Raw genomic sequence first — 113,462 nt, forward strand, 5'->3', positions numbered from 1 at the left:
CAGCCGGCACCCCGACATCGCCGCGTGCGGCAGGACACAGTCGCGCAGGACGGTGTTGACCAGGACACACCCGACGAAGCCGGTCGGGCCGGTCGTGGTGATGTCGTCGAACGTCGCGGCGTCCAGCCGGCACCCCTCGAACAGCACGTCGTCGAGGCGCGACTCGGCCAGGTGCGCCCAGGTGAGCTTGCAGTTGACGAAGTGGACCCGCTCGAAGGTCAGCCCGGTCAGCCGGGCCGCGGTGAAGTCGACCTTCTCGAAGCGGCAGCCGGTGACCGTCACGTCCTCCCACACGACCCCGTTGAGGTCGAGATTCTCCAGGTGGGAGCGGCGCAACCGGGCGTCGATGAGGGTGGTGCGGATGGCGCGGCCGGTCCGCACGTGCGCGTCGTTGAGGTTGCCGCCCCAGGGCGCGCTGACCGGCTCGAGCTCCCCGGAGTCGATGACGGGAAGATCGATGTCGAGTTCGTGCACGGTGCGCAGTGCCACGTACCTCACCGTACACACGTAGGCTGATGCCCTATGAACGATGCTGCAGTCGGGCAGCGGCGGGTTGACGGGCGCACGCTGCGGGCCGAGCGGACCCGGCGGGCCATCGTCGACGCCCACCTGGCGCTGCTGGAGGAGGGCGACCTCAAACCGACCGCGGAGCGCATCGCCGAGCGCGCCGGGGTCTCGCTGCGCGCGCTGTGGACCAACTTCAAGGACATGGAGCGGCTGTTCGCCGCCGCCGGCGCCAGGCTGATGGAGCGCCAGCTCGCCGAGCACCGGCCCGTGCCGCCGGAGCTGCCCCTGCCGCAGCGCATCGAGGTGTACTGCGATCAGCGGGCCCGGCTGCTCGAGCTGATCGCCCCGGCGGCCCGGGCGGCCCGGCTGCGGGAGCCGTTCTCGGCGGCGCTGCGGCACAACCGGACCTGGTACGTCACGAACGCCCGGGAGGAGCTGGAGAAGCTCTTCGCCGACGAGCTGACCCGCACCGGAGCCGACCGTGAGGCGACGCTGCACGCGCTGACGGTGGCCACCACGTTCGCCGCCTGGTCGATGCTGCGCGACGAGCTGCACCTGGACGTCGCGGCGGCGACCGCGGTGCTGCGCCGGTCCGTGACCGCGCTGCTACCGGGGGAAGCACCCGGCGGCGGGCCGGGCACCGAGGCATAAATTTCGCTTAGATCGTCGTGAAATCGGCATCGCCGGTTGGGTCCGGCGACGGCCCGGCTCATAGGCTTCGGTGCGGTTTGAGTCATCTGCGCCCCAGGAGGCAACCGGTGTCCGCGTACGGCCCGTACGACGCCTATCGCGAAGAGGCGTACCGCGAAGAGCCTGTCATCGAGGCCCACGAGCCCCGGCACCGCCGCGGCACCCGGCTCGCCCTGGTCCTCGGCGTCGGCGTCGCCGCCCTGCTCGTCGTCGGTGCGACCGCGCTCGGCGGGGTCGTGCTGCTCGGCCACGACGGTCAGACCGGCGACGCGGCCCGCACCGCCGTCGCGGGCGACACCACCGGCGACCCGGCCGGGGCCGGCCAGCCCGGCGGCGACCCGGCCGGCGTCGACGGCGCCCTCGCCTCCGCGTCGCCGACCGAGGCCGCCTCCGCGGCGCCGAGCAGCGCCGCGCCGACGAAGGCGCAGACCACACCGCCGGCGAAGCCGAAGACCACCGCCCCGGCCGGCAACCTGTCCTACGAGGAGCAGGTCCTCGCGATCACCAACGTGGAGCGGGCGAAGGCCGGCTGCAAGCCCCTGGCCTACAACGCGAAGCTCGCCACCGCGGCCCGTAAGCACTCGCAGGACATGGCCACCAACGACTACTTCTCGCACACGTCGCAGGACGGCACCAGCTTCGCCACCCGCATCACCAACGCCGGCTACAAGTGGTCCGGCGCGGCGGAGAACATCGCCAAGGGCCAGCGCACCCCGGCCGACGTGATGAATGCCTGGATGAACAGCGCCGGGCACCGCGCCAACATCCTCAACTGCGGGCTGAAGGACCTCGGCGTCGGCCTCGCGTACCAGGGCAAGACCCCGATCTGGACGCAGGACTTCGGCAGCCCCCGGTAACCGGCGGCAGGCGCCCGCCGGTCGAGTCAGCGATCGGCGGGCGTTGATCGTTACCGCCCGGTAGTTGGAAAGGCACCGTCCAGCGGTTGCGCTCCGGCGCGCGGTTCGGCATCGTGCACATCGGTCAGTGCTTATGGTGCCCGGGCGGATTACTCAATTTCCCTTCGCGCGGGTGCGTTTTACCCGCAACTCGAACCTGTTCCCCGGCGCGCCCGGCCACACGTCGCGCGGGCCGCGTACTTCGAGCAAGGGACCACGAACGTGATCGCTGCCTTCCTGCGCCGGCGGGCCCGGGTGGCCGCCGCGTCCGCCGCGGTGGTGCTGCTGGGCCTCGGCACGGCCCTCGCCGGCGCGTCCCCGGCCGCCGCTGCCGGGGTCGGCTATGTCCGCCTCGCGCACCTGTCGCCCGACACCCCGGCCGTCGACGTGTACCTGAGCGCCGTGAACGGCTCGATGGCGACGCAGAAGTTCGACGCGGTCGGCTACGGCGTGGTGTCGAAGTACCTGCCGCTGGCGCCCGGCACCTACGCGGTGGCGATGCGGCTGCCCGGCGCGGCCGCCGACAGCCCGCCCGTGCTGAGCACCCAGGCGACCGTCGTGGAGGGCAAGGCGTACACGGTCGCCGGCGTCGGCAAGTTCACCGACCTCGGCCTGCGCGTCATCCCCGACGACCTGGCCCTCACCGACCCGAGCAAGGCCAAGGTCCGCGTCGTGCAGGCGTCGGTGAAGCAGCCGGTCCTCGACGTGTCGATCGCCGGCGGGGCGAAGGTCGCCGGCAACGTCGAGTTCGCCACCACCACCGACTACCAGCTGGTCGAGCCCGGCACGTGGACACTGCGGCTGGCCGCGCCGAGCGTCACCACCGCCGCGACCACCGTCACCGCGCCCTTGAAGGCCGGCAGCGTCTACTCGCTGATCGTGCTCGACGGCCGCACCGGCCTCACCGCGCAGCTGCGCACCGACGCGACCAGCAACGGCGTGCCCGCCGGCGGGGTCGACACCGGTGGCGGCGGCATGGCCGGGAACGTCGCCGGCGACCGGTCCGGCGGCTGGCGGGTCGCCGCGCTCGTCGCCGCGCCGCTGGCGCTGCTGGCCGTGCTGCTGGGCGGGGGCGGCGCGCTGCTGCGGCGCCGCCGCGGTGGCCGTGGTGCGGTCACGGCGCAGCCGTCGTAGCGGGCCGCCGCCGGGGCGCGTCTCGTAGGCTGGCCGCATGGTGAGGTCCGCCGGGCACGTCGTCAGGCACCGCGCGGTCCGCCTGAGCCCCGGCCGGCGGCGGACCCTGACGCTGCTCGCCTGCGTGCTGGCCCTCGCCGCGCCGGTCTACGCCGGCACGGCGGCGCTCGTCGGCCGCCGCCTCGACATCGACGCCGGTGGGGCCACCTGGATCGTGCCGCACCGCATCGAGCTGGAGCCGGGCGGGGCGGAGGGCGGGGCCGCCGGCGCGCCGCCGACGCGGCTGCGGATCGCGGCGCTGGGGGTCGACACCGGCCTGGAGCGGCTCGCGGTCGACGGGACCGGGCAGCTGCAGAGCCCGAAGGTGTACGAGGAGGCCGGCTGGTTCGCCGCGGGCACCGCACCCGGCGACCCGGGCCCGGCGGTGCTGGCCGGGCACGTCGACTCGCGCACCGGACCGGCGGTGTTCTACAAGCTGCACGAGCTCGACGCGGGCGACCGGATCGAGGTGCAGCGCGGCGGGGTGTGGCTCACCTTCACGGTGACGGCCCGCGAGCACTACGCGAAGGCCAGGTTTCCCAGCGACCGGGTCTACGGCCCGACGCCGCTGCCGGAGCTGCGCCTGATCACCTGCGGCGGGGACTTCGACGCCGCCCGCCACTCCTACCGCGACAACGTGGTCGTCTACGCGGTGCTCGCCAACGTTTAGGGTCGGTGTGCCAGGTCGCCTCGCGGCGATAGGCGCATCACGGCTCCAGCCGAACGGTATTCCGTGAAGGCAGTGTGGTGAGGCCCGGGGACACACAGCACACCGACTCACTCGACAGTAGCGCGTCGGGCACCCGTCGTCCCGTGATCTGGATCTCCGAAATTGCCCCGGCTCAGCGCTTGCGCACGCCGCGCAGGAACAGCACGGCACCGATGACCGCGGCGACCGGGCCGATCACCGCCCAGATCGTGCTGCCGCTCATCGAGCTGCCGCCGAGCACGTCCAGGCCCTGCAGGGTCCAGACCACGCCGGAGAGGATGAGCAGCGCACCGACGACGACCAGGACCCATCTCATATCGCTCACAGTAGTGCCACCGCCGGGGCGGACCTAGAGCAGTGCCGATGCCTTCCACAGCCGGCGGGCCGGCCCCTCGACCAGGCCCAGCTCCTGCAGGTAGGCGGTGACCCGCTCGGCCGACCAGCGCAGCGTCTCGCGGAACGCCGGGTTGGCCCAGGCCGCGGCCCGGGCCCGGGCCGGGTCGAGGCCGACCGCCGCGTAGGCGCCGGGGTGGATCAGCGAGTGGGTGACCGTCCAGGCGGCCCGGCCGATCATCAGCCGCGAGTACGCCAGGGACAGCCGCCCGCCGAAGCCGCGCCGGCTCGCCGCGACCTGGCGGGCGAGCTCGTCACGGGCGTAGCGGATGTGCCGGGCCTCCTCCACGACGTGGATCCGCGACACCATCCGGACCAGGGGCTGCAGGCTGTCGTCGGCCATCGCCTCGCGCTGCAGGGCGTCGAGGATCTCCTCGGCGATGAGCGCGGCGGCGAACGTCTGCACCCCGCCGGCGGTGGCGCCGAGGTACCGGCCGAGGGCGCGCTCGACGGGCGCCGGCCGGTACGCGGGCGTGCCGAACGCCTCGATCATCCGCGCGAACATGATGGAGTGCCGGCACTCGTCGCCGATCTCGGTCAGCGCGTACTGCACGTGGCCGGTGCGCGGGTCCTGGTCGCTGACGTGGCGCAGCAGCAGCCCCATGAGCAGCATCTCGAACCAGATGCCGACGCTGGCGATGCTGGCCACCTCGTGCTTGGACAGCTCGATGCGCCGCCGCTCGTCGAGGTCCTCCCACAGGGGCGTGCCGAACAGCGACAGCCGGTGCGCGGGGGCGAACATGCGCCCCGGGTCCAGCGGCGCACGCCAGTCGATGTCGACGTCGGGGTCGTAGGAGTTGCCGGCGGAGATCTTCAGCAGCCGCGCGGCGGTGGCCTCGCGCTCGTCGGTGGTCGGCATCGCTGCTCCTTGACGGCTCCGGCGGGACTTGGTACTCATCAGTACCATGCCTGAGGAACCACGGCCGGTCAAGGCCGAGCTGCTCGTCGACGGCGCCGTCCACGCCGTGCGGCTGCACCTGAGCGGCCACTTCCAGCCCCTCGACGGGCGCTACCACTGGGGCGGGCGGATGAGCGGCGACCCGGCGGTGCCGGCGCTGGTGCGCGCGGGCCGCCGGGACGTGCTGCTGCGGTGCGGGCCGGCCGATCCGGTGCCGGCCCGGCTGCTGGAGATCGACCCCTGGGGCAACGTCCGCTTCGGCGGCACCGGCGCCCCGCCGGACGGCGTCAGGTAGCCGTCGTGCGGCCGTCGTGCGGCTGGGCGCCGCGAGGGAAACGTCGGGCGCCACCCGTCGGCCGTGCCCCCGGCAGCTGGCGGACTGCTCGCGGCGGGGTGGTCGGCGGTGTGGCGCCCGGTTGACGCGGTCCCGGTGGTGCGGTGCGCGGTCAGCGCCCGGCGAGGAGCCGGTTGACCGCGTTGTCGACGTCCAGGTGGTCGGTCTCGTGCCCGCGCGGCACGACGCTGTACGTGCGGCGCAGGAAGCGCACCAGCACGCTGCGCGGCACCTCGAACAGCGCGTTGCCGTCCGGTGAGGACAGGGCCAGGGCGACGAAGTCGCCGCGCGGGCCGTTCCACGGCCAGACGCGCACGTCACCGATGCCCGCGGGCTCGTCCAGGCCGGTGAACAGCAGCTCACGGGCGAACGACCAGCTGACCGGCTCGCCGCCCGCCGACTCGGCGTGGAACAGCACGTGCACCGCGTACGGGTCGTTCGGGTCGTATCGCAAGCTGGCTCGCACCGGCAATGCAGTCGCGTCGGGCGCGACGAGTCGTAGGGATGTCTCGACCTCGACGGTCGATGGTCGGATGGCGCTCATGTCGTACTCCCCCCGGCACCGCTGCGGAGCATGCCGTGCCCCGCCTCTCTTATGTTGAGGCGATTCCCAGTGTTACGCGTAGTGATTCTACGATCTCACTCTGTAGTGTTTCTGGGCCCGATTTGCCGTCAACCGAACAACGTGCGCGCGATGTCCGGTTTTCAGGGCGTGACCGGGGTCCTTGACGTGACGTGTGGGCCGTACGTCAATTCATTCGGGTAACGTCCAGTGGTTCGTGGGAGTGACGGGTTATCCAGTGATGGGAACGGAAATTGCGCGACAGTGAGGCGGACGGGTCGGGCGTTACGCCTGATTCCGGACCGCTTGGGTCCCCACCGGGTGACTTCCGGCGTGTCGCTGCGCCGGACCGCGACCCGGCGGCGGGTAAAGGGCCCACCCGGACCCCCGCCGGCGACCCGGACGACACCTCTGGCGGCACCACCGGCGACGCCCCTGACAGCCCCGCCCCCGACGGCGAAACCGGCGGTGAACCCGGTGACGGCCCCGCCGCCGGCACCGCCCGCCGGGTGATCCGCAGGGTCGCCGGCCGGCTGATGCGCTGGCGTGAGCGGCTCTACGCGACCCGGGCCGGCCGGTTCGGCGTGAAGATCGTGGTGGCGCTGATGGGGACGCTGGTGATCGCCGTCGGCGTGGTGCTGCTGCCGCTGCCCGGTCCAGGCTGGGTCATCATCCTGGGCGGCCTGGCGATCCTGGCCATGGAGTTCCACTGGGCGCGACGGCTGCTGACGTTCACCCGCCGGCAGTTGCTGCGCTGGACCCGCCTGGTGCGCGAGGGCTCCTGGCTGGTGCGGATCGTCTCCGTCGGCGGTCTGCTGCTCGTCGTCGGTGCGGCGTTGCTGCTCTCGCTGCGGATGCTCGCCTGACTTCACGACAGCGATCATGCTGCCGCCCGGGATGAGCCAAGGACATCCGTGCCGGGTGACTCAGGAAGGTCCCGGATACGGCCCTGTTGCGGGCCTGATGCGGGCCTCATGCGGGCGCGGATCGGGTGCGCCGGCATAGCGATGATCGGTTCCTGCCTTAACCGATTGTGCGCGTTTCATCTTGTCTGCGTTTCGTGACGCGCTGATTTGCGTGCCGGGTGAGCGTGAACGGTACGGTGGGAGTAATCTCGCCCCGTACCGGGGCGTAACATCCCGCTGAGTATCTTGTTCGTGTCCGAATGATGGCGGCACGCACGTGTCGTGATGCGGTGCGCCGCGTCAGTGACGCGCAGACATTGGCAGCACCTGAGGAAAGGCCACTCATGGCAAAACGCGTCATCCACGAGCTGATCGACGACATCGACGGCAAGCCCGCCGCCGAGAGCATCGTGTTCGCGCTCGACGGCGTGCAGTACGAGATCGACCTGTCCGCGGCCAACGCCGCGAAGCTGCGCGACGCCGTCGCCCCGTTCGTCGCCGCCGCGACGAAGATCGGGCGTGGTGGCGTGGTCAGCACCGTGCGCGGCCGCGACGTGCGCGGCCGGGGCGTCACCCGCGGCGACCGCGACCAGAACCGTGCCATTCGGGAATGGGCGCAGGCCAAGGGGATCGACGTTTCCGACCGGGGCCGGATCAAGCAGGACGTGGTCGACCGCTACCACGCCGAGGCCGGCCGCTAAACACGGCCGTCCGGCACCGAAATATCACGAGTTGAGAAACCGGTCGATGCAGTGTCGCATTCCGGTGAAACGCGATCGAGCCGTGGCCCCCGCCGGGCCACGGCTCGGTCACAATAGCGACGCGGCGGCTAAGGCCGGTCCCGCCGCGGGCCGAACGTGCTGCCGGCATAGACGGTGCACGGCAGGAGCCGCTGCACGGCGGGCTCGGCACCGCCTTCGATGGCGGCGGTCAGTTGCTCCACCGCCTGCCACCCCATCTCCCGGCGCGGGATGCGCAGCCTGGTGAGCGCGTCGTCGAGCGGCCCGGCGGCGCCGGGCTCGCCGAGCGCCACCACCGACAGGTCCCCGGGCACCGACCAGCCCCGCGCGCGGGCCGCCACGACCAGCGCGGCCGCGTCGGCGTGCTCCTCGAGGAACACCGCCGTGAGCCGCTCCCGCTCGATCGCCGCCGGCCACTCCCGCGCCGGCGGCGGCAGGTGCACCCGGTACTGCCCGGTGCCGCCGGCGCCGGTGGGCCGGAAGCCACGGAGCCGGTCGGCGTGCGACTCCGCCGGGCCGCCGGTGCCGAGATAGCCGATCCGGGCGTGCCCCAGCTCCCCGGCCCGCTCGACCAGCGCGGCGACCGCCGCCGGGTAGTCGGCGCCCACGTACGGCACCGGGCCGCCCGCGTCGTCGCGCCGCCCGACCGACACGAACGCGTGCCCCTCCCCGACGAGCCGGACCAGGTCGTCACGGTCGACCCGCCGGCCCAGCAGGATGGTGCCGTCGGCGATGCCGATCCGGCTGTCGGCGTGGAAGATCCGCCGCCGGCCCGCCCCGCCGTCCCCGGCCAGCTGCGAGCTCGACGTGAACAGCAGCAGGTCGCAGCCGAGCTGCTCGGCGCGCTGCTCGATGCCGACCAGGAACGGGTGGTAGAAGTCGGCCGCGGTGCTGGGGAACACCGGCTCGTACGTGAACACGCCCAGGATCCGGTTGCGCCCGGACACCAGCCGCCGGGCCACCGGGTCGGCGACGTAACCGGTGGCGCGGATCGCGTCGAGCACCCGCTGCCGGGTCTCGGGCGCGATCCGCACGTCGTCACCGGTGCGGTTGTTGAGCACCAGCGACACCGTCGCCTGGCTCACCCCGGTCATCCGCGCGATGTCCCGCTGCGTGACCCGCCTGCTCATGCCAGTACTCCGCTGCGCTCCGGTCCGCTCACGCCGCCACCTCCGCTGCGCTCCGGCGTCGGCCTGAGCTCCGCCCTGAGTCCATGGTTCGCAGCCCTCCGCTGCGCTCCGGTCCGCTCACGGTCGAAGGTGTATCACCCTTTGAGCCCGGTGTGCGCGAGGCCTTCGACGAACTGGCGCTGGGCGATCACGAACACGACGAGCACGGGCAGTGCGGTGAGCGACGCGGCGGACAGCTGCACGTCCCACATGGGGCCGCCGTACGCGTCGACGTACTGGGTCAGCGCCTGCGGCAGCGTGAACTTGTCCTTGCTCGACAGGTACACCACCGGCTCCAGGAACAGGTTCCAGCTGTTGAGGAACGTGAAGATGCCGACCGCCCCGAGCGCCGGCCGGGCCAGGGGCAGCGCGATGCGCCGGAACGTGGCGAACCGGCCGAGCCCGTCGACGCGGGCCGCCTCCTCCAGCTCCTTCGGCAGGGTCACGAAGAACTGCCGCATGATGAACGTGGCCAGGACGCTGGGCGCGCCGAAGATCGGCACCAGGATCAGCGGCCAGTGCGTGTCGATCATGCCGAAGCGGTTGAACAGCTGGAACAGCGGCACGATCGTCACCTCGCTCGGGATGAGCAGGCCGGTGAGCACCACCACGAACAGCGCGTTCTGCCCGGGGAAGCGGATCCTGGCGAACGCGTAGCCGGCCAGGGACGCCACCGCCATCGTGCCCACGGTGACGACCGCGGCGATGTACAGGCTGTTCCAGTACTGCTCCGCGAACGGCTGCAGTCGGAACACCTCCCGGTAGGCGCCGAAGTGCCACTGCGAGGGCAGCAGGCGCGGCGGGTAGGCGAAGATCTCGCTCGTCGGCTTGAACGACGACGTCACCATCCACCACGTCGGGAACACGAACGGCACGCACAGCAGCGACAGCAGCCCGTACACGAGCACCTTCGCCCTACTGCTCATGGACGACCCACTTCCGGCGCAGCCGCCACTGCACGAGCGTCAGGGCGAGCACGATGACGAACAGCAGGATGGCCAGGGTCGAGCCGTAGCCGAAGTGGTGGAACTGGAACGCCTGCTGGTAGAGGTAGTAGACGAGCACGGTGGTGGACGTGCCGGGCCCGCCCTGGGTGAGCACCGCGATCTGCGCGAAGACCTGCAGCGAGCCGACCACCGTGATGATCGACGTGAGCAGGATCGTGGGGCTGATCATCGGTACGGTGATGCGCCGGAACCTGGTCCACGCCGACGCGCCGTCCAGCTGCGCGGCCTCGTAGAGCTCGCCGGGCACGCCCTGCAGCGCGGCGAGGAACAGCACCATGTTGAGCCCGACGTTCTTGAACACCTGCACCGCGACCACCGACACCATCGCGGTCGGGCCGGTCCGCAGCCAGTTCGGCCCCTCGACGCCGACGGCCTGCAGCAGCCCGTTGACGCCGCCGTTGGACTGCAGCAGGAACCCCCACACGATCGTCCACGCGACCAGCGACACCACGACGGGGGAGAAGAACAGGGTCCGGTACACCGCCATGCCGCGCAGCCGCTGGTTGAGCAGCACCGCCAGCAGCAGCGCCAGGCTCAGGTTGAAGACCACCAGGCCGACGGAGAAGATGCCGGTCGCGCGCAGCACCGACGGCAGCGACGGGTCGGACAGCAGCGCCTCGTAGTTGCCGGCGCCGACGAACTCGAAGCTGCCGGCCAGGACGTTCCACTCGTGCAGGCTGTACCAGAGCACCAGGCACAGCGGCGCGAAGACGAAGACGGCCGACCCGGCCAGCTGGGGGGCGACGAACAGCCACCCCGCCAGCCGGTCGGCGGTCCTGGACCGAAGCCTCACTGCTTCGCCAGTTGCGGAGCGATCTTGGCGCACACGCCGGACAGCACCGCCTTGACGTCGGCCTGCGGCTGCCACAGCGGGTCGAGGCCGGCGCGGACGGTCTGCGACAGCTCGGCGAACCCGGCATGGCTGGGGCCGACCGTGCCCTTGGCGATCCCGTCGACGACGACCTTCTGCAGCTGGTCGGGCTTGAGCAGCGGGTTGGTCTTGGCGAGGGTCTCCGCGGTCTGCTGCGAGGTGCGCGGCGGCGGGAAGTACGCGGCGAGCTTCGCCGAGTTCGCGGGGCTGGTCATGAAGGCCAGGAAGTCCTGCGCCGCGGCCGCGTGCCGGCCCTTCTTGAACACGCCGATGCCGGCCTGGCCGAACACCGCGTAGGAGCCGACCTTGCCCTGCGGCAGCGGCACCAGGTCCCAGCCGAACTGGTTCTTCAGCAGCGACGCCCGGCTGATCTGGGTGATGGTCATGGCCGCGTCGCCGGCGAAGAAGTCGGCGCTGACGCCGGGGCCGGGCAGCGCCTTGTCGGTGAAGATCGCCTTGTGCAGGGTGGTCATCGCCTCGACCATCTCGGGTTTGTCGAACCCGCAGGTCCTGCCGTCGGCGCTCCACGCCTGCGCGCCCCAGCCGCCCCAGAAGCTGGCCAGGTTCTGCCACGCCTTGTAGTCGAAGTCGCGGACCACGAGGCCGGCCTTGCCGGTGGCGGCGTTGACCGCGGCGGCGGTCTGCAGCGCGGTGTCCCACGTCCAGTTCCCGGCCGCGATGAGTTCCGCCGGGGTCGGCTTGCCGGCCTTCTTCACCAGGTCATTGTTGACGAACACGCCGAACGGCGAGGTGGAGAACGGGTACGCGTACAGCTTGCCCTGGCTCTGCCACAGCTTCATCGGGCTGGCGCCGAGGTCCTCGAACTGGTAGCCCGGCGTCTTCTTCAGCGTGTCGTCGAGCGGGACGAGCGCGCCGGAGGAGACGAAGTCCGGCGCGGAGTTCTCCAGGATCCACGCGAGGTCGGGCTGGTTGCCGCCGGCGATCTGGGTGGTCAGCGCCGTGGTGTAGGTGTCGAACGGCAGCGAGTCGAACTTGATCTCGGTGACGTCCGGGTGTGCCGCCTTGTACTCGGCGGCGATCTCGTTGAACAGCTTGAGGTGCGCCTCGTTGGCGGTCCAGATGGTCATGCGCAGCGAGACCGGGCCGGTGTCCTTGGGGGTGTCGTCCGCGCCGCAGGCCGTGAGGCCGAGCAGCGCCGCGGTCGCGACGGCGAACGCTGTCTTCATTCGCATGGGGGCTCTCCTGGTTGGGGGTGTCAGTAGGCGGTGACGTCGGGCCAGGCGAGCTCGACGCCGTCGGAGGTCAGGCGGGACTGGAAGTCGGCGAGCCGGGAGGGGTCGGCCCGCACGGCGCGGGGCGTGGTGCCCACGTCGAGGCAGAACGCGGCGAGGGCGCCGGCGGCCTCGCCGATGTTCCACTCGACGGGGTGCAGCCGGTAGCAGCCGTTGGTGATGTGGGTGGTGCCGAGGTTCTTCGCCGCCGGCAGGAGGTTCTCGACCCGGCGGGGCAGCAGCGCGCCGAGCGGGATCTGGAACGGGCTGGACGGCACGTCGATGTACGTGTCGCCGCCCGTGGACGGGTGCAGGTCGATGCGGTACATGCCGACGCCGACCGAGTCGGGGTAGGTGACGCTGCCCTTGTCGCCGCGCACCGCGTGGGACAGGTCCTGCTCGACGACGGTGTAGTCGGCGAGGATGCGCCGCGACTCGCGGATGTACGGCGCCTGGGCGAGCCCGTCGGCGGACCCGGTGACGTCGCCGCGCAGCCGCAGGCCGGGGAAGCCGGTGCCGCCGTCGGGGCGGGGCGCCTCCGTCTGCAGCCAGTACAGCACCGAACGGGACAGCTCCCGGGCCCGCGCCAGGTGGTCCGCGGCGTCGGGCACGTCGATGACCGGCGCCTCGAAGTAGTCGATCATCGGCCAGTTGACCAGGGTGATGTCGCTGGCGTACGCGCCGGGCGTGAACAGCTTGCGGGCCGCGATGCGCCGGAACGTCCACAGGTTCGCGTCGCCCGGGTTGAGCCGCTGGTCGGCGACGACGCCGACCGGGTCGTCGTCGGGGTTCGGGGTGAAGCTGCGCTCGGAGATCTCCAGGGTCCGCGGGTGCGGGGAGCGCCACGACAGCAGCGGCCCGCCCCAGAACGCCGGCGCGTACGCCCGCCAGAACCCGTACGCGCCGGGCCGGTCGATCGTGTGGTCGCCGTCGACGTGGTCGATCGCGAAGCACACCGAGACCGCCTGCATGTTCCCCGGCTGCGCGACCGCGGGCGCGCTCGGCTCGCCGGTGTCGTCCTGCGACTCGAAGCCCGTCACGTACTCGGTGCCGGTCAGCGGCAGCAGCTCGCCGGTCTCGGTCGCGTCCAGCACGTACCGCGCGGTGACCGTCGTGGGCTCGCCGCCGTCGCGGTGCCGCCCGGTGACGGCCGTGACCCGGTCGCCGTCGGTGTCGGCGCCGGTGGCCCGCCACGGCTGCAGCACCGTGAGGCGCCCGCCGCCACGGTACGGCTGCAGCATCGCCTCCAGCACGGCCCGGGCGACGGCCGGCTCGTGGCACAGCCGGCTGACGCCGCCGGCGCCGGGGTTGAGGTGCGTCCAGCGCCGCGCCGCGTCGGTGAGCGGGTAGTGGCGCCGGTAGTAGTCGCGGATGCCGTCGCGCAGCGCCCGGTAGCTGGCGGTCACGCCGAACTGCTCGACCCAGCTGTGCTCGTCCGGCGGCACGGCCTGGCTGGTGAGCTGGCCGCCGAGCCAGTCGTACTCCTCGGTGAGCACGACCGTCCGGCCGGCCCGCAGCGCCGCGAGGGCCGCCGCCACGCCGCCGAGTCCGCCGCCCACGACGAGGACGTCCGCCGCCAATTCCTTCACGTGCGCTCCTTGCTGCTTGCAGTTCTCAGGGTTTCACCGGGGACGAGCTCACAGGGGAGCAACGTCTGTCGTGCCGGTCCGCCACCGACGAGCTCGGTGAGGTGGTCGACCGCGCGCCAGCCCATCTCGCGGCGCGGGGTCCGGAACCGGGTCACGTCGAACGGCGGGGGCGTGGCGCCGGCCCTGGTCGGCTCGCCGAGCACCACGACGGACACGTCGCCGGGGACGTCGCGGCCGTGCCCGCGCAGGACCGCGACGAGGTCGGCCGCGTCCGCGGGCTCCTCCAGGAACAGGGCGGTGACGCCCGCCGCGAGCAGCCGCGGGACCACGCCGGCGAGGGCGTCGTCGCGGCGCGGCTCGTGGGTCGCGGACACGCCGGCGGCCAGGCACGCGTCGGCGAAGCCGCGCAGCCGGTCCAGGTGCGACTCGGCGGGGCCGCCGGTGCCGACGTACGCGAGGCGGCGGTGGCCCAGCGCGACCGCCGCCGCGACCAGTGCGGCGGTCGCCGCGCCGTAGTCGGCGCCGACGTAGGGCACGTCGGTGGCGTCGCGGCGCCCGACGCTGACGAAGGGGTGGTGCTCGGCGACCAGCCGGGCCAGTTCGTCGCGGCCGATCGAGCGGCCGAGCACGATGCAGCCGTCGGCGAGCCGCATGCGGTGCGGGCCGGAGGTGAACAGCAGCAGGTCGCAGCCGAGCTGCTCGGCCCGCTGCTCGATGCCGACCAGGAAGGGGTGGTAGAAGTCGGCGGTCGCGCTCGGGAACACCGGCTCGTACGTGAACACGCCGAGGATCCGGTTGCTGCGGTCGGCGAGGCGCCGGCCGACGACGTCGGCGACGTAGCCGGTGGCGCGGATCGCGTCGAGCACCCGCTGCCGGGTCTCCTGGGCGATGCGCACGGCGCCGCTGTCGTTGAGCACCAGCGAGACGGTCGCCTGGCTGACGCCGGTCATCCGCGCGATGTCGCGCTGCGTGACCCGACGTCCCATGCCGGTACCTCTCCCTCGGCGAGCGCTGGAATCCAGCGCTAATGCGTATCAGCAAGCTCTGGGCACGAATCGTGCGCCGGGTCTCGCCGGTCCGTCAAGCCGTGGGAGAGGTTTCGTTATCCGTTCGCGTCAGTGACTAATACGCATTAGTTCACCTGTTCATGATCGGTACCGGGTGATCAGCCGCTCCAGGCCGATCGGCAGGTCCCGGACCCGGATGCCGGTCGCGTGGTACACGGCGTTGGCGACCGCGGCGGCCGTGCCGACGATGCCGAGCTCGCCGATGCCCTTCACGCCCATCGGGTTGAGGTGCGGGTCGTGCTCGTCGAGCCACTCGACCTCGACGCGCGGCACGTCCGCGTTGACCGCCACGTGGTAGGCGGCCAGGTCGCCGGTGACGAAGTCGCCGGTGCGCGAGTCGAGCACGGACTGCTCCAGCAGTGCCCCCGACAGCCCCATCGTCATCCCGCCCAGCAGCTGCGAGCGGGCCGTCGTCGGGTTCACGATCCGGCCGGCGGCGAACACGCCCAGCAGCCGGTCGACCCGGACCTCGCCGGTCACCGACGACACCCGCACCTGGCAGAACTGGGCCCCGTACGCGTGCCGCGCGAACACCGGCCGGTCCCGGATCTCCAGCGTCGTGTCGGCCCGCACGGCGACCCCGCCGGCCGGCACCCGGCCGCCGTGCTCCCGGTCGATCTGCTCGCGCAGCATCCGGCACGCCTTCGTCACCGCCCAGCCCCACGACGCGGTCCCCGTCGACCCGCCGGCGACCGGCGCCGGGCCGATCGCCGAGTCACCGACGGTGATCTCCACCTCGTGCAGCGGCACGTCCAGGGCGTCGGCGGCGATCTGGCGCAGCACCGTGCGGGCGCCGGTACCGATGTCGGCCGCGTTGACCTCCACGTCGAAGCGCTGGTCGGCGGTCGCCCGGGCCAGCGCCGTCGACGGCCACGTCAGCGCCGGGTACGTCGAGGCCGCCACGCCGGTGCCGATCAGCCACTCCCCGTCCCGGCGCACCGCGGGCCGCGGGTCGCGGTGCGCCCAGTCGAAGCGCTGCGCGCCCAGCTCCAGGCACTGCACCAGGTGCCGGCTGGAGAACGGGATCTGCTCCTCCGGGTGGACCGGCGGCTCGTTGTCGATGCGCAGCCGCACCGGGTCCCAGTTGCCGGCGACCGCCAGCTCGTCGATCGCGGACTCCAGGGCGAACGAGCCCGGGCACTCCCCGGGCGCCCGCATCCACCCCGGCGTGGGCACGTCCAGCGCCACCACCCGGTGCGTCGTGAGGCGGTGCGGTGCCGCGTACATGTGCCGGGTCAGCACCGCGGTCTGCTCCACGAACTCGGTCAGCTGCGAGGTCTGGCTGACCGCGTCGTGCCCGACGGCCAGCAGCCGGCCGTTCGGGGTGGCGCCGAGCCGGACCCGCTGGATCGTCGGCGTGCGGTACCCGGCGAGCGCGAACAGCTGCTGGCGGGTCAGCGCCAGCTTCACCGGCCGGCCGACCAGCCGCGCCGCCATCGCCGCCAGGACCACGTTGGCCCGCGGCCCGCCCTTGCCGCCGAACCCGCCGCCGACGTGCTCGTTGACCACCCGCACCGACTGCGGCGGCAGCTCGAACAGCCCGGCGAGGGACTCGTGCACCGCCGTGGAGGCCTGCGTCGCGTCGAAGACGACGAGGCAGCCGCGCTCCCAGAACGCGGTCGTCGCGTGCGGCTCCATCGCGCAGTGGTGCTCCGCGGGCGTGCGGTACGTCGCGTCGACGCGCACCGCCGCGGCGGCCAGGCCGGCGTCGAGGTCGCCGATCGCGGAGCGGGCCGGGTAGCCGGCGTTGACCTGCACCGGCTGGTACAGCGCCGGATGGTCCATGCGCAGGACCGTGTCGGCGATCGTGCCGTCCTCGCGGACCCGCACGAGCCCCGCCCCGGCCCGGGCCGCCTCCGGCGACGTGGCCACGACCACCGCGACGACCTGCCCGCGGTAGGAGACCCGCGGCGACTGCAGCACCAGCAGCTCCGGCTCGCCGACCGGCTCCAGGTGCGGCGCGTTGCCGTGCCACAGCACCGCGAGCACCCCGTCCTCGGCGAGCGCCCGCGACGTGTCGACGTCCACGACGATCCCGCGGGCCACCGTCGACTGGACCACCCACGCGTACGCGGCGCCCGGCACCGGGTGGTCGACCGCGTACGGCGCCCGCCCCGTCACCTTGTCCCACGCCTCGACCCGCGGGCCGGCCGCCCCGATGCTCGGCCGCTCCTGCGCCAGCCGCGGCGCCTGCGTGGTGTATGTGCCCGTCACCAGCTCGCCTCCGTCATCCCGCGCAGCACGCCGACCGTCAGGTTGCGCATCAGCGGCACCTTGTACCCGTTGTCCCGCAGCGGCCTGGCCGTGGCGAGCTCCTCGTCCGCGGCCCGTTCGAAGCTGTCGACCGTCGCCGGCGCGCCGCGCAGCGCCCGCTCCGCCGCGTACGCCCGCCACGGCCGGTGCGCGACCGCGCCGTAGGCGAGCCGTACGTCGCGCACCGTGCCGTCGGCGACGTCGAGGGCGGCCGCGACCGACCCGGTCGCGAACGCGAACGACGAGCGGTCCCGCACCTTGCGGTACGTCGAGGTGCGCGCGATCGGCGCCGCCGGCAGCACCACCGCGGTGATGAGCGCGCCCGGCGGCAGGTTCGTGTCCCGGTCGGGCCGGTCGCCGGGCAGCCGGAACAGCTCGTGCACGCTCATGTCCGCCGTGCCGTGCGGGGTCAGCAGCTCCACCCGCGCGTCCAGCAGCACGAGCGCGACCGCCAGGTCCGACGGGTTCGTCGCGACGCACGGCGCCGGCCCGCCCGGCGTCTCGGTGCCGAAGATCGCCAGGTCGCGGTGCTCGCCGTCGCGGGCGTCGCAGCCGGCGCCGAGCCGGCGCTTGTTGCACGCCTTCGTGACGTCGACGAAGTACCGGCAGCGGGTGCGCTGCAGCAGGTTCCCGCCGACCGTGGCCCGGTTGCGCAGCTGCGCCGACGCCCCCGACAGCAGCGCCAGGGCCACCGCCGGGAACCTGGTCCGCAGCACCGGGTCGGCGGCCAGGTCGCTGTTGGTGGTGAGCGCCCCGATCCGCATCCCGCCGTCCGGCAGCGCCTCGATCTGCCGCAGCGGCAGCCCGGTCACGTCGACCAGCATCTCCGGGGCGGTCACGCCGAGCTTCATCAGGTCCACGAGGTTCGTCCCGCCGGCCAGGAACACCGCGCCGGCGTGCCCGACGGTGGCGACCGCCGAGTCCGGCGCGTCGGCGCGCCGGTACGCGAACGGCTTCACCGCGCCCCCACCGGCTGCGCCGCGACCTCCTCGATCGCCGCGACGATGTTCACGTAGGCGCCGCAGCGGCACAGGTTGCCCGACATCCGCTCGCGGATCTCGGACGCGTCGAGGGTGACGCCCTCGGCGGCGGCCTCCTCCAGCATGCCGACGGCCGAGCAGACCTGTCCCGGCGTGCAGAAGCCGCACTGCAGCGCGTCGTGCGCGACGAACGCCTCCTGCACCGGGTGCAGCGGCGGCGGCCCCTGCGCCGCCGCCAGCTGTGCCGAGGCGCGGCTGCTGAGCCCTTCCACCGTGGTGACCGCCGCGTCCCGGCAGGTGACCGCGAGGACCAGGCAGCTGTTCACCCGCCGGCCGTCGAGCAGGACCGTGCACGCGCCGCACTGGCCGTGGTCGCAGCCGCGTTTCGTGCCCGGCAGCGACAGCTGCTCGCGGAGCATGTCGAGCAGGGTCGTGCGGTTGTCGACGCGCAGTTCGGTCGGGTGTCCGTTGACGCACAAGGTGAGGTCGCTGGTGAGCTGTCGTTCCACCCGGTCGTCCTGCCCACGGCCGCCGCGCCCATGCGTGCCCGGCGCCGGGCACCCCGCGAAGTCACCCGAACTGTGGGACCGTGGTGCGGTGGACGGGGGTGCTGGGGAGGGCGCGGTCACCGCGGACGGCTGCCCCGTGGAGCTGTACACGCTGCTGCCGGCGACCGGCGAGCCGGAGCTCATCCACGCGGCGGTGCCACCGGACGCGCCGATCCTCGACCTCGGCTGCGGCGCCGGCCGGCTCACCCACCCGCTGATCGGCCTCGGCCACCCGGTCACCGCCGTGGACAACTCCGCGGCGATGCTCGCCCACGTGCGCGGCGCCACCACCGTCCTGGCCGACATCGAGACCCTCGACCTGGCCCGGCGGTTCCCGGTGGTGCTGCTGGCCAGCCACCTCGTCAACACCCCCGACGACCGGTTGCGGGCCCGGCTGCTCGCCGCGTGCCGGCGGCACCTCGCCGCCGACGGCCGGGTCGTCGTCCAGTGGCTGCCGCCGGCCTGGTTCGACCGGGTCTTCGCCGCCATGCGCCCCGTCACCGGGCGCATCGGCGACATCGAGGTGACCGACACGCCGCTGTCGCACGACGGCACGGTCCTGCAGGCGGTGTGCACGTACCGGCTCGACGGGCCGGACGGGCGCACCTGGTCGCACCGGTTCGCCACCCGCCGGCTCAGCCGCGCCGACCTGCACGCCGCCCTCACCGGGGCGGGCCTGCGCTTCGAACGCCACCTCGACCCGGGCCGGCACTGGCTGACCGCCGCCGTGTGAGCGGTGTGAGCCCGGTGACCGGCGCTTGACCTGAAGCTCGCTTGAGGTTCGAGGCTGGGACGATGAAGGCGATCGAGGTGGCCCGCTTCGGCGGCCCGGAAGTCCTGCGACTGTGTGAGGTCCCCGACCCCGTCCCCGGCGCGGGCGAGGTCGTCGTCGACGTCGCCGCGGCCGACACCCTGTGGCTGGAGACGTCGGTGCGCGCCGGTGCCGGCGGCGCGTACTTCCCGGTGACCCTGCCGTACCGGCCGGGCGTCGGCGTCGCCGGGACCGTGTCCTCCGGTTCGGGCGGGCGGCGGGTGGTGGCGCGGCTCGGGCACGACGGCGGCGGGTACGCGACCCGCGTCGCCGTCGCCGCCGACGCCCTGGTCGACATCCCCGACGGCGTGCGGGACCGGACCGCGGCCGCGCTCCTGCACGACGGCGTCACCGCCCTGGCGCTCATGGACGTGGTGAAGGTCGTCGCCGGCGACCGGGTGCTCGTCACCGCCGCCGCCGGCGGCATGGGCGCGCTGCTCGTCCAGGTGGCCAGGGCGGCCGGCGCGACGGTCGTCGCCGCCGCCCGCGGCCCCGCGAAGCTCGCCGCGCTGCGCGCGCTCGGCCCGCTCGCCCCCGACGCCGTCGTCGACTACGGCGCCGCCGACTGGACCGACACGGTGTGGAACCTGACCGGCGGGGTCGACGTGGTCCTCGACGGCGCCGGCGGCGACTACGGCCGCGCCGCGTTCGACCTCGTCGTCGACGGCGGCCGGTTCTCCGCGCACGGCATGCCGGCCGGTGCGTTCGCCGTCGCCGACCCCGACCTCGCCCGGGCCCGCGGCGTCACCGCGACCGGCATCGAGGCCGTGCAGCTGCGTCCGGACCGGTTCCGCGGCTACCTGACCCGCGCCCTGCGCGACGCCGCCGCGGGCCGGCTCACGCCGCTGATCGGGCAGACGTTCCCGCTCGAGCGCGCCGCCGACGCCCACGCCGCGATCGAGTCGCGCACGGCGGTGGGCAAGACGGTGCTAACAGTCGCATGAGACCGCCCAGCGGGGCGCGGTCAGCTCGTCGGCCGGGCGCCGCTGCGGCCCGGCCGGCGACACGAACGTGAAGCCCTCCCGGACCCAGTACTCGTACCCGCCGAGCATCTCCTGCACCTGGTAGCCGAGCTTCGCGAACTCCAGCGCCGCGCGGGTCGCGCCGTTGCAGCCCGGCCCCCAGCAGTACGTCACGACCTGCGCGCCGGCCGGCACGACCTCGGCGGCGCGCGCGGCGATCCGCGCGGTCGGCAGGTGCACCGCACCCGGCAGGTGCCCCTGCGACCAGGCCTGCTCGCCGCGCGAGTCGACCACGACATAGCCGGGCGTGCCCGCCTCCAGGGCCGCGTGCACGTCGCTGACGTCGGTCTCGAACCGCAGGCGTCCGGTGAAGTGCGCGATGGCAGCAGTGTTCGTCATGCGCCCATCGTGCTGGGCGGGGCCCGCCACGCGACAGTGGCGTGAATGCCACCGTTCGCTAAGATACCGCCATGCTGGACGTGTCGGTGCTCGTGTACCCCGGCATGTCGGCGTTCGAGACCGGCATCGTCACCGAGGTGTTCGGGCTGCCCCGCCCGGAGTTCGACCGGCCCTGGTACCGGCTGGCCGTCTGCGCCCCGAGCGACGCACCCGTGCCGATGATCGGCGGCGCGACGCTCACCACACCGTTCGGGCTCGCCGAGTTCGCCGCCGCGGACACCGTCATCGTGCCCGGCGTCGCCGACGTCCACCGCGACCCGCCGGCCCCGGTCCTCGACGCGCTGCGCACCGCCCACGCCCGCGGCGCCCGCATCCTGTCCATCTGCTCCGGCGCGTTCGCCCTCGCCGCCGCCGGGCTGCTCGACGGCCGGCGCGCCACCACCCACTGGCGCTACGCGCGGCTGCTGCAGCACCGGTTCCCGGCGGTGGACGTGGACCCGGGCGTGCTCTACCTCGCCGACGGCGACGTGTGGACCAGCGCCGGCAGCGCCGCCGGCCTCGACCTGTGCCTGCACGTCGTGCGCGCCGACCACGGCGCCGCGATCGCCAACGCCGTCGCCCGCCGGCTCGTCGTGCAGCCGCACCGCGACGGCGGCCAGGCCCAGTACATCGAGGCGCCGATGCCCACCACGGCGGGCGGCCCCGGCGCCGACGGGCGGATCGCGCGCAGCCTCGAATGGGCGCTCGCGCACCTCGCCGAGCCGCTCACCGTCGACACCCTGGCCCGGCAGGCGCACATGTCGCCGCGGACCTACCTGCGGCACTTCACCCGCACCACCGGCACCAGCCCGATCCGCTGGCTGATCCGGCAGCGGATCCAGGCGAGCCTGGCGCTGCTGGAGTCCACCGACACCCCGATCGAGCAGGTCGCGGCCGCCGTCGGGTTCGACACGCCGGTCACGTTCCGGCACCACTTCGCCGGCACGATGCGCACGTCGCCGTCGGCGTACCGGCAGGCCTTCCGCACCGGCGGCGGCCGCACCGCGTAGGCTCACCCGTCGTGCGCCTCTGGTCGACGCTCGTCGGTATCGGCTTCCGGCGATGGTCCACCTACCGCCTGGCGGCCTTCGCGGGCGCGTTCACCAACAGCGTGTTCGGCCTGATCCGGGCCGGCGTCATCACCGCCGCCGTCGCCGCGGCCGGCGGCACGCTCGGCGGCTACGACGCGCGGGCCGGCGTCACCTACGTGTGGCTCGGGCAGGCCCTCATCGGCCCCGTGTACTTCTTCGCGTGGAACGAGCTGGCGCAGCGCATCCGCACCGGCGACGTCGCCGTCGACCTCGCCCGGCCCGTCGACCCGATGCTCGCGCACCTCGCCGCCGACCTGGGGCGGGCCGCGTTCGTGGTGCTGCCCCGCGGGCTGCCGCCGCTCGCCGTCGGCGCCGCCGTGACCGGGCTGGCCCTGCCCGGCGACCCGGCCGCGTACGTGCTCGGCGTGCTCAGCGCCGCACTCGCCGTCGTGGTGTCCTTCGCCTGCCGGTGGCTGGTGAACCTCAGCGCGTTCTGGCTGCTGGACCTGCGCGGCCCGATGACGCTCTACCTGCTGGTCACCAACATCCTGTGCGGGCTGGCCGTGCCGGTGCGGTGGTTCCCGGGGTGGCTCGCCGCGATCGCCGCCGCCAGCCCGTTCCCGTCGATGCTGCAGACCCCGATCGACGTGCTCATGGGCCGCAGCGCCGGCTGGGACGCGGTGCGGCTGCTCGCCGTGCAGGCCGCGTGGGCCGTCGCGCTGCTCGTCGCCGGCCGCCTGATCTTCACCCTCGGCAGCCGCAAGCTGGTGATCCAGGGTGGCTGACAACCCCTACGCGGTGCTGGTGCGGCTGCGGATGCGGGCGCAGACGGTGTACCGGGGCTCGTTCGCCATCGACGTCGTGGCCAGCCTCGGCGCGACCGTCAGCGGATTCGGAGAGCTGTACGTCATCTTCGCCAACGTGCCGGCGCTCGGCGGGCTCGACTTCCCGGCGGCGGCGCTGGTCTTCGCGATCGGGCACGTCGCGTTCAGCGTCGCCGACCTCGTCGTCGGGCACCTCGACGCGCTGCCGACCTACCTGCGCGCCGGCACGCTCGACGCGTTCCTGCTGCGGCCGCTGCCGGTCCTCGCGCAGCTCGTCGTCGCGGAGATCTCGCTGCGGCGCTTCGGGCGCACCGCGGCCGGCACCGCGATCGCGGTCGTGGCGCTGGCCCGCTGCGACGTGGCGTGGACCCCGGCGAAGGCGGCGCTGCTCGCGGTCACCATCTGCGCCGGCGCGGCCCTGTTCGCCGGGCTGTTCGTGGCCGCCGCCGCCGTGCAGTTCTGGCTCGTGGAGGGCGCGGAGTTCACCTCGTCGTTCGTGTACGGCGGCAACTACGCCGCCCAGTTCCCGGCGAGCGTGTTCGCCACGCCGGCCCGGGTGCTGTTCACGTTCGTCGTGCCGGCCGCGTTCGTCGCGTACCTGCCGGTGCTGACCCTGCTCGACATCCCCGGCGCGGTCCCCGGCGGCGTCCCGGCCGGCGGCGCGCTGGGCTGGTGCTCGCCGCTGGCCGCCGCGGCGGTCTGGACGGTGGCCCTGCTCGGCTGGCGGGCGGGTCTGCGGCACTACACGGGAGCCGGCTCATGACCGAAGCGATCGTCGTCGCAGATGCGCTGCGGCGGGTGTTCGGGGCGAAGACCGCCGTCGACGGGCTCACGTTCAGCGTGCCGCGCGGCGCCGCCGTCGGGTACATCGGCGCGAACGGGGCGGGCAAGTCCACCACCATCAAGATGCTCACCGGCATCCTCAAGCCGACGTCCGGCTCGGCGCTGACCTGCGGGCTGGAGCCGCTGCGGCACCGCCGGCAGCTCGCCCGGCGTATCGGGGTCGTGTTCGGCCAGCGCAGCCAGCTGTGGTGGGACCTGCCGCTGCGCGACTCGTTCCGGGCCCTCGGCGCCATCCACCGGCTCGGCCGCGACGCGCTGCGGGACCGCACCGCCGAGCTCGTCGACCGGCTCGACCTCGGCGAGTTCGTGGACACCCCGGTGCGGCAGCTGTCGCTCGGCCAGCGCATCCGCGGCGAGGTCGCCGCCGCCCTGCTGCACGGACCGCAGCTGCTCATCCTCGACGAGCCGACGATCGGCCTGGACGTGCTGAGCAAGGAGCGGCTGCGGGTGTTCCTCACCGAGCAGCGGGCGCTGCACGGCACCAGCCTGCTGCTGGCCACCCACGACATGGGCGACGTGCGCCGGCTCACCGAACGCATCCTCGTCGTCGACCACGGGCGGCTCGCGTTCGACGGCACCCTCACCCAGCTCGTCGAGCAGGTCGGCGCGGAACGCGTCGTGGTGCTCGACCTCACCGACCCGGCGCCGCCGCTGGACGGGATCCCCGGCACCCGGCTCGTCGGGGTGGAGGCCGGCGGGCTGCGCCAGCGGCTGTCGTTCGGGTCGGGGGAGACGACCGTCGCGGCGATCCTCGCCGTCGTCGCGCGGCGCGGGCCCGCCGTGCACGACCTGACCATCGAGGAGCCCGACATCGAGGCGGTGGTGCGCCGCCTGTACGCCTCCTGAGACGGCGCACCCGGCAGGACATTTGTCACCGCCGGGGCACGACACACGCATCTGCCCCCGCCGCCGGCCGGACCGTAGCGTCGGGGCATGACAACGGTCGAGCTGGATCACGTGTCGTACGCCTACGGCGGAGCGACGCCCGCGGTTCGCGATGTCTCCCTGCGGATCGGGGCGGGCGAGGTCGTCGCGATGCTCGGCCCGAACGGCGCCGGCAAGTCCACGACGCTGCTCATGCTGCTGGGCATGCTGCCGCCGCGGACCGGCACCGTGCGGCTGTTCGGCGGGCCGGTCGCCGCCGCCGTCGCCGCCGGCCGGGTCGGCGCCATGCCGCAGGCCGGTGGGGTGCCGCCCCGGTCGAGCGTCGGTGACCTGCTGGAGTTCCTGCACGCGGTGTACCCGCAGCCGATGCCGGTCGCGGAGGCCCTGGCTTTGGCCGACCTCGGCGGGCTCGCCGGGCGGACCGTGGAGCGGCTCTCCGGCGGGCAGCAGCAGCGGCTCCGCTTCGCGATGGCCGTCATCGGCCGGCCCGACCTGCTGGTCCTCGACGAGCCGACGGCCGCGCTGGACGTGCAGGCCCGGCGGGAGTGCTGGGCGGCGATCCGCCGGTACGCCGCGCAGGGCCGCACCGTGCTGTTCTCCACCCACCACCTGGACGAGGCCGACGGCAACGCCGACCGGATCGTCGTGCTCGACCGGGGCACGGTCATCGCCTGCGGCACCGCCGCCGACGTGAAGCGCCGCGTCGGCGTGCGCACCGTGACCGTCACCGCCGGCGCGCCCGCCGGCTACGCCGACCTGCCCGGGGTCGTCGCGGTCGCCGACCGCGGCGGGCGGGTCGCGCTCACCACCACCGACTCCGACGCGACGGTGCTCGCGCTCGCCGCCGCCGGCCTGGTCCGCGACCTCGAGGTCGCCGGCGCCGGCCTGGAGGAGGCGTTCCTGTCCCTGACCGCCACCGCACCGCGCACCGAAGGGGTCTGACATGCGCGCGTACATCCGGCTGGAGCTGCGGCGGCTGGTCCGCTCGCCCGGCATGCTCATCCTCACCGTGGTGATGCCGCTGCTGAGCTACCTGCTCTTCACCAACATCCCCGGGCTCACCGGCCAGGAGCGCGACGTCGCCGCGACGTACGCGATGGTCAGCATGGCCGGCTACGGCGCGGTCGGCGCCCTGCTCAACTACGCCTCCGGCGTGGTCGTCGACCGGTCGATCGGCTGGATGCGCCAGCTGCGGCTCACGCCGCTGTCGCCGGTGCGGGTCGTGGTCGGCAAGGGGCTCGCGGCGATGGCGACCGCGGTCGTGCCGGTGACCGCGCTGTGCGCCGCCGCGGTGGCGGTCAACGGCGTGCGGCTGGACGCCGGGCAGTGGCTGGCGGTCGTGCCGCTGCTGTGGCTGGGGGCGGCGCCGTTCGCGCTGCTCGGCCTCGGTATGGGATACCTGGCGACCGCGCAGACGGTGCAGCCGCTGAACCTGCTCGTGTACCTGGGGATGTCGGTGGCCGGTGGGCTGTGGCTGCCGCTGGAGGCGCTGCCGGGCTGGGTGGCGGCGCCCGGGCGGTGGCTGCCGACCCACGCGTACGCCGACATGTCGTGGCAGGTGGCGTTCGGCGGCGCGCCGACCGTCGCGGACGTGGCGACGCTCGCCGCCTGGACGGCGGCGTTCACGGCGCTGGCGGTCGCCGGGTTCCGCCGGTCGGTCCGCGGCACCGTGAGCCTGTAGGCACCGGCGGGAGGACTAGGGTGGAGCGCATGCCCGTGCAGCGGTGGAGGCCGTCGGCCGGTGGGCTGCTCTGGGTCGGGGTGTGGACGTTCCCGCTGCTGGACCCGGCCGGCACGGTCACCGCGACCCCGGGCGGGATCGTCGCCGGGGTCGGGCTCGGACTGTTCACGGTCGCGTACGCGCTGCTCAGCACGCTCGGCTTCGACCACCGCGAGGACCTGGAGCGGGTCGCGACCGTCTGGTTCGCGGGCGTGGCGGCGCTCGGGGTGGCCCTCGCCGCGGCGTACGGGGAGCGCTGGCTGATCGTGCTGCTGTTCGTCAGCGCGTGCGGCATGGCGGTGTACGGCGGCCGGGAGCGCATGACCGTGGCCCTGACGCTGCTGGCGGCGGTGCTGGTGCTGGAGGTGCTGCTCGGGCTGCTGCACCACGCGGACCCGGCGCGGCTGGTCAGCACCCTGGTCGCGACCGTGCTCGCGTCGGGTCTCGTCGGTGCGGTCCGCCAGATGGGCCGGCTCATCGCCGAGCTGCAACGCACCCGGGAGGCCCTGGCCACGGCCGCCGTCGCGGAGGAGCGGCTGCGCTTCTCCCGGGACCTGCACGACCTGCTCGGCCACACCCTGTCGGTGATCGTGGTGAAGGCGGAGGTGGTGCGGCGCATCGCCGAGCGCGACCCGGCCGCGGCCGCCGCGCAGGCCGCCGACATCGAGGACATCGGCCGGCGGGCGCTGGTGGAGATCCGGGAGGCGGTCACCGGGTACCGGGAGGCCGGCCTGACCGCGGAGCTGACCCGCGCGAAGGGGATGCTGTCCAGCGCGGGGATCACCGCGTCGGTGCAGCGCACCGCGGACCCGCTGCCGGACGACGCCGACCGGCTCCTCGCCTGGGCGCTGCGGGAGGCGACGACGAACGTGGTCCGGCACAGCGGCGCGCACCGCTGCGACATCGAGATCGCCACCGTGGACGGCGCGGCGGCGCTCAGCGTCGTCGACGACGGCACCGCCACCGCCGCGGCCGCTCCGGCCGCCGGGTTCGGCAACGGGCTGCGGGGGCTGACCGAGCGCCTCGGCGCGGCCGGCGGCACCGTGCAGGCGGGCGCCCGCGACGGGGGCGGGTTCGCGCTGGTCGCCCGGGTGCCGCTGTGAGCGGCCAGCGCAGCGGCTCGGGCCGCGAACCGTGGGTTCAGTGTGGGGTCGCGGCGGCGCCGGAGCGCAGCGGAGGTGGCGGCGTGAGCGGCCAGCGCAGCGGCTCGGGCCGCGAACCGTGGGTTCAGTGTGTGGGCTCGCGGCGGCGCCGGAGCGCAGCGGAGGTGGCGGCGTGAGCGGCCAGCGCGGCGGCTTGGGCGCGGCCGGTGGGGTGTGCCGGTGATCCGGGTGCTGCTGGCGGAGGACCAGGGCATGATGCGTGGCGCCCTCGCCCTGCTGCTCGGCCTGGAGCCCGACCTCGACGTGGTGGCGCAGGTCGCGACCGGCGACCAGGTCGTGCCGGTCGCGGTGCGGGAGCGGCCCGACGTGGCGTTGCTGGACATCGAGATGCCCGGCGGCGACGGGATCACCGCGACCGCGCAGCTGCGCCGGCGGTTGCCGGGCTGCCGGGTGCTGATCCTGACGACGTTCGGGCGGCCCGGGTACCTGCGCCGCGCGATGGAGGCGGGGGCGAGCGGTTTCCTGGTGAAGGACGGCCCGGTCGAGGAGCTGGCGGCGGCGGTGCGCCAGGTGCACGCCGGTGGGCGGGTCGTCGACCCGGCCCTCGCCGCGGCCGCCCTCGCCGCCGGGCCCGACCCGCTCACCGACCGGGAGCGTGACGTGCTGCGCGAGTCGGCGGGCGGCGCGACCGTCGCCGACATCGCCGCCCGGCTGCGGCTGTCGGAGAGCACGGTGCGCAACTACCTGTCGGCGGCGATCACCAAGACGGGCACCCGCAACCGCATCGAGGCCGTCGGGGTGGCCCAGTCCAACGGCTGGCTGTGATCCGGCCCCCGGCGTCCGGTCACGCCGCCGGTCTGGTGGCCGCGGCGGCGCCGGTCGGGCCGTGCCGCTGCCAGTGCCGCAGCATCGGCGCGGCGTCCCAGCCCAACTCGCGGGAGCGGTACTCGGCGTCCGCGCACCGCGCCGTCCAGCTGCGCGCCGCCGTGCCGGGCGGCTGCTCCGTGGGCCGGTCGCGGGGCAGCAGCTCGTCGCGCAGGTCCTGCAGGACGCGGATCGAGTGCTCGAACGCGGGCACCTCCCGGTCGCGGTCGCTGAGCGCCGCCATCCAGTCCACGTCGCGGCCGTCGCAGACGGTGCAGGCGCAGCCGAACAGCTCCGGGTCCGGGCGGCCACGGTGCGCCCTGGCGATGGCGCCGATGCGGCGGTACGACAGCGTGGGGCGGAACACGGCCGACGGCGCCACGGGGCGGAACCCGTGCGGGCGCGCGCCGGGCCGGGGCGGCGGCGTGCGGGGCGTGAGGTGGCGCAGGCCGGCCACGGTGCCGACGGCGGCGGCGACCGCGCCGTGGCACAGCGCGCCGAGCGCCGACACGTCGCAGCGCAGCAGCAGCGTCGGCACCCCGCAGCCGAGCACCGCGAGGAGCCCTTCGACGACGCCGGGGAGGGCGAACGGGTCGCGGCCGGCCTCCAGGACGAGCGCCACGGGCACGCCGGCGGCGCGGATGTGGCCGGTCAGGACGGTGCGGTGCAGCCGGTCCTGCAGCCAGGCCGGGTGCAGCGGCAGGACGGCGATCGTGCCGGGCAGCACGGCGGTGCGGTGCAGGATGCCGGCGAGGCCCGGCTCGTCGCCGCTGTCGACGTACCCGGAGTCGGTGAGCACCGGCAGCCCCAGCTCCCGCTGCCGGCGCAGCCACCGCGGGTTGAACGGCGCGCTCGCCGGCAGCCGCGCCTGCCCCGCGTAACGGGCCGCGTCCAGCAGCAGCGGCGCCTCGAACCTGCGCTGGCGCAGCAGGTACGCGGCGGTGGCGAGCAGGCCCGCCTCGTCGCGCTGGTGCGGCGACACGACCAGGCCCGCGCCGGGCCGCTCGGCGACCGGCGCGCAGCGCAGCGCCTGGTTGGCCGAGCAGTGCACCAGCAGCGTGCCGTCGGTGATCATGGCATTCGTCGGTCCCGTCACTATTGGTACATCGATCGTAACCAATGGTGCGGGATTCACGAACATTCACGTTCGTACGTGTGTGCCATCTGGAGAACCGGCCGCCGCCGCGGCCGGCGCCCCCGTCAGTGCAGGGCCGGGTAACCGCCCAGCGGGGTGCTCTGCGCCCCGGCGCGGACCGCGGCGGCCGCGGCGGCCACCGAGCCGGCCGTCGCCACCCGGTCGACGATCGCGGCGACGACCTTCGGCGTGGCGAACGACGTGCCGCTCCACGCCGCCCAGCCGCTGCCGAACGACGCGTGGTGGATGTACGTGCTGACGACGTCGGCACCGGGTGCGGCGAGGCTCACCCACGGGCCGGTGTTGCTCCACTCGCAGATCGCGGTGCCGTCGTGCGCCGCGACCGCGAGGACCTGCGCCGCCCAGCCCGCGGTGTCCGCGGTGAACGCGGCCGGCCAGAACGGCCGGTCACCGTCGCCGTTGTTGCCGGCGGCGGCGACCACGACCCGGTCACCGCCGGACAGGAACGCCTGCAGCGCGGCGGACAGCGCCACCGGCGGCAGGTCACCGACGGTGTACCCGCCGAGGGACAGGTTGAGCACGTCGGTGTCGGTGAGGCCGGTGATCGCGGCGGCGAGGTCGGCCTCGGTGCACACGCCGAAGCTGTCGAGGATCTTCACGATGCGCACCTGCGCGCCGGTGGTGCCCTGCGCGACGATCCCGGCGATGAAGTTCGCGTGGCCGACGTCGGAGTCGAGCATGCCGTCGGCGTCGCCGTCCAGCACCGTCTCGTGGTTCTCCGGCGTGGCGGTGTAGCAACCGGCCGGCAGCGGGCTGTCCAGCCAGATGCCGGTGTCCATCACCACCACCCGTACCGGCGCGGTGGTCTGCGGCGACGGGACCAGCTTCGCCGGCGGGGCGTCGACGGCGACCGGCGGGCCGAACGGGCCGCCGTGCTCGTGCGGGGTGGACATGAACACGTGGTTGGCCCCGGCGACCGAACCCGCCGGCAGCTGCCCGCGCAGCCGGCGCACGGCGCCGGCGACGTCCAGGCCGGACGCGCGCAGCCGGCGCAGCCCCGCCGCCGGCTCGTCCTCGGTGATCTCGCTGCTGCGGTGGCCGAGACCGGTCAGGGTGCGGTGCGCGAGCGCGGTGCCGGAGTCCTGGACCAGGATCTCGTCGGCGACGAACCGCACCGTGCGGCCGGCGTGCGTCTCCGTGCGCAGCCACGGCAGGCCCGACAGGCGCTCGTCGCGGGTCTGCAGCCACCGTTCCAGACGTTCCCGTGCAACGGACATGCTCGCTCCTCAAACGATCACAGTGCTTCGCGGTCGGTTTCCGTGTACGCACCCATCATCAGACGGACCGCTGACATGAGTCGCCGCCGCCCGGCCGTGATACACATCGGGGGTGTTCTCCACCGCCGACGAGCTGGCGCAGCGGCTGTTGCCGGTCGTGATGGCCGACCCCGGCAAGGCCAGGGCGCTCGCCGACGCGGCGCTGCGCGACGCGCTGCGCGGCGGCGACCACGCGGCGCAGGCGGTGGCGCTGCGCACGCTCGGGCTGGCCGCCCGCGCCCGGCACGACGCGGCGGACGCCGCCCGGCACCTGCGCGCGTCGATCGCGGTCGCCCGCCGGCACCGCCTTACGCAGTACGAGGCGGAGGCGCGGATGAGCCACGCCCTCATCCTCGACGACCTCGGCCGCCCCACCGCGGCGCTGCGCGAGATCGACCGGGCCATGGCGGACCTGCAGGGGCAGCGCCGGGCCCGGGCCACGATGCAGCGGGCCCTGATCCTGCGCCGGCTCGGCTTCGACCGGGAGGCGATGCAGCTGTACCGGGCGGCGCTGCGCGCGTTCCGCCAGTCCGGCGACGCGGTCTGGGAGGCCCGGACGCTGACCAACCGCGGGGTGCTGCACGGGTACCGCGGCAACCTGCGCCTCGCCGAGGCCGACCTGCGCGCCGCGCAGGCGCTGTACAACCGGCTCGGGATGGCGACCGCCGCCGCGCAGGTCGAGCACAACCTCGGGTTCGTCGCGGCGCAGGCCGGTGACGTGCCGACCGCCCTGGCCCGCTACGACCGGGCCCACGACCGGCTGTGGAACACCGGCGTCGACGCGGTCAGCCTGCTCGACCGCGCGGACCTGCTGCTGTCGGTGCGGCTGCTGCCCGAGGCGGACACCGCGATCCGCGCCGCCATCGCCGCCTGCACCGACGGGCACCTGGACTCGATCCTCGGCCAGGCGCACCTGATGATGGCCCGGCTCGCCCTCGCCGCGGGCCCGTCGCGGGCCGCCGAGTCGAAGGCCGCGGCGGCCGCCGCCCGCAAGGTGTTCACCCGCCAGCGGCGCGGCGTGTGGATCGCCCGGGCCAGGGTCGCCGAGCTCGCCGCGGTCGTCGCGTCCGGCCGGGCGCACCGCGGCACGCTGCGCGACCTGACCACCGCCGGGCGGGCCCTGGTCGCGGCCGGCTGGCCGCACCCGGGCTGGGAGGCGCTGCTGGACGCCGCGCAGCTCGCCGTCGACCTCGGCGCCCGCGACACCGCCGCGGAGCTGCTCGCCGAGGCCGCCCCCGCGGCGAAGCTCGGGCCGGCGCCGCTGCGGGTGCGCTGGTCGCACGTGCGCGCCCGGCTCGCCCTCGCCCGCGGCGCCACCGCGGAGGCGGCCCGGGCCGCGACCGCCGGGCTGCGGGTCGCCGACGAGTACCGGGCCAGCCTCGGCGCGACCGAGCTGCGGGTCCGCGGCAGCGTCGAGGCGGCGGCCCTGGCCGGGCTGCGGCTGCGGCTCGCCCTCGACCACGGCGGCCCGCGCGAGGCCCTCACCTGGGCGCAGCGGTGCCGGTCCGCGGCGCTGTCGCTGCCGCCCACCCACCCGTCCAGCGACCCGGTCGTGGCCCGGCACCTCAGCGAGCTGCGCCGCATCACCGGCGAGCTGGCCGCCGCGCCGGCCGGGCCGCAGCGCGCCGGGCGGCTGCTGCGCCGGCAGCGGTCCCTGGAGGCGGAGATCCGCCGCCGCTCGTGGCGGGTGCCGGGCTCCGGGCCGACCGCGCGGACCGACGTGCCGTTCGCCGACCTCGTCGCGGCGCTGGACGGGCGGGTGCTGCTGGAGCTGCTCGCGATCGACGGGGTGCTGCACGCGCTCGTGGTGTCGCCCGGGCGCCGGGCCGCTTCCGGTGCCGGTGCGGCTTCCGGCGCCGGTTCTGGTGCCGGTTCTGGTGCCGGTTCTGGTGCTGCTTCCGGCGCCGGTTCTGGTGCTGCTTCCGGTGCTGCTTCCGGGGCCGCTGTTCGGGTCGCGCACCGGGTGGTCGGGGCGATCGCGCCGGTCGCGAGGGAGCTGGAGCACCTGCGGATCGCGTTGAGCGGGCAGATCCTCGGCCACGGCGGCACCAGCGCCGGCCGGGTCGCCCGCGGCGTCGAGGCCCTCGACCGGCTGCTGCTCGACCCGGTCGCCGACCTCATCGGCGACGCCGGCCCGATGGTGCTGGTCCCGACCGGGGCGCTGCACGCGATGCCGTGGGCGATGCTGCCGCGGCTGCGGGGGCGCCCGACGACCGTCGCCCCGTCCGCCGCCATCTGGTGGCGGGTCGCGACCCAGCCGGCGGTCGAGGGCCCCACCGTGCTCGTCGGCGCGCCGTCCGCGGCGCAGGCGGCCGACGAGGTCGAGCAGATCGCCGCCGACGAGCGCGCCGCCGGGCGGCCCGCGCCGGCGGTCCTCGCCGGTGAACGGGCCCGGGTCGGGCCGGCGCTGGCCGCCCTCGACGGGGCCGCGATCGGGCACATCGCCTCGCACGGCGAGTTCCGGGTGGACAACCCGCTGTTCTCGTTCCTCATGCTGGCCGACGGCCCGCTGACCGTGTACGACCTGTCCGTCCTGCGCCGCCCGCCGGCGCTGCTGGTGCTGTCCGGCTGCGACACCGGCCTGGCCGACGTGCACCCGGGCGACGAGCTCATGGGCCTCGTCTCGGCGCTGCTGAACATGGGCACCGCCACCGTCGTGGCGAGCACGGGACCCGTCGACGACGGCGCGACCAGGCTGCTGATGCGCGACCTGTACGCCCACCTCGGCGCCGGTCACCGGCCGGCGGCGGCCCTGGCGATGGCGCAGTCGGCGGCGCAGGCCCTCCCGCCGGCGCTGCGGGCCAGCACCGACAGCTTCGTGTGCTTCGGGGCCGGCTGAGCCCGTCCCGGACTTTGTGAAATTTTCTCCGGTTCGGCTGGCGGAAGTGTCGGACCCCGGCTCTACGATGTGCCGCATGCGTCGCCCGTGGACCCCGTTGAGCGCAGCCGTGGTGCTGCTGGTGCTGGGCGCGCTCGTCGCCTGGGGCGTCGGCGGCGCGCTCGGCCTGTCGTTCCGTCCGGTGGCCGTGCCGGCCGAGCGGGCCGCCGCCGCGCCGGTGACGCCTCTCGTGCCGCCGCCGCGGATCGGCGCGATCACGCACGACATGCCCGGCGACCCGCGGCTCGCCCTGGCCGCCGCGGCGGTCGCCGACGCGCTCGTCCAGCGCGGCCTGCCCCGCCCCGCGGTCGGCGCCGCACCCGTCGACGGCGCCGCCGGCGCGACGCTGCGGGTCACCGTCGGCGGGGCGCCGCCCGGCCCGTCGCCGGAGGCCTACCGGCTGGGCGGCGACGCCGCCGGGATCACCCTGGAGGCCGCCGGGGTGAGCGGCGCCGTCACCGGGCTGTATGCGGTCGCCGACCGGATCCGCTCCGGCGTGGCGGTGCTGCCCGCCGACGGGCCCGCGGTGTTCGCGCCGCGGCTGGGCCTGCGGCTCACCGACGCCGGCTCCGTCGGCCGCGAGCCGGACCCGGCCGCGTTCACTGCCGGCACCGACTATTCGCTCAACACCGACGTGGTCGGCGGGGCGCTGCTGCCGGCGGCGCCGTGGGTCGACCGGGCCGCCGTCGACCGGATCGCCGGGCAGTTCCGGCAGTTCGTCGAGCACTCGCTCGCCCAGGGGTATAACGGCGTGGTCGTCCCCGGCTTCCTGGAGTACGTGACGTTCGCCCGCGTCGGCGACGGGCACGCCGTCTACCCGGCCGGCGACGAGCACATCGCCCGCGCCGAGGCGCTCGTCGCCGCGTTCGCCCCCGTGTTCCGCCACGCCGCCGACCTCGGCATGCGGGTCTACCTGCTCACCGACATGCTGGCCGTGTCGCCGCCGCTGGAGCGCTACCTGCAGCGGCAGTTCGGCGGGCTCGCCGTCGAGGATCCGCGGTTCTGGCAGGTGTATCAGCTGGGCCTGGCCGAGCTGTTCACGTCGATGCCGTTCGTCGCGGGGCTCATGGTCCGCATCGGCGAGGGCGGCGACGTCTACGCGCAGTCCGGCTGGGACTACTCGTCCAAGCTCGCGGTCACCGGCGTCGGCGCCGTGCGCGCCATGCTGCGGGCGCTGCTGGACACCGCCGGCGCCGCCGGCAAGGAGGTCATCTTCCGCACCTGGACCGTCGGCGTCGGCGCCGTCGGAGACCTGCACACCAACGCGGCGTCCTACGCCGAGGTCCTCGGCGGTGTCGACGACCCGCACCTCATCGTGTCGACGAAGTACACCCTCGGCGACTTCTACAGCCACCTGCCGTTCAACGACACATTGGAGTCCGGCGCGCACCGGCGGATCGTGGAGTTCCAGGGCCGGCGGGAGTTCGAGGGCTTCGGGGCGCTGCCCAACGACCTGACCGGGCTGCACCAGCAGGCGCTGCGCCGGTTCCTCGCCGCCAACCCGCACGTCGAGGGCGTCTGGACGTGGACGCAGGACGGCGGCCCGCTGCGCGCCGGGCCGATGTCGCTCTACCTGCGGACCGGCTTCTGGCAGCTCTACGACCTCAACGCCTACACCCTCGGCCGGCTGGCGCTGGACCCGGACACGCCGGCGGAGCGGTTGACCGCCGACTGGGTCCGGCAGACGTTCTCGACCGACCCGGCGACGGTCGCCGCCGTCTGCGAGATGCTCGCGCTGTCCCGGGAGGCGGTGACGAAGGGTCTCTACATCGGCGCGTACGCGGACCGGTCCGTGCGCGCCCTCGGCCTCGAGCCGCCACCGATGATGTGGATCTTCGAGTGGGACATCGTCACCGGCGACTCGGCGGCCCTGGACAGCATCTACGCGGTGACCCGCGACGCGGGCGCCGCCGGTGGTGCCGCCGGCGCGGACCCGGTCGGCGCGGCGGTCGCGGAGGGGGAGCGGGCGGTGGAGCTCGCCGGCCGGATGCGGTCCCTGGTCGCGGACACCGACCCCGGCACGTGGCGCGACCCGGTGCTGCGCGCGAAGCTGGTCGACACGCTCACCTACGAGGCCGACCTGTTCACCACCCTCGGGGCGTACCGGGCCATGGTCCTGCGGCACGCGCAGTGGCTCGACACCGGCGACGGCGCCGCGCACGCCGCGTGGCGCGACGCCGAGCGCCGCTACCTCGCCGCCCGTGCGGCGCACGAGACCCGCTACGGCGGCGACGTGGACCTGCCGGCGTACAACTTCACCGCCGCCGACCTGGGCGCCGCCCGCGCCGACCGTGACCTGCCGATGGCCTGGCTGGCCCGGGCGCTGCTCGCGGCGCTCGCGGCGACCCTGGCCGCCTGCGCCCTGCTCGCCCGCCGCACCCGCCGCCCCGGCGGTTCCGGCGACCCCGGCGACCCCGGCGGCTCCGGCGGCTCCGGCCGGTTCGGCGACTCCGGCCGGTTCGGCGGGGGAGGGTTGCGGGCGTTGTGGATCGGCGCGACGCGGCCGTGGCGGCTCGCCGACCTCGTTGCCCTGGGGGGTCCGGTGTCCACCTTGGACACTCCGGCGGCCGGCGGCGCGGACGACGGCGGGCCGGACGGCAGGTCGAGCGGCGGGCCGGCCGGCGGGTCGGGCCGGTATGCGCCGACGCGCGCCGACCGGGTCGTGGTGGTCGCCGTGCCTGCGGTGGCCCTGGTCGCGAGCCGCCTGGTGTTCACCTGGTTCGCGGCGCCCGCGCACCTGCTCGTGACGCTCGGCGCGTGGCTGCTGTTCGCGGTGACCGCGAGGCTGCTGCTCGGCCGGCGGGACCCGTTCCGCCTGTGGGCCGCGATCGGCGGGGTCGCGCTGCTGCGCACCGTGCTGCTCCTGGCCGTCCTCGCGGTGCGCGGCCCCGGCCTGTACTGGCTGCGGTTCTGGACCGATCCGGCGGCCAGGTCGGTGTATGTCTGCGTGGCGTTCGCCGCGTTCGCGTGGCTGTTCGTGGCGACGGCCCTCGTCCTGCGCGACGGCCACCGCCTGCGCCGCCGCCGGGTCGCCGGGACCCTCCTCGTCGCCGCCGGTGTCCCCCTCGCGCTGCTGGGCGGCCTGGTCGCCGCCGTCGGCCTGGAGCGCGCCCTCACCGTCTGGAACGATCAGCTCGCCCTCCTGCCGTGGGGGCTGTCCCGGATCCTGGGCATCACCGTGTACCTCGGCATCCCGACCGGCCTGCCGGCCGCCGCCGCCGGCTTCGGGCTGCTGCTCGTCGCCGTGGGCGCCGCCCTGTCGGCGACGACCGTGCCGCACCCGTTCCGCCCGCGCCGCCGTCCCGCGGTGGACCTCTCCGCCGAGCCGTCCCCGGCCAGCCGGTGAAGGCCGGTGCCACCACCGGGGCGCACCCGCCGGGTCGATGACGGCGAGGCCCGCCGCCGGGTCTGTTCGGCGGGTGGTGACGGCGAGGCCGCGCGGGGTCTGTCCGGCGGGTGGTGACGGCCGGGCCGCGTGGGATCTGTCCGGCGGGTGGTGACGGCCGGGCCGCGGGATCTGTCAGGCGGGTGGTGACGGCCGGCGGGCCGTTGACGGGTGCGGTCAGGTAGCGGCCACGTCCTGGGTCGCTCCGGCAGTGGGCGTGACGGGTGGGCGTGACGGGCGGGCGGCACCCGGCACGGTGTTGAGCGAGGCGATCGCCGTCTGATGAACGGTCTGGCTGGTGCAGCGGCTCACCGGTCGGCCACCGCGGCTGGCTCAGCGGTCAGCTGGTTCAGCCGGTGAGCGTGCGCAGCACCGTGGGGGCGTCGGGCATGGCGGCGAGCTCGGCGCGCACCGACGCGGCGGCGGTGCGGAACGGGGGCTCGTGCAGGAGGCGGGTGACCCGCTCGGCGACCGCTGACCCGGTCACCTCGGCCGGGTGCAGGGCCAGGCCGGCGCCGGCCAGCTCGACCGCTTCGGCGTTCATGAACTGGTCGCCGCCCTGGGGCAGGACCAGGTGCGGCAGGCCGTGGGCGAACGCGCCGAGCATGATCCCCGCGCCGCCCTGGGAGACGACCGCGGTGCAGCGGGGCAGCAGGAGCGTGTGCGGCAGGTACGGGGCGAGCACCACGTGCGCCGGCTGCCGGCCGAAGCCGGTCGGGTCGACGGCGGGGCCGACGGTGGCGACCACGTTCACCGGCAGCGCCGACAGGGCGGCGATCGCGGTGTGCAGCACGTTGCGGTTGTCGTGGAAGACGGTGCCGAGGGTGACGTGCACGGTGTGCTCGAACGGCAGCGCGTCGAGGGCGCTCGGCAGCCGCTCGCCCGGGGCCGGGGCACCGGGGACGGGCCGCAGCGGCACCGCGGCCGCCCAGATCCGCTCAGCCCCGGCCGCCTCCGTCGAGCCGTTCACTCCCACTGCCCCCGCCGAGCCGTTCGCCCCCGCCGCCCCCGTCGAGCCGGGAACCCCTGGTGCGGCCGCCGGCGGGACGGGCGCGGTGGCCGGCCCGGCCGGTGGGCGGCGCAGGCTGGGCGGGCACAGCTCCAGGTAGGTGGCGGCGCGGTGGTCGGCGGCGGTGCCGTACAGCGCGAACAGCTCGTCGAGAGCCGGGCCGAGCGCGCCCCACAGCTGGATCGGCGGCATGATGCCGATGCCGTGCACGACCTGGCGGGCGCCGGTGACGGCGGCGGCGACCGGGCCGGCGAGCTCGGTGTCCTCGGAGACGACGAGGTCGGGCTTCCAGTCCGCGGCGCGCGGGACGAGGTCGGCGGCTCGGGCGCGGGCGGAGCCGGCGAAGTACGCGAGCCAGTTCGCGCCGGGGCCGCCGCCGGCCTCGCGGTGCGTCGGCCCGACGGTCCACGTGGCGACGCCCCGGTCCCGCAGGTGCGCCACGACGTCGGCGCCGGTCGCGACCACCACGTCGTGGCCGGCGTCGCGGGCCGCGTCGACCAGCGGCAGCATCGGGTTGACGTGTCCGAACATCGGGCACGCGGTGAAGAGGATCCGCATGCCTGGTCCACGCGCCCGGCGCCGTGCCGGTTCAGCCGGAACCGCGGCGGAAACTTCCGCGGAGCGCTGTCGAAACCGTGGCGGGCCGTTCGACGCGTCAGTGAGCGCACGACACCGTGGCGCTCCCGACGCTCACCGGAAGGGTCCGATCATGATTGACACCACCGCCCCAGAGATCCGGACCGCCGCGCCGCGTGCCGGTGCGGGACTGCTCGCCGGGGCCGGGGTCCTCGCCGCGCCGCTGTTCACCGTGGCCGCCGTCGCGCAGGCGGCGGTCCGCGACGGGTACGACATCACCCGCCACCCCGTCAGCATGCTCGCGCTCGGCGGCCCCGGCTGGGTGCAGACCACGAGCTTCGTGGTGACCGGGCTGCTCAGCGTCGCCGGTGCCGCCGGGGCCCGCCGGCTGCTGCGCGGCGGCCGGGGCCGCACGTGGGGGCCGCTGCTGTTCCTGTTCATCGGGGTGGGGCTGCTGGTGGCGTCGGTGTTCGAGATGGACGCCAGCGACGGGTTCCCGGTCGGTACCCCTGACACCCCGCTGACCACGATGAGCGGCCACATGATCCTGCACAACGTCGGCGGCAGCCTGTCGTTCTTCTCGATGATCGCGCTGTGCTTCGTCCTCGCGGCCCGGTTCGGCGCCGAGGGCCGCACGGGCTGGGCGGTGACGGGCCGGGTCGCCGGGGCGCTGTTCGCGGTCGGTCTCGGCTGGGCGATGACCGGCGGCGAGGCGGGCGCGCTCACCCTGTTCCTCGGCGTGGCCGTCGCCTGGAACTGGATCGCCGCCGCGGTGGCGATCCTGCTGCGCCGCTAGCGGATCCGGCGGCGGCCGCTGCCCGGGCACCGCCGCCGCCCGGTGCGCCGTCAGCCCCGGTGCAGGGCGGCGCGGTCGGCGGCGGCGCGGCCGGAGTCCCAGCCCTCGTCGCTGTCGACGCGGGTGCCGCGGCCGCGGACGGTCCGCGGGAAGATCCGGTGCATCGTCTCGCGGACCTGCGCGTCCCGGGCGGCGAGCACCGGCAGCAGGTCGGCCGGCGCGCCCGGTGCGGGCCGGGCGGCGTCGGTGACGGCGGCCTCGCTCGCCTGGGCGAGCCGCTCGCCGATGCGGACCGCGAACCCGACCAGGAACGACTGCCGGAACGTCTTCAGCCTGGCCCGGCCCGCCTTGCCGCCGGCCTGCCCGCCGGAGGGCTCGGCCGCCGACATGGCCCGGTTCGCCTGTACCAGCAGCGACGTGTGCAGCAGGTCGACGGCGTCGATGTCGCTGTCGAACCCGAACACGGTCGCGAACCCCAGCTCCGGCGACCACACCGCGTAGCACCGGTTCGCGTCGGCGACCGCGTCGAGGAGGGCGGCCTTCTCGTGCTCGTACGGGTGGTCGACACCGATCCGCCGGGCGAACGGCACCACGGCCGCCGCCGCGCCCCGCGCCACCAGCAGCGCCTCGTCGATGCTGTGCCGGGCGATCAGCTCCTGCGCCTTCGCGGTGTACGTCTCCGCCTCGGCCGGGTACGTCGTCGACTCCGCCTTCGCCAGCAGCGCCCGCACCCGGTCCAGCAGCCGCACGTCCACCCGCGGCGCCCCACCGGCCCCACCGGCCCCACCGGCCCCGGCGGCACCACCGGCCCCGGCGGCACCACCGGCACCGGCAGCAGCAGCGGCACCGGCGGTCCCGGGCGGCGGGACCAGCACCTCGATCGGCGGCAGGGTCCGCAGGATGCCGAGCAGCACCAGCACCGTGTCGAGGACCTCGACCCGGTCGACCCGCCACCGGGCGGCGAGCCCGTCGACGTAGCCGCCGTCGGCCGCCCACCACACGGTCGCGCCGAGCGCGTCGGCCTGGGCGCGCCAGCGCGGGTCGACCGCCGCCGGCGGGAAGCCGCGCAGGTGCGCCGCGACCGCGTCCGTGACGAGCTGGGTGTGTGGCACGCCGCCGCGCCGCCCGACGACCCGGTGCAGCTCGCCGGGTTGCCAGCCGCGCTCGAACAGCCGCGCGCAGGCCGCCTGCAGGGTCTTGAACAGTGCCGGGTCGACCTCGGCGGCGGGGGTGACGGTCAGCGTGTCGAGGCCGCGTTCGTAGCCGACGCCGCCGTCGAGCACCGCCATGATCAGTTCCGCCGCCGTCCGCACCGGGCAAGGCTACCCGGACGCGGCGTGACGGTCCGTGGTCGCGCCCGGGTGCCGCGACGCACATCATCCACTGTGGATTTTCGGTGATAGGCTCCCGTCGCTGTTCGGCAGGGAGCTGTTTCGCCAGGGACTCGAGTCAAGAAGGTGTCATGACTTCACGCGTCGTAGTCATCGGAGCCGGCATCGGTGGTCTCACCGCGGCGATCGCGTTGCGGGCGGCCGGGCACGAGGTCGAGGTGTACGACCAGGCGACCACGTTCGGCGCGATCGGCGCCGGGGTGTCGCTCGGCGCGAACGGCACCCGGCTGATGGACCGGCTCGGGCTCGGCCCGGCGCTGCGGGAGGTCGGCTCCGACCTGCACCGCATCCAGTTCCACGAGTGGCGCACCGGCGAGCTGTTCTACGAGCACCCGATGGGCGACTGGTACACGGACCGCTTCGGCGCGCCGTTCCTCGGCCTGCACCGCGCCGACCTGCAGCAGGTGCTCCTCGACGCGTTCCGCGCCGGCGGCGGCGAGGTGCGGCTCGGCCGGCGCTGCGTCGCGATCGACGAGACGCCCGCTCGCGTCGACGTCACGTTCGCCGACGGCAGCACCGCCCACGCCGACGTGCTCATCGGCGCCGACGGGGTCCGCTCGACGGTCCGCCAGCACGTCGCCGGCCCCGACGAGGCCGTATTCGCCGGCATGAGCTGCTTCCGCGGGCTCGTCCCGGTCGACCGGGTCCCGGGCGGCGACCGGATGGGCCTGACGTTCTTCCTCGGCCCCGTCAGCCACCTGGTCGTCTATCCGGTACGCTGCGGCGAGCTGATCAACTTCGTGGCGTACACGCGGGACGCCGCGTGGACCGACGAGTCGTGGTCGGCGAAGGGCGACGCGAGCCAGGCGGTCGCCGCGTTCGAGGGCTTCAACGACACGGTGCTCGCCATGCTCGGCGCGGTCGAGGACACCGGCCGGTGGGCGCTGTTCGACCGGGAGCCGCTGCGGCAGTGGAGCACCGGGCGGGTCACGCTGCTCGGCGACGCGGCGCACCCGATGCTGCCGCACGCGGGCCAGGGCAGCAACCAGGCCGTCGAGGACGTGGCGGTGCTCGCGCACTTCCTGGGCCAGCCGGACCTGACGGTCGCCGACGCCCTCGCCGCGTACGAGACGGTCCGCAAGCCGCGGGCCCGCCAGCTGCAGCTCGGCTCGCGCGGCAACGCGAAGTGCTTCCAGGTCCCGGACGGGCCGGAGGCGCAGGCCCGCAACGAGCGCCTGGCCAACCTGCCCGACATGGTCAGCTGGATCCACTCCTACGACGTGCACGCGGAGCTGCGGGCGGCCGCGCCGGCGTGACGCCGCGGACCCGGCGCCGCGTCGGCGGCGCCGGGTCCCGGGTCGTTCAGCGCAGCGTGATCTCCGGGTACAGCGGGAAGCCGGCGAGCAGCTCGGCCGCCTGCCCCGACACCTTCGCCGCGACCGACGCGTCGAGGGTGTACTTCGCCTTGGAGTCCGCGGCGGGCCGGGTCGTGGTCAGCACGGTGGCGATCAGCTCCGCGATGGTGTCCATCTCGGCGACGCCGAGGCCGCGGGTGGTCAGCGCCGGGGTGCCGACGCGCACGCCGGAGGTGTACCAGGCACCGTTGGGGTCCTGGGGGATCGCGTTGCGGTTGGTGACGATGCCGGCGTCCAGCAGCGCCGCCTCCGCCTGCCGGCCGGTGAGCCCGGTCGGCGCGCCGTTGAGCCGGGACGCGTCGATGAGCACCAGGTGGTTCTCGGTGCCGCCGGTGACGAGGTGCACGCCGCGGCGCAGCAGCCCGTCGGCGAGTGCGGCGGCGTTGTCCACGACCCGCTGGGCGTAGTCGCGGAACGACGCGGTGCGGGCCTCGGCGAGCGCGACCGCCTTGGCGGCCATGACGTGCGGCAGCGGGCCGCCGAGCACCATCGGGCAGCCCCGGTCGACCTGGTCGGCGAGCTCCGCCTGGCACAGGACCATGCCGCCGCGCGGGCCGCGCAGCGTCTTGTGGGTCGTGGTGGTGACGATGTGCGCGTGCGGCACCGGGTCGAAGTCGCCGGTGAAGACCTTGCCGGCGACGAGCCCGGCGAAATGCGCCATGTCGACCATGAGGGTGGCGCCGACCTCGTCGGCGATCTCGCGCAGCGTCGCGAAGTTCACCTTCCGCGGGTACGCCGAGTAGCCACCGACGATGATCATCGGGCGGAACTCGCGGGCGGTCTCGCGCAGCGCGTCGTAGTCCAGCAGGCCCGTCGCCGGGTTCGTGCCGTAGCTGCGCTGGTGGAACATCTTGCCGGAGATGTTCGGCCGGAAGCCGTGCGTGAGGTGCCCGCCGGCGTCCAGGGACATGCCCAGCATCCGCTGGTCGCCGAAGTCGTGGCGGAGCTTCGCCCAGTCGCTCTCGGTGAGGTCGTTGACCTGCCGGACGCCCGCCTGCTTCAGGAACGGGGCCTCGACGCGCTGCGCCAGGACGGCCCAGAAGGCCACCAGATTGGCGTCGATCCCAGAATGTGGTTGAACATAAGCGTGTGACGCGCCGAACAATTCGCGCGCGTGCTCGGCCGCGATGGACTCCACGGTGTCCACCTGCTGGCACCCGGCGTAGAAGCGGCGCCCGACGGTGCCCTCGGCGTACTTGTCGCTGAGCCAGTTGCCCATCGCCAGCAGCGTGGCGGGGGAGGCGTAGTTCTCGCTGGCGATGAGCTTGAGCGACTCACGCTGGGCGGTCAGCTCGGCGGCGATGGCGTCCGCGATCCGCGGCTCGACGGCCCGAACCACGTCGAGGGCAGCATTGGCCGCGATCGATTCGGAACTTTGCGCGCTCATGACGGGACCTCTCGACTGAGTGACGGCCAACCACGGTAACAGGCTAGAATCCAGTACTAGAATCAACGGCTCAGGGCGAGAGGCGCTGCAACGGATCATCGGCGATCCGCCACGCTCGACCTGGTTTCACTGTCTGCAAGGGCGCCTTCCGTCTCACCCACGGAAGGTGGATCCATGGCGAGGACAACGGCGATCGCTGATCTGCGCGAGCTGCTCGACGAGCGGGTCGTCGTGCTCGACGGCGCATGGGGGACCATGCTCCAGGCGGCCGGGCTCACCCCTGCCGACTACCGCGCGGACCTGATCCCGGCGGACCACGCCCAGGACGTGACCGGCAACCCGGACCTGCTCAACATTACCCGTCCGGACGTGATCCTCGACGTCCACCGGCAGTACCTGGCCGCCGGCGCCGACATCACCACCACCAACACGTTCACCGCCACCAGCATCGCCCAGGCCGACTACGGCCTGGAGCACCTCGTCCGCGACATGAACGTGCAGGGCGCGCGGCTGGCACGGCAGGCCGCCGACGAGGCCTCCACCCCTGAGCGCCCCCGGTTCGTCGCCGGTTCCGTCGGCCCGCTCAACGTCACCCTGTCGCTGTCGCCGCGGGTCGACGACCCGTCGTACCGCGCGGTGACGTTCGACACGGTCCGCGCCGCGTACGCCGAGCAGATCAGCGCCCTCGCCGAGGGCGGCGTCGACCTGCTGCTCATCGAGACGATCTTCGACACGCTCAACGTGAAGGCCGCCATCGCCGCGGCCCGCGAGGTCGCCCCGCAGCTGCCGCTGTGGATCTCGGTCACCATCGTCGACCTGAGCGGCCGGACACTGTCCGGGCAGACCGTCGAGGCGTTCTGGCGCTCCGTCGAGCACGCCCACCCGCTCATCGTCGGCGTCAACTGCTCCCTCGGCGCGGCCGAGATGCGTCCGCACGTCGCCGACCTGGCCCGCCTCGCCGGCACGTACGTCGCGGCCCACCCCAACGCCGGCCTGCCCAACGCCTTCGGCGGCTACGACCAGACCCCCGCGGAGACCAGCGGCCTGCTCAAGGGCTTCGTGGCCGACCACCTCGTCAACGTCGTCGGCGGCTGCTGCGGCACCACCCCCGCGCACATCGGCCGCATCGCCGAGGAGGTCCGGGGCATGGCGCCCCGGCAGGTCCCCACGCCGGCCCCGGCGACCCGGTTCAGCGGCCTCGAGCCGTTCGAGATCGGCCCCGACACCGGCTTCGTCATGATCGGCGAGCGGACCAACGTCACCGGCTCCAAGCGCTTCCGCCGGCTCATCGAGTCCGGCGACCACCAGGGCGCGGTCGACGTCGCCCTCGAGCAGGTCCGCGGCGGCGCCAACCTGCTCGACGTCAACATGGACGCCGACCTGCTCGACAGCGAGCAGGCGATGACCACGTTCCTCAACCTCATCGCCACCGAGCCCGAGGTCGCCCGCATCCCGATCATGATCGACAGCTCTCGCTGGAGCGTGCTCGAGGCCGGCCTCAAGTGCGTCCAGGGCAAGGGTGTCGTCAACTCGATCAGCCTCAAGGAGGGCGAGGAGCCCTTCCTGGAGCAGGCCAGGATCATCCGCTCCTACGGCGCCGGCGTCGTCGTCATGGCCTTCGACGAGATCGGCCAGGCCGACACGACCGAGCGCAAGGTCGAGATCTGCGGCCGGGCGTACGACCTGCTCGTGCACCGCGCCGGATTCGCCCCCGAGGACATCATCTTCGACCCCAACGTCCTGGCCGTGGCCACCGGCATCGCCGAGCACAACGGCTACGCCAAGGCGTTCATCGACGCGCTGCCGCTGATCAAGCAGCGGTGCCCGGGCGCCCGTACCAGCGGCGGCATCTCGAACCTGTCGTTCTCCTTCCGCGGCAACGACGTGGTGCGCGAGGCCATGCACTCCGCGTTCCTGCTGCACGCCGTGCGGGCCGGCCTCGACATGGGCATCGTGAACGCCGGGCAGCTCGCCGTGTACGCCGACATCCCCGCCGACCTGCTCGAGCTCGTCGAGGACGTGCTGTTCGACCGGCGCGAGGACGCCACCGACCGGCTCGTCACGTTCGCCGGCACGATCAGCGGCAGCGGCACCCAGCGGGTCGTGGACCTGTCGTGGCGCGAGGCCCCGGTCAACGAGCGGCTGTCGCACGCCCTCGTGCACGGCATCGTCGACTTCATCGAGGAGGACACCGAGGAGGCGCGCCAGCAGGCGGCGCGTCCCCTGGAGGTGATCGAGGGCCCGCTCATGGACGGCATGAAGGTCGTCGGCGACCTCTTCGGCTCCGGCAAGATGTTCCTGCCGCAGGTCGTCAAGAGCGCCCGCGTCATGAAGCGCTCCGTCGCCTACCTCGAGCCCTTCATGGAGGCCGAGAAGGAGGCCGCGCGCGAGGCCGCCCGCCAGGAGGGCCGCGCCGACACCGGCGAGGCCGCCGGCCGCAGCGGCCAGGGCAAGGTCGTCATGGCCACCGTCAAGGGCGACGTCCACGACATCGGCAAGAACATCGTCGGCGTCGTGCTCGGCTGCAACAACTACGAGGTCATCGACCTCGGCGTCATGGTCCCCGCGGCGAAGATCCTCGACACCGCGGTCGCCGAGGGCGCCGACGCGATCGGCCTGTCCGGCCTCATCACCCCGTCGCTGGACGAGATGGTCGCCGTCGCCACCGAGATGCAGCGCCGCGGCCTGAAGCTGCCCCTGCTCATCGGCGGCGCCACCACGTCCCGGCAGCACACGGCGGTGCGAGTGGCTCCCGCGTACGACGGCATCACCGTCCACGTGCAGGACGCCTCCCGGGTCGTCGGCGTGGTCGCCGGCCTGCTGGACCCCGCGCGGGTCGAGCAGCTCACCGCCGACAACCGCGACGAGCAGGAGCGCCTGCGCCGCCAGCACGCCGAGCGCCGGCACACCGCGCTGCTCACCCTCGCCGAGGCCCGCGCCAACGCCTCCGACGTGTCGTTCGCCGACCTCCCCACGCCCGATTTCACCGGTGTACGGATCGTCGAACCGCCCCTGCAGACGCTCCGCGACATGATCGACTGGCAGTTCTTCTTCCTCGCCTGGGAGCTGAAGGGCAAGTACCCGGCGATCCTGGACCAGCCGGTCGCCGCCGAGCTGTTCGCCGAGGGCAACGCCCTGCTCGACGAGATCATCGCCAAGGGGTCGCTCACCGCCCGCGGCGCCTACGGCTTCTGGCCCGCCGCCGCCGCCGGCGACGACATCGTCCTGGACGTGCCGGCGGGCGGTTCCCGGGTCACGTTCCCGATGCTGCGCCAGCAGACCGAGAAGCCCGACGGCCGCTCCAACCGCTGCCTCGCCGACTACATCGCCCCGGCCGGCGACGCCGCCGCCTTCCCCGACCACCTGGGCGGCTTCGCCGTCGCCATCCATGGCGCCGAGGAACTCGCGGCCCGGTACGAGGCCGACAACGACGACTACCGCGCCATCCTCGTCAAGGCCCTCGCCGACCGCCTCGCCGAGGCGTTCGCCGAGTACATCCACCTCGAGGCCCGCCGCGCCTGGTTCGAGCCCGGCGCCACCCCGGCCCTGGAGGACCTGCACGCGGAACGCTTCCGCGGCATCCGGCCCGCCCTCGGCTACCCGGCCAGCCCCGACCACTCCCTGAAGCAGGCCCTGTTCGACCTCCTCGAGGCCGACAAGCTGGGCCTGGCCCTCACCGAGTCGTTCGCGATGACCCCGGCGGCCGCGGTCAGCGGCCTCATCTTCGCCCACCCCGACTCGCGCTACTTCACGGTCGGCCGCATCAACCGCGACCAGGTCGAGGACTACGCCACCCGGCGCGGCCTGCCGGTCGCCGAGATCGAACGCTGGCTGCGCCCGAACCTCGCCTACGACCCGTCCTGACGCTCACGGGCCCGGCGCCTCCCCGGCGCCGGGCCACATCTCTTCCAGGCGGCCGGCCCGTCCCCGCGGCGTCTGCGGACCTGGCCGCTTCACCGGCGGGATGCACCCTGGGCGGAGCCGTTGCGCGGCCTGCCCGGTGCGCTGCTGCCGTGCGAGGCGTTGCGGCACACCCCCGGACAACGACGACCGGCTGCCCGAGGCTCGCAGCTGCAGACGATCCACCCGCACATGGAGCTCGCCGGGACCACCGCCGGCGATGCAGCTCCCGCGTCATGGCCGACCGCCACCACGCACATGCGACGAGACACATGCCGACGTCTCCACGGATTCCGGGACAGCAGCGGAGGCGTCAGCCGAACGCGACACCGGGCCCAGCCACCGACGCGCGAGCCGTGGCGCATCAGACGGCGGATCGACTCGCATGCGCAGCGCAGCGCAGCATGGGGGGTGCGGGGTGGGAACCCCCGCCTGGAGCAGGCGAAGCCTGCGCGGACGACACCACGCGACACACGCGAAAACGGCCCCCGCCGTTGAGCAGGGGCCGTCAGTCGTCGTGGGCGATACTGGGATCGAACCAGTGACCTCTTCGGTGTGAACGAAGCGCGCTCCCGCTGCGCCAATCGCCCGTGACGTTTGTGCACTCTACCCGATCCACCCCGCTCCCCGCACCTCGGGGGGTGCGGGGAGCGAGGTGGACGTGCGGTCAGCGGACCCGGGCCGGGTCGACCTCGCGGTCGGGGAAGCGGCGCAGGTACTCGCGTTCCAGCTCGTCGGTGCGCCTGGAGTGGTTCGTCAGGGCGTCCTCGGAGCCGTGGCGGAACGTGTCGTGGCGGGTGCCGTGCAGGCTGGACAGCTCGCGCAGCAGTTCCTCGTCGGTGAGGGAGGCCGGCGGGATACCCAGGACCGGTGATGTCTCGTCGGTGCGCATACCGGAGCTGTTACCCCGCCGGGCGGCGGCCACACAAAAGCCGGGTCACACGAGGGTGAAGGTGAAGTCGTCGGCGTAGTAGGAGGGCTGGCCGTACCAGCCGTGGACGCAGACCGTCACGGAGGTGGTGGCGGCGCCCGTGGTGAAGGTGACGGTGAGCGGGGCGTACGCGTTGCCGGTGCCGGGCGTCCAGGGGCTGGCGTCGACGCCGGTACCGGTGGCGCCGATGGAGACGTGGCTGCCCGGGACGTACCCGGTGAGCCGGTACCGACCGGCGAGGACACCACCGAGCAGCGGCTGCCGGTCCACGGCGCGAGCGACCCGGTCTCGAACCCGCCGTTGACCAGCGCCTCAGCCGGTGGGATGGAGGACGACGGAAGCCGACGGCGGCGTCCCCCACGGCACCTGCGGCGACCGGTAGAAGTTGATCCCCTGCACCGTCCACCGCGGCCCCTGCGCCCCCAGCCGCACCTTGAACGTGTCCCAGTCGCGCGCGGACTGCGGCGACCACGCCAGCTCCGCCAGGGCGGGCATCCGCGGGAACGCCATGAACTCGATGTCGGCGAGGGTGCGCAGGGTCTCGCTCCACAGTGGAGCCTCGACGCCGAGGATCGCGGCGGCCGGTACGCCCGGCAGGTAGCTGCCCGGGTCCCAGCCGTACGCGGTCTCCACCTCGATCAGGCCGGCCCAAGTGAGCCCGAGCGGGGTGGCGTCGGTGTACTTCATGTCGAGGTACGTCTTGTTCGCCGGGGAGAGCAGGATCTTGTCGCCCTTGGCGACGGCGGCGCCGAGGTCGGCGTCGGAGGTGCCGGTGCCCCAGAACTGGGCGACGCGGCCGGCGGTGTGGTCGGCCTGGCCGATCTGGTGCCAGCCCATGACGGTCTTGCCGGCGGCACCGACGTACGGCTGGACACGGTTCATGAAGGTGCGGTAGTCCGTGTCGCTGGTCGAGTGCGCCTCGTCGCCGCCGACGTGCAGGTAGGCGCCGGGGGTCAGCGCGGCGAGCTCGTCGAGGACCTGCTGCACGAAGGTGTACGTGACCTCCTTGTGCACGCACAGCGAGCTGAAGCCGACCTCGGTGCCGGTGTACGGCGCGGGCGCGACCCCGTCGCAGTTGAGCTCGGCGTAGGAGGTGAGCGCAGCGTTCGTGTGACCCGGCATGTCGATCTCGGGGACGATCGTGATGTGGCGGGCGGCGGCGTACGCGACGAGGTCGGTGTACTGGGCCTTGGTGTAGTACCCGCCGGCGCCGTCGCCGACCTGGGTGCTGCCGCCGACGGTGGCCAGGCGGGGCCACGCGTCGACCGCGATGCGCCAGCCCTGGTCGTCGCTGAGGTGCAGGTGCAGGACGTTGAGCTTGTACTGGGCGATCTCGTCGATGTACCGCTTGACGGTGTCCACGCCGAAGAAGTGGCGGGACACGTCGAGCATGGCGCCGCGGTACGCGTACCGCGGCCGGTCGATGATCCGCCCGCCGGCGACGGTCCAGGGGCCGCGCTGCACGGTCCGTGCCTCGATCGTCGGGGGCAGCAGCTGCCGGAGGGTCTGCACGCCGTGGTAGAGCCCGGCCGGGGTCTGCGCGCGGATGGTGAGCAGCGACGCGGTGACGTCGAGCTGGTAGCCCTCGGTCCCGACGCTGTCGTCGGCGCCGGACAGCAGCAGCGCGATGCCGCTCGACGGGGTGCCGCCGCCGGTGGTCACCGGCAGCGGGTAGCCGGTCGCGGGGCGCAGCAGGGCGGCGAGGGCGTCGCCGACGTCGGTCGACTCGCTCTGGATGCCGGTGCCCGCGGTCAGGGTGAACGTGACGCCGCTGGCGGGCTGGACGGACGCGGGCGCGGGCACCACGTCCTGCAGGTTCACCACGGCCGCGACGGCCGGCGCGGCCGCGACGGTCCAGGCGACCCCGACGCCGGCGGCGCCCAGGGCGAGCGCGGCGGCGAGCAGAGCGGGACGGTGCACGGCGTCCTCCAGCGAAACCCATTGTAAAGTTTCCTGTTAATTGATGACCCCCACTGCCTCGACGTCAAGGATGTCACCGCGGCAACGCCGCGAGCAGGCCGGCGCGCGCGAGGACCGCCCCAGGAACTCGGCCTCCAGCAGCCGGTCGGCGAGCGCCGGCTGCAGCCCGGCGAGGGTCGCGGCCGCCCACGCCTGCGCCGCCGGGTGGTGCGCCGGCTCGGCCAGGACGTGCAGCATCGACGTGAGCTCGGCGTGCGGTGACGGGGCGAACACGCACCGCTCCGCAGGCATGCCCGTGATGTCGATCGTCAGCGTCACGCCCCTCATCGTGCCAGCGCCCGGCCACGACGCGGCGCCGGTTGGCGGGTCCCGTCAATCCGCGCGCCGCCGCGTCGCTGCTGCTCGGCGTCGGCAACCAGGTGTGGCCCCGGCGCACGCCGCGCTCGTGGCCGCCCTCGCCGCCCCGTCGCCGCCCGCCGCCCCGCTCGCCGCGGCCCGTTCCCTGCGCAACGCCGGCCCCGGCGTGGGTGCCCTGACCCCCGCGCTCGCCGTCACCGCCGCCCGACGCGCTGCGCCTGCTCGCCGCGGGTAGGGCCCTGGGGTACGCGCTCGGACCCGCCGCCGCACCGCAGGCGCCCAGGGCTGCGGAGCCCTCGTTTCCGGGCACGGCGAACCATCAACGTGCCGGGTGCGGGTCCTGCGGTCGCCGGGCCGGCCGCCCTCGACGTCCATCGGTCGACGGCGGCCGGCAGCGGATCCGGGTCAGGTGGTGGTGAGCACCTCCTCGACCAGGTCGCGCGGGATGCCGTGGGTGTCGTGCAGGTAGCAGTAGTCGTCCTCGGTCAGCGGGCCGCGCAGCAGCAGCCGCTCGATCAGTGGCCGGCCGCGGCGCAGCAGGGACGCGAAGCGGCGCTCCTCGTACACGAGGACGTCGTGGACGTACAGGGGGTCGATGCGCAGGCCGTGATGCTCCACAGTGGACGCGATCGGCTCCGGGGGCAGGTCGAGCAGGGTGCGGGACGGGTCGTCGCGCCAGAGGGTGGTCAGGGTGCGGCGGATGAGGCGGCGCAGGACGTAGCCGCGGCCGGTGTTCGACGGGTGGACGCCGTCGCCGATGACGACGACGGACGCGCGGAGATGGTCGTACACCAGCTTCGACGGTGACCACAGCGACGACACGGTGCGCGTCCACGGCTCGAACAGGTCGATGTCGAACACGCTGGAGCGGCCCTGCAGGACCATCGCCATGCGCTCCAGGCCCATGCCGGTGTCGACGCCCGGGCGGTCGAGGTCGGTGAGGGAGCCGTCGTCGTGGCGCCGGTGGCGCATCATGACGTGGTTCCAGACCTCGACCCAGCGGTCGTCGGTGGACGGTGTACCGGTGGGAGGGCCGTCGCCGGTCCAGATGAAGATCTCCGAGTCGGGGCCGCACGGGCCGGTCGGGCCGTTGGACCACCAGTTGTCCTCGCCGAGGGTCTCGACGGGCACGCCGAGGCGCTGCCAGGTCTCCAGGGAGCCGGGGTCGCCGTGGTGCACGGTGACGTGCAGCGACCCGGGGTCGACGCCGAAGCCGTCGCGCAGCAGCTCGTAGCCCCAGCGCAGGCTCTGCTCGCCGGGATAGTCGCCGAGGGACCAGGAGCCGAGCATCTGGAACAGGGTCAGGTGCGTGTCGTCGCCGACCTCGTCGAGGTCGGTGGTGCGCAGGCAGCGCTGCACGCCGGTGAGGCGGCGGCCGAGCGGGTGCGGCCGGCCCTCCAGGTACGGCGTGAGCGGGTGCATGCCCGCGCTGGTGAACAGCACCGGGTCGCCCGGCGGCGGGACGAGGGTCGCGTCGCCGACGAGCTGGTGGCCGCGCTCGCGGTAGAAGTCGAGGAACGTGCCGACGATCTGCCGGGTGGTGAGGGTGGTGGTCTCCATCGTGGGGTCCTTTCAGAACTGACCGGGGCGCTGACCGGCGAAAACTGACCGGAGAGCTGGCCGGCGCGCTGACCGGAGGACGGACCCCACCGCGCACACAGCACAGCCGGCGGACCGTTTCCGGTCGCCGGCTGAACTGGGAAGAAGATCAGGCAGCAGCGTCCGGCGAGCGGTGAGCTCGCGCGGCCGCGGCGAAGTCGTGCCTGATACGCATACGGCGAGTGTAGCGGCTCAGAACCGCGACGAGTACTCCACGGTGAAACCGCTGTTGACGGGGGTGCCCGCGTTGGTGAAGCAGTTGATCCGGGCGCCGAGCGCGCCGGCGCCCGGGGTCCACGGCTGGTGCAGGCCGCAGAAGTCCGGCGTGGTGCCGAACGCGGTGACCTGGACGTTGCCGGGCGGGGAGCCGATCGCGGCGAACGACACCGTCCATACGGGCGGCCCGCCGGCGAGGACCCCGGCGGGGCCGCCGGAGTTGAAGTTCGTCAGCGCCGGGCCGAGCGGCGGGGTGTTCCACAGGTAGCCGAACTTGTACGGCGGGGCGGCACCGCCGTACAGGGCACGCTGGTACTGCCAGGTGAGCGAGAACCTGGTGTTGGCCAGGGCGCCGGCGGGGTTGAAGCAGAAGACCCGGAAGAACTGGCCGTTGGCGGAGGACTGCCAGCTGGCGACCTTGCACCTGGCGCCGGCGGCGGGGTTGGCGGCGGTGACCTGCACGCCACCGGCCTGCGGGCCGGCGGTGCCGAGGCCGGGCAGCGCGACGGAGTACAGGCCCGCGCCGACGTTGGTGACGGTGTTGGCGGCACCGGTCGTGTTGTACTGGGTGATCGTGCCGCCGGCGGGGGCGGCGTCGACGTACCCGAAGCGCTGCCCGGCGAACACGCCCGAGCTGCGGGCGAACTGCACGGAGAAGCCGGGCTGCGGGTCGAGGATGCCGCCGGGGCGGTAGCAGCTGACCCTGACGATCTCGTCGGGACCGACGACACCCCACGAGTCGGCCTGGCACCAGCGGCCGGGCGGGTTGGCGAGGGCGTCGTGGACGGCGGTCACGTGCACGACGCCGCCGGGGACGCCGATGCCCGGGAACCTGACCACCCACCGGCCGGGGACGCCGGGGCTGACGGTGGTCGCCGCGGGCCACTGCTGCGACACCACCCCGCCGGACCACAGCGCGAAGCCGAACGTGTCGGGCAGCAGCGCGGCGGCCGGGCGGGCGGCGGCGAGGGCGCCGGTGAGCACCGTGGCGAGCGCGACGGCGACGAGCCCCGCCAGTCGTCTGAGCCTCATACGGTTGCCTCCATCCTTGGAAGGGGGAGGCAGCGTATCGACCGATATGGATGCTCAGGGGTCGGATCAAGGACTCGCGGCCGGGGCGCCGCACAAAGCGTCGTTTGGGGCGAAACCGCTCAGCGGGCGCGCTGCTGCGGGCGGCGCTGCAGCTGCGGCGGCAGCAGCGACCCGCCCTGCTGCTGGCGCTCGCGGGCCTTCGTGGCCAACCGGGTCAGGTAGATCAGGGCCGCGCCGAGGACGCCGACGTCGTCGAGGTAGATCGGGTCGGGCAGCAGGTCGACGGGGGAGATGGTGTAGATGAGTGCGCCCCAGAACGCGAACTTGCCGCCGGCGCCCATCGCCTGCAGGTACTTGCCGGTCTTCCACACCCGGGTGGCCAGGACGATCGCGGCGATCAGCACCCCGATCAGCAGCAGGCCGCCGATCACGATGAGCGCGTAGAACACGGTGTCGTCCATGGCGCCGAGTCTACGGGCGATACTGCCACCATGCCCGCTGAGTCACCCGTGCCCGTCCTGCCGCCGCCGATCCGCAGCGACGACCCGGCGTCGTTCCCCGCATCCGTGCTGCGGGACCGTCACCCGGCCATCGTCGCCCGCGTGCTCGCCGATGTGCCGTTCGCGGCGCCGGTACGCCGGAGCCTTGCAACCCTCTTGCAGGACCCGACGGTCACCCCGCTGCCGCGCGACGCGCACGACTGCGAGGACTGGGACCGGTGGGGCGAGCCGTACTTCGGCCGGTCGATGTTCGAGGTGCCGTTCCTGTGGGCGGAGAACTACTTCTACCGGCGGCTGCTGTACGCGACCGGCTACCACGAGCCGGGGCCGTGGCGGGGGATCGACCCGTTCGGCCCGCAGAAGGCCGCCGACGTGCCGGGGGAGGAGGAGCTGCGCGCGCTCGACGCGCTGCAGGTCCTCCCCGAGGAGGAGCAGGCCTCGGCGCTGGTCGCCGCGTCGCTGTGGGGCAACCGCGCCGACCTCGGCTTCCAGCTGGCGCAGCGGGAGGCCGGCGAGGTCCACGAGCGGGTGGACGACCTGGTCGTCGACGACACCGACCTGCTGTGGAAGCACCTGGACAGGCGCGGCGCCGGGAACGGCACGGTGTGCGTGGTGGCGGACAACGCCGGGCGGGAGCTGCTGCCCGACCTGGTGCTCATCGACTTCCTGCTGCGGACCGGCCGGGCCGCGCGGGTCGAGCTGCACGTCAAGCCGGCGCCGTACTTCGTCTCCGACGCCCTGACCGCCGACGTGCTCGACGAGCTGCGGCGCTTCCCCGCCGACAGCGCCATCGGGCGGCGGCTGTCGGCGGCGCTGCGGGACGGGACCCTGGAGCTGGTCACCGACGCGTTCTACTGCGCGCCGCTGGAGTTCCCGCAGATGCCGGAGAGCCTCGCCGCCCGGTTCGGCGCGGCGAGGCTCACCATCCTCAAGGGGGACCTCAACTACCGGCGGCTGGTCGGGGACCGCAGCTGGCCGGCGGAGACGTCGTTTCTCAGCACTACCGGATACTTTCCCGGGCCGGTCGCGGCCCTGCGGACGGTGAAGTCGGACGTGGTCGTCGGGTTGGCCGCGGGCGCCGCGGCGAAGCTGCCCGCGTCATGGCGCACCAGCGGCGCTTTTGCCATGGTCCAAGTGCGAGCCTGAGACGGCGGCGGTGCCGCCGGCGGTGACCGTGGTCGTCGCCGTGGTGGTCGTCGTGGTGAAGGTCGGTCCGGCCCAGATGCGCTTCGTCATGGTGAGCACTCTGCCGGTCGGTACTTGGCGGCCACTTGCGGCCGGCTTGCGAAACCCCTCAAGGGTGGCGCGGGTCACGCATCGACGCCGCTCACCACCCGACATGTCCGACATGTGGCGTCGATCCGCCGGCCGGACGCCCGGACCTCGGGTCCGCCGCGACGCTCGCCGGGCCGCCGGCGCGCCGCACCGGGCGCACGGGGTGGATCCGTGCCGCAACGCGGGTGACATCAGCGCCCCCGGCGCCGATATCCCCCGGTCGCGGCTCACCCGGGACGTGTTCCTGGCACCCGCGGCGCAGGGGCGGGTTTCGTTCCGTGGACCTGGGTAGGACCGCGCAATGCAACCTGAAGCCGACGAGTCGGTGCCGGAGCTGGCGACGCAGCCTGACGACGAGCCGCCGGCGCCCGCGCCACCGTTGTCCGCACAGCCCGGCGGAGCCCAGAACAGCGCGGCCCAGCACAGCGCGACGCAGAACAGCGAGGCCCAGCACAGCGCGACGCAGAACAGCGAGGCCCAGCACAGCGCGACGCAGGGTGGCGCGGCTCAGCACAGCGCGGCCCCGAACAGCGGGCCGCAGTACAGCGCGGCGCAGAGCAGTGCCGCGCCGATGAGCGCACCGGGCAACCCGGGGCCGATCAACGCCGCGCCGTACCGGGCGAACGCCGGCGGCACGTCCGCGGCGAACATCGCGTCACTGTGGAACGACACGGACCGGCAGCGCATCCGCGGCCGGTGGCAGGAGCTGCAATCGAAGTTCCTCGACGACCCGCACCTGGTCGCCGGGGAGGCCGAACGGCTCGTCCAGGAGGCGGTCGCGTCGCTGACCGCCTCCCTCGACTCGCGGCGCACCCAGCTGCACCAGCAGCGGGCCACCCGCGGCCTCGACACCGAGAACCTGCGCGCCTCCCTGCGCGACTACCGCGAGTTCCTCGACCGCATCCTCGGCCTCTAAGTCCACCGGGAGTAGGGGGTTCACCATGAACTCGACGACGATCACGATCGGCCTGGTCGTGCTGGCCCTGGCCGTCGGCGGCTGGATCCTGCTGCGCGGCGGCAAGGAGGAGGACGAGGAGGAGGCGGCCACCCCGTCCGGCCCGCCCGCGCCCCGTCCCCCGACACCGGCCACCCCCAACGGCATGACCAGCGGCATGACCAACGGCATGGCCCCCAACGGCGCGTCCCCGAACGGGATGGCGGCCGGCGGCATGCCGGTCAACGGGATGGCCCCGAACGGTATGGCCCCCAACGGGATGCCCGGCGGGATGGCCGGCGGGATGGCCGGCGGGGTAGCCGGTGGGATGGCCGCCAACGGCATGCCCGCCGCGGGGATGAACCCCACCGGCATGGCGGCACCGGCCACGTACGGCGCCGCGTACGGTGCGGCCGCCGGACCCGCGATGCCCGCGCCGATGTCGTCGGTGCCGGCGCCCGGCTCGACGTACTTCGCCGCGTCCTCGCCGCTGACGTCGGAGGGGCACGCGTACGAGGTGCGCGCCCGCTGGCAGGAGCTGCAGCTGCGGTTCGTCGACGACCCGCAGACCGTCGCCGGCGAGGCCGAACGGCTGGTCGACGACGCCCTCGCCGGGGTCACCGCGTCGCTGAACGCCCGCAAGGACCAGCTCAGCACGTGGCGGGCCAGCGGCCGGGACGACACCGAGCAGCTGCGGGCGGCGGTCCACGGGTACCGCGACTTCCTGACGCACCTCGTCGGCCCGTAGTGACGGGCCTCGTTTGACGCGTCGTGTCATGCGGGCATACCTCCTGTGAAGGAGGACCGCCATGACAACCACCCAAGTTCTCATCACGATCGTCGCGCTCCTGGTGATCGCGGCGATCGGCTACGGCATCTGGTTCGTCACCCGGCGGCGGGCGCTGCAGCACCGGTTCGGCCCCGAGTACGACCGGGCCGTCGCCGAGGGTGACAGCCGCGTCGCCGCCGAACGTGAGCTCCGCGAGCGGGAGCGGCGCCACGCCGAGCTCGAGCTGCGCGACCTCACCCCCGAGGCCCGGGCGCGGTACACCGCCGCGTGGGAGGAGATCCAGGCCCGGTTCCTGGACGACCCGACGGCCGCCGTCCGCGACGCCGACGCCCTGGTCACCGACCTGGTCGCGGAGCGCGGGTACCCGAGCGGCGAGTACGAGGAGCAGGTCGCCCACCTGTCGGTGGAGCACGCCCGGACCCTCGGCCACTACCGCGACGCGCACGAGATCAGCCTGCTCAGCGACCGTGGCGAGGCCACCACCGAGCAGCTGCGCCAGGCCGTCGTGCACTACCGCACGCTCTTCTCCGACCTCCTCGGCACCGACGTCACCCCCGGCGCCGCGGCAGCCCACACCGAGCACCACACCGAGCACCACACCGAGCACCACGCCGAGGACCGCGTCGAGCACCACGCCGACGCGCGTACCGACGCGCGCACCGACGACGACGCCGCCGTGCCGGCGCAGCGTGACCCCGAAGACGTCGCCCACGACACCAGCCGCCGGTCGTAGGGCCGGGAAAGGACACCCCGATGCAGGATCACCGCGGCACCGTGAACGAGGGCCACGTCCCCGCCCCCCGCGACCCGGCCGACGACGACCGCACCGACGTCGCCGTGGGCACCGCTCACCCCCACGACACCGGCGACCTCCACGACACCGACCTGCGTGACGGCGACGTCCCGCAGGACGAGCCGTACCCGGCCGGCACGTACGCGTCGGGCTCCGCCCTCGCCGACCGCGACCACGACGGCGTCGCCGACCGTGACGACGTCGAGGTCGTCGACCGCGACGAGGCCCTGGAGGAGGAGCGCGCCGAAACCCTCGAGGACGCCGAGGACCGCGAGGACCGCGAGGACGCCGAGGACCGCGAGGACGCCGAGACGTTCGAGGAGGCCGAGGCCCGCGAGGAGACCGAGGCCCGCGGCGACGCCGACTTCGTCCCCGCCGACGTGGACGCCAGGACCGACGACGACGAGCGCACCAGCGCGTGGACCGCCGACCAGGCGGACACCCGGCTCGACGACGAGCGCACGGACACCGCCGAGTGGTCGGACGGGCGCACCACCGCATGGACCGACGAGCAGGCCGCCGAGCAGGTGGACACCCGGGCCGACGAGCGCGCCGAGGTGGCCGCCGCGGCCGCCGAGGACGCCGAGGACCGGGCCTGGGCCGCCGAGCACGCGACCCAGCTGCGGGCCGGCTCCCTCCCCGAGGACCACGAGACCACCGACACCCTCGTGGCCGGCCACGACACCGTCGCCGGCCACGAGGGCCACACCGTGGCCGCGCACGACGACGCCGACGCGGACGTCGCCGACGACACCGACGCCGACACCACCCGCGACGACGACGCCGTGACCCACGACGCCGGCACGGATCTCGACCCCGGTGACGTGGTCGCGGTCCCCGTGCCCGGCACCGGCGACCACGACGGGCACACCGACCACGACGCGACCGGCGGGCAGCAGGAGCTGCGGCCCGGCGCGGTCGAGGCCGCCCCGGTCGGGGCGATCTGGGCCGACGGCGCCGCCGACGGGCTGCGGGAGCGGTGGCGCGAGCTGCAGCTGCGGTTCATCGACGACCCGCGGTCCGTGGCCGGCGAGGCCGACCAGCTCGTCGCGGAGGCCGTCGCGACCGTCACCGGCGCGCTGGAGTCCCAGCGGGCGCAGCTGAGCGCCTGGCAGGGCGAGGGCGGCGACGACACGGAGCGGCTGCGTGCGGCCGTCCGCCGGTACCGCGACTTCCTGGACCGCCTGCTCGGCCTGTGACGAGAGAGCTTCCACCGGAAGCTACCCGATGGTAGCCTCCCTGGTACCAGCCGGTACCAGGGAGGCCGCATGCATGCCCGGATCGCCATCATCGGGGCGGGGTTCGGCGGGCTCGGCGCCGCGATCCGGCTCAGGCAGCGCGGGCACGACGACGTCGTGGTCTTCGAGCGGGCCGAGGACCTCGGCGGGACGTGGCGGGACAACGCGTACCCGGGCTGCGCCTGCGACGTGCCCTCGCACGTCTACTCGTTCTCCTTCGCGCTGAACCCCACGTGGAGCAGCACCTACTCGCCGCAGCCGGAGATCTGGGACTACCTGCGCCGGTGCGCGGACCGGTTCGGGGTGCGGCCCGCCATCCGGTTCGGCACCGACGTGCGGCAGGCGTCCTGGGACGGCGCGGCCGGGCACTGGCGGATCGAGACGTCCCGCGGCGACTGGACCGCCGACGTGCTCATCAGCGCCGGCGGCCCGCTCAACGAGCCGGTGATCCCCAAGCTGCCAGGGTTGGAGACGTTCCGCGGCGAGACGTTCCACTCCTCCAGGTGGAACCACGACCTCGACCTCACCGGCCGGCGCGTCGCCGTGATCGGCACCGGCGCGTCGGCGATCCAGTTCGTGCCGGCGATCCAGCCGGTCGTCGGGCGGCTGACCCTCTTCCAGCGCACCGCCGCGTGGGTCATGCCGCGCCGCGAGCGTCCCCTGCGCCGCTGGGAGCACGCGGTGTACCGGCGGGTCCCCGGCGCGCAGCGGCTGATGCGCACGCTCGTCTACTGGGGCATCGAGTCCACCGTGATCGGTTTCCTGCGTCCGCGGGTGATGCGGCTCGCGCAGCGGGTCGCGCTGCGCCACCTGCGCACCGCCGTCACCGACCCGGCGCTGCGCGCGCGGCTCACCCCGTCCTACGCGATGGGCTGCAAGCGGGTCCTCAAGTCCGACACCTACTACCCGGCGCTCACCCGGGACAACGTCGACGTGGTGACCGAGGCGATCGCGGAGGTCCGTCCACACGGGATCGTCACCCGCGACGGCGTCGAGCACGAGGCCGACACGATCGTCTTCGGTACGGGCTTCCGCGTCACCGACCTGCCGATCGCCGAGCGGATCCGCGGCCGGGACGGGCGCAGCCTCGCCGAGGTGTGGCAGGGCAGCCCACGGGCGTACCGCGGCACCACCGTCGCCGGCTTCCCCAACCTGTTCCTGCTGCTGGGGCCGAACACCGGCCTCGGGCACAACTCGGTGGTCCTGATGATCGAGGCCCAGCTCGACTACGTGCTCGGCGCGCTGGAGCACCTGCGCCGCACCGGCGCCCGCAGCGTCGCGCCGCGCGAGGCGGCGCAGCGGGCGTTCGTGGCCGCCGTGGACCGCCGGATGGCCGCGACGGTGTGGGCGACCGGCGGCTGCAGCAGCTGGTACATCGACGCGACCGGCCGCAACTCGACCCTGTGGCCCGGGTCCACCTGGCGCTTCCGCCAGCGCATGCAACGCTTCGACGTCGACGCATACGAGGTGACGGCATGACTTCGGCCGGCAGCAGCATCCACAGCGTCCGGCGGGGCGCCGGCGAGCCGCTCGTGCTCATCCACGGCATCGGCCACCACTGGCGCGCCTGGGAGCCCGTCATCGACCTGCTCGCCGAGCACCACGACGTGATCGCGATCGACCTGCCGGGCTTCGGCCGCTCGCCGGCCCCGGCACAGAACCACGGCATGCCGAGCGCCGTCGAGGCGCTCGCCGGGTGGTTCGCCGAGACGGGGCTGGACCGGCCGCACGTCGCCGGCAACAGCCTCGGCGGCGCCATCGCGCTGGAGCTCGCCGCGGCCGGTCACGCCCGCTCGGTGACCGCGCTGTCGCCGGCCGGCTTCTGCACCCCGGCCCAGGTCCGCCGGGCGTTGGGCATCCTGCGCGGGCACCGCGTCGGCGCGTTCACCCCGACGCCGGTGCTGAAGGCCTTCTACCGCACCGGCTTCGGCAAGGCGTTCTCGTTCGGCTGGCTGGTGCGCGACCCCGGCGTGCTCACCGCCGAACGCGCCCTCGCCGACACCCTGGCGCTGCGCGGCGGCAAGGGCTTCTCGGCGGTCGCCCGGCACGGCCGCGCGTACACCTACACCGGCCGTCCAGACGGCGTGCCGGTCACGATCGCCTGGGGCTCCCGCGACCGGATCTTCCTGCCGGTGCAGGCCGACGTGGCCCGGGAGCGGCTGCCGTGGGCGACGCACGTGGCCCTGGAGGGCTGCGGCCACGTCCCGATGAGCGACGACCCGGCCGGGGTCGCCGCCGTCATCCTGCGTACCACCGCCACCGCCGCCGCTACCACCGCCGCCGACAGCGCCCACGACGACGAGCCCGCGCAGCGCTGAGCCGCGCGGGCCCCGCCGCCGCTCAGAAGTGCACGAGCGTGCGGGCGCCGACGCCGTTGCGCATGCGGTCGAAGGCGTCGCCGACCTCGGCCAGGGAGACGTGGTCGGTGACGAGGGAGGCCAGGTCCAGCGCGCCCGCCCGGTAGTGCGACAGCAGCACCGGCACGTCCACGGCCGGGTCGGTGCTGCCGTACATGCAGCCGGTCAGCGTCCGGGCGAAGTACGCCACCTCCAGGGCGTTGAACGTGACCTGGTCGCTGCTCGCGCCGAGGCCGAGCACGGTGGCGCGCCCGCCGCGGCGGGTGACGGACCAGGCGGCGCGGATCGTCGCGGACCGCCCGACGCACTCGACGGCGTGGTCGGCGCCGCGGCCGGCGGTCAGCGCGCGGACCTCCTTTGCCAGGGACGGCCCTGGCGTGAGGAAGTGGGTCGCGCCCAGGGACAGGGCCAGGTCGGCCTTCGCCGGTGCCGCGTCGACGGCGATGATCGTGGTGGCGCCGGCGATGCGGGCGCCCTGCAGGGCGGCGAGGCCGACCCCGCCGAGGCCGATCACCGCCACGGACTCGCCCGGGCGCACCCGGGCCGAGTTGAGGATCGCGCCGACGCCGGTGAGGACGGCGCAGCCGAGCAGGGCCGCCTCCGCGAGGGGGATGTCGGCGGGGACCGGGATGCAGGCGTTGGCGCCGATGACGGTCTCGGTGGCGAACGCGCCGGTGCCGAGGCCCGCGTAGACGTCCTCGCCGCCGGCGGTGCGGGCGAACGGCACCCCGCGGGCGTCGTCGGCGTGCGCGCACAGGTACGGCTCGCCGGCCTCGCAGAACCAGCACGACCGGCACGGCGGCGACCAGTTGAGCACCACGTGGTCGCCGACGGACAGGCCGGTCACCTCCGCGCCGACCTCGGCCACGACGCCGGCGCCCTCGTGGCCGAGCACGACCGGGAACGGCTGGCGCAGCGTGCCGTTGGCCAGCGACAGGTCGGAGTGGCAGACGCCGGCGGCGGCGATGCGCACCCGCACCTGGTGCGGCCCGACCGGGTTGAGGTCGACCTCCTCCACCGCGGCGGGGCCGTCCACGGCGCGCAGGACCAGGGCGCGGGTCACAGCTGCACCGCCTTCACCGACGTGAACTCCTCGTAGCCGTGCACGCCGAGCTCCCGGCCGTAGCCGGAGTCGCCGATCCCGCCGAAGGGGGCGAGCGGGTTGAAGGACGCGCCGTTGACGTCGACCTGGCCGGTGCGCAGCCGCCGGGCGACCGCGAGCGCACGTTCGGGCGAGCCGGACCAGACGCTGCCGGCCAGGCCGTACGGGGTGCCGTTGGCGATGCGCACGGCGTCGTCCTCGTCGCGGTACCGGATGATGGACAGCACCGGGCCGAAGATCTCCTCCTGGGCGATCACGGACATGGGGTCGACGTCGGCGAAGACGACCGGCGCGACGTAGTAGCCGACGTCCGGCACGGACCCGGGCTCGTTCGCCACCTTCGCGCCGCCGGCGCGGCCGCGCTCCACATAGGACAGCACCCGGTCGCGCTGCGCCGCGGACGCCAGCGGACCGAGGCGGGTCGCCGGGTCGGTGGGGTCGCCGACGGTGTACCGGGACGCGGCGGCGACGGCGAGGCCGACCGCCTCGTCGTGCTGCGACTCGTGCACGAGCAGCCGGGTCCAGGCGGTGCAGGTCTGGCCGGAGTTGAGGAAGCAGTTGCCGACGCCGACCTTCACCGCGGCGGCCAGGTCCGCGTCGGGCAGGACCACGTTCGCGGACTTCCCGCCCAGCTCCAGCGACACCCGGGTGAGGTTCCTGGCGGCGAGGGCCGCCACGGTGCGGCCGGCGCCCGTCGACCCGGTGAACGACACCAGGTCGACCCCGGGGTGCCCGGCGAGCGCGGCGCCGGTCGGGTCGCCGTAGCCGGTGACGAGGTTGTAGACGCCGTCGGGCAGCCCGGCCTCGCGGACCAGCTCGTGCAGGCGCAGCGCCGACAGCGGCGCGACCTCGCTCGGCTTGTGCACGACGGTGTTGCCGGCGGCGAGGGCCGGGGCGAGCTTCGCGACGGTCTGGTGCAGCGGGTAGTTCCACGGGGTGATCGCCGCGACCACCCCGACCGGGTCGCGCACGACCAGGCTGTTGCCGATGCGCTCCTCGGGCTCGTCGCCGGCGAGCAGGTCGACCATCGAGGACAGCACCGCGATGGGCAGCCCGACCTGGACCTTGCGCGACACCGTGAGGGGCGCGCCCATCTCGGCCGTGATCAGCGCGGCGAGCTCGTCGGCGTGGGCGGCGAGCAGGTCGCGCAGCGCGGCGAGGTGCGCGGCGCGGGCCGCGCGCGGCAGCGCCGACCAGGGCCCGAACGCGGCCCGGGCGGCGGCGACGGCCGGGTCCACGTCGGCGGTCTCGGGCACGGCCCCGATGACCTGTTCGGTCGCCGGGTTGTAGACGTCGATCATGGCAGCGGCCCTCTCAGACGAACGCGTTCACGCCGGTGAGGGCGCGACCGATGATGAGCTTCTGGATCTGGCTCGTCCCCTCGTACACGGTAGTGACCCGCGCGTCGCGCAGGTACTTGCCCACCGGGTACTCGTCGATGTAGCCGTAGCCGCCGAAGACCTGCAGCGCCGCGTTCGCCGAGCGGACCGCGGCCTCGGAGGCGTAGAGCTTCGCGGTGGAGGACTCGGTGGCGAACGGCAGCCCCCGGTCGATGAGGTCGGCGACCCGCCAGGTGAGCAGCCGGGCCGCGTCGGCCTCGACGGAGATGTCGGCGATGAGCTGCTGCACGAGCTGGAACGAGGCGATCGGCCGGCCGAACTGCTCGCGCTGCTTCGCGTAGTCCACCGCCGCCTCCAGGCAGCCCTGGATGATCCCGACGCAGCCGGCGGCCAGGGACATGCGCCCCTTCGCCAGGGCCGACATCGCGATCCTGAACCCCTCGCCCTCGGCGCCGAGCAGCGCGTCGTCGCCCACGGTGACGCCGTCGAACGTGAGCGCCGCGGTCGCCTGGCCGCGCAGCCCGAGCTTGCCGTGGATCTCCTCGACGCGCAGGCCGGGCGTGCCGGTGGGGACGAGGAACGCCGAGACGCCCTTCGGGCCGGGGCCCCCGGTGCGGGCGAAGACCAGCGCGACCTGCGCCCAGGTGCCGTTGGTGATGAACATCTTGGCCCCGTCGAGGCGCCAGCCGCCGTCGACGCGGGTGGCGCGGGTCGCCAGGGCGCCGGCGTCGGAGCCGGTGTCGGGCTCGGTCAGGGCGAAGCAGCCGAGGGCGTCGCCGGCGCACAGCCGCGGCAGCCAGGCGGCCTTCTGCGCGGGGGTGCCGTAGCCGTTGATGCTCTTCGACACGAGCCCGAGGGACACCGACACGATGCCGCGCACCGACGAGTCGCCCTTGCCGAGCTCTTCCAGGACCAGGCAGTAGGTGGTGTGGTCGCCGCCGCTGCCGCCGTGCTCCTCGGGGATGGTGATGCCGAGGATGCCCAGGCCGGCGAGCTTCTTGACGATGCCGAGGTCGACGTGCTCGGCCCGGTCCCAGGCGGCGGCGTGCGGGGTGATCTCGCGGCTGACGAACTCGGCGGTCACCTCGCGGATCGCGCGCTGTTCGTCGTTGAGCGTGAAGTCCATGGGCAGTCCTTAAGCGGCACGGTCCCTTAACTAACGCCGTTAGTTTCTAAGATCGTAGCCATGGTCCGCCCCAGAACGCCACTCCTCAGCCGCGACCGCATCGTCGAGGTGGCCACCGCGATCGTCGACGCCGACGGGCTCGACGCGCTGTCGACCCGCCGGCTGGCCCGTGAGCTGGGCGTCCAGGCGCCCTCGCTGTACAACCACTTCGCCACCAAGGAGCAGATCGTCGACGCGATCGGCGACAGCATCGTGGCGGGCGTCGACCTGTCCATGCTGGGCCGCGACCCGTGGCCGGAGGCGCTGAAGGCGTGGGCCCGGGCGTACCGGGCGGCGTTCCGCGCGCACCCGAACGTGGTGCCGTTCCTGGCCCGCGGCCCGGCCCGGCGCCCGGCGTCGCTGCGCCTGGCCGACGCGGTCTACGGCGCGCTGGTCACCGCCGGCTGGCCGCCGGGGTACGCCACCCGCATCGGCGCGACCATGCGGTTCTTCGTCGCGGGGTCGGCCCTGGGCTCGTTCGCGCTGGGCTTCGTCGACGACCCCGACCTGTACGCGCGGGACTACCCGCACCTGCGCGACGCGCACCGCCTCGCCGGCCAGCACACGCACGTCGACGACAGCGCGTTCGAATTGGGCCTGGAGGCGCTGGTGGACGGCCTGGAGCGCAGGTTCGAGCAGCTGCCGGGCTGAGCGGCGCGGGCCGTGACGGGACGCGACCGCCTCAGGCGGCCGCCTCCTGGGGCATGACGAGCAGGATCTGGCCGCCGGGGCGGGTGCTCATCCGCACCGGCATGCTCAGCATCCGGCCGGCCCGGATCAGCACCGTGGCCGTCTCCAGGTCGGCGACGCGCAGGCCGGGGGAGCCGGAGCGGGACGGGCCCGACACCAGCAGCACGCCCCGCCACGCCGACTCGGCCAGCAGCCGGGCGTGGCGGATCTGGCGGGCCGAGCGCGGCAGCTCGGGGGCGCCGCACAGGTCGGCGTAGCCCTGCTGCCAGGCGCGGTCGAGGAAGGCGGCGGTCGACGGGGCGGTGATCACCCGGAAGATCTCGTACCGGTGCCGGGTGCCCGCGGTGTAGCGGTGCACGCTCGCCGAGTGGCCGGCTGCCCCCAACAGCTCGACCAGCCGGTCCGCGGCGACGGACCGGTTGAACTCGGCGAGCACCCCCGCTGGTGCGTGCGCGAAGGCGGTACGGACCCGGTTGCCCCCCAGCGCCCGGGCCCGCCCTCCTGCACCGCACACCCCTGTACATCGCACCAGCACGGCCGCCTCGAACGCGGCGACGGTCGAGGCCCTGTAGCGCTCGCCGGTTGACACGATGTTCACCTGTTCACCGTGGCGGGTGGCACCGGGCCTGCGGAATCGCGGGCGTCGTTCCTTGAGCAAACCTTGACGCTGCGAAACGCCCGGAAAATACGCGGCCGGACCGTTCGCGTGGATCATGCGGCGGGCATCAGGACCTGCGTGCAGCGGCTGGCCGCGAGGGTGGTGCCCGCGGTGTCGTACAGCTCCGCGGCGCAGAACACGACCTTGCGGGTGCGGCGCAGGACGGTGCCGACGGCGCGCAGCGTCCCCGGCCGGGTCGGCCGGAAGAACTCGACCCGCAGATCCGCGGTCAGGAACAGCTCGCCGCGGTCGAGCGTGGTGAAACAGGCGCCGCCCATCGCGGAGTCGAGGATCGCGGTGACCAGCCCGCCCTGGATCACCGGCCCGCCGGGGGTGGTGAAGCCGTACTCGACGGTCGCGTCCCACTCCACGGTCGACCCGCCGGGCTGCCAGCCGGTGCGCCGGAACCCCAGGGTCCGCCACAGGTTCGGCCCGTCGCCCCGGCTGCTGTTCCAGTCGCCGACATCGGCGTAACGCTCACCGGCGGTGATCGGGCGGTCCGTCATCGTGCGGCTCCTCACGGGTAAGGGTTGACACTCCCGGACTATCGGCATAGTCAGTGTAGAAACTGTGGGACAGGAGGACGTCGATGTCCAATCTCGCCCGGCTCGCGGAGGCGTCGCTCGACCGCCACGGCGACTACCCCTCCCTGTGCTTCGAAGGCACCTGGCACACCGCCGGCGACGCGCACGACCGCGCCACCCGCATCGCCGGCGGCCTGCACGGGCTCGGCGTGCGCCCCGGCGACCGGGTCGCCGTCGTCATGGCCAACTGCCCGGAGGTCACGCAGGTGTACCAGGCGGTGTGGCGGGCCGGCGCGGTCGTCACCCCGGTCGTCTTCCTGGTCACCGCCGACGAGCTGCGCCACGTCCTGCACGACTCCGGCGCCGTCGCCGTGGTCACCTCCGCCGAGCTGATGCCGAAGTTCGGCGCCCTGCTCGGCGAGCTCGGCCTGCCGGCGGCCGTCGTGGGCACCCCGTCGTTCGACGCGCTGCTGGACGCCGCCCCGCTGCCGATCGCCGACCGCGGCGCCGGGGAGCTGGCGGCCCTGCTGTACACCGGCGGCACCACCGGACGCAGCAAGGGCGTCGCGCTGACCCACACCAACCTCGCCCACGCCGGGCGGGCGTCCCGCGAGGCGGCGCACGTGCCGGGGCTCACCGTCGGCATCACCGCCCTGCCGCTGTCGCACTCCTACGGCCTGCTCGTCACCGTCGGCGCGATGCAGGCCGCCGAGCCACCGGTCGCGGTGCTGCAACGGTGGTTCGAGCCGGCCGGCTGGCTGCGCCTGGCCGAGCGGGAGCGGGCGCAGACCGCGGCCGTGGTCCCGTCGATGCTGGTCATGCTGCTCGCCCAGCCGCTCGCCGAGCACGACCTGAGCGCGCTGCGGTTCGTGCACTCCGGCGCCGCGCCGCTGCCGCCCGCCGCGGCCGAGGCGTTCGAGCGGCTGGTGCCGTCCGCGCGGGTCCTGGAGGGGTACGGCTGCACCGAGACCGGCGGCATCGTCAGCGCCAGCCCGCCCGGGGCGCCCCGGCGCGGCACCGTCGGCCGGCCCGTCGAGGGCGTCGAGGTCCGCCTCGCCGACGACGGCGAGATCCTCGTGCGCGGCCCGAACGTCATGCGCGGCTACTGGGGCACCGAACCCGGCGCCGGGCTCACCGACGGGTGGTTCGCCACCGGCGACATCGGCACGCTGGACGCCGACGGGTACCTCAGCATCGTCGACCGCAAGAAGGACCTCATCATCCGCGGCGGGTTCAACGTGTACCCCCGCGACGTCGAGGACGTGCTCACCGCCCACCCGGCGGTCGCCATGGCGGCCGTGGTCGGGCGGCCCGACGAGCGCCTCGGCGAGGAGGTGGTCGCGTTCGTCTCGCTCACCGCGCCGGCCACCGCCGAGGAACTGGACGCCTACGCCCGCGAGCACCTCGCCCCGACGAAGCGGCCCAGGGAGATCCGCGTGCTCGAGCAGATCCCGCTGACGTCCGTCGGCAAGCTCAACCGCAAGGCCCTGCGAGCCCTCGTCTGAGCACGCGCTCCTCTACCATGGGCGCACGATGCGAGTGATGTTGGTCGAAGACGACGCACGGGTGGCGGCCGCACTGGCCACCGCCCTGCGCCGGCGCGGGCACGACGTGGCGCACTGCCCGACCGCGCAGAGCGCCCTCGACACGTTCGCCGGTGAGCCGTTCGACCTGGTCCTGCTCGACCTCAACCTGCCCGACGGCGACGGCATCGAGGTGTGCCGCACGCTGCGCCGCAAGGACGAGTCGGTGGCGATCATCGCCGTCACCGCCCGCGGCGAGGAGCGCGACCGGGTCATCGGCCTGCAGACCGGCGCCGACGACTACGTCGTGAAGCCCTACTCGATGGCCGAGCTCAACGCCCGCATCGAGGCGGTCCTGCGCCGCGCGTCGCGGGCCCCGCAGAGCGCCGTCGAGGTGCTCACCGCCGGCCCGGTCCGCGTCGACGTCGCCGCCCGGCAGGTCGCCGTCGCCGGCCGCGACGTCGCGCTCACCCGCAAGGAGTTCGAGATCCTCACCGTGCTCGTGCGCACGCCCGGGGTCGTCGTCTCCTACGACCGGCTGATCCTCGCGGTCTGGCAGACCAGCTTCGTCGGCCGGCACACCCTCGACGTGCACGTCGGCTCGCTGCGGGCGAAGCTCGACGTGCCCGGGCTCGTACAGACCGTCCGCGGCGTCGGGTACCGCCTCGTGCCGGGGCGCTGAGCCGTGCGGGTCCGCCTCGTCACCACGTACCTGCTGCTGCTGTTGCTGGTGCTCGCCGCGCTGGAGGTGCCGCTCGCGCTGAGCATCGCCGGGCGCGACACCCAGCGGCTGGTCGCCGACCGGCTCGCCGACGTCACCCGCTTCGCGACGCTCGCCGAGCCGGCGCTGCGGGCCGGCGAGACCGGCCAGCTGCACGCCGAGCTGCAGCGCTACGACGAGGTGTACGGCATCGCCGCGATCGTCGTCGACCAGGACGCCAACCCCCTCGTCAGCTCCCGCGACGGGCTCACCGTCGGCGCCGCCGACAGCGCCGTGCGGCGGCAGGCGCTGCGCGCCCTGGAGGGCCGCGAGGCCAGCGACGACGGCACCATCTGGCCGTGGCGGCTCGACCCGTTCGTCGTCGCCGTCCCCGTCGGCCGGGGCGGCGAGGTCATCGGCGCCGTCGTCACGATCTCGCCGACCGGCCGGCGCGTCGCCAGCGTCCGCACCGCGTGGAGCGTCCTGGCCGGCGGCGGGCTCGTCGTGCTCTTCGCCGGCATCGCCGCGGCCTGGTCCCTGGCCCGCTGGACGCTGCGCCCGGTCGCCGAGCTCGACGCGGCCGCCCACGAGCTCGGCGCCGGCGACTACGCGGCCCGGGTCCCCGCCGCCGACGGCCCGCCGGAGCTGCGCCGCCTCGGCGCCGCGTTCAACGACATGGCGGCCACCGTCGCGGACTCCCTGGAGCGGCAGCGGGCGTTCGTGTCGCACGCCAGCCACCAGCTGCGCAACCCGCTGACCGCGCTGCGGCTGCGGGTGGAGGACATCGGCGTCGACCTCACCGACCCGCAGGCCGTCGAGGGGCACCGCCTCGCGCTGGAGGAGGCCGAGCGCCTCGGCGACGTCCTGGACAGCCTGCTGACCCTGGCCCGCGCCGAGCGCGGCAGCTACGACCTCGCCGACGTCGACGCCGGGGAGGTCGCCTGGGCGCGGGTCGTGGCGTGGCAGCCGGTCGCCGCGAAGCGGGACATCACGCTGCGCTACGTGCGCCCGCCCCGCCCGCTGCGCGCCCGCGCCGTCACCACCGCGCTCGACCAGGCCCTGGACGCGCTCATCGACAACGCGGTGAAGTTCTCCGGCGCCGGCGGCACCGTGACGGTCCGGCCCGCCGCCGACGACGGCGGGGTGGCCGTGCACGTGCTGGACACCGGCCCCGGCCTCACCGAGCAGCAGCGGGAGCTGGCCACCGAGCGGTTCTGGCGGGCGCCCGACGCGCAGAACGTCGATGGCAGCGGCCTCGGCCTGCCCATCGTCGCCGTCCTGGTCGAGGCGTCCGCCGGCCGGCTGGACCTGCTGCCCAACGAGCCGACCGGCCTGCACGCCAGGGTGTGGCTGCCGAGCCCCTGACCGGTGCCCGCGCGCGGGCCGGTCAGGCCTTCTGCGAGCGGTAGTAACGGGCGGCGCCGCGGTGCAGCGGCAGCGGCGGGGTGCTGATCGCGGAGCGGATGTTGAGCCGGCCCGCGGCCTGGTGCGCCTTCGCCAGCTCGTCGCGGCGCTCGAACAGCAGCCGGGTCACGTCGTGCGCGAGTGGCTCCGGCATCGACACCCGCACCACCAGGTAGTTGGCGATGCCGATCGTGACGGTCGGGCTGATGCCCCGGTACGTGGAGGCCGGCACGAGCCGCTCCGCGTAGTAGTCGCCGTGCACCCGCAGCTGGGGGATGTGCTTGTCCAGCGCGACCAGGGCGATCGGGAACCGCTTGGCGAGCTGCTCGATGGCGCCGACCGGCAGGCCGCCGGAGAAGAAGAACCCGTCGATCTCGCCGCGCTCCAGGGCCGCCGCCGAGTCCTCCACGTTGAGCTCGCGCCGGGTGACGCGGGACTTGAAGTCGGCGCCGAGGGTGTCGAGGATGCGGTTGGCGGTGATGCCGGTGCCGGAGCCCTGCGCGCCGACCGACACCCGCCGACCCTGCAGATCGGCGACCGAGGCGATCGGGCCGCCCCGGCGCACCACGAGGTGCACGTAGTCGTCGTAGATGCGGGCCAGGGCGGCGAGCTGGTTGGGGGCGGTCGTGGCGGCGGAGCCGGCGATGTCGGCCTGGGTGAACGCCAGCTCCGCGGTGCCGACCAGCACCCGGTGCACGTTGTCGTCGGAGGCGGCGGTCTCCAGCACGCTCGCCTGGACGTCCGGCAGGTACTGCCCGGCGAGCCGGGCGATCGCCGAGCCGTACGCGTAGTAGACCGCGGCCCGGCTGCCGGTCGCGATCCGCAGCGTGCCGCTGGCCTCGCCGCGGTCGGCGTCGCACGCGGCGAGCACCGCCAGCCCGGCACCACCCGCCACGAGCGTCCGCCGCCGCACGCCGCCGCCCGTCATGCGGCGGCGCCCGCCAGGCACGCCTCGAGGATCTGCAGGGTCTCGTCCGGGGTGCGGTGCCGCACCGTGGTCATCCCCAGCTCGCGCGCCGGTTTCAGGTTGCCGGGCAGGTCGTCGACGTAGACGCACTCCTGCGGGGGCAGGCCGATCGCGGCGGCGCCGAGCACGTAGATCGCCGGGTCGGGCTTGCGCACCCCGACCTCGCCGGAGATCACGATCCCGTCGAACAGCTCGTCGAGCAGGATCCGGTCATACCGCTGCGACCCCCACGAGTTGGAGATCAGCCCGGTGCGGATGCCGCGCCCGCGGGCCGCCCGCACGAAGTCGAGCATCGCCACGTCGGCGGTGGTGGCGCCGAGCAGGCGCTCGATGAGGCCCTCCGGCGCCACCCCGAGCAGTGCCGCGAACCCGGCCTCGAACTCGGCGTCGGGCAGCGAGCCGTCCTCCAGGCCGCCGAGCAGTGCGCGGGCCGCCGGGTCGGTGCGGAAGAGGTCCCGGACCGTGCCAGCCGGCAGCCCCTCGCGCGCGCAGAACGCGTCGAACGAGGCGAACACGTCGGTGGTCAGCACCCCGCCGTAGTCGACCAGCAGCCCGCGCAGCGTCACGAGATCCCCGTCCCCTCAGCGGTCTCCTTCGCCAGTGACTGTACGACCTCCCGCGCCCGCCCGATCGCCCGCTGCCGGGTCGCCGACGTCCCCCTGGCCCGCAGGTCCTCGAGCAGGTCCACGGCGGTGTCCCACTCGCCGCGCGCCTCCAGGGCCGGCCGGACGTGCGTCATCAGCGCGTCGACGCGGGCCCCGGCCGGCAGCGCCGAGCGGGTCGCCGGGTCGACGAGGTGGCCGCTGAGCCCCGACCTGGCGGCCCGCCACGTGGCGGCCCGCAGCAGCACCTGCGGCGCCTCCGGCAGGGGCCGCCCAGCGGCGTCCTCCTCGGCGGCGACCGTGACCAGCCCCCGGGCCAGCGCGGCGAGCAGCACCGCGTCGTCGACCCGCGGGCAGGAGTCGGCGACGCGCACCTCGACGGTCGGGTAGCGCGCCGACGGCCGCGCGTCGAAGTACACCATCCCGGCGTCGCTGATCACGCCGCTGTCCACGAGCGTGTCGACGACCCGCTGGTACTCCGCGGCGGAGCCGAGGTCCGGCGGCGGGCCGACGGTCGGCCAGCGCGACGTGACCACGGTGCGGTAGGAGGCGTACCCGGTGTCCTGCCCGGCGAAGTACGGCGAGCTGACGCTGAGCGCGAGCAGCGCCGGCAGCCACTCGCGGATCCGCCGGGTGATGCGCACCGCCAGGTCCCGGTCCGGCACCCCGACCTGCACCTGGCAGGCGGCGACCTGCTGCTCGTCGACGAGCTGCCGGTACTCCTGCGCCATGCGTTCGTAGCGCTCGTCCGGGTACACCCGGCTGGGGCCGCTGCCGGAGCCGGGGACCGTGCCGGCCGCGACGATCGCCAGGCCGAGCCGCCCGGCGGCCTCCACCAGGGACCGGCGCTTCTCGATCAGGTCGGCGCGCAGCGCGGTGAGGTCGCCGTGCACGCCGGTGGCCGTCTCGACCATCGAGCGGTGCAGCTCGGGCTCGGCGTCGGCGCCGCGCAGGATCCGCCGCGCGGCCGGCTCCAGCTCGCCGGTGTCGGCGTTGACGACGTGGAACTCCTCCTCCACGCCGATCGTGTCACCGGTGCTCACCATCGGCTGTGCACCGAGGCGCGGACCAGGTCGTCGTACACCGCGCGGACCGCGTCGTGGGTGGCGGCGTCCAGCGGCTCGGCCGACCCGGCGGCGGCGTTGCCGCGGGCCTGCTCGGCGTTGCGGGCGCCGGGGATGACCACGGACACCGCCGGGTGGTCGATGATCCAGCGCAGCGCGAACTGGGTCATCGTGAGCCCCTCGGGGCGCAGCGGCGCGAGCCGGCGCACCGCGGCCAGGCCGGTGCCGTAGTCGACGCCGGAGAACGTCTCGCCCTGGTCGAACGCCTCGCCGTGCCGGTTGTAGGTGCGGTGGTCGTCGGCGCCGAACGTGGTGTGCTCGTCGTACCGGCCGGACAACAGGCCGCTGGCCAGCGGCACCCGCGCGATGATCCCGACGCCCATCTTCTCCGCGGCGGGCAGCACGTCGTCGAGGGGCTTGAGCCGCAGCATGTTGAAGATGATCTGCACGGTCGCGACGCCGGGCCGGGCGATGGCGGTCAGCGCCTCCGCGGCGGTCTCCACGCTGACGCCGTACGCCTTCATCCGGCCCTCGGCGACCATCAGGTCCAGCGCGTCGAACACCTCGTCGGTGGCGTACACCTCCGACGGCGGGCAGTGCAGCTGCACCAGGTCGAGGGTGTCGACGCCGAGGTTCTCCCGGGACCGGTCGTTCCACGCGCGGAAGTTGTCGAGGGTGTAGCGGCTCGCCTCCTGCGGCACCCGCCGCCCCATCTTCGTGGCGACCGTGACGCCGTGCCCGTCGGGCAGGCCACGCAGGAACTGCCCGACGAGGCGTTCGCTGCGGCCGTCGCCGTACACGTCGGCGGTGTCGATGAACGTCACGCCCGCCTCGTGCGCGGCGGTGAGGGTGGCGAGGGCCTGTTCCTCGTCGACCTCGCCCCAGTCGGCGCCGAGCTGCCATGCGCCGAGCCCTACCACGCCGACCGGGGCACCGGTCCGTCCTAAGATCCGTTCCTGCATCCGCCCAGCCTAGGGCGTTACGGGAAGACCGGCACGTCCTGCCGCACGAGACGGCGGTTCGAGGTGAAGAAGTCGGCGCCGGTGAGCACGACGGCCTCGAGCGGCGATCGACAGGACCGGCCGGGCCGTGCCGAGCCCGGCGGCGACCGTGTCGGTCCGGACCTCGTCGATGGAGTCCAGGATCGGCGTGTCCCGGTACCGCGACTCCGCCGCCGACAGCGTCTGGGCGGACGTCGCGACGACCAGGTTGCCGTAGGTGACGGTCGACGGCGCCGCCCTGGACCGCAGCGGCGACGCGATCGCCCACGCCGTGTGGAGCCTGGTGACCGGCCCCACCACCCCGCCCGGCAGCGCCGTCGGCGGCTCCACGCCCCGGTCACCGCAGCCGCGGCCGGCAGCGGCGCGGGCACCTACGACGTGGACGGCGGGGACACCGGCGTTCGTTCGCCCGCGATCACCCTGCCGGCGTCGACGAGGCGCTGATCAACCGTTCCCGACTCAACCGCTCCCGACCGCGCCCGCCGGGGGGCGGTGCGCCGCGCCGGCCCCCAGCAGCGCGCCGACGCCGGTCAGGTAGGTCTCCCGGTCGACCCGGCCGATGAGGACCCGCTGCAGGATGTACCCCTGGATGAGGCCGAAGATCGCCGAGCCGATCGCGGTGGCGTCCACGCCGGCCGGCAGCTCCCCGGTCTGCTGGGCGCGGCGGGCCAGGTCGGTGGCGCTGAGCCGGATGCGCGAGTAGACGTCGGCCACGAAGGCGGCCAGCTCCGGGTCGTGCACCGCCTCGCCCCACACCTGCACGGCGATGCGGATCGTGCCCTCGTCGGTCAGGTTGACGTCGATCTGGCGCAGCAGGTCGTCGAGCACCGTGAGCAGCGGCGGCGCCGGCTCCCGGCGCAGCAGGCTGTCCGCGGTCTCGCGCACCACGCTGATCTTCTCGCTGGCGATCGCGGTGATCAGGGCGGCCTTGCTGTCGAAGTAGCGGTAGAACGCCCCGACCGACAGCCCGGCCTCCTTGATGACATCCTGCATGGAGGTCTGGTGGAAGCCGTTGCGCAGGAAGCAGCGGGTCGCCGCCTCGATGATCTGCTCCCGGCGGGCGGCGAGGTGGGCTTCGGAGACGCGGGGCACGCCAACGATTATAGAGCGAATGTTCGCTTTCTTCGGTGGAACCGGTCAGACGCGGGTCGCGTTGAAGATCATGGTGGTCATGACGACGCCGCCGGCGCCCGCGTTGGCCAGCATGAGCCGCGGCGACAGGCGGGTCACCGGGTTGGTCCGGTCGACCGCGGTCGCCTTGCGGTTGCCGGTGGAGAACGCGGTCAGCTCGATCCCGCCGTCGGCGGTCGGCTTGCAGGTCACCTGCAGCGGGGTCGACGCGGTCGTGGGCGGGCCGGCGTTCTTCGGCTTCGCCGACGCGGCGAGCTTCGCCGGCTGCCCGCCGACCAGCTTGCCGATCTCGATGACGCCGTCGGCGGTGACCTCGAACGTGTAGCCGTTGCCGAGGTCCGCGCCGTCCAGGCAGGCCGCGCCGATCCTGGCGCCGCCGGCGGTCTTGCCGATCGCGGCGAACTCCAGGTCCATCGCGAAACCGCCGCCCGGCACGCTGAGCCGCTGCTGCGGGCCCGGCGCGACGCAGCGGGTGTTGGGCTGCTCCGCGGTGACCCGCAGCGCGTCGGGCACCTCGACCTTGCAGCCGCCCGCGGCGCCCCACGGCACCTTCTGCTGCAGCGCCGCGACCGTCCGGCTGCCCTTGAGCGTCCACGGGCCGACCGCGCCGACCGAGCACGCGATGACCGGCCGCGGCGTCCAGCCCGGCGGCAGCATCGGCTTGTCCAGGGGCAGGAACGACTGGCCGAACGGCACGCCGAGGTACGCGCCGTAGGACTGCTCGCAGACCGCCTTCGCGGCCGCGTCGACGGCGTCGCGCCCCGGGTCCTCCAGGAAGGGCAGGTGCCCCACGTAGGTGACCTCGCCGATGTGCGCGGCGTTGCACGGCGTCACGTACCGCAGCTGCGACGACCCGCCGATCCAGTCGAAGCACTCGCCGGCCTTGAGCTCGAACTGGTCGCCGACGTAGGTGTCGGCGGCGGCCTTCGACGGGTCGGCCAGGGCGCGGGCGATCCGGTCGCCGTCGTCGTTGCCGGTGACCTGCAGCCCCTTGTCCAGCAGCGCGAGCAGCGACGGCGACAGCCCGTCGGCGGCGACGGCGGTGTCGTGCACCGCCTGCCGGTGCGACGGGGACAGCCCCGCCACGACCACGACCCGGCCCTGCTCGGTGCGCAGGTAGTACTCGAAGCCCAGCCAGTGCCCGGCGCCGGCGCCGAGCAGCGGCACGGCGACCGCGACGGCGAGCACGGCGTAGCCGGTGACGGTGCCCCAGGCCCGGCCGACCGACGCGGCGATGACCGCGCCGGCGCCGACGAGGACCCCGCCGAGGAGCCCGATCGCGCCGCCGGTGGCCAGCAGCAGCCGCAGCGGCTCGGCGAGCAGCCAGCCGACCAGCCCGCCGGCGCGCGAGGTGCCGCCGTCCAGCAGGCTCGGGTTGCCCCGCACCAGGTGCAGCAGCCCGAGCGTGGCAAGGGCGATGCCGGTGGTGCGGGTCAGCACCCGCTCGCGCAGGTAGTGCAGCGTCGCGACGGCCAGGTCGCGCAGCTCGGCGCCGGTCCACAGCCGCCGGTCCACGAACGGCACCAGGGGCAGCTGCCACGGCCAGGTGGCGCGCGGCAGCCGCGGCAGCGGCCAGAGCAGCAGCAGCGGCAGGACCGGCAGGGCGTAGGCGGCGTAGCCGAACACGAACGTGAACACCGCGGCCGCGACGCCGTGCACCGGCACCCGCGGCACCCAGAGCAGGGCGACGAGCGCGGCGACGACCAGCGCGATGATCCCGATCCGGGGCCACGAGGGGCGCGCCGGCCGCGGTGGGCGGGGCTTCTGCGGTGGCGGCGGCTCGTCATGTACGGCCACCGCGGCGGCCCTCTGCGTCGCCGGCCCGTCGACGGTGGCGGGGACGGCCGCGGCCCGGCGGGTGCGGCGGTGCGAGCCGGCCTCGGCGGCCGCGGCGCCCTGCCAGTCGGTGAGCGCGGCGCGGACCTGGCCGGTGGCGGCGACGCCGAGCAGCAGCCCCGCCACCAGGGTCAGCACCACCTGCCACACCGGCGGCGCGGGCGCGATCCCGGTGAGGGTGGCCAGGCCGAGGACGGCCGCGGTGGCGAGGGTCAGCAGCGCGACCGCGGGTAATGCGGCGCGGGCGCGCTCGCCGACCTCGGACATGGCTCTGGAGCATGGCACCCGCCGTACCCCATCGCAACTGGCCTAAGTCTGGCTTAAAACTCGCCCGGTCACATCTGCGTGTGGCCGGCCGCGCAGGCGTCGATGACCGGCTTGAACGCCTCACGCTCCGCATCGGTGATCTTCAGCTCCGTGTACAGCGGCGGGCCGCCGTCGAGGCTGAGCCAGGCCGGGAACACGTACGGCTTCTTGATCTCGGCGAGCGCGTGCGGGGTGCAGCGCTCCCCGTCGACCACGACCGGGACGCTGACCTCCTGCTGCCCCGGCTGGAGCGTGGCGTAGGGCTTCGGCGTCTGCTCCCGGGCCGGCAGCGGCAGCACCTCCAGCAGGATGCTGCCGACGAACTCCTGCAGCGTCACCGTGCCCGGGTAGCCGACCCGCCGCAGGACCACGGTGCCGTTGAGCCAGCCGCTGGGCAGGTGCGTCCACGGGCCGAACGTGAGGGTCACCTGCCGGTCCAGGTACGCCTGCTGGCAGTCGACGGCCAGGAGCTTGTCGAGCATCGGGTCAGGGTCGGGCAGCGGCAGCCGCACGTCGTGCAGCTTGCCGTCGGCGGTACGCACGCCGAACGCGACGTGCGAGGCGGCGCTGCGCGGCTTGAGCTCGTCGCCGGGGCAGATGCCGGTGCCGTAGGAGACCGGCACGTCGACCCGCAGGCCGCCGACGGGCAGCGGGGCGTCCACGGTGACCGGCCCGACGCCCTTGAACGACGGCGCCTGCAGCTCGACCCGCTCGACGGTGACCTTCTCGGGCCCGTCGTTGTGCATGGAGATCTGCACCGTGTGCCGGACCTCGTCGACCCGCCCCTGGGTCAGCTCGACCCGCAGCTTGACCGGCGGGACCTGCTCGGCGTCGTCACCGGCGGCGCCGGAGCAGCCGGTGAGCAGGGCGAGCACCGCGACGAGCGCGAACCGCTTCATAGCCGACTATGTTGGCACGATCCAGTGCAGCAGCGCACGGGCCGCCTCCAGGACCAGGTCACGCTCGTACGTGAGGGCGTAGGTGAAGCGCCGGTCGGGGTCCGGGCCGTCGTCGGCGAGGTCGCGGGCGACGAGGGCGCCGGCGAAGTGCGGGCCGACGACGACCACGTTCCACTCGCCGCGCAGCGGGTCGTCGCCGGCGATCGCGGCGCCCCGCACGCCCGGCACCGGCTCGCTGGGCAGCTGCGTGCCGAGCGCGCCGACCAGGGCCGCGGTCCGTGCGGCGGTCGCGTACCGGCGGGCGGTCGCCGGGGTCAGGAACCGTGCCTCCTGGAAGCAGCCGAGCAGGATCGGCGGCTCGACGGCGTCGAGGGCCTTCTCCTCCAGGTACCGGCTCAGCGGCATGAGCATCCGTTTCGTCGCCTCGGCCGTCGGGCGGCGGGCGGACACGATCTCGTACGGCGTGCGCGTGCCGGTGCCGGCGGGCGGGGCGACGAACGGCACCGGCAGGGTCGCGCTGCGCCCGGCGACGTCCGGCGGCAGCGGCCCCGGCCGCCCGGGCAGCCAGCCCTGGCCGAGGGTGGCGCCCATGCCGAGGGCGGCGGCGACGTGCTCGCGGGTCTCGATCCCCTCGGCGAGGACCGCGGCGCCGCTGCGTTCGGCGTAGGCGACGATCGCGTTGACCACCCGGGCGGCGTACGCGCCGTCGGGCCGCTGCGTCAGGTGCCGGTCGACCTTGACCACGTCGGGGTGCACGAACGGCATGACCGACAGCGACGCGGGCTCGGCGCCGACGTCGTCGAGGGCGACGCCCCAGCCGGAGCCGCGGCAGGCCTCGGCGGCGGCGATCAGGGCCGCCGGGTCGGCGGCGATGGCCCGCTCGGTCATCTCGACCACGACCCGCAGGCGCAGCTGCGCGTCGAGGATCGTCGGGGCGAGGTCCAGCGGGCACGGCACGCCGAGCGCGGCGGGCTCGGCGTTCACGAACAGGGTCAGGCCCAGCGGGAACCCGGCGTCGATCGCGGCGCGGTAGGCGGCGGCCCGGCACACCCAGTCGAGCTCGGCGAGGCGCCCGGCCGCGGCGGCGGCCCCGAACAGCTCCAGCGGCGACTCCCACGGGGTGCCGGCCGGGCCGCGGCTGAGCGCCTCGTAGCCGACGACCTCGGGGCGGTGCCGGCGCCAGGAGTCCAGGCGCACGATCGGCTGGAACACGGTGGTGACGGCCCGGGCACCGATGACGTCGCCGACGCTGCGGATGATGGTGGTGCCGTCCATGCCCATTGTTTCGACCCGGACGTCCGGGAACTGAGGGTAATCGCCGGTTTGGCGGCGGGTGGGGTCACTCCGGTACCTTGGGCGGCGATGCGACGTGTACTGATGGTGACGCTGCTGCTCGCGCTGGCGGCCTGCTCCGAGGCCGGTCCGTCCTCCCCGGTCTCGCCGGGCGCCTCGGGCGCCTCGGGCGTCGCCGTGCGCACGGCGGGCTGCGGCGGGTCGCCGTCCGGCGACCTCGTGGACGTCGCCGCGCAGATCGGGTCGAAGGGCGAGGCCGACTTCGCCGCCGCGTTCGCCGGTGCCCGCGTCGGCGAGGAGGGGGTCGAGGTGTACCGCAAACCGTCGGCCGAGCTCGACGCGTGGATCACCGCGACGTTCGCCACGACGTGCGTGCTGGTGCACGACGCGCGCTTCTCCGCCGCCGAGCTGGCGAAGCGCTACCAGCAGGTCGGCGAGGACAACGTGTACTGGAGCGAGCAGGGCGTGCACGTCAACAGCGTGTCCTCGGACTTCGTGCGCGGGGTCGTGGTCGTCGGCACCCAGGAGGTCGACAAGGCCAGGCCGCTGTTCGCCGCCCGCTACACCGGCGGGCCGCCGGTGGAGCTGGTGGACGAGGCGCCCGCCTGATGCGGCCGGCGGCCTGAATGGGCTCGTGGCGGGAGATCATCGACGGGATCGGCGAGCGCACCGAGTTCGGCAACGCCAGGCTGGTGCGCGACCCCCGCCGCAAGGGCGGCTGGACCCTGCTGTTCGAGGAGGTCCAGCAGTCCTACGTCGACGTCACCGACCCGACGTACCTGAGCTTCGAGTACACCCGCCGCCTCGGCGCGGTCGTGGACACCATGGCGCGGACCGGGGCGCCCCTGCACGTGCTGCACCTCGGCGGCGGCGCCTTCACGATGCCGCGCTACGTCGCCGCCACCCGGCCCGGCTCCACCCAGCTGGTGGTCGAGCGGGACCGCCGGCTGGCGGACTTCGTGCGGCGGGTGCTGCCGCTGCCCGACGACAGCGGAGTCACGCTCGAGTTCGGCGACGCCCGGCAGGTCGTGTCCGACATTCCGGCTTCGTCCTACGATCTCGTCATCGGCGACGTGTACGACGCCGCGGAGATGCCGCAGAGCGTGTCGGACGTCACGTTCGCCGCGGAGGTGGCCAGGATCCTGCGGGCCGACGGGGTCTACGCGGTCAACGTCGCGGACGTCGCACCGCTGGCCTTCTCCCGGGGGCAGGCGGCCACCCTGCGCACCGCCTTCGAGGACGTGTGCCTGCTGGTGCGCCCGGAACTCCTGCGGGGGCGGCGCTTCGGCAACGTGGTTTTTGCGGCGGCGAAGGCCCCCGACCGGCTGCCTGTCGCCCGGCTGGCCGCGATCCTGGGCCGGGACCGGCAGCCGGCGCAGGTCGTCAGCGGCGCCGGACTGGACCTGCTGACCGCCGGGACGGACCCCGTGGTGCTGCCCTGACGGGTGGACCGTGCGTGCCCCGGGTGGGATTCGAACCCACACTGTCGGAGGTTTGAGCTCCGTTCCTCTGCCGATTGGGATACCGGGACGGGTACGCCGCACCAGGGTACCCACTAGTCTGATCGCGGCGGTAACCGCCGTCAGTCGTGTCAGTCAGGTTTGTTGAGTCGGATCGGGAGTTGGCGTGGCCGAGGCACAGAGCCGTCGGGTGCTCATCGCGGAAGACGAGGCGCTCATCCGCCTCGACCTGCGGGAGATGCTCGTCGAGGAGGGCTACGACGTGGTCGGCGAGGCCGGCGACGGCGAGACCGCCGTCCGTCTCGCTGAGGAGCTCAAGCCCGACCTGGTCATCATGGACATCAAGATGCCGATCATGGACGGGCTGGCCGCCGCGGAGAAGATCGCCGGGGCCCGCCTTGCGCCGGTCGTCATCCTGACCGCGTTCAGCCAGCGTGACCTGGTCGAGCGGGCCCGTGCCGCGGGCGCCATGGCGTATCTGGTGAAGCCCTTCCAGAAGAGCGACCTGGTGCCGGCCGTGGAGATCGCGGTGTCGCGGTTCGCGGAGCTGGCGGTGCTCGAGGAGGAGGTCGCCACGCTGACCGACCGCCTGGAGACCCGCAAGGTCGTCGAGCGGGCCAAGGGGCAGCTGATGGCGACCTACGCGATGAACGAGCCACAGGCGTTCAAATGGATTCAGCGCACCGCGATGGACCACCGAATGACCATGCGCGAAGTGGCCGATCGGATCATCGCGGAAACGGCCGGCGGTAACAGCACTGTAACCCCTGAGTCCTGACCTTTTACCTGACCACGGCACGTCTGGGCATGTCCAGCCCAAGGTCGAATAACGGCTTGGTAACAGCGCGCAATTGGCTTGTGGCGCGGGCTATGATCCGCCAGTCCCGAGGGTCGGGACGGATTGCCGCCTTCTGTTATTCGAGGAGCACCATTGCGTAGAGCCGTGATCATGCTCACGGCCTTCCTGGCCTGCGTGATGCTCTCCTTCGGCCTCGGCGCCACAAGCGCATGGGCCGAAGGGGAAGCGCTGCAGGGGACGTTGACGAACAACGGCGCTCCGGTCGCCGGTGTCAAGATCAAAGCGTTCACCCAGGACGGCGCGCCCGCCGGTGAGGACACTTCCGACGAGCAGGGCAAGTGGAGTATTCCGGTGACCGGTCCGGGCACCTACCGGGTGGACCTCGATCTGACATCGTTGCCCTCGGGGGTCGGCCTCACCAACAACCGGCCCAGCCTCACCCCGACCGTGGCCGACGGGCAGGCGCGCAACGTGCTGTTCCCGCTCGGGCCGGCCGGCACGTCGATCGGCGGCGGCAACCAGCCGGGCACGAAGGACTCCGGTCCCTCGACGTTCGACCGCTTCGCCGACCTGCTGTACTCGGGCCTGCACTTCTCGCTGATCATCGCGCTCGCGGCGCTCGGCATCTCGCTGATCTTCGGTACGACCGGGCTCACCAACTTCGCCCACGGCGAGATGGTCACCCTCGGCGGCCTGGTCACGTTCCTGTTCAACGTGACGATCGGGATGCCGCTGGTGCTGTCCGGCATCATCTCGGTGGTCATCGGCGCCGCCCTGGGCTACTTCCAGGACCGCGCGTTCTGGGGCTGGCTGCGCAAGCGCCGCACCAACCTGGTGACCATGATGATCATCTCGATCGGCCTGTCGCTGCTGGTGCGCTACGTCTTCCTGTACTTCTTCGGCGGTGAGTCGCGCAACTTCGCCGACTACAACGCCCAGGCCGGCGTGCAGTACGGACCCTTCCTCATCGCGCCCAAGAACCTGATCGCCGACGCCGTCGCCCTCGTCGTCCTGGCCGCGGTGTCCTTCGCGCTGGTCGGGACCCGGCTGGGCAAGGCCACCCGGGCGGTCGCCGACAACCCGGCCCTGGCCGCCGCGTCCGGCATCAACGTCGACCGCATCATCCGCCTCGTGTGGACGATCGGCGGCGGCCTCGCCGCGCTCAGCGGCGTGATCCTCGGCGCCTTCCAGGGCGTCGGGTTCCAGATGGGCTTCCAGATCCTGCTGCTCATCTTCGCCGCGGTGACCCTCGGCGGCTTCGGCACGGCCTGGGGCGCGCTGCTCGGCAGCCTCGTCATCGGCCTGTTCATCCAGATCTCCACGTTGTGGATCCCGACCGAGTTGAAGTCTGTGGGCGCCCTCGCGGTGCTGATCGTGATCCTGCTCTTCCGGCCGCAGGGCATCCTCGGCCGCCGGGCCCGGATCGGCTGAGGGGACGATCATGAACTGGGAAAGCATCTTCAGCGTGTCGTTGGAAGCGATCATCGGTTCCACGGCTATTGCCTACGCCCTCGCGGCCATCGGGCTCAACGTCCACTTCGGCTACACTGGCCTGCTCAACTTCGGGCAGTCCGCGTTCCTCGGCGTCGGTGCCTACGGCATCGCGATCACGGTGGCCACCTTCGGACTGCCGCTGTGGCTCGGCGTCACCATCGGCCTGGCCGCGGCGGTGATCCTGGCGCTGCTGCTCGGTATCCCGACGCTGCGCCTGCGCGCCGACTACCTGGCGATCGTCACCATCGCCGCGGCCGAGATCATCCGGCTCTTCTACCGCGCCACCGACCTGCGCAAGTGGACGGGTGCCTCGGACGGCCTGCAGAGCTTCTCGCAGGACTTCTACGCGCTCAACCCGTTCGCCGGCAGCAAGGGCATCGACCTCGGGCTCATCACGTTCACCGACCGTGAGCTGTGGATCCTGGTCGTCGGCTGGACGCTGGTCCTGCTCAGCTGCCTGGTGGTCTGGCTGCTCATGAGCAGCCCGTGGGGCCGCGTGCTCAAGGCCATCCGCGAGGACGAGGACGCCGTGCGCAGCCTCGGCAAGAACGTCTTCTCGTACAAGATGCAGTCGCTGGTCCTCGGCGGTGTCATCGGCTGCCTCGGCGGTTTCGTGTTCGCCCTCGACCGGGCGGCCGTCCAGCCGGACACCTACGGCACGGAGTTCACCTTCTTCGCGTACACCATCGTGATCCTCGGCGGCGCGGCCCGGGTCTTCGGCCCGGTCGTCGGCTCCATGATCTTCTGGGTGCTGCTGGTCTTCATCGACTCGGCGCTCAGCGAGGCGTCCAACAACAAGGTCTTCCCCGAGTGGTTCATGACCACCTCGCAGGCCGGTTCCGTCCGGTACATCCTGGTCGGTCTCGGCCTCATCCTGCTGCTGATCTACCGGCCGCAGGGCATCTTCGGCGACAAGAGGGAGGTCATGCTCGATGGACGTTGACAAGCAGCCCGGCGGTGCCACTCGGGCCGCCCGGGCGCGGGCCGTGGAGGCCCTCGCGGGCCTGCCGTGCGAGCCGGGCGTGCCGAAGCCCGACCCGATCCTCGTCGCCGACAACGTGGTGCGCCGCTTCGGCGGCCTCACCGCGGTCGACGTCAAGCACGTGGAGATCCAGCGCGGCTCGATCACGGCGCTGATCGGCCCCAACGGCGCCGGCAAGACGACCTTCTTCAACCTGCTCACCGGCTTCGACGCGCCCGACGAGGGCAGCTGGACGTTCAACGGCCGGTCGCTGTCCGGGGTGGCGGCGCACAAGGTGGCGCGGGCCGGCATGGTCCGCACCTTCCAGCTCACGAAGGCGCTGTCCAAGCTCAAGGTCATCGACAACATGCGGCTCGGCGCCACCGGGCAGCGCGGCGAGACCTTCTGGCGCGCCCTGCTGCCCGGCACCTGGAAGCAGCAGGAGGCCGAGATCACGGCCCGCGCCGAGGACCTGCTGACCCGGTTCAAGCTCATCGCCAAGAAGGACGACTTCGCCGGCAGCCTCTCCGGCGGCCAGCGCAAGCTGCTGGAGATGGCCCGGGCCCTGATGGTGCAGCCGGAGATGGTCATGCTCGACGAGCCGATGGCCGGGGTCAACCCGGCGCTGACGCAGTCGCTGCTCGGCCACGTCAAGCAGCTGCGCGAGGACGGCATGACCGTGCTGTTCGTCGAGCACGACATGGACATGGTCCACGACATCAGCGACTGGATCATCGTCATGGGGCAGGGCGGCGTCATCGCCGAGGGCACCCCTGACAAGGTCATGGCCGACCCGCGGGTGATCGACGCCTACCTCGGCGCGCACCACGACGGCGCGGTCAAGACCGTCGGCGGCGAGGAGGTCGACGCCTCCACGCTGGACGAGTCCAACGGTGAGGTGACGCTCATCGGGGCCGTCGACGAGCTCGCCGCCGCCGATGACGACCCGAAGGGAGGGACGGCATGACCGGCCCGCAGCGGAGCGAGGAGCTGGGCATCATGGGCGCAGTCTCAAGGTCAGGACGGCGCCGGAGCGCAGCGGAGGTGACGGCATGACCGTTCCGATCGAGGACGACGCTCCTGTCAGCAACGAGATCGTCGACCGTGGCGACCACCTGGCGCACGCCGACGGGGCGGTGCTGCGCGCCGACGAGGTCGTCGCCGGCTACCTGCCCGGCGTCAACATCCTCAACGGCGCCGACCTGTACGTGCACGACGGCGAGCTGGTGGGCATCATCGGCCCCAACGGCGCCGGCAAGTCGACCCTCCTGAAGGCCATGTTCGGCCTGGTGAACATCCGCTCCGGCGCGGTCACCCTGCGCGGGGAGAACATCACCAACTTCAAGGCGCACGCGCTGGTGGAGCGGGGCATCGGCTTCGTGCCCCAGACCAACAACGTGTTCGCGGCGCTGACCATCGAAGAGAACCTGCAGATGGGCACGTTCCTGAAGCCGAAGCGCTTCAAGGAGCGCTTCGAGTTCGTGACCCAGCTCTTCCCGACCCTGGCCGAGCGGCGCAAGCAGCGGGCCGGGCTCATGTCCGGCGGTGAGCGGCAGATGGTCGCCATGGCCCGGGCGCTCATGATGGAGCCGACCGTGCTGCTGCTCGACGAGCCCTCGGCGGGCCTCTCGCCGGCGCTGCAGGACGAGGTGTTCTTCCGCACCAAGCAGATCAACTCGACCGGCGTGACGGTGGTGATGGTCGAGCAGAACGCCCGCCGGTGCCTGCAGATCTGCGACCGGGGATACGTGCTGGATCAGGGTCGTAACGCCTACACGGCGTCGGGTCAGGACCTCATCAACGACCCGCGGGTGATCGAGTTGTATCTGGGTACGCTCGCCCGCGCCTGAACCATCGTTTTTGCCTATCGGAAATCCCGCGTCCCCCATCCGGGGGGCGCGGGATTCCTTTTGTGTGCGGGTTATTCGGGATGTCGCGGGTGGCTTCGCACGGGTATTTCCGCGGGCGCTTCGCCCTAGCACGGGCATTCGCGGGCCTACGAAAAGAGCCCCACCGCCGTAGCGGTGGGGCTCTGCCCGGAGCCGGTAGATCAGATCTTGCCGGTCTGGTACTTCACGTCCGACGTGAGCTTGTTGTTCTCGTCGTAGGTGTAGACACCGATGGTGGCCTCGGCCGGGTCACCGGCGTCGTTGAAGGAGATCGGGCCGCTCAGGCCGTCGTAGTCGATGTCCTTCTTGGCCTTGAGCAGGTCGGCGCAGGACTTGAAGTCCGTGCACTTCTCGCCGCCCTTGGACACGGTGCCCAGGTGCTTCGCGATCTCGGCCGGGTTGTCGCTGCCGGCCTCGATGGCCGCGAGGGCCGCGAGCATGGTGGCGTCGTAGGACTCGACGGCGTAGTTCCAGTCCTTCAGGTCCTTGTTGATCTCAAGGGCGCGCTTCTTGAAGTCGTCCTTGGTCGCGGCGCCGGGCTGGGTGCCCTTGAAGCCCTTCAGCGTGCCGGGGGCGAAGTCCTTCGAGTAGTCGGCGATGTTGCCGTCGACGAAGTACCACTTCTTGGTCTTGAGACCGGCCTCGATCAGCTTGGGGACGATCTTCTTGGTCTCGTCGAAGCCGATGATGGCGATGGCGTCCGGGTTGGCCGCCTTGATCTTCGCGACGTCGGCCGAGAAGTCGGCGGCCTTCGGGTCGTAGGTCACCGACACGGCGACCTTGCCGCCGCCGCTCTCGATCTCCGCCTTGGCGTTCTCGGCGAGGCCGGTGCCGTAGGAGTCGTTGAGGACCAGCATGCCGGTGGTGGCGTTGCCGTCCTGGACGATCAGGTCACCGAGGACGCGGCCCTGCAGCGTGTCCGGCGGGGCGGTCCGGAAGTAGAGGCCCTTGTCGTTGTAGGTGGTCAGCGCCGTCGACGTGTTGGCCGGCGAGATCTGGACCACGCCCGCGCCGGTGATCTTGTCGATCACGGACAGCGAGACGGACGACGAGGCGGCACCGATGATGACGTCGGTCTTGTCCGTGAGCAGCTTGTTGACCGACTGGGTGGCGATGTCCGTGGAGGTGTCGCCCGAGTCCATGTGCTGGATCGTGACGGGCTTGCCCAGGACGCCACCGTTGGCGTTGATCTCCTTGATCGCGACGTCGACGCCGGCGAACTCCGGGGGGCCGAGGAAGGCCAGCGAGCCGGTCTGCGGCAGGATCGTGCCGATCTTGAGCACGCCGTCGCCCGGAGCGGCGCCACCACCGGTGGTCGCGCTCGTGCTCGGGCTATCTGCATCGTCACCACATGCACTGAGTGCCAGGACGGCAGCGCTCAGCACGGCGACCGAGCGCCATGCGAGGTTGGGGCGGATCATCACCTGTCTCCTTTTTACAGCGCGGTAGGCGTGGTTGCGCCTAGATGCCAAGACGCTGATGAAGGCAGAACCTAATGAAACTCCTGGGCTGGCACTAGGCCTTCGGGGCAACACGCCCTAGGAAGTTGCGCAGTCGTAATCTTCCTGTTCGCAACCGTCGCGGGAATCGCTTTGTCGCGTCACCGCGCGGGGTCTCGGCGGGGAAGTTGTCATACCCTGCGACTAGGCTCGCAGGTGTGACGGGTTCAACAGACACCAGGCTCCTGCTGCTCGACGGGCACTCCCTCGCCTACCGGGCGTTCTTCGCGCTCCCGGTGGAGAACTTCTCCACCAAGACGGGGCAGGTGACCAACGCCGTCTTCGGCTTCACGTCGATGCTGATCAACATGTTGCGGGACGAGAAGCCCACGCACGTCGCGGTCGCCTTCGATGTGTCCCGCCAGACCTTCCGCCTGGAGAAGTATGCGGAATACAAGGCCAACCGCTCCACCACCAGGCCGGAGTTCTCCGGCCAGCTCGACCTGATCAAGGAGGTCCTCAACGCGCTGCGGATCCCCTTCATCGAGAAGCCGGGCTACGAGGCGGACGACGTCATCGCGACGCTGGCCCGCCAGGCCGTGGAGCGCGGCATCCCGACCTCGATCATCACCGGCGACCGTGACGCGTTCCAGCTGGTCACCGACCTGGTGACGGTGCTGTATCTCAAGCGCGGGGTCTCCGAGCTGGACCGCATGACGCCCGCCAAGGTCGAGGAGCGCTACGGCATCCCCCCGTCGCTCTACCGGGCGAAGGCCGCCCTCGTCGGCGAGGACAGCGACAACCTCTCCGGCGTGCCCGGCGTCGGCGACAAGACCGCCGCCAAGTGGATCCTGCAGTTCGGCGACCTCGACGGGATCGTCGCCCGGGTCGACGAGATCAAGGGCAAGGCCGGGGAGAGCGTGCGCGCCCACCTCGCCGACGTCATGCGCAACTATGAGCTCAACGGCCTCGTCGACGACCTCGAGCTGCCGGTCGCCCCCGAGGAGCTGCAGTGGCGGGGCTGGGACCGCGAGGCGGTCCACCAGGTCTTCGACGCCCTGGAGTTCCGCATCCTGCGCGACCGGCTCTACCAGTATCTCGACGCCGTGGAGCCGGAGGCCGAGAGCGGCTTCGACCTCGCCGGCAGCGTCCTGCGCGAGGGCGTCGGCGCCTGGCTCGCCGAGCACGCGCCGGCCGGCACCCGGGTCGGCGTCGCCGTCGCCGGCAAGTTCGGCCGCGGCACCGGCGAGGTCACCGGCATCGGCCTGGCCGTCGCCGGCGGGCCGGCCGCCTGGTTCGACCCGACCGAGCTCGACGCCGCCGACGACGCCGCCGTGGGGGAGTGGCTCGCCGCCACCGACCGGCTCAAGGTGCTGCACGACGTGAAGCCGGCCCTGCTCGCGTTCGGCGCCCGCGGGTGGCAGCTGCGCGGCGTGGCCAGCGACACCGCCCTGGAGGCATATCTGGCCCGCCCCGACCAGCGCTCCTACGAGCTGACCGACCTGGCCCTGCGCTATCTCAAGCGGGAGCTGCGGGTCGACGCCCCGGACAACGGCCAGCTCGCGCTGGACGGACTCGGCGGCAACACGGGGGAGGCGGAGGAGAATCTCATGCTCCGCGCCCGGGCCACCCTCGACCTCGCCGAGGCGATCGCCGAGGAGCTGCGCCGCGACGGCGACTCCTCCGCCCGGCTGCTCGCCGAGGTCGAGCTGCCACTGGTCTCGGTCCTGGCGGACATGGAGCGGGTCGGCATCGCCGCCGACACCGAATACCTCAGCGAGCTGGAGTCGCGGTTCGCCAGCAACGTCAAGGCCGCCGCCCAGGGCGCCTACGAGGTGATCGGCCGGGAGTTCAACCTCGGCTCGCCCAAGCAGCTGCAGGAGATCCTGTTCAACGAGCTGGGCCTGCCGAAGACCAAGCGGATCAAGACCGGCTACACCACCGACGCCGAGGCGTTGCAGAGCCTGCACAAGCAGACCGAGCACCCGCTGCTGGCGCACCTGCTCAGCCACCGCGACTGGGCCAAGCTCAAGACCACCGTCGACGGGCTGCTCAAGTCGATCAGCGACGACGGCCGCATCCATACGACGTATTACCAGACCGTCGCGGCCACCGGCCGGCTGTCCAGCACCGACCCCAACCTGCAGAACATCCCGATCCGCACCGAGGACGGCCGGCAGATCCGCCGGGCGTTCATCGTCGGCGAGGGCTACGAGACCCTCCTCACCGCCGACTACAGCCAGATCGAGATGCGGATCATGGCCCACCTGTCGAAGGACGAGGCGCTGATCGAGGCGTTCAACTCCGGCTTCGACTTCCACGCCGCGACCGCGTCGTCGGTCTTCTCGATCCCCGCCGAGGAGGTCGTGCCCGACCAGCGCCGCAAGATCAAGGCGATGAACTACGGCCTGGCCTACGGCCTGTCCTCCTACGGGCTGGCCAGCCAGCTGGGCATCACCCCGGCCGAGGCCACGGTGCTCATGGAGGAGTATTTCGCCACGTTCGGCGGGGTCCGTGACTACCTGCGCCAGATCGTCGTGCAGGCCCGCCGCGACGGCTACACCGAGACGGTCCTCGGCCGCCGCCGCTACCTGCCGGACCTCAACAGCGACAACCGGCAGCGCCGCGAGATGGCCGAGCGGATGGCGCTCAACGCGCCGATCCAGGGCTCCGCCGCCGACATCATCAAGGTCGCCATGCTGCACGTCGACACCGCGCTGCGCACCGCCGGGCTGCGCTCACGCATGCTCCTGCAGGTCCACGACGAGCTGGTCTTCGAGGTCGCCCCCGGCGAGCACGCCCAGGTGGAGGCGCTGGTGCGCGAGCAGATGGGCGCCGCGTACCCCCTGGACGTCCCGCTCGGCGTGTCGGTCGGCTCCGGCCGCGACTGGAACGCCGCCGACCACTGACCCGTGTCCGGCCGCTCACGCCTCGTGCCGCCACCCGGAGCCTTCGGGTCGGCGGCACGAGGTGTCTTGTGCGGTCAGGCGGCACGAGGTGTCTTGTGCGATCAGGCGGGCTTGGTGGCGAGGAAGATCGCGGTGCCGGGGAAGATCCGGCCGCGCAGAGGGCTCCACTGGCCCCAGGTGGCCTTGTGCTCCTCGGGCCACTCCGGCTCGACCAGGTCGTCCAGCACGAAGCCGGCCGCGACCAGCTCGCGGATGCGGTCACCGAGCGTGCGGTGCTGCTCGACGTAGGTCGGCACGTGCCGCTCGTCCTCCTCCACGTAGGCGCGGCGGTCGAAGTACGAGTGGACGGCGACCAGGCCGCCCTCGCCCGGGTCGTCGAGGAACACCCAGCGCATCGGATGGGTGATCGAGAAGGCCCAGCGCCCGCCCGGGCGCAGCACGCGGTACACCTCCCGCATGACGCGTCCCGAGTCGGCGACGAACGGCACCGCACCGAACGCGGTGCACACGACGTCGAATACGCCCTCGGCGAACGGCAGCGCGGTCGCGTCCGCCTGCAGCAGCGGCACGCTGACACCCGATCGGGTGATCCCGGCCTGGGCGTGGCGGAGCATCCCGGCCGACAGGTCGCTGGCCACCACCCGCGCGCCCTGGGTGCGCAGCCACCGGGCGCACGACGCGGCGCCGCAGCCGATCTCCAGCACGTCCCTGCCCGCCACGTCGCCGAGGAGGTGCGCGTCGGCCTCGCGCAGCCCCTCCGGGCACCAGACGAAGTCGACGTCACCGAGGAACGCGCCGTGTTCGGCCTGGTAGGCGTCGGCGTCGGCGTCCCACCAGCCCCGGCTCGCACGGCGGCTCTCGGCCGGGTTCACTGCGCGTCGTGTGACGCCTGCGTCTGGTGACGTTTCCATGGACTGCAACGGTAGGCCCCGCAAAAGTCGGCGGATCGGGTCTGGGGGAGGGTTGGACCATGTGGTATTGCGCAGGGTAGGCTGATCGGTGCACTCGTGGGTTGTGCGCCTCGGCATGGAGCAGGCTCACGGTCGTCCGACACATCCTGAACTTCCAATGCACTGATCCTGCACTGCGACAGGCGAGTTGTGCCCGACGATGGTCCGCGGGAGCGCAGGTCCACCGAAGACACCCACCGACCGGAGCAACAACCCACATGACGAGCAGCATCGAGGCCACCTCGAGCGCCAGCAGCAACAAGGTCGTCGACGAACTCGCGTCCGATGAGGCGTTCCTCGCCGCGATCGACGAGACCATCAAGTACTTCAACGACGGCGACATCGTCGAAGGCACCGTCGTCAAGGTCGACCGGGACGAGGTCCTGCTCGACATCGGCTACAAGACCGAGGGTGTCATCCCCTCGCGCGAGTTGTCGATCAAGCATGATGTCGACCCTGCTGAGGTCGTGTCGGTCGGTGACCACATCGAAGCCCTGGTCCTGCAGAAGGAGGACAAGGAAGGGCGCCTGATCCTCTCGAAGAAGCGCGCGCAGTACGAGCGGGCGTGGGGCACGATCGAGAAGATCAAGGAAGATGACGGCATCGTCCGTGGCTCCGTCATCGAGGTGGTCAAGGGTGGTCTCATCCTCGACATCGGACTGCGCGGCTTCCTGCCGGCGTCCCTGGTCGAGATGCGCCGGGTCCGTGACCTGCAGCCCTACGTGGGCCGCGAGCTCGAGGCGAAGATCATCGAGCTGGACAAGAACCGCAACAACGTGGTCCTGTCCCGCCGGGCCTACCTCGAGCAGACCCAGTCCGAGGTGCGCACCGAGTTCCTGCACAAGCTGCAGAAGGGCCAGGTCCGCAAGGGCGTCGTGTCCTCGATCGTCAACTTCGGTGCGTTCGTCGACCTCGGTGGCGTCGACGGCCTGGTGCACGTGTCCGAGCTGTCCTGGAAGCACATCGACCACCCGTCCGAGGTCGTCGAGGTCGGCCAGGAGGTCGAGGTCGAGGTGCTCGACGTCGACCTGGACCGCGAGCGCGTCTCCCTGTCGCTGAAGGCGACCCAGGAAGACCCGTGGCGCCAGTTCGCCCGCACCCACGCGATCCAGCAGATCGTCCCGGGCAAGGTCACCAAGCTCGTCCCGTTCGGCGCCTTCGTCCGCGTCGACGACGGCATCGAGGGCCTGGTGCACATCTCCGAGCTGGCCGAGCGCCACGTGGAGATCCCCGAGCAGGTCGTGCAGGTCGGCTCCGACGTCATGGTCAAGGTCATCGACATCGACCTCGAGCGTCGCCGGATCTCGCTGTCGCTCAAGCAGGCCAACGAGGGCTTCGTCGAGGGCGAGGAGCACTTCGACCCGACCCTCTACGGCATGTCGGCCACCTACGACGAGCAGGGCAACTACATCTACCCGGAGGGCTTCGACCCGGAGACCGCCGAGTGGATGCCCGGCTTCGAGAAGCAGCGCGAGGCGTGGGAGCAGCAGTACGCTGAGGCCCGCCAGCGCTGGGAGGCCCACACCAAGCAGGTGCAGACGGCCCGCCAGGCCGACGCCGCCGAGCCCGCCGCCGCGGCCGCGGCCGGTGGCTCGACGAGCAGCGGCCCGGTGACCTCGTCGACCCCCACCGCGGCCCGCGCCCCGGAGGAGCCGGCAGGCACCCTCGCCACGGACGAGGCCCTGGCCGCCCTGCGCGAGAAGCTGGCCGGCGGCAAGAGCTGACGGCTCGCACAACATAGGAGAGGCCCCGCAGCCACCGGCTGCGGGGCCTCTCCCGTTTTCCCCGCCCCTGAGAACCCCTCCGCCACGACGCTCCCCGCGCTCCCCGCTGTCCCCCGAGCGCCCCCGCCACGGCGTGCCCCACCCCCCGGCGGATCCACATGCGGCGGGTCCTTGTGTGGCGGGTCCTTGTGTGGCGGGTCCTTGTGTGGCGGGTCCTTGTGTGGCGGGTCCTTGTGTGGCGGGTCCTCGTGCGGTGAGTGCTCGTGCGGTGGGGTGCTCTGCGTTGGGTGCTCGTGGGGCTACTGCTCGTGAGGTGGCTCTTCGAATGGCGGGTCTTTCGTGCGGTGGCTCCTCGCGCCGGATGTGTCGCGGCCGCCACTCCGATCGCCGAGCCGCCAGGACGGCAGCTGAAGCCGAGGTAGCCTCCGACGACACACACGACGAGTGCGCTGCCGACCTGACCGGACCCGCCGGGGCGATGTGGCCGGCCACCACCGGCACGGTGAGCGACCGCCATGCGAGTGCCCTGGGCCGGCCGCGGTGCCGAGCCGTAGTGCCGAGCCGTAGTGCCGAGCCGTAGTGCCGAGCCGTAGTGCCGAGCCGTAGTGCCGGGCAGGCCGGGCCGGGTGCCGGGCGGGCCGGGCCGGGGTGCCCGGCGGGCCGGGCCAGGGTGCCGGAGGGCCTGGGCTGGGGCGCCGAGCGGCCGCGGTGCTGGGCGAATCGGTGCTGGTCGAGCCGAGGTGTTGGGCAGGCTGTGGCGCCGGCGAGTCAGCGTGCTGGGCGAATCAGGGTGCCGGGCGAGCCGAGGTGTTAGGCAAGGCCGGGCGGGATCCGGCACACGGGCGCCCGCAGGGCTAGCAGCCGAGTGGACCAGCCTCACGCGCAAGGTGGCCAGCCCTCGCGGCACAAGCGGGGCAAGCGCCCACAGCCCGCGGGTCGAGCGTCCCCAACCGTGCGGGTCGGCGTTCCAGCCCGGCGTGTTGGAGCGCCCGGCCCGGTGCGTCGGCGGGGCCAGCCTCGCGGGTCAACCTTGGCCGGGCGGAGCAGGTGGGCCACCTGGCCGGGCGGAGCAGTGGCCACTCGGCCAGGCGAAGCAGGTGGGCCACTTAGCCGGGCGGAGCAGTGGGCCACTCGGCCAGGCGAAGCAGGTAGGTCACCGGCCGGGCCGAGCAGGTGGGCCACCCGGCCAGGCGCGCCAGGCACGACACGCCGGGCCCGCGGCCACCACCCGCACGGGACGACTGGCCGAGGGGCTGACTGCGCTCAGACCCTCGGCCAGTCGGGCCGAGGCGTGGGTGGGTTACTTGACGCCGGCCACGTCCATGGCGCGGAGCTCCTTCTTCAGTTCGGCGACCTCGTCGCGGAGCCGGGCGGCGAGCTCGAACTGCAGCTCGCGGGCGGCGTTGAGCATCTGGTCGTTGAGGTCCTGGATGAGGGTGGCGAGCTCGGCCCTGGCCATGCCGGCGCGGGCCGGGGTGGCGGCGCCGGCGGAGCCCTTGGTGCCGCCGCCCTTCTGGCGGGCGCGGGTGTTCTCGGGGGACTTGCCGCGGCTCATCTGGCGGCCGCCGCCGACGCTGATGGCGCCGCCGGGGCCGTGGCCGCCGACCGCGCCGGCGGTGTCCTCGGCCTCGCGGTAGATGTCGTCGAGAATGTCGCCGAGCTTCTTGCGCAGCGGCTGCGGGTCGATGCCGTTGGCGACGTTGTACGCGATCTGCTTCTCGCGCCGGCGGTTGGTCTCGTCGATCGCGAGGGCCATCGACGGGGTCATCTTGTCCGCATACATGTGGACCTGGCCGGAGACGTTCCGGGCGGCGCGGCCGATGGTCTGGATGAGGCTGGTGCCGGAGCGCAGGAACCCTTCCTTGTCGGCGTCGAGGATCGCCACGAGGCTCACCTCGGGCAGGTCGAGACCCTCGCGGAGCAGGTTGATGCCGACGAGCACGTCGAACTCGCCGCGGCGCAGCTCGCGCAGCAGCTCGACCCGGCGCAGGGTGTCGACCTCCGAGTGCAGGTAGCGCACGCGGATGCCGTGCTCCAGCAGGTAGTCGGTGAGGTCCTCGGCCATCTTCTTGGTCAGCGTCGTGACGAGGACCCGCTCGTCGAGCTCGACCCGCTGGTTGATCTCGTGCATGAGGTCGTCGATCTGGCCCTTGGTCGGTTTGATCACGACCTGCGGGTCGACGAGGCCGGTCGGGCGGATCACCTGCTCGACGAACTCGCCCTCGGTGCGGCCCAGCTCCCAGGGGCCCGGGGTCGCCGAGAGGTAGACGGTCTGGCCGACCCGCTCCTCGAACTCGTCGAAGCGCAGCGGCCGGTTGTCCTGGGCGCTGGGCAGCCGGAACCCGTGCTCGACGAGGGTGCGCTTGCGGGAGGCGTCGCCCTCATACATGCCGCCGATCTGCGGGACCGTGGCGTGCGACTCGTCGATGACGGTGAGGAAGTCGTCGGGGAAGTAGTCGAGCAGGCAGTGCGGCGGGCTGCCGGCCTCGCGGCCGTCGATGTGGCGGGAGTAGTTCTCGATGCCGTTGCAGAAGCCGACCTGGCGCATCATCTCGATGTCGTAGGTGGTGCGCATGCGCAGCCGCTGCGCCTCCAGCAGCTTGCCCTCGCGGTCGAGCTCGGCGAGCCGCTCCTCCAGCTCGGCCTCGATCTGCGTGATCGCCCGCTCCATGCGCTCGGGGCCACCGCCGTAGTGCGTCGCCGGGAAGATCATCAACTGGTCGACCTGGCGGATCTCGTCGCCGGTCAGCGGGTGCAGATACGACAGGCGCTCGATCTCGTCGCCGAAGAACTCGATGCGGATCGCGAGCTCCTCGTAGGCGGGGATGATCTCGAGCGTGTCGCCGCGGACCCGGAACGTGCCCCGGTTGAACGCGAGATCGTTGCGCGTGTACTGGATGTCGACCAGCCTGCGCAGCAGCTTGTCCCGGTCGAGCTCCTGGCCGAGGGTCACCTTCGCCGCCCGGTCCAGATACTCCTCGGGCGTGCCCAGTCCGTAGATCGCGGACACGGTCGCGACCACGATGACGTCGCGGCGGGTCAGCAGGCTCATCGTCGCGGAGTGCCGCAGCCGCTCGACCTCCTCGTTGACCGACGAGTCCTTCTCGATGTAGGTGTCGGTCTGCGGGATGTAGGCCTCAGGCTGGTAGTAGTCGTAGTAGCTGACGAAATACTCGACCGCGTTGTTGGGCATGAGGTCGCGGAACTCCTTGGCCAGCTGCGCGGCCAGGGTCTTGTTGTGCGCGAGCACGAGCGTCGGGCGCTGCAGCCGCTCGACCAGCCATGCGGTCGTCGCGCTCTTGCCGGTGCCCGTCGCGCCCATCAGCACGGTGTGCCGGTGCCCGGCCCGGACCCGGCGCGCCAGCTCCTCGATGGCGGCGGGCTGGTCACCGGACGGAACGTATTCGCTGACCACCTCGAAGCGGTTGTCCAAGCGGGGGATGTCGAGCGCCATGACCCAACCGTACGCGGAGGGTATGACAACTTTCGGGTTCCTCGCCCTCGGTGGTTGATCGTATTCAACATGACGATTGTGTGGGGAAGATCACCGGACTACCGTAGAGCTGTAGGCCGCTCGCGGCGGCCGACCGGAGAGCAGGCCGCCCATTACTCGGTCGGCCCTCCCGGCGCCAGGTTGCTGCCCCGGCCCGTCACGGCCGGCGAGCGCACCGTGGCGGGATCGCGCGACACGCGCGACCGGCCGCCGCGAGCGCCCCTGCGTCAGGCCTGCCCGGCGATCGCCGGCCACGCCGCGGCCACCGCCGCGTCCAGGTCCTTTGGCGTGCCGTCGTTGACGATCGCGACGTCGGCGACCTCGCGCCGTTGCTCGTCGGTGGCCTGCGCGGCGATGCGCGCCCGTGCCTCCTGCTCCGACATCCCGCGCAGCCGCACCAGCCGGTCCAGCCGGGTCGGGAGCGAGGCGAAGACGACGACGACCGTGTCGTACAGGCGCGACATCTGCTTCTCGACGATCAGCGGCACGTCGTTGACCACGACGGCGTTCTCGGGCGCGGCCGCGACGATCTCGGCGGTCCGGGCCCGCACCAGGGGGTGCACGATGCCCTCGAGCGTCGCGCGGGCCGCGTCGTCGCCGAAGATCCGCCGGGCCATCGCGGCCCGGTCGAGCCTGCCGTCGGCGGCGAGCACGCCGTCGCCGAACGCCTCGACGACCGCGGCCAGCCCGGGTGTGCCGGGCTCCACGACCTCCCGGGCCAGCCGGTCCGCGTCGATGACCACGGCGCCGAGCGCGGCCAGCCGCGCCGCCACGGCGCTCTTGCCGGCACCGATGCCGCCGGTCAGCCCCACCATCCTCATCGCGTCATCACATCATTGCCGCGCGGGCGGCGCCGAGGCGGACACCGGAAGGTGACCATCGGCGTGTACGCGCGAAAACCGCCAAATGTGCGGATAACGTCCGTCTCGGGGAAGACTCCCCGGGGGCGAACGTAACGGGGCGAACAATGACACAGGGGCGACACTGCATGGGCCGGCCGGGCCTCGGGCGCCGCGACATCACCATGATCGTGGCGGCCGCCGACGCCGCGGGCCGCCGGCCGCGGCACCGCCGGGCCCGCCGGTCGACGACCGAGGCCGCCGGCATTTTCGCCGCCGCGGCGGTGCTCACGATGCTGGCGGTCAGCGGCTGGTACACCGCATCCGGGGCCACCGCCGTCGCGCAGATGCTGGCCCGGTGACCAGGCAGGCACCCAAAGGCTGAGCCATCAGCCGTGGCGCGAGGCGCGGGCTGTCAGCGATACTCTGCCGGGCGAGTGCACGATTGCCGTGCGCAGGTGCACGAACTGCACGGACGCCAGGACCAGAAGGACACGCTGCATGGAGCCGGGACACCCCCCACGGCAGGATCCACCGACGGAGCCGAGCCACGACCAGGTCAACGGGTCGCCGCCGCGGCCCCGCAGCCGGCGCGGCTGGATGTCGGACTCGCCGCTCGACGGCGGCTCCGGCTGGCCGACGTCGGCGTATGCGATCGTGCCGCGCCAGGCCACCCCGCAGACCCAGCAGGTGCCCCCGCAGCCCTCCGCGGACACCGCGGCCCAGCGGCCGGTGGACCCGGCGCCGGCCGTGCCGCAGCAGCCGCCGCCCGCCGCCGAGCCTGAGCCGGCCGAGGCGGCGCCGCGCCGTCGCCGCCGCGTCGCCGTGCTCGTCATCGGCCTGATCGTGCTCGTCGTCGCGGTCGTCGGCGGCGTCCTGGCCACCCGCGGCGCCGATGGCACCGAGGAGTCCCCGGGCAGGACCCGCGCGGTCACCGGCCCGGTCGTGCCGACCGGCACCGCCCCGACCACGACCGCCGCCGCGGGCGCGGGCGCGGCCGGCGGGCCGAGCGCGGACGCCAGCGGATCGCCGGTGTCCAGCATCAGTGCCAGCGCCACGCCGGACCCGAGCACCCCCGCCTCGCAGGCCCCGGTCACCGACGTGCTGCGGGCCGGCACCGTCCGCCTCGCCGTCCTGGCCGGGCAGCCCGACGAGACCTTCGACTTCGACAGCGGCGTCAAGCAGGCCGCCGGCGCCGACGTGGCCGCGGGTGCCCTCGGCCTGACCGCCGTCGGCGGCGCCGCCTTCGCCCCGGTCACGCAGGCGCCGACGCTCGCCGGCTGCGGCGCGGTCCCGGCCGCGCAGTGGAGCGACCGGATCCTGCTCTCCGCGCTGCTGCCCACGGCGAAGGTGTGCTTCCGCACCGGCGACCAGCGCTTCGGCTGGTTCAGCCCACGCTCCGGCGAGGCCGTGGTCGGCGGGCAGCTCTACACCACGTATCTCGACTTCACGGTGTGGAAGAAAGCGGGCGACTGACGGTCAGGCGGGCACGTCGGTGAAGTGCTCGACCCTCGGCGCACCGTCGAAGAACGGCCCGAGCAGCGCGCGCCACCGCGTGAAGCGGTCGGTCGCGCGGAAGTTGTCCAGGTGCGCGTCGACCGAGTCCCACTCCACCAGCAGCACGAACCGGTTCGCCGTCTCGACGCCACGGGTCATGCGCACCGAGCGGCAGCCGGGGGTGGACGCGAGGATGGGGTGCCCTTCACGGTACGCGGCGGCGAACGCCTCCTCGTGACCTTCGAGCACGTCGATGAGCGCAACTTCCAGGACCATCCGGAAAGGGTAGAGGACATCGTGCTCGACTGGCTCACATCTCCCGCCTTCCATGCGTTCGGTGCCCCGACCACGTGGGCGGAGCTGCTGGGTTTCCTCACCGGACTGGTCACGGTCTGGCTCGTCGTGCGCCAGCACGTCGCGAACTGGCCGGTCGGCATCGCCAACGTGCTGCTGCTCATGGTCGTGTTCCAGCACGTCGGCCTCTACGGCGACGCCTGGCTGCAGGTGGTCTACGTGATCCTCGGCGCCTACGGCTGGTGGCGGTGGCGTCCCGGTGCCACGACCGTAGTGCGTCGCACGACCAGCGTCGAGTGGGGTGCACTCGCCGTCGCCGGTGTGTTGCTCACCGTGATGCTGTGGTGGTACCTGGACCGGTTCACCGAGTCGACCGTGCCGTGGCCGGACGCCGCGACCACCGCCGTGTCGCTGCTGGCGACCTACGGCCAGACCCGCCGCCTGGTGGAGAGCTGGTGGCTGTGGATCGCCGTCGACGTCATGTACGTGCCGCTGTACGGGTACAAGAACCTCTGGCTCACCGCACTGCTCTACCTGGCGTTCCTCGGGCTCTGCGTCCTGGGCCTGCGTGCCTGGCGGGAGGCGCTGCGCGTCCAGCCGCAGCCGGTGCCGGCATGACGCACGGCCTGGTCGTCGGCAAGTTCTACCCGCCGCACGCCGGACACCACCACCTCATCGACACCGCGGCGCGCGCCTGCGACCGGGTCACCGTCGTCGTCGCGCCGTCCAGCGCCGAGTCCATCCCGCTGGAGACGCGCCTGGACTGGCTGCGCGAGGTGCACGAGGACACCCCGCACGTGCGGTTCGCCGGCGTGTACTGCGACCTGCCGATCGACTACGACGACCCCGACATCTGGCAGGCGCACGTCGACGTCTTCCGCGGTGCCGTCGGACCGTCCACAGTAGACGTAGTGTTCTCGTCCGAGGTGTACGGCGAGGAGCTGGCCCGACGATTCGGCGCCCGGCACGTGCCGGTCGACCCGGACCGCCGCGGCGTGCCGGTCTCGGGGACGGCCGTGCGCGCCGACCCGGTGGCGAACTGGGCGTTCCTGGCGCCGCCGGTGCGCGGCTGGCTCGCCCGCCGGGTGGTCGTCGTCGGCGCCGAGTCGACCGGCACCACCACCCTGGCGAAGGCCCTCGCCGCCCAGCTCCGGCTGCGCGGCGGCGCGTTCGCCGGCACGCGCTGGGTCCCCGAGTACGGCCGCACCCTCACGGAACTGAAGATGGCCGGCGGCGTCAAGGTCGAGGACCTCGTCTGGGACCGCGAGGACTTCCTGACCGTGGTGCGCGAGCAGAACGCCGCCGAGGACGCCGCCGCCCGGGCCGGCGGGCCGCTGCTGATCTGCGACACCGACGCGTTCGCCACCGCGATCTGGGAGGAGCGTTACCTCGGCTCCTCCTCGCCGCGGGTGCGCGCCGCCGCCCGCGAACCGGCCCTGTACCTGCTCACCTCGCACGGGGACGTGCCGTTCGAGGACGACGGGATGCGCGACGGCGAACATCTGCGAGCGTGGATGACCGACCGGTTCCGCGCCGAGCTCGCCGCCGGGCCGGTGCCGTGGATCGAGCTGACGGGGACGTACCGGACCAGGCTGCGCACCGCGCTCGCCGCGTGTGACGGGCTGCTCGCTCAGGGTTGGCGGTTCGCCGCGCCGCAGCTGCCGCGGCAGGCGCCGGGAATTGTCGGTGGGTCCTGTTAGGGTCCCGCGCATGAGGCACATCACGACGTTCGCCGGCCTTCCGGTGATCCAGTTCCAGCCCGGCGTCGTCGACAAGCTGGACGCGGAGGGCACCCCGCGCAGCGCCGTCGCCTGGCGGATCGAGACGGAGTACGAAGACGACGAGGAGGCGTTCCGCGCCGCCCTTGACCGGTGCCTCGACGTCGTCGGCGGCGCCTCCGTGCACGCCCTCGTCATCGGCCAGTGGGGCGAGGCGTATGACACCGCGCCGCCGCTGCACCTGCTCGTCGCCGCCCGCGCGCGGCTGCCGCACCTGCGGGCCCTGTTCCTCGGCGAGATGACCTCCGAGGAGTGCGAGATCTCCTGGATCAACCACACCGACGTGGCGCCGCTGCTGGCCGCGTTCCCGGGCCTGGAGATCCTGCGCATCCGCGGCGCCGACGGGCTGCAGCTGTCCCCGGTGCGGCACATGCGCCTGCGCGAGCTGGCGGTCGAGAGCGGCGGGCTGCCCGCGGTGTTCCTGCGCGGCCTCATCGACTCGCACCTGCCCGCCCTGACCGACCTGGAGCTGTGGCTCGGCGTCAGCCAATACGGCGGCGACATCACCGTCGACGATCTGGCGCCCGTCCTCAGCGGCGCCGGCATGCCCCGGCTGCGCCGCCTCGCCCTGCGCAACGCCGAGATCGCCGACCAGGTCGCGGCCGCGCTCGCCGGCGCACCGGTCGTGCCGCGCCTCGAGGAGCTCGACCTGTCCCTGGGCATCCTGTCCGACCGGGGCGCCGAGGCGCTGCTGCTCGGCCAGCCGCTGACCCACCTGCGGCGGCTCGACCTGTCCCACCATTTCATCTCGGCCGACCTGGCCGACCGGCTGCGGGCCGAGCTGCCCGGTGTCGACGTCGACCTGTCCGACACGCAGGAGGAGGAAGACGGCGAGCGCTACACGGCAGTGTCGGAATGACCACCATCACCGTCGTCGGCGTGCCGGGGCACCGGCGGGTCCGGCTGTTCCAGGACGCGGCGTTGGCGGCGGGTCTGCCCGAGCCGGCCGTCGTGAGCTGGCGTGACGTGTGCGCCGGGGTGTTCACGCTGGGCGCGGCCGAGGGTGCGGCGGCGGCTGACGGCGGTGCGGTGGGGGCTTCCGGCGGGGCGGGTGTCGTGGGCGGCCTCGCTCTGGGCGGCGATGGGGGGCGTGCTGCAGGCGGCGCGGGCGTCGGCCTCGCTGAGGTCGGCCTGGCTCACGGCGGCGGCCTGGCTGATGGCGGTGGTTCGGCTGACGGCGCTGGCTGGGCTGATGGCGGTGGTTGGGCTGATGGCGGTGGTTGGGCTGATGGCGGTGGTTGGGTTGACGGCGGCGGTTGGGTTGACGGCGGCGGTCGTGCGCTGGGTGCGGCGGGCGTCGGCGGTCGTGTGTCGGCGGCCGGTTGGGTGCGGCTGGAATCGCCCGGTGAGGATGCCGAGGTCGACCGGTTGCTGCGGGGTGCGGCGACGCCGGCCGCGCACGGTGAGATCGTCGGGCTCGCCGCCTGGCACCGGGGTCTCGTCGCGGCGGCCCGCCGGGTCGAGGCGCGCGGGGTGCCGCTGCTGACGGCGGTGGACGAGCTCGACGTCATGTTCGACAAGCGCCGCTGCCACGCGCTGCTGCGGTCCCGGGGCGTCGCGGTGCCCGAGGCGTATACCGCCGACGGCTACGAGGAGATCCGCGAGCGGGGGCGGCAGCGGGGCTGGCGCAGGGTGTTCGTGAAGCCGCCGCACGGGTCGTCGGCCTCGGGGGTGGTCGCGCTCGCGTTCGGCGGGGAGCGGGGGCGGGTCAGCGCGTACACGTCGGCGGTCCTCGACGGAGGCCGGCTGTTCAACGAGCTGCGGGTGCGGCACTACACCGACGAGCGGACCATCGCCGAGATCATCGACCGGCTGGCCGCCGAAGGCCGGCCCGCCGCGAGCGGTGGGGAGTACGCGAGCGGTGGGGATTACGCGACCGGCGGGCTGCACGTGGAGCGGTGGCTGGCGAAGGCGTCGCACGACGGTCTCGTGTTCGACCTGCGGGTGCTCGTCGTCGCCGGCCGGGTCAGCCACGTCGTCGTGCGCACCGGGCGGTCCCCGATGACCAACCTGCACCTCGGCAACGCCCGCGGTGACCTGGCCGGGGTCCGCGCCGCCGCCGGCGAGGAGCGCTGGGCCGCGGCGATGCGCACCTGTGAGGCGGCCGCCGCCTGCTTCCCGCGCAGCCTGCACGTCGGCGTGGACCTCATGTTCGGCCGTGACTACCGCACCCATGCGGTCGCCGAGGTCAACGCGTTCGGCGACCTGCTGCCGGGCCTGGTCGCCGGCGGGCGGGACACGTACGCGGCGGAGATCGAGGCCCTGCTGTCCGGCCGCTTCACACCCGCGGGCGTCGCGACACCCGCCGCCGTCACCACCCCGGCACCCGCTGCCCCAGCCCTCACGGGCGTCGCCGCACCGGCCGTCGCCGCACCGGCCGTCGGCGCACCGGGCGTCGCCGCACCGGGCGTCGCCGCACCGGGTGTAGCCGCACCGGGTGTAGCCGCACCGGGTGTCGGCGCACCGGGTGTCGCCGCACGGGTCGTGGCCGCTTCTTCCGCCGTGGCGCCGGCCCGCGTCGACGGCGCCGCGGACGGTGGCGACGAGGCGAGCCCGATGCTGGCAGGTGCCCGGTGAAGTCGCTCATCGGCAGCCACGACCTGCTCTTCGTCACGCTCGACACGCTGCGCTACGACGTCGCCGTGGGGCAGCTCGCGGCGGGGCGCACGCCCAACCTCGCCCGGGTGCTGCCGGGTGGGGTGTGGCAGCGGCGGCACACGCCGGCGTCGTTCACGTATGCGGCGCACCACGCGTTCTTCGGCGGGTTCCTGCCCACGCCGGTGACGCCGGGCCCGCACGAGCGGCCGTTCGCGGCGCGGTTCCCCGGCAGCACCACCGTCGGGGAGGACACGTGGGAGTTCGACGCCGCGGACGTGGTCACCGGGCTGCGTACCGCCGGGTACCACACGGTCTGCATCGGCGGGGTCGGCTTCTTCGCGATGACGTCGGCGCAGGGCGGGGTGCTGCCGGGGCTGTTCGACGAGGCGCACTGGACCCGCGACTTCGGCGTCACCAACCCCGCCTGCTTCGAGGCGCAGCTCGACCGGCTCAAGACGGTGCTGCCCGCGGACGGGCCGCTGTTCACGTTCGTCAACGTCGCCGCCATGCACCAGCCCAACCGGCACTACCTGCCCGGCGCCGCGCAGGACACGGTCGCGTCGCACGGGGCGGCGCTCGCGTACGTCGACCGGCACCTGCCGGTGCTGTTCGGGCTGGTCACGTCCCGGGGGCGGCCCTGCCACGTGATCATGTGCAGCGACCACGGCACCGCGTACGGCGAGGACGGGCACACCGGGCACCGCATCGCCCACGAGGTCGTGTGGACCGTGCCGTACGCCGAGTTCACGCTCGAGCCGGGGGAGTGGTGATGCTGGGCTCGCCGTACCAGGGGTATCTGTACGCGTACCCGCACAAGACCGCGTACCGGCCGCTGCGCCCGCGACCCAGGCTCGCCGACGTGTGGGCGGGCGAGGCGACGGACGCGCTGTTCCTCTACGTCCACGTGCCGTTCTGTGAGATGCGGTGCGGGTTCTGCAACCTGTTCACCCAGGCCAACCCGCCCGCCGCGCAGGTCACCGCGTACCTGGACCAGCTGCGGCGGCAGGCGGACCGGGTCGCGGCCGCGGTGCCCGGCGCGGCCTACGCCCGGGCGGCGATCGGCGGTGGCACCCCGACGTACCTGACGGCGGCGGAGCTGGAGCGGCTCTTCGACACCGTCGAACACGCCACCGGCGCCGACCTGCGGGCCGTGCCGACGTCGGTGGAGACGTCGCCGGCGACCGCGACCGCCGACCGGCTCGCGGTCCTGCTCGACCGCGGCACGACCAGGGTCAGCATCGGCGTGCAGAGCTTCCTCGACGCCGAGGCGCACGCCGCCGGCCGGCCGCAGCACCGCGCGGAGGTGGACCGGGCGCTCGACACGATCCGCGCCGCCGGGCCGGCCGAGCTCAACATCGACCTCATCTACGGCATCCCCGGCCAGACCGCCGGCACCTGGACCGGCTCGCTGCGCACCGCGCTGACGTGGCGGCCCGAGGAGCTGTACCTGTACCCGCTGTACGTGCGACCGATGACCGGCCTCGGCCGGCGCGCACCCGGCGCCCCCGACCCCGAGTGGGACGCGCAGCGCCTCGGCCTGTACCGGCTCGCCGTGGACCTGCTCGGCGCCGAGGGGTACGAGCAGCAGTCGATGCGCGCCTTCCGCCGGCGGGACGCGCCGCCGGTCGAGGGCCCGGGGTACTGCTGCCAGGACGACGGCATGGTCGGGCTCGGGTGCGGGGCGAGGTCGTACACGTCGCGGCTGCACTACTCGTTCGACTACGCGGTGAGCGTCCGGCAGGTGCGCGGCATCCTGGAGGACTACCTGGCGCGGCCCGCGGAGGACTTCGACGTCGCCGAGGTCGGCTTCGCGCTCGACGGCGTCGAGCAGCGCCGGCGCTGGCTGCTCAAGTCGCTGCTGCGGGCACCGGGCCTCGACCCGGCCGGGTACGCGGCACGGTTCGGCACCGACGTCGACGACGACTTCCCGGCGCTGCGGCTGCTGCGCGACACCGGCCACCTCGACGGGCACCGGCTGACCCCCGAAGGGCTCGCGCACTCCGACGCGATCGGGCCGTGGCTCACCTCCGACCACGTCCGCGCCGCCATGGCAGGGCACGTGCCACGATGAGGATCCTGTACCGCGGCCCGCTGGCGAGCTGCAACTACGACTGCGCGTACTGCCCGTTCGCGAAGCGCCGCGACCCGCCCGGGCTGCTGCGCGCCGACCGGGCAGCGCTCGAACGGTTCGTCGGCTGGGTCGAGGCGCACCCGGACGAGCCGACCGAGGTGCTGTTCACCCCGTGGGGTGAGGGGCTCACCCGGTCCTGGTACCGCGCGGCGCTGATCCGTCTGTCGCACCTGCCGCACGTCGGGCGGGCCGCGATCCAGACCAACCTCGCCGGCCGGCTCGACTGGGTCACCGACGCCGACCCCGGCACTCTGGCGCTGTGGTGCACGTTCCACCCCGGGCAGGTCAGCCTGGAGCGGTTCCTGCGGCAGGCGGCGACCCTGCACCGGCACGGCATCCGGCACTCGGTCGGCGTGGTCGGCCTGCCCGCCCACCACGCCGACGCCGTCGCGCTGCGCTCAGCGTTGCCCTCCGACGTGTACGTGTGGATCAACGCCGCCGACGGGCACACGTACACGCCGCAGGAGGAAGCGGCGTGGACCGCGATCGACCCGTGGTTCGGCTACAGCGTCCGGCCGCACCCGTCGCTGGGCCGCTCCTGCCGCACCGGCGACGAGGTGATCTCCGTCCTCGGCGACGGCACCGTCCGGCGCTGCCACTTCGTGCAGGAGCCCCTCGGCAACCTGTACGACGGCAGCTGGCGCCCGACCGCGGCGCCCTGCCCGAAGCGGGAGTGCGACTGCCACATCGGCTACGTCCACCTGCGGACCCTGCCGCTGTACGAGGTGTTCGCCGGCGGCGTGTTGGAGCGGGTGCCGCACGAGCTCCCGCTGTGGTCAGTGCCGCCCGCGTCGCTGGGAGAGGCCCCCGCCGGCCCCGGATGGTGACACGCTCACCGGCCCGGGACACCCCGTGTCCTGCGTCGCGTCCGGGCGCAGCACCGTGGACCCCGGACACGCGGATCGGGCGCAGCACCGTGGACCCCGGACACGCGGAACGGGCGCAGCACCGTGGACCCCGGACACGCGGAACGGGCACAGCACCGTGGACCTTGGACACGCGGAACGGGGGCCGCCGCGGCAGCCCCCGTCCATCACGTCACACCGCTCAGGCGTGCGCGCGCTTGCGGGCGACCCGCTCGCGGTCCTTCTGGTCGAGCATGACCTTGCGGATGCGGACCGCGGTCGGGGTGACCTCGACGCACTCGTCCTCGCGGCAGAACTCGAGGGCCTGCTCCAGGGTGAGCTTGCGCGGCGGGATCAGCTTCTCCGTCTCGTCGGCGGCGGAGGAGCGCATGTTGGTGAGCTTCTTCTCCTTGGTGATGTTGACGTCCATGTCGTCGGCGCGGGAGTTCTCGCCGACGATCATGCCCTCGTACACCTCGGTGGTGGGCTCGATGAACATCGAGCCGCGCTCCTGCAGGTTCATCATCGCGAACGGGGTGGCGACGCCGGCCCGGTCGGCGACGAGGGAGCCGGTGGCGCGCATGCGCAGCTCGCCGAACCACGGCTCGTACTTCTCGAAGACGTGGTGCAGGATGCCGGTGCCGCGGGTGTCGGTGAGGAACTCGGTCCGGAACCCGATGAGGCCGCGGGCCGGGACCAGCCACTCCATGCGGATCCAGCCGGTGCCGTGGTTCACCATCTGCTCCATGCGGCCCTTGCGGGTGGCCAGCAGCTGGGTGATCGCGCCGAGGTACTCCTCGGGGGCGTCGATAGTGAGCCGCTCGACGGGCTCGTGGATCTTGCCGTCGACCTCGCGGGTGACGACCTGCGGCTTGCCGACGGTCAGCTCGTAACCCTCGCGGCGCATCTGCTCGACGAGGATCGCCAGGGCCAGCTCGCCGCGGCCCTGGACCTCCCAGGTGTCGGGACGCTCGGTGGGCAGGATGCGCAGCGAGACGTTGCCGATCATCTCCCGGTCGAGCCGGTCCTTGACCAGCCGCGCGGTGACCTTGGTGCCCTTGACCTTGCCGGCGAGGGGCGAGTTGTTGGTGCCGATGGTCATCGAGATCGCCGGCTCGTCGACGGTGATGAGGGGCAGCGCGACCGGGTTCTCGGCGTCGGCGAGGGTCTCGCCGATCATGATCTCGGGGATGCCGGCGAGGGCGATGATGTCGCCCGGCCCGGCCTCCTCGGCCGGCTTGCGCTCCAGGCCCTGCGTCATCAGCAGCTCGGAGATCCGCACGTTCTGCACGGTGCCGTCGGTGCGGATCCAGGCGACGGTCTGGCCCTTGCGGATGCGGCCCTCGCGGACCCGGCACAGGGCGAGGCGGCCGAGGAACGGCGACGCGTCGAGGTTGGTGACGTGCGCCTGCAGCGGCGCGCCCTCCGTGTACGACGGGGCCGGGATCGTGCTCAGCAGCGTCTGGAACAGCGGCTGCAGGTCGTTGCTGTCGGCGGGGACGGTGCCGTCCTCGGGCTGGCTCAGCGAGGCGACGCCGTCGCGGGCGCACGCGTAGACGATCGGGAACTCGATCTGGTGCTCGTCGGCGTCGAGGTCGAGGAAGAGCTCGTACGTCTCGTCGATGACCTCCTTGATCCGCGCGTCGGGGCGGTCCACCTTGTTGATCACCAGGATGATCGGCAGTCGCGCCTTCAGGGCCTTGCGCAGCACGAACCGGGTCTGCGGCAGGGGGCCCTCGCTGGCGTCGACGAGCAGGACGACGCCGTCGACCATGGTCAGGCCGCGCTCGACCTCGCCGCCGAAGTCGGCGTGGCCGGGCGTGTCGATGATGTTGATCGTGGTCGGGGCGCTGCCGTCGGCGGGGACGTAGCGCACGGCGGTGTTCTTGGCGAGAATGGTGATGCCCTTCTCGCGCTCGAGGTCCATCGAGTCCATTACCCGGTCGACCTGCTCCGCGCGCGCGTGGAACGCGCCGCTCTGCCGCAGCATCGCGTCGACAAGGGTGGTCTTGCCGTGGTCGACATGAGCGACGATGGCGACGTTGCGGAGGTCTGAACGGGTCTGCATGGCCTCCATTGTTCCAGGCCGCCCGGCGGCGCCGTCACGCACAGTGCGCGATGTGACGTTCCGCGCCCCGCTCATCGTTTTCACCGGGCCCGGCGTCATAGGGGACAGCGGGCCGCGGCCGTCCGCGATAGCGTGCCAGGACGGGGAGGCATCGATGAGCTACGGCAGTTTCTACGACGAGGACGACACTCACGAGCAGCGCTGGGGCGATCCCGCCGCGGCGCCGCGCCGCCGGCGCCTGGGGTTGATCTTCCTGGTCGGCGCGCTGGTCGTGGTGGTGCTCATCGCGGTCGGCGGGCTGGCCGTGCTGATGAAGGGTGAGGACCCGGTGCCCGCGTCGGTCGGCGCGCGGCAGACCTCGGCGGCCGCGGAGCCGAGCGCCGAGGAGAGCGAGACGGCCGTGGAGACCACGTCGGCGCCGCCGCCGAGCCCGTCGCCGTCCGCCACGCCGTCGAAGAGCCCGGCGGCGAAGAAGTCGATCGCGCCGCCGAAGCAGACGGCGCTGCCCCCGCCGCCGCCGAAGACCAGCACCAAGCCCGGCTGCGTGCCGGAGTACAAGGGCACCCAGCTGCCGAAGTCGACGGTCCGCGAATATCTCGACGCCGCCGCGGTCAAGCAGTTCTGGGGCGCCAACACCACCGCCGAGGTGCAGGCGATCCGGGTGCCGAAACGCCTGCTGTACGGGGTCGCCGAGCAGGAGAGCGGCTGGCAGTCCAACATCTACGCCTGTGACGGCGGGGTCGGCGTCATGCAGATCATGCCCAACACCGAGACATGGATGAACCAGCGGTTCGGCACCTCGTGGAAGATCGGCACGCCGCACGACAACGTGATGCTCGGCGGGCAGTACCTCGCCTGGGCGATCCGGTACTTCGGCGAGCAGCTCGGCACGTTCGACATCATGGGCACCGACCCGACCCTGCTCAACGCGGTGATCTCCGCGTACAACAACGGCGCCGGCGCCGTCGACCTGACCAAGGGTGACGCCGGGATCACCAACTGGACGTACGTCAACAACGTCAAGGCCCTCATGGGTCGCTGCTGCAACAACTACTAGCCGAGCGCCAGGGGCTAACGTAGGGCGGCATGAGGCTCGACCCGGTAGGCCGACTGCTGAAGCTGCCGCCCGCGCTGACCGGGCGGGTCCGCGTCACCAAGGGCATCCCGGTCCGGATGCGCGACGGTGCGATCCTGCGCGCCGACCACTACGGACCGGCTCTCGACGCAGAGCTGCCCACGGTGCTGGTGCGCACCCCCTACGGCCGGGGCGCGCCGACCAGCCTGCTGTGCCGGGCCGTCGCGCAGCGCGGCTTCAACGTGCTCATCCAGTCCTGCCGCGGGACCGCCGACTCGGGCGGCACGTTCGAGCCGCTGCTGCAGGAGCGTGAGGACGGCCTCGACACGCTCGACTGGTTGCGGTTGCAGCGCTGGTACGACGGCCGCCTGCTCACCTACGGGCCCAGCTATGTCGGGTTCGTGCAGTGGGCCCTGGCCGCCGAGGCGGGTGACGAGCTCAAGGCGATGGCCACGATCGTCACCGCGTCGGACTTCGGCCCGCCCACGTACGCCGGCGGCGCGTTCTCCCTGGACACCGTCCTGACCTGGTCGGCGATCCTCGACGCGCAGCGCGGCGCGCGCCTGGACAACGCCGTCGAGCTGCTGCGCGGCCAGCCGAGGCTGCAGCGCGGCCTGGCCCGGGTCCCCCTGGCCGAGGCCGACCGGATCACCACCGGCGCCGAGATCGAGTTCTTCCAGCGGTGGCTCGCCGAGGCCGACCCGACCTCCGCGTACTGGACGCAGCGCGGCCACGCCCACAGCCTGCCGAAGGTCACCGCGCCGGTGCTCATGATCGGCGGCTGGTACGACATCTTCCTGCCGTGGCAGCTCAACGACTACGCCGCGCTGCGGGCCGCCGGCGCCCAGCCGCACCTGACCGTCGGGCCGTGGCACCACGGCAGCCCCGGGCTGTTCCAGCACTCCGCGGCCGAGGCCGTCGCCTGGTTCCTCGCCCACACCGGCGGCCCCGAACGCGTCCGCGAGCACCCGGTGCGGGTCCACGTCGGGGGCACCGGCGCCTGGCGCGACCTGGCGGAATGGCCGCCGACCGAGAGCCATCCGCAGCGTTGGTACCTGCACCGCGACGCCGCCCTCCGCCCGGTGCCGGCACCGGACGGCGAACGCCTCGACGGCTTCACGTACGACCCGAAACAGCCGACGCCGGCGCTCGGCGGCCCCCGGCTCATCGGCAAGATCTCCGGCCGGCGCGACAACCGCCCCCTGGAGGCCCGCGCCGACGTGCTGACCTTCACCTCGGCGCCGCTCACCGAGCCCCTCGAGGTCGTCGGCCCGGTCTGCGCCGACATCACGGTCCACGCGACCCGCGCCCGGCCGTCCGGCGCCGCGCCCCGCCCCGGCGACGGCGTGCCGTCCTTCGACGTGTTCGTCCGGTTGTGCGAGGTCGACGAGCAGGACCGCTCGTGGAACATCTGCGACGGCCTCGCCCGCGCCGCCGCCCCGCAGGCCGACCCGGAGGCGGGCACCGGGGACCCGGCGGACGCGGCCGGGCGGGTGGTGCGGGTGGAGCTGTGGCCGACCGCGTACCGGTTCGCGGCGGGTCGCCGCATCCGGGTGCAGGTGAGCGGCGGGGCGCATCCGCGGTTCTCCCGCAACCCGGGCACGGGCGCGCCGCTCGGCCACGAGCTGGAGCTGCACGCCGTCCGGCAGGAGATCCTCGCCCCGTCGTCGGTCACCCTGCCGGTGCTGCCGGTGTCCCCCGACTCACCAGAGTCACCGGTGTCGCCGGAGTGGGAGCCGGCGGGTCAGTCCTCGAACGTCGACGGGCCGACGTCGGTGTAGGTGCCGGCGTCGGCGTCCCACTCGAACTGCCGCCCCTCGGAGCCCGCGCTGACGATCTTGCCGAACGCCGGGTACCGCTCGACGAGCCACTCCAGGTCCGGCATGAGCAGCTCACCGGCGTCGGCGAGCTGTTCGTCGGTCTCGTCGCCGACCAGCAGGTTCCACCCGCTGGCCTTGCGACCGTCGGGCGCCGCGGGCAGGGTGGCGTCCTCGGGGTCGTGGTACACGTACCCGGGCAGCAGCGACTCGTCCTCCACCAGCCGTCGCGACGCGAACGCGATCAAGTAGCTCATGTCCTCAAGTATCCCCGCGCTCGACGGTGACCTCGGCGGTGGGGAGCCCCCGCGCCGCCGCCAGCCACTGCGCCTCGGCCTCGACCGCCGCCCGGACCGGCGCGCGCAGCGGCACCCACGGCGCCACGGTCACCGCGAGCCGCTTCCCGGCGACCTTCGCCCGCCACGTCCCGGCGAGGTCCCCGTCGAGCAGCAGCACCCCCGGGTTGCCCAGCGCCCGCCACACCTCCCGCTCCCGCGCCTTGTCGGGCGTCAGCACCGACCGGTCCCGCGCCTGCAGGAACGGGTCGGACGACGGCAGCAGGCGCACACCGCGGACCGGCTCGGCGGCCAGCAGCGCGTCCAGCGACTCCGGCGGTATCCACGCCGCGCGCCCGTCGACGGTCACCTCGGCGAGCCCGCCGGGCCACGCCGGCCGCAGCGCCGTCACGGTCGTGCCGAAGTACTTGGCGACGTCGCCGGGCGTGGCGGGGCCGAGCAGCCGCAGGTACGCGTGGATGAGCCCGGACGGGTCCCCGGGCCCGTCGGGAACGCCGACCGGGCCGGACCCGCCGTCGACGGGGAGCAGGACGGTCGTCGCGGCGGTCTCGTCGAGCTGGACGCCGCCGGCGAGCCCGGCCTGCTGGAAGATCGCCCCCGAGATGTGCTGGGCCTTGCACGGGCCGCAGTAGTAGGTCAAGGCGTCGGGGACGCGGTCGCTGACGCCGCGGCTCGCGTCGCCCTTCGAGGTCGGACCGGTCACGACGGCCGCGAACGCCTCGGCGGTCGCCCGGAACGCCGCCATCCCCAGCTTCCCGCCGTCGGGAATCAGCTTCGTCGCGAACCGCGCCGCCGCGTCGGCGTCGCTGATCGGCCACAGCGCCGTGACCAGGCCCGGCAGGTCAGCGGTCCGGTGCAGGTGCCGGGCGCCCCGCGCCGACCAGACCAGGCTCAACGGCGCGTCGAACCGGCTCGTGCGCGCCGCGAGCGCCTGCCGCGCCGTGCCGGCCGGCACGTTGGCCACCCCGAGGTCGAGGACGGCCAGGTCACCGGGGTCGGCGTCGACCCGTTCGTGCAGCTGGTTGGTGATGATCCGGTACGCGAGCACCGTCGCCCGCCCGACGTTCGCCATCGCCTCATTCTCGTGCCGCCTGCGCCGCCCCGCATCCCGGTCCCCGACAGCGACCGGCCGCCGCTACCAGGTGACCCGGGTGGAAGGTGGCGAGCGCCGCGCCGGTCGCGCGGAGGCCGGCCGGCGCGCCACGCCCGCCTGGCGCGGCCGGCCGCGGACGTCGTCCCGGTTACCCGGCGGCATGGTCGGCGCGCCTCGCCCGTGGCCCGGAGGTGGGCCTCGCCCGGTCACCCGGAGATGGTCGGGGTCGCGAGAGTTGCCCCGCTCAGGTCGCCGAGCGCCGGACGGGGACGCCAGGCGCGGCGGCCGTGCTTGCGGCCTCGCCCTCGGTCGCGTGCTTGCGGGCTCGCCCCCGGTAGGCGGACGATCGAACCATGACCAGTGACGTGAGCGGGGCCGGCGACGGCTCGGGCGAGATCAGGTTCACCGATCCGGAGCTCGCGTTCCTGCGGCATGCCAGGTTCGGCGAGCTGCCGCCCAGGGTCCGCCCCTCCGACACGGTCGAACTGGTCGAGACCGACCCGCGGCGCGACTGGCCCGACGTCGGCCCCAGCCGTGCCCAGGCCGAGGTCCAGGGCGCCGGCGGCTGACCACGCCGCCGCCGCGCGGCAGCGACCCGCAGGCCGCCCATGGCCGACCGTGCCCGTCGCCGCGCCAGGCAGCCACCGGCACAACGCCCGGGCGGACCGCGCCCCGTCGTCGCGCCCGCCGCCGGACCCGCAGGCCGCCCATGCCCCGCCGGACCCGCAGGCCGCCCATGCCGGGCCGGGCTCGTCGCCGCGCGCCGCAGCCAC

The 113,462-nt window shown here is 73.6% G+C and carries 104 protein-coding genes, 2 tRNA genes and 1 riboswitch (1 of these 107 running past the window's edge); of the genes, 55 read left to right on the forward strand and 51 right to left on the reverse strand.

The features are described from left to right. Positions 1-489 carry the 5' portion of a pentapeptide repeat-containing protein gene (locus OP18_RS01045; protein WP_162189729.1) on the reverse strand. The gene continues 180 nt to the left of window position 1, outside the view, so only the first 489 of its 669 coding nucleotides appear in the window; its start codon is at positions 487-489; the stop codon falls past the left edge of the window. A gap of 33 nt (positions 490-522) precedes the next feature. Here OP18_RS01045 and OP18_RS01050 point away from each other — a divergent pair, with 33 nt between their 5' ends. The 4 genes from OP18_RS01050 to OP18_RS01065 all read left to right on the forward strand — a co-directional run bounded on the left by OP18_RS01050 (position 523) and on the right by OP18_RS01065 (position 3,936). Continuing rightward, positions 523-1,158, forward strand: a complete 636-nt coding sequence (locus OP18_RS01050) for a TetR/AcrR family transcriptional regulator (protein ID WP_033356712.1) — start codon at positions 523-525, stop codon at positions 1,156-1,158. Positions 1,159-1,265: 107 nt separating this feature from the next. Continuing rightward, a complete protein-coding gene (locus OP18_RS01055) occupies positions 1,266-2,054 on the forward strand; it encodes a CAP domain-containing protein (protein ID WP_052386041.1) in 789 nt (262 codons plus the stop codon). A 261-nt stretch (positions 2,055-2,315) separates the two neighbouring features. Further along, positions 2,316-3,227 (forward strand): DUF4397 domain-containing protein, encoded by a 912-nt coding sequence (locus OP18_RS01060; RefSeq protein WP_052386042.1) that lies wholly within the window; start codon positions 2,316-2,318, stop codon positions 3,225-3,227. A 37-nt stretch (positions 3,228-3,264) separates the two neighbouring features. Further along, positions 3,265-3,936: a class F sortase gene (locus tag OP18_RS01065; protein WP_063745397.1), complete on the forward strand. Its 672-nt coding sequence runs from the start codon at positions 3,265-3,267 to the stop codon at positions 3,934-3,936. Positions 3,937-4,108: 172 nt separating this feature from the next. Here OP18_RS01065 and OP18_RS01070 read toward each other — a convergent pair whose 3' ends face one another. Together OP18_RS01070 and OP18_RS01075 are read right to left on the reverse strand one after the other, a co-directional pair. Beyond that, positions 4,109-4,291 carry a hypothetical protein gene (locus tag OP18_RS01070; RefSeq protein ID WP_033356713.1) on the reverse strand — a complete coding sequence of 61 codons (183 nt, stop codon included), beginning with the start codon at positions 4,289-4,291 and terminating at the stop codon, positions 4,109-4,111. Positions 4,292-4,324: 33 nt separating this feature from the next. Beyond that, positions 4,325-5,227 carry an AurF N-oxygenase family protein gene (locus tag OP18_RS01075; RefSeq protein WP_033356714.1) on the reverse strand — a complete coding sequence of 301 codons (903 nt, stop codon included), beginning with the start codon at positions 5,225-5,227 and terminating at the stop codon, positions 4,325-4,327. Between the two features lie 46 nt (positions 5,228-5,273). Between OP18_RS01075 and OP18_RS01080 the strand changes: the two genes are divergently transcribed. Next, positions 5,274-5,561: a DUF4873 domain-containing protein gene (locus OP18_RS01080; RefSeq protein ID WP_052386043.1), complete on the forward strand. Its 288-nt coding sequence runs from the start codon at positions 5,274-5,276 to the stop codon at positions 5,559-5,561. A gap of 151 nt (positions 5,562-5,712) precedes the next feature. Here OP18_RS01080 and OP18_RS01085 read toward each other — a convergent pair whose 3' ends face one another. Then, positions 5,713-6,144: an SsgA family sporulation/cell division regulator gene (locus tag OP18_RS01085; RefSeq protein ID WP_033356715.1), complete on the reverse strand. Its 432-nt coding sequence runs from the start codon at positions 6,142-6,144 to the stop codon at positions 5,713-5,715. Between the two features lie 527 nt (positions 6,145-6,671). Here OP18_RS01085 and OP18_RS01090 point away from each other — a divergent pair. Together OP18_RS01090 and OP18_RS01095 are read left to right on the forward strand one after the other, a co-directional pair. Then, entirely contained in the window at positions 6,672-7,028 is a 357-nt protein-coding gene (locus OP18_RS01090; RefSeq protein WP_033356716.1) for a TIGR02611 family protein, read from the forward strand. A 383-nt stretch (positions 7,029-7,411) separates the two neighbouring features. Further along, positions 7,412-7,768, forward strand: a complete 357-nt coding sequence (locus tag OP18_RS01095) for a histone-like nucleoid-structuring protein Lsr2 (RefSeq protein ID WP_033356717.1) — start codon at positions 7,412-7,414, stop codon at positions 7,766-7,768. A 128-nt stretch (positions 7,769-7,896) separates the two neighbouring features. Here OP18_RS01095 and OP18_RS01100 read toward each other — a convergent pair whose 3' ends face one another. The 9 genes from OP18_RS01100 to OP18_RS01140 form a co-directional block, all read right to left on the reverse strand. Beyond that, complete coding sequence (locus OP18_RS01100; RefSeq protein WP_033356718.1) at positions 7,897-8,937, reverse strand: LacI family DNA-binding transcriptional regulator; 1,041 nt, start codon at positions 8,935-8,937, stop codon at positions 7,897-7,899. Between the two features lie 134 nt (positions 8,938-9,071). Further along, on the reverse strand, positions 9,072-9,902 hold the full coding sequence (locus tag OP18_RS01105; RefSeq protein ID WP_033356719.1) for a carbohydrate ABC transporter permease: 831 nt from the start codon (positions 9,900-9,902) through the stop codon (positions 9,072-9,074). Further along, entirely contained in the window at positions 9,892-10,776 is an 885-nt protein-coding gene (locus tag OP18_RS01110; protein WP_033356720.1) for a carbohydrate ABC transporter permease, read from the reverse strand. The genes OP18_RS01105 and OP18_RS01110 overlap by 11 nt, the downstream gene beginning before the upstream one ends. Next, positions 10,773-12,047, reverse strand: coding sequence for an ABC transporter substrate-binding protein (locus tag OP18_RS01115; RefSeq protein ID WP_052386045.1), 1,275 nt, complete (start codon positions 12,045-12,047; stop codon positions 10,773-10,775). The genes OP18_RS01110 and OP18_RS01115 overlap by 4 nt, the downstream gene beginning before the upstream one ends. A 23-nt stretch (positions 12,048-12,070) precedes the next feature. After that, on the reverse strand, positions 12,071-13,675 hold the full coding sequence (locus OP18_RS01120; protein ID WP_211273400.1) for an FAD-dependent oxidoreductase: 1,605 nt from the start codon (positions 13,673-13,675) through the stop codon (positions 12,071-12,073). Next, complete coding sequence (locus tag OP18_RS01125) at positions 13,672-14,661, reverse strand: LacI family DNA-binding transcriptional regulator (protein ID WP_033356723.1); 990 nt, start codon at positions 14,659-14,661, stop codon at positions 13,672-13,674. The genes OP18_RS01120 and OP18_RS01125 overlap by 4 nt, the downstream gene beginning before the upstream one ends. Positions 14,662-14,820: 159 nt before the next feature. Then, entirely contained in the window at positions 14,821-16,956 is a 2,136-nt protein-coding gene (locus OP18_RS01130) for a xanthine dehydrogenase family protein molybdopterin-binding subunit (RefSeq protein ID WP_245635213.1), read from the reverse strand. Further along, positions 16,953-17,954: an FAD binding domain-containing protein gene (locus tag OP18_RS01135; RefSeq protein WP_033356724.1), complete on the reverse strand. Its 1,002-nt coding sequence runs from the start codon at positions 17,952-17,954 to the stop codon at positions 16,953-16,955. The genes OP18_RS01130 and OP18_RS01135 overlap by 4 nt, the downstream gene beginning before the upstream one ends. Next, positions 17,951-18,484: a (2Fe-2S)-binding protein gene (locus OP18_RS01140; RefSeq protein ID WP_033356725.1), complete on the reverse strand. Its 534-nt coding sequence runs from the start codon at positions 18,482-18,484 to the stop codon at positions 17,951-17,953. The genes OP18_RS01135 and OP18_RS01140 overlap by 4 nt, the downstream gene beginning before the upstream one ends. Positions 18,485-18,572: 88 nt before the next feature. Here OP18_RS01140 and OP18_RS01145 point away from each other — a divergent pair, with 88 nt between their 5' ends. Both OP18_RS01145 and OP18_RS01150 read left to right on the forward strand, forming a co-directional pair. After that, positions 18,573-19,256 (forward strand): class I SAM-dependent methyltransferase, encoded by a 684-nt coding sequence (locus OP18_RS01145; protein ID WP_033356726.1) that lies wholly within the window; start codon positions 18,573-18,575, stop codon positions 19,254-19,256. A gap of 62 nt (positions 19,257-19,318) precedes the next feature. Continuing rightward, entirely contained in the window at positions 19,319-20,278 is a 960-nt protein-coding gene (locus tag OP18_RS01150) for a zinc-binding dehydrogenase (protein ID WP_033356727.1), read from the forward strand. Here the strand turns inward: OP18_RS01150 and OP18_RS01155 are convergent. After that, complete coding sequence (locus tag OP18_RS01155; RefSeq protein WP_033356728.1) at positions 20,264-20,695, reverse strand: rhodanese-like domain-containing protein; 432 nt, start codon at positions 20,693-20,695, stop codon at positions 20,264-20,266. The two genes, OP18_RS01150 and OP18_RS01155, sit on opposite strands and share 15 nt — an antisense overlap. A 71-nt stretch (positions 20,696-20,766) precedes the next feature. On the opposite strand from OP18_RS01155, the gene OP18_RS01160 reads away from it, so the two are divergent. From OP18_RS01160 to OP18_RS01195, 8 genes are all read left to right on the forward strand, one after another. Next, positions 20,767-21,744, forward strand: coding sequence for a helix-turn-helix domain-containing protein (locus OP18_RS01160; RefSeq protein ID WP_033356729.1), 978 nt, complete (start codon positions 20,767-20,769; stop codon positions 21,742-21,744). A gap of 11 nt (positions 21,745-21,755) precedes the next feature. Beyond that, positions 21,756-22,550, forward strand: a complete 795-nt coding sequence (locus OP18_RS01165) for an ABC transporter permease (protein ID WP_033356730.1) — start codon at positions 21,756-21,758, stop codon at positions 22,548-22,550. Further along, positions 22,543-23,352, forward strand: a complete 810-nt coding sequence (locus tag OP18_RS01170) for an ABC transporter permease (RefSeq protein ID WP_033356731.1) — start codon at positions 22,543-22,545, stop codon at positions 23,350-23,352. Before OP18_RS01165 ends, OP18_RS01170 begins: the two co-directional genes overlap by 8 nt. Next, positions 23,349-24,278, forward strand: coding sequence for an ABC transporter ATP-binding protein (locus OP18_RS01175; protein WP_033356732.1), 930 nt, complete (start codon positions 23,349-23,351; stop codon positions 24,276-24,278). The genes OP18_RS01170 and OP18_RS01175 overlap by 4 nt, the downstream gene beginning before the upstream one ends. An 87-nt stretch (positions 24,279-24,365) precedes the next feature. Beyond that, positions 24,366-25,259 carry an ABC transporter ATP-binding protein gene (locus OP18_RS01180; RefSeq protein WP_033356733.1) on the forward strand — a complete coding sequence of 298 codons (894 nt, stop codon included), beginning with the start codon at positions 24,366-24,368 and terminating at the stop codon, positions 25,257-25,259. A gap of 1 nt (position 25,260) precedes the next feature. Beyond that, positions 25,261-25,998 carry an ABC transporter permease gene (locus tag OP18_RS01185; RefSeq protein ID WP_033356734.1) on the forward strand — a complete coding sequence of 246 codons (738 nt, stop codon included), beginning with the start codon at positions 25,261-25,263 and terminating at the stop codon, positions 25,996-25,998. A 29-nt stretch (positions 25,999-26,027) separates the two neighbouring features. After that, positions 26,028-27,140, forward strand: coding sequence for a sensor histidine kinase (locus OP18_RS01190; RefSeq protein WP_156089220.1), 1,113 nt, complete (start codon positions 26,028-26,030; stop codon positions 27,138-27,140). A 219-nt stretch (positions 27,141-27,359) separates the two neighbouring features. Continuing rightward, positions 27,360-27,965 (forward strand): response regulator transcription factor, encoded by a 606-nt coding sequence (locus OP18_RS01195; protein ID WP_033356979.1) that lies wholly within the window; start codon positions 27,360-27,362, stop codon positions 27,963-27,965. Between the two features lie 19 nt (positions 27,966-27,984). Here the strand turns inward: OP18_RS01195 and OP18_RS51900 are convergent, their stop codons facing one another. Beyond that, positions 27,985-29,100 (reverse strand): hypothetical protein, encoded by a 1,116-nt coding sequence (locus tag OP18_RS51900; protein ID WP_156089221.1) that lies wholly within the window; start codon positions 29,098-29,100, stop codon positions 27,985-27,987. Positions 29,101-29,204: 104 nt separating this feature from the next. Beyond that, complete coding sequence (locus tag OP18_RS01205) at positions 29,205-30,377, reverse strand: S8 family peptidase (RefSeq protein ID WP_033356735.1); 1,173 nt, start codon at positions 30,375-30,377, stop codon at positions 29,205-29,207. Between the two features lie 112 nt (positions 30,378-30,489). On the opposite strand from OP18_RS01205, the gene OP18_RS51040 reads away from it, so the two are divergent. Continuing rightward, positions 30,490-33,255 carry a CHAT domain-containing protein gene (locus tag OP18_RS51040; RefSeq protein ID WP_043787131.1) on the forward strand — a complete coding sequence of 922 codons (2,766 nt, stop codon included), beginning with the start codon at positions 30,490-30,492 and terminating at the stop codon, positions 33,253-33,255. 76 nt (positions 33,256-33,331) lie between these two features. Then, a complete protein-coding gene (locus OP18_RS61705; protein WP_169788938.1) occupies positions 33,332-36,640 on the forward strand; it encodes a hypothetical protein in 3,309 nt (1,102 codons plus the stop codon). Between the two features lie 388 nt (positions 36,641-37,028). Here the strand turns inward: OP18_RS61705 and OP18_RS51905 are convergent, their stop codons facing one another. Continuing rightward, positions 37,029-38,246, reverse strand: coding sequence for a glycosyltransferase (locus tag OP18_RS51905; RefSeq protein WP_052386049.1), 1,218 nt, complete (start codon positions 38,244-38,246; stop codon positions 37,029-37,031). 151 nt (positions 38,247-38,397) lie between these two features. On the opposite strand from OP18_RS51905, the gene OP18_RS01230 reads away from it, so the two are divergent. After that, positions 38,398-39,060 (forward strand): DUF998 domain-containing protein, encoded by a 663-nt coding sequence (locus OP18_RS01230; protein ID WP_033356736.1) that lies wholly within the window; start codon positions 38,398-38,400, stop codon positions 39,058-39,060. A 50-nt stretch (positions 39,061-39,110) separates the two neighbouring features. Here OP18_RS01230 and OP18_RS01235 read toward each other — a convergent pair whose 3' ends face one another. Beyond that, positions 39,111-40,373, reverse strand: coding sequence for a DUF2786 domain-containing protein (locus OP18_RS01235; protein ID WP_245635214.1), 1,263 nt, complete (start codon positions 40,371-40,373; stop codon positions 39,111-39,113). Positions 40,374-40,522: 149 nt separating this feature from the next. On the opposite strand from OP18_RS01235, the gene OP18_RS01240 reads away from it, so the two are divergent. Next, a complete protein-coding gene (locus OP18_RS01240) occupies positions 40,523-41,707 on the forward strand; it encodes an FAD-dependent monooxygenase (protein ID WP_033356737.1) in 1,185 nt (394 codons plus the stop codon). 46 nt (positions 41,708-41,753) lie between these two features. Here OP18_RS01240 and OP18_RS01245 read toward each other — a convergent pair whose 3' ends face one another. Further along, on the reverse strand, positions 41,754-43,193 hold the full coding sequence (locus OP18_RS01245; RefSeq protein WP_033356738.1) for a glycine hydroxymethyltransferase: 1,440 nt from the start codon (positions 43,191-43,193) through the stop codon (positions 41,754-41,756). A gap of 71 nt (positions 43,194-43,264) precedes the next feature. Next, a riboswitch (S-adenosyl-L-homocysteine riboswitch) is annotated at positions 43,265-43,347 on the forward strand. 20 nt (positions 43,348-43,367) lie between these two features. Between OP18_RS01245 and metH the strand changes: the two genes are divergently transcribed. Beyond that, positions 43,368-47,057, forward strand: coding sequence for a methionine synthase (gene metH / locus OP18_RS01250; RefSeq protein ID WP_033356739.1), 3,690 nt, complete (start codon positions 43,368-43,370; stop codon positions 47,055-47,057). A gap of 554 nt (positions 47,058-47,611) precedes the next feature. Here the strand turns inward: metH and OP18_RS01255 are convergent. The 5 genes from OP18_RS01255 to OP18_RS01275 form a co-directional block, all read right to left on the reverse strand. Further along, positions 47,612-47,683 (reverse strand) — tRNA-Val (locus tag OP18_RS01255). A 77-nt stretch (positions 47,684-47,760) separates the two neighbouring features. Further along, complete coding sequence (locus tag OP18_RS01260; RefSeq protein ID WP_033356986.1) at positions 47,761-47,985, reverse strand: DUF6158 family protein; 225 nt, start codon at positions 47,983-47,985, stop codon at positions 47,761-47,763. A gap of 45 nt (positions 47,986-48,030) precedes the next feature. Continuing rightward, the gene (locus OP18_RS61710) at positions 48,031-48,294 is read right to left on the reverse strand and encodes a hypothetical protein (RefSeq protein ID WP_033356740.1); all 264 of its coding nucleotides are present in this window, start codon (positions 48,292-48,294) and stop codon (positions 48,031-48,033) included. Positions 48,295-48,336: 42 nt separating this feature from the next. Then, on the reverse strand, positions 48,337-49,944 hold the full coding sequence (locus OP18_RS01270; RefSeq protein WP_279327117.1) for a beta-N-acetylhexosaminidase: 1,608 nt from the start codon (positions 49,942-49,944) through the stop codon (positions 48,337-48,339). 36 nt (positions 49,945-49,980) lie between these two features. After that, the gene (locus tag OP18_RS01275) at positions 49,981-50,262 is read right to left on the reverse strand and encodes a DUF5937 family protein (protein WP_033356741.1); all 282 of its coding nucleotides are present in this window, start codon (positions 50,260-50,262) and stop codon (positions 49,981-49,983) included. Between the two features lie 103 nt (positions 50,263-50,365). On the opposite strand from OP18_RS01275, the gene OP18_RS56730 reads away from it, so the two are divergent. After that, positions 50,366-50,536 (forward strand): hypothetical protein, encoded by a 171-nt coding sequence (locus tag OP18_RS56730; RefSeq protein WP_156089222.1) that lies wholly within the window; start codon positions 50,366-50,368, stop codon positions 50,534-50,536. Positions 50,537-50,706: 170 nt separating this feature from the next. On the opposite strand, the gene OP18_RS01280 is transcribed toward OP18_RS56730, so the two are convergent. From OP18_RS01280 to OP18_RS01290, 3 genes are all read right to left on the reverse strand, one after another. After that, positions 50,707-51,861: an alanine--tRNA ligase-related protein gene (locus tag OP18_RS01280; RefSeq protein WP_033356742.1), complete on the reverse strand. Its 1,155-nt coding sequence runs from the start codon at positions 51,859-51,861 to the stop codon at positions 50,707-50,709. Between the two features lie 231 nt (positions 51,862-52,092). Then, a complete protein-coding gene (locus OP18_RS01285) occupies positions 52,093-53,148 on the reverse strand; it encodes a hypothetical protein (protein WP_033356743.1) in 1,056 nt (351 codons plus the stop codon). A gap of 119 nt (positions 53,149-53,267) precedes the next feature. Continuing rightward, positions 53,268-53,609 carry a YkvA family protein gene (locus OP18_RS01290; protein WP_033356744.1) on the reverse strand — a complete coding sequence of 114 codons (342 nt, stop codon included), beginning with the start codon at positions 53,607-53,609 and terminating at the stop codon, positions 53,268-53,270. A gap of 30 nt (positions 53,610-53,639) precedes the next feature. On the opposite strand from OP18_RS01290, the gene OP18_RS01295 reads away from it, so the two are divergent. The 7 genes from OP18_RS01295 (at position 53,640) to OP18_RS01325 (ending at position 60,996) form a co-directional block, all read left to right on the forward strand. Then, the gene (locus OP18_RS01295; RefSeq protein ID WP_156089223.1) at positions 53,640-54,794 is read left to right on the forward strand and encodes a damage-control phosphatase ARMT1 family protein; all 1,155 of its coding nucleotides are present in this window, start codon (positions 53,640-53,642) and stop codon (positions 54,792-54,794) included. A gap of 430 nt (positions 54,795-55,224) precedes the next feature. Continuing rightward, positions 55,225-55,839, forward strand: a complete 615-nt coding sequence (locus tag OP18_RS51910; RefSeq protein WP_052386050.1) for a hypothetical protein — start codon at positions 55,225-55,227, stop codon at positions 55,837-55,839. A gap of 25 nt (positions 55,840-55,864) precedes the next feature. Continuing rightward, complete coding sequence (locus tag OP18_RS51915) at positions 55,865-56,605, forward strand: hypothetical protein (protein WP_052386051.1); 741 nt, start codon at positions 55,865-55,867, stop codon at positions 56,603-56,605. Between the two features lie 61 nt (positions 56,606-56,666). Continuing rightward, a complete protein-coding gene (locus OP18_RS01310) occupies positions 56,667-57,380 on the forward strand; it encodes a hypothetical protein (protein ID WP_052386052.1) in 714 nt (237 codons plus the stop codon). Positions 57,381-57,400: 20 nt separating this feature from the next. Continuing rightward, positions 57,401-58,639, forward strand: coding sequence for a hypothetical protein (locus tag OP18_RS51920; protein ID WP_052386053.1), 1,239 nt, complete (start codon positions 57,401-57,403; stop codon positions 58,637-58,639). A gap of 69 nt (positions 58,640-58,708) precedes the next feature. Next, a complete protein-coding gene (locus OP18_RS01320; RefSeq protein WP_033356746.1) occupies positions 58,709-60,157 on the forward strand; it encodes a flavin-containing monooxygenase in 1,449 nt (482 codons plus the stop codon). Then, positions 60,154-60,996 carry an alpha/beta fold hydrolase gene (locus OP18_RS01325; RefSeq protein WP_063745398.1) on the forward strand — a complete coding sequence of 281 codons (843 nt, stop codon included), beginning with the start codon at positions 60,154-60,156 and terminating at the stop codon, positions 60,994-60,996. The genes OP18_RS01320 and OP18_RS01325 overlap by 4 nt, the downstream gene beginning before the upstream one ends. A gap of 22 nt (positions 60,997-61,018) precedes the next feature. Here the strand turns inward: OP18_RS01325 and OP18_RS01330 are convergent, their stop codons facing one another. The 3 genes from OP18_RS01330 to OP18_RS01340 are packed head-to-tail and all read right to left on the reverse strand — an operon-like array spanning position 61,019 to position 64,603. Beyond that, positions 61,019-62,098: a Zn-dependent alcohol dehydrogenase gene (locus OP18_RS01330; protein ID WP_033356747.1), complete on the reverse strand. Its 1,080-nt coding sequence runs from the start codon at positions 62,096-62,098 to the stop codon at positions 61,019-61,021. Next, positions 62,095-63,438 (reverse strand): aldehyde dehydrogenase family protein, encoded by a 1,344-nt coding sequence (locus OP18_RS01335; RefSeq protein ID WP_052386054.1) that lies wholly within the window; start codon positions 63,436-63,438, stop codon positions 62,095-62,097. Before OP18_RS01335 ends, OP18_RS01330 begins: the two co-directional genes overlap by 4 nt. Before the next feature lie 13 nt (positions 63,439-63,451). Next, positions 63,452-64,603: an acyl-CoA dehydrogenase family protein gene (locus tag OP18_RS01340; RefSeq protein WP_033356748.1), complete on the reverse strand. Its 1,152-nt coding sequence runs from the start codon at positions 64,601-64,603 to the stop codon at positions 63,452-63,454. 60 nt (positions 64,604-64,663) lie between these two features. Here OP18_RS01340 and OP18_RS01345 point away from each other — a divergent pair, with 60 nt between their 5' ends. Then, positions 64,664-65,293 (forward strand): TetR/AcrR family transcriptional regulator, encoded by a 630-nt coding sequence (locus OP18_RS01345; RefSeq protein ID WP_033356749.1) that lies wholly within the window; start codon positions 64,664-64,666, stop codon positions 65,291-65,293. A 31-nt stretch (positions 65,294-65,324) separates the two neighbouring features. Here OP18_RS01345 and OP18_RS01350 read toward each other — a convergent pair whose 3' ends face one another. Together OP18_RS01350 and OP18_RS51925 are read right to left on the reverse strand one after the other, a co-directional pair. Beyond that, the gene (locus OP18_RS01350; protein WP_156089224.1) at positions 65,325-65,930 is read right to left on the reverse strand and encodes a hypothetical protein; all 606 of its coding nucleotides are present in this window, start codon (positions 65,928-65,930) and stop codon (positions 65,325-65,327) included. A gap of 113 nt (positions 65,931-66,043) precedes the next feature. Continuing rightward, positions 66,044-66,496, reverse strand: a complete 453-nt coding sequence (locus OP18_RS51925; RefSeq protein ID WP_052386055.1) for a PaaI family thioesterase — start codon at positions 66,494-66,496, stop codon at positions 66,044-66,046. Between the two features lie 83 nt (positions 66,497-66,579). Here OP18_RS51925 and OP18_RS01360 point away from each other — a divergent pair, with 83 nt between their 5' ends. From OP18_RS01360 to OP18_RS01370, 3 genes are read left to right on the forward strand one after another with little or no spacing between them, the layout of a single operon-like run. Next, a complete protein-coding gene (locus OP18_RS01360; RefSeq protein ID WP_033356751.1) occupies positions 66,580-68,019 on the forward strand; it encodes a class I adenylate-forming enzyme family protein in 1,440 nt (479 codons plus the stop codon). Positions 68,020-68,047: 28 nt separating this feature from the next. Then, the gene (locus tag OP18_RS01365) at positions 68,048-68,719 is read left to right on the forward strand and encodes a response regulator transcription factor (protein WP_033356752.1); all 672 of its coding nucleotides are present in this window, start codon (positions 68,048-68,050) and stop codon (positions 68,717-68,719) included. Positions 68,720-68,722: 3 nt separating this feature from the next. Further along, positions 68,723-70,102 (forward strand): sensor histidine kinase, encoded by a 1,380-nt coding sequence (locus tag OP18_RS01370; protein ID WP_033356753.1) that lies wholly within the window; start codon positions 68,723-68,725, stop codon positions 70,100-70,102. A gap of 22 nt (positions 70,103-70,124) precedes the next feature. Here OP18_RS01370 and OP18_RS01375 read toward each other — a convergent pair whose 3' ends face one another. The 9 genes from OP18_RS01375 to OP18_RS01410 form a co-directional block, all read right to left on the reverse strand. Next, positions 70,125-71,069: a TAXI family TRAP transporter solute-binding subunit gene (locus tag OP18_RS01375; protein ID WP_033356995.1), complete on the reverse strand. Its 945-nt coding sequence runs from the start codon at positions 71,067-71,069 to the stop codon at positions 70,125-70,127. Continuing rightward, positions 71,066-71,674: an HAD family hydrolase gene (locus tag OP18_RS01380; protein WP_033356754.1), complete on the reverse strand. Its 609-nt coding sequence runs from the start codon at positions 71,672-71,674 to the stop codon at positions 71,066-71,068. The genes OP18_RS01375 and OP18_RS01380 overlap by 4 nt, the downstream gene beginning before the upstream one ends. Then, entirely contained in the window at positions 71,671-72,756 is a 1,086-nt protein-coding gene (locus tag OP18_RS01385; RefSeq protein WP_033356755.1) for a carboxylate-amine ligase, read from the reverse strand. The genes OP18_RS01380 and OP18_RS01385 overlap by 4 nt, the downstream gene beginning before the upstream one ends. Further along, positions 72,750-73,736, reverse strand: a complete 987-nt coding sequence (locus tag OP18_RS01390; RefSeq protein ID WP_033356756.1) for an aldo/keto reductase — start codon at positions 73,734-73,736, stop codon at positions 72,750-72,752. Before OP18_RS01390 ends, OP18_RS01385 begins: the two co-directional genes overlap by 7 nt. A gap of 9 nt (positions 73,737-73,745) precedes the next feature. Beyond that, entirely contained in the window at positions 73,746-74,105 is a 360-nt protein-coding gene (locus OP18_RS59430; protein WP_081970146.1) for a hypothetical protein, read from the reverse strand. A 129-nt stretch (positions 74,106-74,234) separates the two neighbouring features. After that, positions 74,235-74,867: a TetR/AcrR family transcriptional regulator gene (locus OP18_RS01395; RefSeq protein ID WP_052386056.1), complete on the reverse strand. Its 633-nt coding sequence runs from the start codon at positions 74,865-74,867 to the stop codon at positions 74,235-74,237. Positions 74,868-74,912: 45 nt separating this feature from the next. Next, positions 74,913-77,009, reverse strand: coding sequence for a hypothetical protein (locus OP18_RS01400; protein WP_033356757.1), 2,097 nt, complete (start codon positions 77,007-77,009; stop codon positions 74,913-74,915). A 68-nt stretch (positions 77,010-77,077) separates the two neighbouring features. Next, on the reverse strand, positions 77,078-77,947 hold the full coding sequence (locus OP18_RS01405; RefSeq protein WP_033356758.1) for a hypothetical protein: 870 nt from the start codon (positions 77,945-77,947) through the stop codon (positions 77,078-77,080). A gap of 6 nt (positions 77,948-77,953) precedes the next feature. Next, complete coding sequence (locus tag OP18_RS01410; protein ID WP_052386098.1) at positions 77,954-79,222, reverse strand: sensor domain-containing phosphodiesterase; 1,269 nt, start codon at positions 79,220-79,222, stop codon at positions 77,954-77,956. 87 nt (positions 79,223-79,309) lie between these two features. On the opposite strand from OP18_RS01410, the gene OP18_RS01415 reads away from it, so the two are divergent. Both OP18_RS01415 and OP18_RS01420 read left to right on the forward strand, forming a co-directional pair. Beyond that, positions 79,310-79,849: a hypothetical protein gene (locus OP18_RS01415; protein WP_156089225.1), complete on the forward strand. Its 540-nt coding sequence runs from the start codon at positions 79,310-79,312 to the stop codon at positions 79,847-79,849. A gap of 17 nt (positions 79,850-79,866) precedes the next feature. Next, positions 79,867-80,682: a spermidine synthase gene (locus tag OP18_RS01420; RefSeq protein WP_156089226.1), complete on the forward strand. Its 816-nt coding sequence runs from the start codon at positions 79,867-79,869 to the stop codon at positions 80,680-80,682. Between the two features lie 15 nt (positions 80,683-80,697). On the opposite strand, the gene OP18_RS01425 is transcribed toward OP18_RS01420, so the two are convergent. Then, positions 80,698-80,771, reverse strand: a tRNA-Leu gene (locus OP18_RS01425). A gap of 95 nt (positions 80,772-80,866) precedes the next feature. Here OP18_RS01425 and OP18_RS01430 point away from each other — a divergent pair. The 5 genes from OP18_RS01430 (at position 80,867) to OP18_RS01450 (ending at position 85,804) form a co-directional block, all read left to right on the forward strand. Then, positions 80,867-81,478: an ANTAR domain-containing response regulator gene (locus OP18_RS01430; protein ID WP_033356760.1), complete on the forward strand. Its 612-nt coding sequence runs from the start codon at positions 80,867-80,869 to the stop codon at positions 81,476-81,478. Between the two features lie 171 nt (positions 81,479-81,649). Continuing rightward, complete coding sequence (locus OP18_RS01435; RefSeq protein WP_033356999.1) at positions 81,650-82,930, forward strand: branched-chain amino acid ABC transporter permease; 1,281 nt, start codon at positions 81,650-81,652, stop codon at positions 82,928-82,930. Between the two features lie 10 nt (positions 82,931-82,940). Beyond that, on the forward strand, positions 82,941-83,936 hold the full coding sequence (locus tag OP18_RS01440; protein ID WP_033356761.1) for a branched-chain amino acid ABC transporter permease: 996 nt from the start codon (positions 82,941-82,943) through the stop codon (positions 83,934-83,936). Next, positions 83,926-84,921 carry an ABC transporter ATP-binding protein gene (locus OP18_RS01445; protein ID WP_081970152.1) on the forward strand — a complete coding sequence of 332 codons (996 nt, stop codon included), beginning with the start codon at positions 83,926-83,928 and terminating at the stop codon, positions 84,919-84,921. The genes OP18_RS01440 and OP18_RS01445 overlap by 11 nt, the downstream gene beginning before the upstream one ends. Before the next feature lie 85 nt (positions 84,922-85,006). Then, positions 85,007-85,804, forward strand: coding sequence for an ABC transporter ATP-binding protein (locus OP18_RS01450; RefSeq protein WP_033356762.1), 798 nt, complete (start codon positions 85,007-85,009; stop codon positions 85,802-85,804). 200 nt (positions 85,805-86,004) lie between these two features. Here the strand turns inward: OP18_RS01450 and OP18_RS01455 are convergent, their stop codons facing one another. Beyond that, positions 86,005-87,264 (reverse strand): ABC transporter substrate-binding protein, encoded by a 1,260-nt coding sequence (locus tag OP18_RS01455; RefSeq protein WP_033356763.1) that lies wholly within the window; start codon positions 87,262-87,264, stop codon positions 86,005-86,007. Positions 87,265-87,500: 236 nt separating this feature from the next. Between OP18_RS01455 and polA the strand changes: the two genes are divergently transcribed. Next, positions 87,501-90,191, forward strand: a complete 2,691-nt coding sequence (gene polA / locus OP18_RS01460) for a DNA polymerase I (RefSeq protein ID WP_033356764.1) — start codon at positions 87,501-87,503, stop codon at positions 90,189-90,191. A 101-nt stretch (positions 90,192-90,292) separates the two neighbouring features. Here the strand turns inward: polA and OP18_RS01465 are convergent, their stop codons facing one another. Continuing rightward, positions 90,293-91,102 (reverse strand): class I SAM-dependent methyltransferase, encoded by an 810-nt coding sequence (locus OP18_RS01465; protein WP_033356765.1) that lies wholly within the window; start codon positions 91,100-91,102, stop codon positions 90,293-90,295. A gap of 257 nt (positions 91,103-91,359) precedes the next feature. On the opposite strand from OP18_RS01465, the gene rpsA reads away from it, so the two are divergent. Then, entirely contained in the window at positions 91,360-92,865 is a 1,506-nt protein-coding gene (rpsA, locus tag OP18_RS01470) for a 30S ribosomal protein S1 (protein WP_033356766.1), read from the forward strand. A 1,300-nt stretch (positions 92,866-94,165) separates the two neighbouring features. Here the strand turns inward: rpsA and uvrB are convergent. Continuing rightward, on the reverse strand, positions 94,166-96,319 hold the full coding sequence (gene uvrB, locus OP18_RS01475; RefSeq protein ID WP_033356767.1) for an excinuclease ABC subunit UvrB: 2,154 nt from the start codon (positions 96,317-96,319) through the stop codon (positions 94,166-94,168). 266 nt (positions 96,320-96,585) lie between these two features. After that, a complete protein-coding gene (gene coaE / locus OP18_RS01480) occupies positions 96,586-97,179 on the reverse strand; it encodes a dephospho-CoA kinase (protein ID WP_033356768.1) in 594 nt (197 codons plus the stop codon). A gap of 146 nt (positions 97,180-97,325) precedes the next feature. Here coaE and OP18_RS01485 point away from each other — a divergent pair, with 146 nt between their 5' ends. Then, on the forward strand, positions 97,326-97,559 hold the full coding sequence (locus OP18_RS01485; protein ID WP_156089227.1) for a hypothetical protein: 234 nt from the start codon (positions 97,326-97,328) through the stop codon (positions 97,557-97,559). A 139-nt stretch (positions 97,560-97,698) separates the two neighbouring features. Next, complete coding sequence (locus OP18_RS01490; RefSeq protein ID WP_033356770.1) at positions 97,699-98,673, forward strand: hypothetical protein; 975 nt, start codon at positions 97,699-97,701, stop codon at positions 98,671-98,673. A gap of 3 nt (positions 98,674-98,676) precedes the next feature. Here OP18_RS01490 and OP18_RS01495 read toward each other — a convergent pair whose 3' ends face one another. Next, the gene (locus OP18_RS01495; RefSeq protein WP_033357001.1) at positions 98,677-98,970 is read right to left on the reverse strand and encodes an antibiotic biosynthesis monooxygenase family protein; all 294 of its coding nucleotides are present in this window, start codon (positions 98,968-98,970) and stop codon (positions 98,677-98,679) included. Positions 98,971-98,991: 21 nt separating this feature from the next. Here OP18_RS01495 and pnuC point away from each other — a divergent pair, with 21 nt between their 5' ends. Genes pnuC through OP18_RS01510 form a run of 3 tightly spaced genes read left to right on the forward strand, consistent with a single transcriptional unit; the run spans position 98,992 to position 101,625 of the window. Continuing rightward, positions 98,992-99,606: a nicotinamide riboside transporter PnuC gene (gene pnuC / locus OP18_RS01500; RefSeq protein ID WP_081970156.1), complete on the forward strand. Its 615-nt coding sequence runs from the start codon at positions 98,992-98,994 to the stop codon at positions 99,604-99,606. Continuing rightward, a complete protein-coding gene (locus OP18_RS01505; RefSeq protein WP_033356771.1) occupies positions 99,603-100,688 on the forward strand; it encodes an AAA family ATPase in 1,086 nt (361 codons plus the stop codon). The genes pnuC and OP18_RS01505 overlap by 4 nt, the downstream gene beginning before the upstream one ends. Positions 100,689-100,698: 10 nt before the next feature. Then, positions 100,699-101,625: an STM4015 family protein gene (locus tag OP18_RS01510; RefSeq protein ID WP_033356772.1), complete on the forward strand. Its 927-nt coding sequence runs from the start codon at positions 100,699-100,701 to the stop codon at positions 101,623-101,625. Here the strand turns inward: OP18_RS01510 and OP18_RS60225 are convergent. Further along, the gene (locus OP18_RS60225; RefSeq protein ID WP_162189724.1) at positions 101,604-101,906 is read right to left on the reverse strand and encodes a hypothetical protein; all 303 of its coding nucleotides are present in this window, start codon (positions 101,904-101,906) and stop codon (positions 101,604-101,606) included. The two genes, OP18_RS01510 and OP18_RS60225, sit on opposite strands and share 22 nt — an antisense overlap. A gap of 228 nt (positions 101,907-102,134) precedes the next feature. Here OP18_RS60225 and OP18_RS51935 point away from each other — a divergent pair, with 228 nt between their 5' ends. The 4 genes from OP18_RS51935 to OP18_RS01530 are packed head-to-tail and all read left to right on the forward strand — an operon-like array spanning position 102,135 to position 106,322. After that, positions 102,135-103,343 carry an STM4014 family protein gene (locus OP18_RS51935; protein ID WP_052386059.1) on the forward strand — a complete coding sequence of 403 codons (1,209 nt, stop codon included), beginning with the start codon at positions 102,135-102,137 and terminating at the stop codon, positions 103,341-103,343. After that, positions 103,340-104,134 carry an STM4013/SEN3800 family hydrolase gene (locus tag OP18_RS01520; protein WP_033356773.1) on the forward strand — a complete coding sequence of 265 codons (795 nt, stop codon included), beginning with the start codon at positions 103,340-103,342 and terminating at the stop codon, positions 104,132-104,134. Before OP18_RS51935 ends, OP18_RS01520 begins: the two co-directional genes overlap by 4 nt. After that, positions 104,134-105,435 carry an STM4012 family radical SAM protein gene (locus OP18_RS01525; RefSeq protein ID WP_052386101.1) on the forward strand — a complete coding sequence of 434 codons (1,302 nt, stop codon included), beginning with the start codon at positions 104,134-104,136 and terminating at the stop codon, positions 105,433-105,435. The genes OP18_RS01520 and OP18_RS01525 overlap by 1 nt, the downstream gene beginning before the upstream one ends. Further along, positions 105,432-106,322, forward strand: coding sequence for an STM4011 family radical SAM protein (locus OP18_RS01530; protein ID WP_052386060.1), 891 nt, complete (start codon positions 105,432-105,434; stop codon positions 106,320-106,322). Before OP18_RS01525 ends, OP18_RS01530 begins: the two co-directional genes overlap by 4 nt. Before the next feature lie 220 nt (positions 106,323-106,542). On the opposite strand, the gene typA is transcribed toward OP18_RS01530, so the two are convergent. Continuing rightward, a complete protein-coding gene (gene typA / locus OP18_RS01535) occupies positions 106,543-108,408 on the reverse strand; it encodes a translational GTPase TypA (RefSeq protein ID WP_033357005.1) in 1,866 nt (621 codons plus the stop codon). Between the two features lie 154 nt (positions 108,409-108,562). Here typA and OP18_RS01540 point away from each other — a divergent pair, with 154 nt between their 5' ends. Next, positions 108,563-109,465, forward strand: coding sequence for a lytic transglycosylase domain-containing protein (locus tag OP18_RS01540; protein ID WP_052386061.1), 903 nt, complete (start codon positions 108,563-108,565; stop codon positions 109,463-109,465). A 29-nt stretch (positions 109,466-109,494) separates the two neighbouring features. Then, positions 109,495-111,264 (forward strand): CocE/NonD family hydrolase, encoded by a 1,770-nt coding sequence (locus OP18_RS01545; protein ID WP_063745399.1) that lies wholly within the window; start codon positions 109,495-109,497, stop codon positions 111,262-111,264. On the opposite strand, the gene OP18_RS01550 is transcribed toward OP18_RS01545, so the two are convergent. Continuing rightward, positions 111,228-111,557, reverse strand: a complete 330-nt coding sequence (locus OP18_RS01550) for a hypothetical protein (RefSeq protein ID WP_033356775.1) — start codon at positions 111,555-111,557, stop codon at positions 111,228-111,230. The genes OP18_RS01545 and OP18_RS01550 overlap by 37 nt on opposite strands. A gap of 4 nt (positions 111,558-111,561) precedes the next feature. Continuing rightward, the gene (locus OP18_RS01555; RefSeq protein WP_033356776.1) at positions 111,562-112,668 is read right to left on the reverse strand and encodes a winged helix DNA-binding domain-containing protein; all 1,107 of its coding nucleotides are present in this window, start codon (positions 112,666-112,668) and stop codon (positions 111,562-111,564) included. A gap of 374 nt (positions 112,669-113,042) precedes the next feature. Between OP18_RS01555 and OP18_RS01560 the strand changes: the two genes are divergently transcribed. Further along, positions 113,043-113,258 (forward strand): hypothetical protein, encoded by a 216-nt coding sequence (locus tag OP18_RS01560; protein ID WP_033356777.1) that lies wholly within the window; start codon positions 113,043-113,045, stop codon positions 113,256-113,258. Positions 113,259-113,462 lie beyond the last annotated feature (204 nt).

The organism is Dactylosporangium aurantiacum (genome assembly GCF_000716715.1).
GTDB classification, from domain to species: domain Bacteria; phylum Actinomycetota; class Actinomycetes; order Mycobacteriales; family Micromonosporaceae; genus Dactylosporangium; species Dactylosporangium aurantiacum.

Coding starts and splice junctions, on each gene's coding strand:
- OP18_RS01375 (WP_033356995.1), bottom strand. CDS start 71,069: ATGACGGGCGGCGGCGTGCGGCGGCGGACGCTCGTGGCGGGTGGTGCC.
- OP18_RS01100 (WP_033356718.1), bottom strand. CDS start 8,937: ATGAGCAGGCGGGTCACGCAGCGGGACATCGCGCGGATGACCGGGGTG.
- coaE (WP_033356768.1), bottom strand. CDS start 97,179: ATGAGGATGGTGGGGCTGACCGGCGGCATCGGTGCCGGCAAGAGCGCC.
- OP18_RS01065 (WP_063745397.1), top strand. CDS start 3,265: ATGGTGAGGTCCGCCGGGCACGTCGTCAGGCACCGCGCGGTCCGCCTG.
- OP18_RS01050 (WP_033356712.1), top strand. CDS start 523: ATGAACGATGCTGCAGTCGGGCAGCGGCGGGTTGACGGGCGCACGCTG.
- OP18_RS51910 (WP_052386050.1), top strand. CDS start 55,225: ATGCAACCTGAAGCCGACGAGTCGGTGCCGGAGCTGGCGACGCAGCCT.
- OP18_RS01335 (WP_052386054.1), bottom strand. CDS start 63,438: ATGATCGACGTCTACAACCCGGCGACCGAACAGGTCATCGGGGCCGTG.
- OP18_RS01415 (WP_156089225.1), top strand. CDS start 79,310: ATGCGACGTGTACTGATGGTGACGCTGCTGCTCGCGCTGGCGGCCTGC.
- OP18_RS01435 (WP_033356999.1), top strand. CDS start 81,650: ATGCTCACGGCCTTCCTGGCCTGCGTGATGCTCTCCTTCGGCCTCGGC.
- OP18_RS01445 (WP_081970152.1), top strand. CDS start 83,926: ATGGACGTTGACAAGCAGCCCGGCGGTGCCACTCGGGCCGCCCGGGCG.
- OP18_RS01490 (WP_033356770.1), top strand. CDS start 97,699: ATGGAGCCGGGACACCCCCCACGGCAGGATCCACCGACGGAGCCGAGC.
- OP18_RS51905 (WP_052386049.1), bottom strand. CDS start 38,246: ATGCGGATCCTCTTCACCGCGTGCCCGATGTTCGGACACGTCAACCCG.
- OP18_RS01485 (WP_156089227.1), top strand. CDS start 97,326: ATGACACAGGGGCGACACTGCATGGGCCGGCCGGGCCTCGGGCGCCGC.
- OP18_RS01440 (WP_033356761.1), top strand. CDS start 82,941: ATGAACTGGGAAAGCATCTTCAGCGTGTCGTTGGAAGCGATCATCGGT.
- OP18_RS01180 (WP_033356733.1), top strand. CDS start 24,366: ATGACAACGGTCGAGCTGGATCACGTGTCGTACGCCTACGGCGGAGCG.
- OP18_RS01070 (WP_033356713.1), bottom strand. CDS start 4,291: ATGAGATGGGTCCTGGTCGTCGTCGGTGCGCTGCTCATCCTCTCCGGC.
- OP18_RS01510 (WP_033356772.1), top strand. CDS start 100,699: ATGAGGCACATCACGACGTTCGCCGGCCTTCCGGTGATCCAGTTCCAG.
- OP18_RS01190 (WP_156089220.1), top strand. CDS start 26,028: ATGCCCGTGCAGCGGTGGAGGCCGTCGGCCGGTGGGCTGCTCTGGGTC.
- OP18_RS01115 (WP_052386045.1), bottom strand. CDS start 12,047: ATGCGAATGAAGACAGCGTTCGCCGTCGCGACCGCGGCGCTGCTCGGC.
- OP18_RS01525 (WP_052386101.1), top strand. CDS start 104,134: ATGCTGGGCTCGCCGTACCAGGGGTATCTGTACGCGTACCCGCACAAG.
- OP18_RS01085 (WP_033356715.1), bottom strand. CDS start 6,144: ATGAGCGCCATCCGACCATCGACCGTCGAGGTCGAGACATCCCTACGA.
- OP18_RS01245 (WP_033356738.1), bottom strand. CDS start 43,193: ATGAGCGCGCAAAGTTCCGAATCGATCGCGGCCAATGCTGCCCTCGAC.
- OP18_RS01420 (WP_156089226.1), top strand. CDS start 79,867: ATGGGCTCGTGGCGGGAGATCATCGACGGGATCGGCGAGCGCACCGAG.
- OP18_RS01390 (WP_033356756.1), bottom strand. CDS start 73,736: ATGCAGGAACGGATCTTAGGACGGACCGGTGCCCCGGTCGGCGTGGTA.
- OP18_RS01400 (WP_033356757.1), bottom strand. CDS start 77,009: ATGTCCGAGGTCGGCGAGCGCGCCCGCGCCGCATTACCCGCGGTCGCG.
- OP18_RS01285 (WP_033356743.1), bottom strand. CDS start 53,148: ATGAGGCTCAGACGACTGGCGGGGCTCGTCGCCGTCGCGCTCGCCACG.
- OP18_RS01075 (WP_033356714.1), bottom strand. CDS start 5,227: ATGCCGACCACCGACGAGCGCGAGGCCACCGCCGCGCGGCTGCTGAAG.
- uvrB (WP_033356767.1), bottom strand. CDS start 96,319: ATGGCGCTCGACATCCCCCGCTTGGACAACCGCTTCGAGGTGGTCAGC.
- OP18_RS01230 (WP_033356736.1), top strand. CDS start 38,398: ATGATTGACACCACCGCCCCAGAGATCCGGACCGCCGCGCCGCGTGCC.
- OP18_RS01450 (WP_033356762.1), top strand. CDS start 85,007: ATGACCGTTCCGATCGAGGACGACGCTCCTGTCAGCAACGAGATCGTC.
- OP18_RS01310 (WP_052386052.1), top strand. CDS start 56,667: ATGACAACCACCCAAGTTCTCATCACGATCGTCGCGCTCCTGGTGATC.
- typA (WP_033357005.1), bottom strand. CDS start 108,408: ATGCAGACCCGTTCAGACCTCCGCAACGTCGCCATCGTCGCTCATGTC.
- OP18_RS01405 (WP_033356758.1), bottom strand. CDS start 77,947: ATGAAGCGGTTCGCGCTCGTCGCGGTGCTCGCCCTGCTCACCGGCTGC.
- OP18_RS01325 (WP_063745398.1), top strand. CDS start 60,154: ATGACTTCGGCCGGCAGCAGCATCCACAGCGTCCGGCGGGGCGCCGGC.
- OP18_RS51915 (WP_052386051.1), top strand. CDS start 55,865: ATGAACTCGACGACGATCACGATCGGCCTGGTCGTGCTGGCCCTGGCC.
- OP18_RS01455 (WP_033356763.1), bottom strand. CDS start 87,264: ATGATCCGCCCCAACCTCGCATGGCGCTCGGTCGCCGTGCTGAGCGCT.
- OP18_RS01365 (WP_033356752.1), top strand. CDS start 68,048: ATGCGAGTGATGTTGGTCGAAGACGACGCACGGGTGGCGGCCGCACTG.
- OP18_RS01555 (WP_033356776.1), bottom strand. CDS start 112,668: ATGGCGAACGTCGGGCGGGCGACGGTGCTCGCGTACCGGATCATCACC.
- OP18_RS01175 (WP_033356732.1), top strand. CDS start 23,349: ATGACCGAAGCGATCGTCGTCGCAGATGCGCTGCGGCGGGTGTTCGGG.
- OP18_RS01105 (WP_033356719.1), bottom strand. CDS start 9,902: ATGAGCAGTAGGGCGAAGGTGCTCGTGTACGGGCTGCTGTCGCTGCTG.
- OP18_RS01360 (WP_033356751.1), top strand. CDS start 66,580: ATGTCCAATCTCGCCCGGCTCGCGGAGGCGTCGCTCGACCGCCACGGC.
- OP18_RS01095 (WP_033356717.1), top strand. CDS start 7,412: ATGGCAAAACGCGTCATCCACGAGCTGATCGACGACATCGACGGCAAG.
- OP18_RS01155 (WP_033356728.1), bottom strand. CDS start 20,695: ATGACGAACACTGCTGCCATCGCGCACTTCACCGGACGCCTGCGGTTC.
- OP18_RS01505 (WP_033356771.1), top strand. CDS start 99,603: ATGACGCACGGCCTGGTCGTCGGCAAGTTCTACCCGCCGCACGCCGGA.
- metH (WP_033356739.1), top strand. CDS start 43,368: ATGGCGAGGACAACGGCGATCGCTGATCTGCGCGAGCTGCTCGACGAG.
- OP18_RS51920 (WP_052386053.1), top strand. CDS start 57,401: ATGCAGGATCACCGCGGCACCGTGAACGAGGGCCACGTCCCCGCCCCC.
- OP18_RS01385 (WP_033356755.1), bottom strand. CDS start 72,756: ATGGTGAGCACCGGTGACACGATCGGCGTGGAGGAGGAGTTCCACGTC.
- OP18_RS01465 (WP_033356765.1), bottom strand. CDS start 91,102: ATGGAAACGTCACCAGACGCAGGCGTCACACGACGCGCAGTGAACCCG.
- OP18_RS01545 (WP_063745399.1), top strand. CDS start 109,495: ATGAGGCTCGACCCGGTAGGCCGACTGCTGAAGCTGCCGCCCGCGCTG.
- OP18_RS01495 (WP_033357001.1), bottom strand. CDS start 98,970: ATGGTCCTGGAAGTTGCGCTCATCGACGTGCTCGAAGGTCACGAGGAG.
- OP18_RS01345 (WP_033356749.1), top strand. CDS start 64,664: ATGGTCCGCCCCAGAACGCCACTCCTCAGCCGCGACCGCATCGTCGAG.
- OP18_RS01260 (WP_033356986.1), bottom strand. CDS start 47,985: ATGCGCACCGACGAGACATCACCGGTCCTGGGTATCCCGCCGGCCTCC.
- OP18_RS01340 (WP_033356748.1), bottom strand. CDS start 64,603: ATGGACTTCACGCTCAACGACGAACAGCGCGCGATCCGCGAGGTGACC.
- OP18_RS51925 (WP_052386055.1), bottom strand. CDS start 66,496: ATGACGGACCGCCCGATCACCGCCGGTGAGCGTTACGCCGATGTCGGC.
- OP18_RS01290 (WP_033356744.1), bottom strand. CDS start 53,609: ATGGACGACACCGTGTTCTACGCGCTCATCGTGATCGGCGGCCTGCTG.
- OP18_RS01205 (WP_033356735.1), bottom strand. CDS start 30,377: ATGTCCGTTGCACGGGAACGTCTGGAACGGTGGCTGCAGACCCGCGAC.
- OP18_RS01160 (WP_033356729.1), top strand. CDS start 20,767: ATGCTGGACGTGTCGGTGCTCGTGTACCCCGGCATGTCGGCGTTCGAG.
- OP18_RS01295 (WP_156089223.1), top strand. CDS start 53,640: ATGCCCGCTGAGTCACCCGTGCCCGTCCTGCCGCCGCCGATCCGCAGC.
- OP18_RS01080 (WP_052386043.1), top strand. CDS start 5,274: ATGCCTGAGGAACCACGGCCGGTCAAGGCCGAGCTGCTCGTCGACGGC.
- OP18_RS01240 (WP_033356737.1), top strand. CDS start 40,523: ATGACTTCACGCGTCGTAGTCATCGGAGCCGGCATCGGTGGTCTCACC.
- OP18_RS01560 (WP_033356777.1), top strand. CDS start 113,043: ATGACCAGTGACGTGAGCGGGGCCGGCGACGGCTCGGGCGAGATCAGG.
- OP18_RS61705 (WP_169788938.1), top strand. CDS start 33,332: ATGCGTCGCCCGTGGACCCCGTTGAGCGCAGCCGTGGTGCTGCTGGTG.
- OP18_RS01550 (WP_033356775.1), bottom strand. CDS start 111,557: ATGAGCTACTTGATCGCGTTCGCGTCGCGACGGCTGGTGGAGGACGAG.
- OP18_RS01125 (WP_033356723.1), bottom strand. CDS start 14,661: ATGGGACGTCGGGTCACGCAGCGCGACATCGCGCGGATGACCGGCGTC.
- rpsA (WP_033356766.1), top strand. CDS start 91,360: ATGACGAGCAGCATCGAGGCCACCTCGAGCGCCAGCAGCAACAAGGTC.
- OP18_RS01320 (WP_033356746.1), top strand. CDS start 58,709: ATGCATGCCCGGATCGCCATCATCGGGGCGGGGTTCGGCGGGCTCGGC.
- OP18_RS01185 (WP_033356734.1), top strand. CDS start 25,261: ATGCGCGCGTACATCCGGCTGGAGCTGCGGCGGCTGGTCCGCTCGCCC.
- OP18_RS01540 (WP_052386061.1), top strand. CDS start 108,563: ATGAGCTACGGCAGTTTCTACGACGAGGACGACACTCACGAGCAGCGC.
- OP18_RS01530 (WP_052386060.1), top strand. CDS start 105,432: ATGAGGATCCTGTACCGCGGCCCGCTGGCGAGCTGCAACTACGACTGC.
- OP18_RS01280 (WP_033356742.1), bottom strand. CDS start 51,861: ATGGAGACCACCACCCTCACCACCCGGCAGATCGTCGGCACGTTCCTC.
- OP18_RS01410 (WP_052386098.1), bottom strand. CDS start 79,222: ATGGACGGCACCACCATCATCCGCAGCGTCGGCGACGTCATCGGTGCC.
- OP18_RS01150 (WP_033356727.1), top strand. CDS start 19,319: ATGAAGGCGATCGAGGTGGCCCGCTTCGGCGGCCCGGAAGTCCTGCGA.